Source organism: Mycolicibacterium pulveris (genome assembly GCF_010725725.1).
GTDB classification, from domain to species: domain Bacteria; phylum Actinomycetota; class Actinomycetes; order Mycobacteriales; family Mycobacteriaceae; genus Mycobacterium; species Mycobacterium pulveris.
On sequence record NZ_AP022599.1, the window covers coordinates 2,950,194 to 3,062,067 of the forward strand.

The following is a 111,874-nucleotide window of genomic DNA, read 5'->3' on the forward strand; positions in this document are numbered from 1 at the left end:
CGTAAGATCGTGGAGCTGAATCTGCTTGGGCCGTTATCGGTTTCGACACACGCGAACGCTGTCATGCAAGGCCAGGACCGGGGCGGCTCGATCGTCAATGTGGCAAGCGTCAGTGGCAGACGGCCGACACCTGGCACCGTCGCCTACGGCGCGGCCAAAGCGGGCGTCGAAAGCATCACCAGCACGCTGGCCGTGGAATGGGCGCCGAAGGTGCGGGTCAACTCCGTGGTCGTCGGCATGGTCGAAACCGAGCAATCCGAATTGTTCTACGGCGACGCGGATTCCATCGCGGCGATCTCCAAGAACGTGCCGCTGGGCAGGCTGGCCACCCCGGCCGACGTCGGGTGGGCCGCGGCGTTCCTGGCGTGCGACGCCGCGTCCTACATCAGCGGCGCCTCGCTGGAGGTACACGGTGGTGGCGAGCCGCCGCACTATCTGGCCACCACGACAGCTGACATCAAAAGATAAAGGAGACAACGGATATGGGACTGCTCGACGGCCGTGTGGTCATCGTGACGGGCGCAGGTGGCGGTATCGGACGGGCCCACGCGCTGGCGTTCGCCGCGGAGGGGGCGCGGGTTGTGGTCAACGACATCGGCGTCGGCCTGGACGGCTCGCCCGCGGGCGGTGGTAGCGCCGCACAGGGCGTCGTCGACGAAATCACCGCTGCCGGAGGCGAAGCCGTTGCCAACGGCGCCAACGTGGCGGACTGGGGACAGGCCGAGGGGCTGATCCAAGCGGCGGTCGACACCTTCGGTGGTCTCGATGTGCTGGTCAACAACGCCGGAATCGTGCGGGACCGGATGCTGGCCAACACCAGCGAAGAGGAGTTCGACGCCGTCGTCGCCGTTCACCTCAAGGGTCACTTCGCGACCATGAGGCACGCGGCGGCGTACTGGCGGAACAAGTCCAAGGCGGGCGACACCGTCGACGCCCGCATCATCAACACCAGCTCCGGTGCCGGGCTGCAGGGCAGCGTGGGGCAGGCGAACTACAGCGCCGCCAAGGCGGGCATCGCGGCTTTGACGTTGGTGGCGTCCGCGGAGCTGGGTCGCTACGGCGTCACCGTCAACGCGATCGCCCCGTCGGCACGCACCCGGATGACCGAAAAGGTGTTCGCCGAGATGATGGCGACGCAGGACAAGGCATTCGACGCGATGGCGCCCGAAAACGTGTCCCCGCTGGTGGTTTGGCTCGGCAGCGCCGAGTCCAAGGACGTCACCGGCAAGATGTTCGAGGTCGAGGGCGGCATCGTCCGGGTGGCCGAGGGCTGGGCGCACGGACCGCAGGCCGACAAGGGCGCCCGGTGGGATCCCGCCGAGCTGGGGCCGGTTGTCAAGGACCTGCTGGCCAAGGCGCGCCCGCCGGTTCCGGTCTACGGCGCCTGATCAACTCAGGCGGCGGCCTGCCCCGATCCGGCATCGGTGTCGGAATCGGTATCGGCCGGGTCCACCGAATCGGTTTCGCTGTCATCGGGTGTGACGGCTCGGTCGGGTAGCGCCGTCACCGAGCCCTCGAGCTCACCGACCTCAGCGTCGAGCTCGGCGTCGGCCGCCTCGGTGTCGGTATCCGTGTCGGTCGACTCGATGGTGTCGCCCGGCTTCACCTTGTTGCCGCTGGTCAAATCGGTTGCGCCCGCCCGCTTCTTGATCTTGGTGAGCAGCGGCGTCGCGTCGGCTTCATCGACCTCCTCGGTTGCCTGAGGCGCCGGCTCGGGCTCGACTGTCGCCGAGGCGGCCGATACCACCGACGAGTGGTCCGGCGCGGCATTGATGGTCACCGGCTCGTCCTCCGCGGGTGCGGCGGAGCGGTTGAACTCGTCGACGATGTCGCGAACCACGTTGGGCACGAACTCGACTACCGCCCTGACGACATCGGTCACTCCGTCTCGGACCGCGTTGGCCAACGCCGCGATGTCCCCGGTGGTGAAGGCTTGGACGACGTTGTAGAGCGCGGTCTGGGGTGCCGTGACGACATCGCGGACATCGACGAACAGCTTGGTCAGCAACGGCGGATTGGCGGAGACCGCGACGCCGTCCCACTCCTTCAACAGCCATCCGTCTTCCGGGTTGCCTTCGATGACGACGATTCCCGTGTTACCCAACGGATGCGAGAGCAGAAGCGTCAGGTCGGGGTTGTCGACGTTCATCATCACCCAGAACATGATCGTGGCGCCGTGGGAGAACGCCACGGCGTTGCGGTCACCGTTGTCGTAGATCTCCTGGATCGCGCCGTCCACCCTGGCGTCGAACGCGTTTCCGTCCGGGGCGCCCAGCACCGGCACGAACCGCGCACCCAGCGTCCACAACACCGGGGCCAGCCCGTACCCGAGGCGGCCCAAGCCCTGCGACTCGGGCGATCCCTCGAAGATTCCCGCGCTGATCTCCCGCAGGCCGGGCAGGACCACCGCGGTCTGGCCCATGTCGGCTGCCAGCGGCGCCGCCGTGAGCTGGGTGCGCACCATGTTGGAGGCGTAAATGCCGTCGAAGCCCCTGTCGGCCAAGATGACTGCCACTTCCTCTGCCTGGTCCTGACCCAGTTGAGTCAGCCCCGGCCCGGGCACCGAGGTGTCGATGCGGTCGGCGGCGTTGGCCTCCGATTGGCCGTGTCGGACGAAGGTCAGCGTCATCGACTCCGCGGCCCACGCCGGCAGCCCCGAGACGAAGAACAGCACCGCGACCGTGATCGCGGTGAATACGACGTGGAGGACCCGCCGTGTGGAAGAAGACGCGTGCATATCGACCCCCGTAGGTAACCCGATCGTCGGGCTCACAGTACGTCGGTTGGCCGTCGACGAACCCGGAAATGACGAATCCGTCACCGGGTGGGCCGGTCAGCCGTGGGCCCGCGCAAAGTATTTGAGCGCCAGCGCGCGAGCAATCGCGAATTGCGGATCCGGCCGGCCATGCCGGTGGGCTCACCGGAACCTAGGGTTCGCAAACCACGAGCGGGATGACCCGGTCGGTCCAGGACTGGTAGTCCTCGTAGGTGGGGTACATCTCGACCAGCCTCGGCCAGTACCGCACGCGTTCCTCCTCGGTGGCGTCGCGTGCGGTCAGCTCGAGCACTTCCTTCTTGATCTGGACCCTGACCTTCGGATCGGCTTTCAGGTTGAGGTACCACATCGGGTTCTTGTCGCTGCCGCCTTTGGACGCCGCGACCACGACAACGTCGCCGTCGCGGTGAAAATACAGCGGCGTGACCCGCGGCTGACCGGTCTTGCGACCCGTGGTGGTCAGCAGCGCCACCGGAATGCCTTGGAAGTTGCTGCCGAAGCCCTCGCCGTCGCTGCGGCGGTACATGAAGGTGTTGACCCGCGACATCCACTTGATGAAGACGTCCGCGGGTTTGGTGTCCATGAACCGGGGGCGAGATTTCGGCATGACGGTCATCCTATGCTCGGTCAATGGACATCGTGTCGGACACGGACCGGATCGCGGCGGCTGACTCGTATATCGACGCACTCGCCAGCCACCGGGCCGACCACGTGCCGTTCGCGCCGGACTGCGTCCGCATCGAGGTCGGTCTGAAGACCGGCTTCTCCGGAAATCATCTGCGCCGCAGCCTCAACCGTGGCCCGCAGTACCGCGTCATCGAAGCGACAACCGACCGGCGGTTCCGTGTCGACGGCGACCAGGTGCACGCGACGTTCACCGTCGTCACCAAGGCGAGGGTGGCGGGTCGTCGCGTCGTCGCTGACGTCGACGAAACCTTTCTGATTCCGGCCGCCGACGGCCGGATCCACCACATCCGGGCCCGGATCCGCCCGCGCATCCGGCGCGAGCAGACGTGAAAACCCCCATTTTTACTGGCTTTTGGGGGTTTTGGCGTCTGCTCGCCGACCAAGCGGCAGGCTAGATCCGCTCGATGATCGTGCCGGTGGACAGCGCGCCGCCCGCGCACATCGTGATCAGCGCCGTGGTCTTGTCGGTGCGTTCGAGCTCGTGCAGCGCGGTGGTGATCAGCCGGCTACCGGTGCTGCCCACCGGGTGACCCAGCGCGATCGCGCCGCCGTTGACGTTCACCTTGTCCATGTCGGGGTTGTGCACCCGCGCCCAGGACAACACGACCGACGCGAAGGCCTCGTTGATCTCGGTGATGTCGATGTCACCCATCTTCATCCCGGCCTTTTCCAGCACCTTGGCGGTCGACTGCACGGGGCCGTCGAGGTGGTAGTACGGCTCGGCGCCCACCAACGCCTGGCTGACGATGCGCGCGCGGGGCTTCAGCCCGAGCGCGCGTGCCTTCGTCTCGTCCATCCACAGCACCGCGGCCGCGCCGTCGGAGATCTGCGACGACGTGCCCGCCGTGTGCAGACCGCCCTCGATCACCGTCTTGAGCCCGGCGAGACCCTCCATCGTGGTGTCGCGAAGACCCTGGTCCCGGGTGACGACGTGGCGCTCGCTCGTGGGTTGGTTCTGTTCGTCGAGCACCGGCGCCTCGATGCCGCTGATCTCGCGATCGAACCGGCCCTCGGCCCAGGCCTGCTTGGCCTTGGCCTGCGAGTAGAAACCGAACTCATCGAGTTCCTCGCGGGTGATGCCGCGGCGTTTGGCGATCCGCTCGGCCGCGGTGAACTGATCGGGCAGGTCGATGTCCCACGACGCCGGGCGCAGGATGCTGCGGTCAGGCCCCGCGTTCGCGCCCAGCCCGACCCGGCTCATCGCCTCGATCCCGCAGGCGATGCCGATGTCGATGGCGTCGGCGGCGATCAGGCCCGCGATCAGCCCGTTGGCCTGCTGACCGCTGCCGCACTGGCAGTCCACGGTCGCCGCGCCGACGTGCTCGGGCAGCCCGGCCACCAGCCAACTCACCCGGGTGATGTTGTTGGACTGCTCCCCGAACTGGGTGACGCAGCCGCCGATGACCTGTTCCACGTCACCGGCGTCGATGCCGGCCTTCTCGACAAGCGCCTTCTGGGTGGCGCCCAGCAGTTCCGTGGCATGCAAGCCGGATAGCCACCCGTTTCGCTTTCCGATGGGGCTGCGAGTGGCTTCAACGATGACAGGTGTACCCATTCCGTCAGGTTAGAACACGTTTCATTACCCTGACAAGCGGGGATGCCGACCTGCCTTTTATCTGCGCAGAAGGCATGTTTTACTGGCACTAGAACACGTTGCAGAAGGAGCGCGAGGATGCCTTGTCCGAACCTGCCCAAGGGATTCGATCCCCTCGACGCAGAGCTGAACCTCAAGGGTCTGCCAGTCGCTGAACTCGCCGAACTGCGCAAGTCCGAGCCCGTCCACTGGGTCGACGTGCCGGAGGGCACCGGCGGGTTCGGCGACAAAGGCTACTGGATCGTCACCAAGCACGCCGAGGTGAAAGAGGTATCGCGGCGCAGCGACGTCTTCGGCAGCTCGCCGAACGGCGCCATCCCGGTGTGGCCGAAGGACATGACCCGCGAAGCCATCGACCTGCAGCGCAACGTGTTGCTGAACATGGACGCGCCGCAGCACACCCGGCTGCGCAAGATCATCTCGCGCGGGTTCACGCCCCGCGCGGTCGGACGGCTCGAGGACGAACTGCGGGCCCGCGCGCAGAAGATCGCCGAGGCCGCCGCCGCCTTGGAGAGCGGTGACTTCGTCGAGCAGGTGGCCTGCGAGCTGCCGCTGCAGGCCATCGCCGAGTTGCTTGGCGTGCCGCAGGACGACCGCGACAAGATCTTCCGCTGGTCCAACGAGATGACCGCAGGCGAGGACCCCGAGTACGCCGACGTCGATCCGGCGATGTCGTCGGTCGAGTTGATCCAGTACGCGATGAAGATGGCCGAGGACCGTGCCAAGAACCCGACCGAGGACATCGTCACCAAGCTGATCGAGGCCGACATCGACGGCGAGAAGCTCACCGACGACGAGTTCGGCTTCTTCGTGGTGATGTTGGCGGTCGCAGGCAACGAAACGACGCGCAACTCGATCACCCACGGCATGATCGCGTTCTCGCAGAACCCCGACCAGTGGGAGCTGTTCAAGAAGGAGCGTCCGCAGTCCGCCGTCGACGAGATCGTGCGCTGGGCCACCCCGGTGTCGGCCTTCCAGCGCACCGCGCTGGAAGACGTCGAACTGGGCGGGGTGAAGATCAAGAAGGGCGAGCGCGTGGTGATGTCCTACCGCTCGGCGAACTTCGACGAAGACGTGTTCGAGGATCCCTACACGTTCAATATCCTGCGCGACCCGAACCCGCACGTCGGCTTCGGCGGCACGGGTGCCCATTACTGCATCGGCGCCAACCTGGCCCGGATGACGATCTACCTGATCTTCAACGCCATCGCCGACCACATGCCCGATCTGACGCCGATCGGGGAGCCCGAGCGGCTGAAGTCGGGGTGGCTCAACGGCATCAAGCACTGGCAGGTTGACTACACCGGTGAGTGCCCCGTCAAGCACTGATCGGCACGGAACCGGATCACCTGCGCGCTGCGCGTCGTTCGGATAAGGAGGACGGGTGGATTTCACGCCCAACCCGGAGCAGCAGGCTGTCGCCGATGTGGTGACCTCCGTGCTCGACCGGGACAACAGCTGGGATGCCCTGGTCGCCGGCGGGGTGACCGCGCTGGCGGTGCCCGAGCGCCTCGGTGGTGACGGTGTCGGGTTGTCCGAGGTGGCCACGGCGCTGACCGAGATCGGCCGACACGGCACGGTCAGCCCCGCATTGGCCACGCTGGGCTTCGGGCTGCTGCCGCTGCGTGAGCTGGCCACCGACGAGCAGCAGGACCGGTATCTGGCCGGGGTGGCCAAGGGGGCGGTGCTGACGGCGGCGCTCAACGAACCCGGTGCGCCGCTGCCCGACCAGCCCGCCACGGTGCTGTCGCAATCAGCTGACGGTCACCGGCTCAACGGCACCAAAATCGCCGTTCCCTATGCGGGACAGGCGGAATGGATGATCGTGACCGCCGGCACCGGTGTCGTCGTCGTGTCGCCGAAGGCCGCGGGCGTCGAGGTGACCAAGACCCCGACCTCGAACGGGAGCGACGAGTACACCGTCACGTTCACCGATGCGCCGGTCGACGGGGTGCTGGACGGCGCACAGCCCCGCCGCGTCGATCAGTTGGCGCTGGCCGCGATCGGCGCGTTCGCCTCTGGCCTGGTCGCCGGTGCGCTGCGGCTGACCGCGGACTACGTCGCGAACCGCGAGCAGTTCGGAAAACCGCTGTCAACGTTTCAGACGGTGGCAGCACAGCTGGCCGAGGTCTATATCGCTTCGCGCACTTTGACGTTGGTGGCGACGTCGGTGGCGTGGCGGCTGGCCGAAGGACGTGACGCGGACGAGGATCTCGATGTCCTCGGCTACTGGCTGGCGTCTCAGGCGCCGCCGGTGATGCAGCTCTGTCACCACCTGCACGGCGGCATGGGCATGGACATCACCTATCCGATGGACCGCTACTACTCCACGATCAAAGACCTCACGCGCTTGGTGGGCGGTCCGTCGCACCGGCTCGATTTGGTGGGAGCGGCACTGGGCGAGCGAAGCGACGGGAGCTAGGCATGTACATCGACCTGACACCCGAACAGAAGAAGCTGCAGGCCGAACTGCGCGAGTACTTTGCGAACCTCATCTCCCCCGAAGAGACCAAGGAGATGGAGAAGGATCGCCACGGCAAGGCGTACCGCGCGGTCATCAAGCGGATGGGAGCCGATGGCAAGCTCGGCGTCGGCTGGCCAAAGGAATTCGGGGGCCTGGGCTTTGGGCCGATCGAGCAGTCGATCTTCGTCAACGAGGCCCAGCGCGCCGATGTGCCGTTGCCCGCGGTCACGCTGCAGACCGTCGGGCCCACGCTGCAGCAGTACGGCACGGCGGCGCAGAAGAAGAAGTTCCTGCCCGCGATCCTCGCCGGCGAGGTGCACTTCGCGATCGGCTACACCGAGCCGGAGGCCGGCACCGACCTGGCGTCGCTGCGCACCAGCGCGGTGCGGCAGGGCGACGAGTACATCGTCAACGGGCAGAAGGTCTTCACCACCGGCGGGCACGACGCGGACTACATTTGGCTGGCTTGCCGTACGGATCCAGAAGCGGTGAAGCACAAGGGCATTTCGATCCTGATCGTCGACACCAAGGATCCCGGTTACTCCTGGACGCCGATGATCCTGTCCGACGGTGCGCACCACACCAACGCCACCTATTACAACGATGTTCGGGTGCCGGCCGACATGCTCGTCGGCGAGGAGAACGGCGGCTGGAAGCTCATCACCACCCAGCTCAACAACGAACGCGTGATGCTGGGGCCCGCCGGCCGGGTCGCCTCGCTCTACGACCACGTGCACGCGTGGGCGTCCAAGCCGGGCAGCAACGGGGTCGCCCCGCTCGAGTATGACGACGTGAAGCGCTCGCTGGGCGAGCTCAAAGCCATGTGGCGCATCAACGAGCTGCTCAATTGGCAGGTCGCCGCGTCCGGTGAGACCATCGACGTCGCCGATGCGGCTGCCACCAAAGTGTTTGGCACCGAACGCATCCAGTACGCGGGCCGGCTCGCCGAGGAGATCGTCGGCAGGTACGGAGATCCGGCCGATCCGGACACCGCGGAGCTGCTGAGATGGCTCGACAGCCAGACCAAACGGAACTTGGTGATCACGTTCGGCGGAGGTGTCAACGAGGTGATGCGGGAGATGATCGCGGCGGCAGGGCTGAAGGTGCCGAGGGTGCCGCGGTGAGCACGGTCGAGGACATCAAGGCCGCGGCCGACCGGGTCAAGGCCGAAGGTAAGAGCAAGCCACGGCTCGGCCGTCATCCGGTCAACCAGCCGATGATCGACCATTGGCTCGACGCGATGGGCGACAAGAACCCCATCTACGTCGACGACGCTGCGGCCAAGGCCGCCGGCCACCCCGGCAAGGTCGCGCCGCCGGCGATGATCCAGGTGTGGACCATGATGGGCCTCGGCGGCGTGCGGCCCGACGACGACCCGCTCGGCAAGATCATCGAATTGTTCGATGACGCAGGCTATATCGGTGTGGTCGCAACCAACTGTGAACAGACATATCACCGGTATCTGCGGGTCGGCGAGGAGGTCAGCGTCACCGCGGAGCTGACCGACGTCGTCGGCCCCAAGAACACCGCACTCGGCGAGGGATTCTTCATCACGCAGAAGATCACCTGGCAGGTCGGTGACGAACCTGTCGCCGAGATGATGTGGCGCATCATGAAGTTCCGGCCCGCCGCCGACGATTCAGCGCCTGCGGCCGCCCGGGTGCCGGACGACCTGGACGCCGACGCGATGATGCGGCCGGCGTCGTCGCGGGACACCAAGTTCTTCTGGGACGGCGTCAATGCGCACGAACTGCGCATCCAGAAGCGTCCCGACGGCACGCTGCAGCATCCGCCGGTGCCCGCGTTGTGGCAGGACAAGGAGAAGCCGACCGAGTACGTGGTGGCCAGCGGCAAGGGCACCGTGTTCAGCTTCGTGGTGCACCATGCGCCGAAGGTCCCGGGTCGCACCCTGCCGTTCGTGATCGCGCTCGTCGAACTCGAAGAAGGCGTCCGCATGCTCGGCGAGCTGCGCAATGTCGACCCATCCGCCGTGCAGATCGGAATGCCTGTCCGCGCAACGTTTATCGACTTCCCCGAAGGATCTTCAGGCCCGGCCTGGACACTGTACGCATGGGAGCCGGACACGTGAGCACCCCGACCGTTGAGGTGGGCACCAAGCTGCCCGAGCTGTCGCTGTACGGCGATCCGACGTTCATCGTGGCGACGGCGATCGCCACGCGCGACTATCAGGATGTCCACCACGACCGTGACAAGGCGCAGGCCAAGGGATCCAAGGACATCTTCGTCAACATCCTCACCGACACGGGTCTGGTGCAGCGCTACATCACCGACTGGGCCGGCCCCACCGCGGTCATCAAGTCGATCGGCCTGCGCCTCGGGGTGCCGTGGTATGCCTACGACACCGTGACGTTCCGGGGTGAGGTCACCGCGATCGACGACGGGCTGATCACGTTGAAGATCACCGGAAGCAACAGCCTGGGTGACCATGTGATCGCGACCGCGACGCTAACCATCGGAGGGGGTAACTGATGCCCGGCGAGTTGTCCGGCAAGGCGGCGATCGTCGGGATCGGCGCCACCGACTTCTCCAAGAACTCGGGCCGCAGCGAGCTTCGGCTCGCGTCTGAGGCTGTGCTGGATGCGCTCGACGACGCCGGGCTGACACCGGCCGACGTCGACGGCATGGTCACGTTCACGATGGACTCCAACACCGAGGTGGCCATCGCGCGCGCCATCGGCATCGGCGATTTGACGTTCTTCTCCAAGATCCACCACGGCGGCGGTGCTGCCTGCGCGACGATCCAGCAAGCCGCGATCGCGGTGGCGACCGGTGTTGCGGAATGCGTTGTGGCATACCGTGCTTTCAACGAGCGCTCCGGCACCCGGTTCGGTCAGGTGCAGATGCGGTTGGTCGAGAATGCCGACTCGACCGGTGTGGACAACTCGTTCTCGTATCCGCACGGCTTGTCCACGCCGGCCGCGCAGGTGGCGATGATCGCCAGGCGGTACATGCACTTGTCGGGCGCCACCAGCAGGGACTTCGGCGCGGTTTCGGTGGCCGACCGCAGGCACGCGGCCAACAACCCGAAGGCGTACTTCTACCAGAAACCGATCACCATTGAGGATCACCAGAACTCGCGGTGGATCGCCGAACCTCTGCGGCTGCTGGACTGCTGTCAGGAAACCGACGGCGGGGTGGCGCTGGTGGTCACGTCCGCCGAGCGGGCCAAGGACCTCAAGCACCGGCCGGCGATCATCGAGGCGGCGTCGCAGGGGTCCAGCCCGGATCAGTACTCGATGGTCAGCTATTACCGCCCTGAGCTCGGGCTGCCCGAAATGGGGTTGGTGGGCAGGCAGTTGTGGGCGCAGTCGGGCCTGACGCCGGCCGACATCCAAACCGCCGTCCTCTACGACCATTTCACGCCGTTCACGCTGATTCAGCTGGAGGAGCTGGGTTTCTGCGACAAGGGCGACGCGAAGGACTTCGTCGCCGACGGCGCCATCGAGATCGGCGGACGGCTGCCGATCAACACCCACGGCGGGCAGCTGGGTGAGGCCTACATCCACGGCATGAACGGAATCGCCGAAGCCGTCCGGCAGCTGCGCGGAACGTCGGTCAACCCCGTGCCGAACGTCGAGCACGTGCTGGTCACCGCGGGCACCGGGGTGCCGACATCGGGGCTGATCCTGGGCTGACACGCCACGGGCCATTACTCTCGGAACCCGTGAGTTCGTCTCAGCCGCCGGGCCCGTCGTCTGACCCGGAGCGCGACGAGCACGACAGCGGGACGCGCCGGTACGACGTCCCGGTCACCGTGACGCCACGGCCGGTGCAGCCACGCTCGGTACCCAGGTCGGTGCTGACCGCGGGGGCAGCCGTCATCGTCGTCGCCGTCGTGGGCGGGCTGGCGTACTGGCTGATGCGGCCGACGCCGGAACCCGCGCCCACTCCAGTGCCGCCGCCGGCACCGGCCTCGACGACACCACCGCCGGCGTCGTCGCCGTCGCCGTCACCGCGCGCCGAGGACGAGGCGCGGCTGATGCAGATGCTTCCACCCGGCTACCCGCCCGGCTCGTGCGAACCGGCGGATCCGCCGGAAAGCGTTCTGGTACAGGCCAATTGCGCCAATAACGTTGATCCGGACGGTCCGCTGTCGGCGGTCTACACGCTGGTCGGCGACAGGGCGGCGCTCGACGCCGCGTTCACCACCGCGATGCAGGCCGCGACCCAGGTGGTCTGTCCCGGCAACATCCAGTCACCGGGGCCGTGGCGGCGCAACGCCACCCCGGAGAAGGTCAGCGGCACGCTGTTCTGCGGCCTTCGGGAAGGTCAGCCGACCGTGATCTGGACCGACGAGGAGCGGCTGCTGGTCAGCGCCGTCGACAGCGGCCCGCAGGGACCGACCTTCCCGCAGCTGTACGCGTGGTGGTCATCTCACTCGTGACAGCCGGTGGCCGTCCAGGTCAGGGCGTCGGAGCCGGCGTGTAGGTGGCCGGCGTCGGCGCCTGGTCGCCAGCGGGCACCGGGGTTCCGTGGCTGCCCGCGGGCCGCGGCGTGCCTTCCGCGGGCACCGGCTCAGTACCCTCCGGCAGCGGCGTGCCCTGGCTGCCCTGGGGCGCCTCGGTGCCCATCGCGGCGGGTGCGGCGGGTGTGCCCTCGGGCACCGGTGCGGCCTCGGCCGGGCTCTGTGCGCCCGACGACGGATACGACGTCGAGGTCGCGCCGCTGGACGCCGACTCCGGTGCCTGGACCCAGACGATCAGATCCTGGCCGCCGGAGTTGTACACCACGCTGTTCGGCTCAGCGCCGGTGACGTCGAAATACACCTTGCCGGTGGTCTGTTCGCCCTGCGGCAGGGTGGCCGGGTTGACCCCTTGCGGAGTCGCCACACCGAACAGGGCCCGATACGTCTGACCGTCGCTGGAACGCGCGTTGAAATTCGAGACGATGGGGGTCACCGCGCCTTGGATAGCTTGATCGTTGGCGGTGGCTTCCCACAGCGTGCCCTGCACGGCATAGGGAATCGCGTCGCTGCTCGGCTGAAGGTTGTCGACGGTCCAGCCCTGAATGACGTTTCCGTCAACCAACTTTCCCTGATCGCCCAGGTTCAGCGTCTGAACCTGGATCTGTGTCTGTGTCTGTGTGGTGGCTTCGGCCTCCGGGTCCGCACCCGCAACCGGCACGGCGAGGAAGCCGATGACTCCGGCCGCAGCGAATGTCGCGGTTGCCGAGATCGTGATCTTGCTCATCTTCGTCAAGGTGATGCTCCTGGTCGTCCGATTTTCGGCATCCCCTTCCTGCGGGGACGGTCTTTCCAAACCGAAAGTAGCAGGTCGCGTGGTATTTGTGGACTGCCGCTGGCATGCCCGAACGCGAGATATGTTCGGAGAACTAAGGTTCAGCAACGTTCGACGCCGCATCGGCATCGGCGTCACCTATGCCGACTTGGGATTCGAACCTTAGTGGCAAAGCTGATTTCGGGAGCTTGTCAGCCCGGGATCAATTCGACGCCGGCCAGTGCCACCGCATCGTCACGCTGGGGCGCGGTGACCGTCCCGACGAAACCGTCACCCTCTTTCCAGATGCGCGCCTTCAGCGTTTCGCCGGGAAAGACCACCCCGGCGAAACGCGCACCGTAACGTGCCACCCGGGCGGTGTCGCCGTCGAGCAGCGCGTCCACCATCGCCTTGCACGTCATGCCGTAGGTGCACAAGCCGTGCAGGATCGGCTTCGGAAAGCCCGCGGCCGCAGCGAAATCCGGATCGGAGTGCAGCGGGTTGCGATCCCCGCACATGCGGTAAAGCAAAGCCTGCTGCGGCGACACCGGAATAGTCAGCTCGAAGTCGGGTGCGCGCTGCGGAGGCTCCGAGGACGTCGACGGTCCCCGCTCGCCGCCGAAGCCGCCCTCGCCGCGGGCGAAGATCGAGCGCTTCTGGGTCCACAGCAACGTGCCATCCGGCGCGGTGACCGTCGTCTCCGACCAGATCACCGCGGCCTTGCCCTTGTCCCAGATGTCGGTGAACCTCGTGACGGCACGGCCGGTACCCGACGGGGGGATCGGGCCGGGCACCGATACCGCCTCGCTCGCGTGCAGCACCTTGGACAGCTCGATGTCGATACCGGGGAACTGCACCGCCGGAGGCTCGGTCATGTGGAAGCTCTGCGCGACGTTGCCGAACGTCGGAAGCACCTGCGGCGTGTCGTCGACCAGATACCGCAACTCGCGCTTGTCCATCGGGTCCATTCCCGCGCCGAGTGCGAGCTGGTAGAGCTGGACATCGCTGCTGGACCAGGAGAATTCGGCGGCCGGCAACTCCGCGCCGAGGGCTTCGTCGAGATTGATCGGCATCAGTTCTTCCCCGTGTTCTATGTCGCCGGCTTTGCGGCTCCGGCGATATGTAGTGCTGCAAGGTAACCGAACGTCATCGCCGGGCCGATGGTCCCGCCCGGACCGGGATAGGTGTGCCCCATCACCGGTGCGCTGACATTGCCTGCAGCATATAGCCCTTCGATCACCGAGCCGTCGTCGCGCAGCGCACGGCCGTGCACGTCGGTGCGAATTCCGCCCTTGGTGCCCAGATCCCCGGGCACCAGCTTGGCCGCGTAATACGGCGCATGGCTGATTTCGCCGAGGTTGGGGTTGGGCTTGTTTGTCGGGTCGCCGTAGTAGCGGTCGTAGGCGCTCTCGCCGCGGTGGAAGTCCTCGTCGACCCCGGTGCGGGCGAAGCCGTTGAACCGCTCGACCGTCGCCTTGAACGTATCGACGGGCAGGCCCGCTTTCGCCGCGAGCTCGTCGAGGGTGTCGGCCGCGATGATGACGCCGGACTCCAGCCACTTCTTCGGGATACGTTGTCCGGGCTGCAATCCGGCGAAGATGTAGCGGTCGCGGTACTGCTGGTCGAACACCAGCCAGGCCGGGATGTTCTCACCCGGCCCTGGTCCCTGTCCGTACTTTCCGCCGTACATGTGGTGGCAGGCCTCCACATACGGCATGGATTCGTTCATGAACCGTTTGCCGGCCATGTTCACGATGATCGAACCCGGCGAATTGCGCTCCGACAGCGCGAACCACGGCGCTCCGACCAGCGGCACGGTCGGGCCCCACCAGGCGTCCTCCATGATGTCGAGTGCGGCGCCGAGCTTCTCGGCGGCGAGGATGCCGTCGCCGGTGTTGGCCTTCGCGCCCACCGTCCACTCGGTGCTGATCGGCGCACGCTGGTACTTCACCCGCATCTGCTCGTTGTGCTCGAAACCGCCCGAGCCGAGGATCACGGCGCGCCGAGCCCGGATCAGTTCTGGCTCAGTGGATTCCGACGCAGCGGTGTTCCGTGCATCAACCACGTAGATTCCGCGCACCACGCCGTCCTCGACGTAGAGGTCGGTCAACGCGGTGTTGAGACGGACCGGAACTCCTGCCTCTCGCAACCCGATGCGCAGCGGCCCGATCAGCGCGCGTCCCATGCCGACCAGGTTCTTGCCGGTGACCTTGCCCCAGGTGGCGCGGACACCGACCTTCAGGCTGCGTAGCAGTCCGCGCGGGTGGCGCTTGAGTTGGTTGAGCCGGACGTAGTCCTGCTGCATGACGACCATGTTCATCGGAACCTTGCCGTAGGGCGGCTCCAGACCGGGCAGGTCGGGTCCCAGCTTGTTGGCGTTGAACGGCTTGGGTTCCACGGAGCGTCCGGTGGGCTTGCCGCCGGGAACCTCGGGATAGTAGTCGGAGTAGCCGGGTACCCAGCACAGCTTCAGCGGCGAGTGCTTGAGCACGAAGGACAGCATTTCCGGGCCGCGCTCGAGATAGGTGTCGATCTTCTCGGCGGGTACGACGTCACCGATGATCGTGTGCAGATACTTGCGCGCGGCGTCGGCAGTGTCCTTGACGCCGTCGCGCTTGAGCACCTCGTTGTTCGGGATCCACACACCGCCGCCTGACCGCGCAGTGGAACCGCCGTAGTGTGCGGCCTTCTCAACGACTATCGTCGAGAGTCCCTGGTGAGCTGCGGTGAGGGCGGCGACCATGCCGGCGGCGCCGCTGCCCACCACGACGACGTCATACTCCTGTCCGGTCATGTAGAACACGTTATAGAATTGCCCGGCCGACCTACAACTGCGCCGGTCGACGAAACGAGGGGACTTCACCCAGATGCTCAGTTCCGAGGTCCGCGAACGGCTGGCCGCCGATCTGGCCCAGGCCGAGCGCAGCCGAGTTCCGATCTCCCCGCTGACCGACGGCCATCCCGACATCGACGTCGTTGATGCCTACGAGATCCAGCTGATCAACATTCGGCAGAAGGTCGCCGAAGGCGCCAAGGTCATCGGCCACAAGGTCGGGCTGTCGTCGAAGGCGATGCAGCAGATGATGAACGTCGATGAACCCGATTACGGGCACCTCCTCGATGTGATGCAGGTGTTCGAGGACAAGCCGGTGAGGTCCGCCGACTATCTCTATCCGCGGGTCGAGGTCGAGGTGGGTTTCATCCTGGCCGACGACCTGCCCGGCGCCGACTGCACAGAGGCCGACGTGCTGGCCGCCACGGAGGCGTTCGCGCCCGCCATCGAGTTGATCGACACCCGGATCAGGGACTGGAAGATCAAGCTCTGCGACACCATCGCCGACAACGCGTCCTCGGCGGGCTGGGTGCTCGGGGAGAACCGGGTCTCACCCAAGGACATCGACATCACCGCGATCGACGCCGTGCTGACCCGCAACGGCGAGGTGGTGGCCAAGGGCCGCAGCGACGCGGTGCTGGGCAACCCGGTGACGGCGGTGGCGTGGTTGGCGCGCAAGGTGGAGAGCTTCGGTGTCCGGCTCAAGGCGGGCGACATCGTGTTGCCCGGGTCGTGTACCAAGGCGTTCGACGCCACGCCGGGTGCCGAATATGTCGCCGATTTCGCCGGGCTGGGCTCGGTGCGTTTGAATTTCGAATAGTCGAGGAGCTAGTTATGCCGAACAAGGTTTCGGTCGCGATCGTCGGGTCGGGCAACATCAGCACCGACCTGCTCTACAAGCTGTTGCGCTCGGAGTGGTTGGAGCCGCGGTGGATGATCGGCATCGACCCGGAGAGTGAGGGCCTGGCGCGCGCCCGCAAGCTCGGGCTGGAAACGTCGCACGAAGGCGTGGACTGGCTGCTGGCGCAGAGCGAGAAGCCCGACATGGTCTTCGAGGCCACCAGCGCCTACGTGCACCGCGACGCGGCGCCGAAGTATGCGGAGGCCGGCATCCGCGCGATCGACCTCACGCCCGCGGCGATCGGACCCGGCGTCATCCCACCGGCCAACCTGCACGAACACCTCGACGCGCCCAACGTCAACATGGTCACCTGCGGGGGGCAGGCGACGATCCCGATCGTGTACGCGGTCTCCCGCGCGCTCGTCGACAAAGGCGGAGTGCCCTACGCCGAGATCGTCGCGTCGGTGTCGTCGGCCTCGGCCGGCCCGGGAACCCGCGCCAACATCGATGAGTTCACCAAGACCACCAGCGCCGGGGTGGAGGTGATCGGCGGCGCGAAGCGGGGCAAGGCCATCATCATCCTCAACCCGGCCGAGCCGCCGATGATCATGCGCGACACCATCTTCTGTGCGATTCCGGAGGACGCCGACCACGCCGCGATCACCCAGTCGATCAAGGACGTCGTCGCCGAGGTGCAGACCTACGTGCCCGGATATCGGCTGCTCAACGAGCCGCAGTTCGACGAACCGTCGGTGGTCAACGGCGGCAACCACGTCGTCACGACGTTCATCGAGGTGGAGGGTGCGGGCGACTATCTGCCGCCCTACGCTGGAAACCTGGACATCATGACCGCGGCGGCGGCCAAGGTGGGCGAGGAGATCGCCAAGGAAAAGGCCGGGGCATCCCTCGCCTCATCAAAGGGAGGCCAAGCATGAGCGTCACCGACGAGATCTACTTCAACTCGATCTGGGACGTCCGGATGACCGACACGTCCCTGCGCGACGGCAGCCACCACAAACGCCACCAGTTCACCAAGGACGAAGTGCACGCGATCGTCTCCGCGCTGGACGCTGCCGGGGTGCCCGTCATCGAGGTGACCCACGGCGACGGGCTCGGCGGATCCAGCTTCAACTACGGCTTCTCCAAGACGCCCGAGCAGGAGCTGATCAAGCTCGCCGCCGAGACGGCCAAGGAATCCAAGATCGCGTTCCTGATGCTGCCGGGGGTGGGCACCAAGGAGGACATCAAGGAGGCGCAGAACAACGGCGGCTCGATCTGCCGCATCGCCACCCACTGCACCGAGGCCGACGTGTCGATACAGCACTTCGGGCTGGCCCGCGAACTCGGGCTCGAGACGGTCGGCTTCCTGATGATGAGCCACACCATCCCGCCGGAGAAGCTGGCCGAGCAGGCCCGGATCATGGCCGACGCCGGCTGCCAGTGCGTCTACGTCGTCGACTCCGCCGGTGCGCTGGTGCTCGAGGGCGTGCGTGACCGGGTGCAGGCCTTGGTCGCCGAGCTCGGTGACGACGCGCAGGTCGGTTTTCACGGCCACGAGAACCTCGGCCTCGGTGTGGCCAACTCGATCGAGGCCGTGCGTGCGGGTGCCAAGCAGATCGACGGCTCGTGCCGCCGGTTCGGCGCCGGCGCGGGCAACGCGCCCGTCGAGGCGCTGATCGGGGTGTTCGACAAGATCGGCGTCAAGACCGGCATCGACTTCTTCGACATCGCCGATGCCGCCGAGGAGGTGGTCGCGCCCGCGATGCCCGCCGAGTGCCTGCTGGACCGCAACGCGCTGATCATGGGTTACTCCGGGGTGTACTCCAGCTTCCTCAAGCACGCCATCCGCCAGTCCGAGCGCTACGGCGTGCCCGCGCATCAGCTGCTGCATCGGGCGGGCCAGCGCAAGCTGATCGGCGGGCAGGAAGACCAGCTCATCGACATTGCGCTGGAGATCAAGCGCGAACAAGAGGCGGCGAAGGCCGCCGCCAAGTAGCCTCGCGAACGTGGGTTACCGTCACGCCAAACACCGCTCTTGCGTGCGGGTAACCCACGTTCGGCGTTGATTGGATGATGACCCGCGACCAGGCCCAGGCGATCCTCGAACAGTTGGCCGGTCCGCAAGCGGTGCTGCGCGACGATCAATGGACCGCGATCGAGGCGCTGGTGGTGGACCGGCGGAGGGCGCTCGTCGTGCAGCGCACCGGCTGGGGCAAGTCCGCCGTCTACTTCATCGCCGCCAAGCTGCTGCGGGGTGCCGGGCACGGCCCGACGGTGATCGTGTCCCCGCTGCTGGCGTTGATGCGCAACCAGGTGGCCGCGGCCGACCGGGCCGGCGTGCACGCCGCGACGATCAACTCGAGCAACGTCGCCGAGTGGGACGACATCCATCGCCGGGTCACCCGCGGTGAGCTCGATGTAATGCTGGTCAGCCCAGAACGGTTGAACAATCCCGACTTTCGCGATGCGGTGCTGCCCGCGCTTGCGCACGACGCCGGGCTGGTTGTCGTCGACGAGGCCCACTGCGTGTCGGACTGGGGTCATGATTTCCGGCCCGACTATCGGCGCATCCGTACCTTGATCGCCGAACTGGGCGCCGACATCCCGGTGCTGGCCACCACCGCCACCGCCAACAACCGTGTGGTCGAGGACGTCGCCGCGCAGCTCGGTGTGGGCGGCGGCGAGACCGTGGTGCTGCGCGGCGGGCTGGACCGCGAGTCGCTGCGGCTGTCGGTGGTCAAGGCGGGCAGCCCGGCGCAACGCGCGGCTTGGCTTGCCGCACACCTGGATTCGCTGCCCGGCTCGGGAATCGTGTATACGCTCACCGTCGCGCAGGCGCACGACATCGCCGCGCTGCTCGCCGAACAAGGACATCCGGTGGCGGCCTACACCGGCTCGACGGAAGCGGCTGAACGCGAACAACTCGAGACCGACCTGCTGGCCAACCGGGTCAAGGCGCTGATCGCCACGTCGGCGCTCGGCATGGGCTTTGACAAACCCGATCTCGGGTTCGTCGTCCACTTGGGTGCCCCGTCGTCGCCGATCGCGTACTACCAACAGGTGGGGCGCGCCGGTCGGTCCACGCCCAACGCGGAGGTCGTCCTCTTGCCCGGCCGCGAGGACCGGGACGTCTGGCGCTACTTCGCATCGGTCGCCTTTCCACCGGAGACGTTGGTGCGCAAGGTTATTCGTGAGCTAGACCCGGATCGTCCGCAGTCAACGGCGGCGCTGGAGCCGCTCGTCGACCTCAACCGGACCCGGCTGGAGATGGTGCTCAAGGTGCTCGACGTCGACGGCGCGGTGCGACGCGTCAGGGGCGGCTGGGTGAGCACCGGGCAGGAGTGGACCTACGACGAAGCGCGCTACCGCAGGCTCGACGAGGCGCGCAAGCGTGAGCAGCAGGCGATGCTGGACTATCTGGACACCGACCGGTGCCGGATGGCGTTCCTGCGCGCGCAACTCGACGACCCGCTGTTGAAAGAGGGCGAGCGGTGCGGCCGCTGCGACAACTGCACGGGGGCGCGATACGAGGCCGCCGTCGACACGACCGCAGAAGAGGACACCAGGCGCCGCCTCATGCGCCCGGGCGTCGAGCTGGCGCCGCGTAAGCAGTGGCCGTCCGGGCTGGACAAGCTCGGGTTGGACCTGAAAGGCCGAATCGCTGACGGGCCTGCCGCGGGCCGGGTCGTCGGCCGGCTGACCGACCTCGGGTGGGGCGCTCGGTTGCGACGGGTGCTCGACGACCCGGACGCGACGGTGCCCGACGACGTGGTTTCGGCCGCGGTGGCGGTGCTGGCCGCGTGGGACTGGGAGACCCGGCCGACGGCGGTGCTGGCGCTGGATTCGGACACCCATCCGCTGCTGATCACCTCGCTGGCGCGCGAGCTCGCCCGGCTCGGCCGGCTGACCGACCTGGGCGTGCTGCGATACGTCCCGCAGCGCAGGCCGGTGACGGCCGCCAACTCCGCCTACCGCGTCGCCGCGCTGCACGGCGCGTGGACGGCGCCCGCGGCGATTGCGGTCGACGGTCCGGTGCTGCTGGTGGACGACGTCACCGATACGGGCTGGACGCTGACGATGGCATCGCGGCTGGTCAGAGCGGCCGGGGCGGCCGAGATCCTGCCGTTTGCGCTGGCCAGCACGAACTGAGAAGCCGACACGCCGCCCTGCGCTGGGGGTTGTTTAGCGCGTGCGGGGCAGCGGTTACGCCTTCCGGGAGCGGCCATCAGGTCGCAGACCGAAGGAGTGTTTATGAAGATGTCCGCAACGACCGTTCGACGCGGCCTGTACGGCATGTTCGCAGGCGGCCTGCTCGCGTTCGGGTCAGCCGCGATCATCACACCGGTCGCCAACGCTCAACCGGCGCCGGCGCAGGACCACACCTGCAGTGTGAGCGCAATCGCCGAGACCTCGAGCACGGTGTCGGCGACGACCGGTACGTACCTCGCCTCGAACCCCGAGGCCGATGACGAGTTGACACGCATCACGACGCAGTCGCCGGCCGAGCCGACCGAGGCGTTCCGCGCGTATTTCGCGCAGAACCCGCAGGTCGAGTCCGAGCTGAAGGCGATCAACCAGCCGGCGGCGGAAATCTCGAACCAGTGCGGCATCGAGGTGAACCCGACGCCGATCTCCGAGGCGCTGGCTGACGCTTAGCCGATGACGACCTTGTGGCGCCGGTGATGAGCCGGCGCCACAAGCGTGTCTAAGGAATCGATTTCGGTCGCTGTGGCTTCACGCCACCCAGCTGCGCGGTCACCGCGTCCGCGGTGGCGACCACAGCGCGCGCCCGCGCCGTGATCTCGGCGACGGTCAGCGCCGACCCGATGTGCATCGACGCGACCATCACCTGACGTTGGTAGTGGTCGTACACCGGTGCCGAGATCACGCTGATGTCGTGGCGCTTGCGAGGCCCGGAGTCGTCGTCGCGTAGGTACACCCGCTCACCGATGTCGGAGACCAATTCGCCGAGCAGTGCCCGCAATTCGTCCGGCAGCTCGGCGGACATGCCCGCCATCAACGAGTACAGGCGGCGTCCCGCGGGGGTCAGCCGCTCGACCAGATACCCGTCGGCGCGGCACTCCGCGATCACCCGATCGAGCCGCTCGGTGTTTGTCCGCAACGGCTTCCGCAACAACAGCGTCGGCTCCTTGGCCAACCACTCGCGTGCGGCCTCGTCGTCCCACAGCACGAACATCAGGCCGACCGGCGGCGCGAACGGGTAGCTCTGGCCGACCTCCACGCCGGGCCGGGCACCGGCCGGCGCCACCAGGTCCAGCACGGTGATCCGGTCGTCGACGACGCCAGACAGCGCCGCGGTGACGCCGAACCGCGCCGAGAGCCGACGTAGCTCGTCCCTGGCCGCCGGGCTGACCCGCATCGACTCCTGCGCCCGGTGCCCCAGCGTGATCAGCGACGGGCCCAGCCGGTAGGTCTTGTCGGTGTCACGCACCAGATAGCCGGCGTCGCACAACGAGGTGACGATGCCCAGGCAGGTCGGCTTGCTAAGCCCCACCCGACGCGCCAGCTCCGAGACGCCGAAGCGCTCGCCGGGGCGATCCGCCAGGTAGTCCAGGATGCGTATCACCCGGTCGGTGGGCGGGGATACGCGGCCGGACGGCTCAAGTGCGGGCACGTCAGCAGCGTACCTCGTGTTCCATATTTGTACCGTGACGGTCGATATATTGACTCTTGTTAGAACGAGTTCTAGTTTCGAGGCGTGTACTCGCAGCCACTGATCGACGCGATCGCCGAGGCCGAGCGGCTGGTCGCCGACGCGCACTTCATCGAATCCGAAGCCGACCTCCTCGAGGGCCTGCAATACCTCGCCGGGTGCGTCGCCGCCTGCACGCACCTGGCGTTCGACTACGAACGCGACCACCCGTTCCTGCATTCGGGCACGGGGCCGTTCACCAAGATGGGCCTCGACAATCCCGACGCGCTGTACTTCGGCACCCGCGTGCAGGCCAATCACGAGTACATCGTGACCGGAAAGCGCGGCACCACAACCGATCTGGCGTTCCAGATGCTCGGCGGAGAGTACACCGACGACAACGTCCCGCCCAGCCAGGCCGCGTTCGACGACCGCGAACTCGACATCGCCGAGGACGGCACCTTCGAGTGGCGGGTGGTCCCGAACAGCCCGTCGCAGTTGGTGATCCGCGAGGTCTACAACGACTGGTCGGCGCAGCGCGGGTACATCAGCATCGCGCGCACCGACACCGTGGGCACCGCACCGCCGCCGCTGACCCGCGAGACCATCGAAAAGCGTTATGCCGTCGCGGGCAAGCAGTTGGTGCAGCGGGTCAAGACGTGGCTGCAGTTTCCACAGTGGTTCTACAACAACCTTCCGGTCAACACGTTGACCGAGCCGAGGCTCACGCCGGGTGGCCTGGCCACGCAGTACTCGTCGGTGGGCCATTTCGAGCTGACACCGGATCAGGCGATGGTCATCACGCTGCCGGTCTCCGACGCGCCGTACGTCGGCTTCCAGCTGGGCAGCCTGTGGTACATCTCGCTGGACTACATCAACCATCAGACCTCGCTGAACGGCACTCAGGCACAGGCAGATCCCGACGGTAAGGTCCGCATCGTGGTCTCCGACGGCAATCCGGGCGTGACGAACTGGTGTGAGACGTTGGGGCACCGCAAGGGGTATCTGCAGTTCCGGTGGCAGCGGTTGTCGCGGGCGCTGACCGAGGCCGACGGGCCGACGGCCGAAGTGGTCGACCTCGACAAGGTGGCGGCCGCGCTGCCGTTCTACGAGTCGAACAAGATTTCCGACGAGGACTGGCGCGCACGGATCGCGCTGCGCCAGAAACAGATCGGCGACAGGATGGTGGGATGAGTGTGGCAGGACTCCTGAAGGACCGGGTTGTGGTCATCAGCGGTGTGGGACCCGCGTTGGGCACCACGTTGGCGCGGCGGTGCGCCGAGGCCGGCGCCGACCTGGTGCTGGCCGCCAGGACCGTCGAACGCCTGGAGGACGTCGCCAAGCAGGTCGCCGACATCGGTCGTCGCGCCGTGACGATCGGCACCGACATCACCGACGAGGCACAGGTGAACAACCTCGTCGAGGAGACGATGAAGGCCTACGGCAAGGTCGACGTGCTGATCAACAACGCGTTTCGGGTGCCGTCGATGAAACCGCTGGCCGACACCACCTTCGAGCACATGCGCGACGCGATCGAGCTGACCGTGTTCGGTGCGCTGCGGCTGATCCAGGGATTCACTCCGGCGCTGGCGGAGGCCAACGGGTCGGTGGTGAACGTGAACTCGATGGTGGTGCGGCACTCTCAGGCCAAGTACGGCGCGTACAAGATGGCGAAATCCGCGCTCCTGGCGATGTCGCAGTCGCTGGCCACCGAGCTCGGTGAGCAAGGTATCCGTGTCAACTCGGTTCTGCCCGGCTATATCTGGGGCGGCACGCTGGAGGCTTACTTCAACCACCAGGCAGGCAAATACGGCACCACGGTCGAGGAGATCTACAACGCGACCGCTGCCGCATCGGACCTCAAACGGCTGCCGACCGAGGACGAGGTGGCCTCGGCGATCCTGTTCATGGCCAGCGACCTGGCCAGCGGTATCACCGGCCAGGCACTGGACGTCAACTGCGGGGAGTACAAAGCCTGATGGCACGCACCGACGTTGGTACCGTCGAGGACCTGCACGCATCGGCGACCAAGGCGTGCGGCCTAGACGATTTCGGCACCGATGACGACAACTACCGTGAGGCGCTGGCCGTGCTGCTGGAGTCGTTCCGGCGCGACGCCGACCTGACCGAATTCGGCAGCAAGATGCAGCGGTTCTTCGTCCGCAACGCGCTCGTCGCGCGGCTGCTCTCGGAGGCGGCATGGAAGCAGTACCCGCAGCACACCGACGTCGTCATCGAGCGACCCATCTTCGTGACCGGCCTGCCACGCACCGGTACCACCGCCATCCACCGGCTACTCACCGCCGACCCGGCGCACCAGGGCCTGGAACTCTGGCTCGCGGAGTTCCCGCAACCTCGTCCGCCCCGCGAAACATGGCCGGACAACCCGGCATTCGCCGAGTTGGATGCCCGATTCAAGAAGGCCCACGACGAGAACCCCGATTACACCGGGCTGCACTACATGACCGCCGACGAGGTCGAGGAGTGCTGGCAGCTGCTGCGGCAGTCGCTGCACTCGGTGTCGTATGAGACGTTGGCGCATGTGCCGACGTACTCGCAGTGGCTGGCAAAGCAGGATTGGACCAAGCCCTATCAGCGGCATCGGCGCAACCTGCAGCTGATCGGCCTCAACGATCCCGAAAAGCGCTGGGTGCTCAAGAATCCCAGCCACCTGTTCGCGCTCGACGCGTTGTTCGAGACCTACCCCGACGCGCTGATCGTGCAGTGTCACCGGCCTGCCGAGACCATCATGGCGTCGATGTGCTCGCTGTCGCAGCACACCACGGCGGGTTGGTCGAACTCGTTTGTCGGCGCCCGGATCGGCGAAGACGCGATGGAAACCTGGTCGCGAGGGTTGCGGCGGTTCAGCACCGTTCGTGCCGAGCATGATCCCGCACAGTTCTACGACCTGGACTACATCGAGTTCGTCAACGACCCGGTCGGCACCGTCGAGGGTATCTACCGGCACTTCGGCATCGAGTTCACCGCCGCGGCGCGCGAGGCGGTGCAGCGGCGCCACGCCGAAAGCCAAGAGGGCCCGCGCGCCCCCAAGCACACGTACTCGCTGGCCGACTACGGGTTGACCGCCGAGCAGGTCAAGGAACAGTTCGAGGGCCTGTAACTTCTTGCCGAGCAGACGCCAAAACCCCCTCCCGGGCCTTAGTTTGGGGGTGTTAACGTCTGCTCGCGGGTCAGGCGGTGGTGTTGGCCAGCGTTTCGATGCGTTGCAACGCATCCTGGGCCAGCCCCGCCACGTCGAGTCCACCGGCCGGCCCGCAGGTGGCGATCACGACAGCGGCGTTATGGGCGGCCACCAACGCGTTGTCGCACGCCCAGTCGGCGGCTTCGAAAGACCACAGCACGATGTCCGGTGAGCCGGACGGCTTCTCGGGAAGCAACCCGAAATGATATGTGCGGCCGTTCATGTCGGTGACAGTGAAGGGGGTGTCGCGGCACCCCTCGAGGGTGCGTTTGGCCCGCGACAGCGCATCTGGCGCGGAGTAGTCGGCACGGTAGACGGCGACCAGTTCCTCGACATACACGGGGCTGCCGTCATGCACCGTCCAGTGCCCGCCGTCGATCGCCGCCGGGTCGAACTCGACGAGGAACGGCGGGTCCACCTCTCGGGCAACACCGCTGCACCGGTCGGGATCGACAGTGGTGAACAGGTTGCCGTCGGTGTCGTCGACCTTCTTGCTCAGCAAGTCGCGGACTTGACCCGCGGTGATCGGCGCGACCGGCGCGACCGGCTGCGGCTGCGGTGTGTCGGTGACCCGCGTGCAGGCGGCGAGGGCCAAGCCCGCCAGTAGCACCACGGTCCGTGCACCCATATGCCGCAGTCTAAGGACGCTGTGCCGGCCACGCCTCGTGTTGAGACCGGAGTCGCCTCGCGCCGAGATCAACGTTTCGGCGCGATCTACTCGCACTTTCCCGCCCGCTTGCCCCTTTTGGGCGCTCAGCCGTCGCCGGGGGGAGGGGCCGACGAGACCTCCTCCAAACACCCCTCGGCGACGGCGTGTTTGATGCTGTCGGCCAGCCTCGGACAGGACGGCACCCGGGCCGGGTCACCGCCGGACTCCCGGATCTCGGCGAAGTACGCGCACCGTTGCGTGGCCTCGGTGTTCCACTGCACCGCGGTGTGCGCCGGGCCGAGTTTCTTCACGTCAACCGTGACATGGCAGAACCGGCAATCGATCGATACCAGCCCCGCGGTGAGGTACCGGTCGCGGTCCCGCGCGGTGGCCTCCCGCAGCGCCGCGGCCCGCTCAGCATCGAAAACCCGTGCCTTGGGCCAGGTTCCGCCGCCCTCGGTGGGGGGATGATCGTGATCGTCGTGCGCGCCGTGCAGCAACAACATCGCCCGGGCCAGCCGGTCGACGTCGGGTGCCGGGCGGTCGTCGCTCACGACTTCTGGTCGGCCTTCTGTTCCTCTTCGGCTTGCCGCTTGAGGTTCTCCTCGACCTCAAGGTGCCACTTCTCGTTGGCCACCGTGGTGTCCACCTCGATCTCGAAGCGGTCCGTCATGTCCGGTGTGACATCGGCGACGTCGACATAGAACTGCTGATACCACCGGCGCATCTGGTACACCGCACCGTCCTCCTCGACCAGGAGCGGGTTTTCGATGCGGGTCTTGTGCTTCCAGATCTCGACATCCTGCAGGAAGCCCTTGCTGACGCCTTCGGTGAACGCCGCCGCCAGCTTCTCGGTGGTCTCATCGTCCAGGCCCTTGGGCTTCTCGACGGTGACGCCCCACTGCAGCACGAACGACGTCTGCGTGACGGGGTAGTGGCAGTTGATCAGGATCGACTCGGCCTTGTAGTCACCGTAGGTGTTGTGCAGCCAGTTGATCATGAACGACGGCCCGAAGTACGACGCCTCCGAGTCCAGGTGCGCCTCACCGTAACTCGTGCCCATATCGGTGACGTCGGGGCGCCCGACGTTGTGCAGGTATTGCGAGGCGATGTGACCCTCGAAGACGTTCTTGAAGTACGTCGGCAGGCCGAAGTGGATGTAGAAGAAGTGGGCCATGTCGGTGACGTTGTCGATGATGTCGCGACAGTTGGCGCCCTCGATCAAAATCGAGTTCCACTTCCAGTCCGTCCATTTCGGGTCCTCGTACTGAGGGATTTCCGGGATGCGCACCTCGGGCTGCGGCGGATTGCCCTCGTGGTCGTGCCAGACGAACAGCAGGCCGCCGCGCACATCGGTGTGCCAGCTTCGGGTGCGGGCCAGTCGCGGGGTGCGCTTGGCGTAGGGCACGAGCTTGCACTTGCCGTCGCCGCCCCAGCGCCAGTCGTGGAACGGGCACGCCACCTCGTCGCCCTTGATGGTGCCCTGCGCCAGGTTGCCGCCCATGTGCCTGCAGTAGCCGTCGAGCACATGCAGCTCACCCTTGGAGTCGGCGAACACCACGAGCATGGTCCCGAAGATCTCGATCCCGTGCGGCTTGCCGTCCAGGAAGTTCTTCACCGGTCCAAGGCAGTGCCAGCCGCGCGCGTACCGGTCCGGCAAGGTGCCGGTATCTATCTCACGGACTCCTGCGGTTTCCGTACTCACGGTGGCCTCCCGGTTCTGTGTCCTCTAACTAGAACACGTTACAGTTTTTACCATCCGGGGCGCAATCTAAACCCTTCTACCTGCGGTATGGCCGAACGACAGCGTTGTACTCATCGAAGTTCGCGCGCCCGCCGCAGGAAACCGGGCGCACGGTCACCGCGACCGCTGCAGGCCGACACGCAGGGCGATCTCCTGCATCTTGCCGACGCCGATGACGAATTGGTCGGTGGTGGCGTCGCCAGGCGCGCTCTGGAACTCCAGCCGCACCAGGGCCGGGCCCTGCGTGAACAGCAGCAGCGTGGCCGCCTTGGTGCCGTCGCGCGACGTCCCGACGGTCATGGTGCCGTCGGTACCGACCGGAGCGGGGCGTGGCGTCGCCCCCACGACCAAGGTGTCGAGCTGGGGGAGGGCGTCGCGCAGCGTTTTGGTCGCCGTCCGCGCGTCCGGATAGATCACGATCGTGTCGGCGACGGCCCGGGTGTCGTCCTGGTTGACGAAGAGGGCACTGGCCCCCGGCAGCCCATCCGGGCCGGGGTTCGTCGACTGGACCTTGAAGGTGTCCTCACCGATGCTGAGGTCCGAAGGCTCAAGCAGCAGGCGACTGTAGTCCTCGGTCGGATCGGTTTCCTCGGTTGTGGGCGTGGCCTGCGCCGACGAGGTGGTCGGTACCGGGGCCGGGAGCGCCAACCCTTCGGACCGGTCGGCGCCGGAGGCTTCACAGCCGACCGCGGCAGCACAGATCAGCGCCGCCACCGCGGCGGCGGATATCAAACGTCTGAGTCTTAGAAGATCGAGCATTGTGATCGGCTTGGCTTCGTCTGGGCTTCGTGTGCGTGCTTCGGCTGGTCGGTCACCACACAACGTACTGAACACGGCGTTGCCGCTGGTCGGGGCCGAGGGCGGCGGTCGGGCAGCGGTAGCGTGTCGGGATGACGATCGGACGGGTCGCCCAGCTGTGGCGCTATCCGGTCAAGTCGCTGGGCGGCGGGCCGGTCGAGCACTTCGACATCGGCGCCCGCGGTGTGCTCGGCGATCGGCTCTGGGCGGTGCGCGACGTCGCACGCGATGTCACCGCGTCGGCGCGACGGATACCGACGCTGCTGACCGCCACGGCCCGGTACGTGGACCCGGTGCCTGCCGACGCCGGCCCGGGCAACGTGCCCGACGTCGAAATCACCTTCCCCGACGGCACCGTGCTGACCAGCGGCGACGGCGACGTACACGCCAAGCTGTCCGAGCTCGCCGGCCGCGAGGTCCGGTTGACCGCGCTGCCGCCCGTCGACGACACCAGCCTGCACCGGCTGAGCCGCGCCGAGCGGGCCAACATGTCGGTCGCGTCGGTGCGCACAGACCTCGGTGTCAGCGACGACGAGAAGCTGCCGGACCTCTCGATGATGCGGCTGACCGATCCCGTCACCCAGGCGCGCTACTCGACCGCCGGGTAGCTTCGTCGACTCCGCCCCCGTCCACGTGCTGAGTGCGACGAGCATCAGCACGGTCAGCGCGGAGCTCGACGCCGATCTGGATGTGCGCAGGTTTCGGCCGAATGTGCTTCTGGCCCTGGACAATCCAGAGGACGATTTGCCGGAGGCGCGGTGGCTGGGCGGGCGGCTCACGCTCGGCACAGCGGTGCTGGACGTCACGACGCCGACGATCCGCTGCGTGGTGCCCAGCCGGGCGCAGCCGGGCCTCAAGGTCGACCGCAGGATCACCGGGGCGGTCGCGCAGCGGGCCGGACGCTGCCTCGGCGTGTACTGCTGGGTCGACACCCCCGGCTCCGTGCGCGTCGGTGATTCCGTGACGGTCGGCTCCGTCGCCTTTCCGCGACGACTCTTCGCCGACGCGGGCCGGCGCGCGAAGCGGTTCACGTTCGGCCTGGCCGCCGCTGCGGCCGAACGGTTTTCCCGCTAAGCGCGTCGCCCTAACCCTCTGTCTAACCGTCGTTGCCGTTGTTGCCGCCGACGCTCGTCCCAGGGCCTCCGGGGCCTCCGGGTCCGCCCGGGGCGCCGCCGTTCCCGCCGTTCCCGCCGAAACCGGTGCCGGTGGTCGCGAACCCGCGGCCGCCCGGCCCGCCGGCACCACCCTGTCCACCGACACTGCTTCCGCCCCGTCCGCCGTTGCCGCCGCGGGTGGTGCCCTTACCGGTCTGCGAATTGCCGCCGCCACCGCCGGCGCCTGCGGCGCCAAAGCCCCGAGCATCGCCACCCGAACCGCCGTCGCCGCCGATGGCGGTGCCATCGAGGCTTATCGCCGGTCCGCCCCGGCCGGCCTCGCCGCCCCGGCCGAAGACACCGGCACTGCCGCCGTCGCCGCCGCGGCCACCGGTGGCCGTGCCGGCATTTGTCACCGGTGTCTGCGCCTCGCCGCCCTCGCCGCCGGTGCCGCCGTCACCGGAGAGAGCGCCGCCGTTGCCGCCGTCGCCGCCCCGACCCCCGATCGGCGTGCCCGCGGCGACGACACTGCCGCCTGCGCCGCCTGCGCCACCGTTTCCGGACAAACCGGCGTTGCCGCCGTCGCCGCCACGGCCACCTCCGGAACCGGCTCCGCCCGCGCCGCCGTCGCCCATCAGCGACCCGCCGTTGCCGCCGTCGCCGCCGGCCTGGCCTCCGCTGCCGGTCCCGCCGTTGCCGCCGTTGCCGAACAATCCAGCGTTTCCGCCGTTGCCTCCCGATCCGAGGGCGGTGCCGTTTCCGCCGTTGCCGCCGTTGCCCCACAGCAGACCGCCGTTACCGCCGTCCTGGTCGGGTCCGCCGTCAGCGCCATTGCCGATCAGCCACCCGCCGCTCTGGCCCGGCTCGATGCCGTCGCCGATCAGCCAGCCCCCTGGTCCGACGATCGGGGGCAGATTCGTCGCGAACCCCGTGATGCCCGTCGGCGTGATCGTCATCGGGTCCGCGCCGCGACCGCTTCGCGTGCTGGCCGGGGTGGCCAGCGACAACGTGCCGAAAAGCGCGGCGCTGCGGCCGACGGGCTCCATCGTGGGCACGTCGTCTTTGTGGCCTGATCCGTCAACGGCGACATGTCCGCCTGGGCCGACGAAACCGACCGCACCGGCCTGTGCGGTCGGCAGCCACGCCTCTCCCTGGGTCTTGCCGCTTGTGCGGCCCGCAGCTTCCGGCGCTGCGGGGGCCGGATGTATGACGGGCGGTGCCGACACTGCCACGACCGGTGCCACGCTGGGTGCCGCGGAGGGTCTCACCGAAATCTCCGGTGCAGGTGGGAATGTCAGCCCGACGCCGAGCACCACCGCGAGGGTTCCAACTCGACCGACGACCGCTGCATGCCTCGGCGGCTCAATCGTGAAGCGCTTCATGTGTTTTCCTCGAATGGGTAGGTCGCCACGGTCAACGCAGCCAGGGGTGCAGCACCGGGGGCTGCGCGGGCGGTTGCGTGGCCGGGTCCGGCGCCTGTCCGGGGCTCTGCGGCGTGGACTGGGTTTGTTCGAATATCCCCGTTCCGGGTATCTGGTGAAGCTCGCCGGGCGATTGCGGCGGGGTCTGCGCGGTCAACGGCGCCACGCACTTTCCGGCACTCTCGTCCCATTCGCCGCCACTACCAACACAGCAGCCGCGTTTCACCCCGTTGAGCTTGAGGCATTCGTCGTAGACTTCGATATCCCACGCGGCCTGTGAGATCGCGGGTTGTGCGAGGCCGCCGATCGCCAGCGCGATCGCCGCCGCGCCGAACACGGTGGCCGACATGTGCTTGCGCCCGCTGGGGATGCGCGTCAGGTAGGTGGTCATCGCATTTCCTTCCGTTGGGTGCGGCCCGGGATGAGCCGCCGCGGGTGTCGCCCGTCCCCGGCGGGCGGATTCCACGATCGGGCACCGACTGGGGATCGACATCGGCAGAAATTGCCCATCTTGCGCCGCCGTCATCATGCGCAGAATCGCGTTTTCGCAGGTTAGGCGGTCAAATCTCGGTAGCATCGCTTCGTGAAGCTCACCGAGCGTGAGCGCGAGCTGGCCGAACTCGTCGCCAGCGCCGACCGAGCGCGAGCCGGTTCGGGCGGCGCGGTCATCGTCTGCGGTGAATCCGGCGCCGGCAAGACGACGCTGGTCGAGGCTTTCGTCTCTCGCTCGCTCGCCGACGAGCGCGTTCTGGTCGCCGGGTGCGATGCACTGGCTACTCCGCGGCCCCTGGGGCCTTTCCACGACCTCGCGGAGCACCTGGATCAGCGCACTGGAAACTTGCTGCGCGGCGGCGACCGGCCCCATGAGATCTTCTCGGCCGTCTTCGAAGAGCTGAGCAGGCAGCCCACGGTGGTCGTGGTCGACGATCTGCAGTGGGCCGATGAGGCCACGGTCGACCTGCTGCGCTTCCTGCTAGGACGCGTCAACCGCACCCAGCTGCTGGTGGTCGGCACGGTTCGAGACGACGAGGTCCCCACCGCCCACCCGGTGCGTTCGTTGCTCGGTGACGTCGCCCGTTCCCCGTGCGCGACGTCGATCACGCTGCCACCGCTGAGCCTGCGCGCGGTCACCGACCTTGTCGGTGATCGCCCCGTCGATCCCGTTTGGCTGCACCGCATCTCGGGCGGTAACGCGTTCTTCGTCGTCGAGATGCTCGACCACCGTAGCGGTGATCTGCCGACCACGGTGCGCGACGCGATCCTGGCCCGTACCGTCGGGCTTGACGATGCGGCATGGGATCTGCTGTACCTGCTGGCGGTTGCACCGGGGGCGATCCCGGACTACCTGCTCGCCGATCTGGGTGTGACGCGGGCTGCACTGGGCGCACTCGGCGATGCCAACCTCATCCGACGTACGGAGCGCGGCATCGCCTTTCGCCACGACCTGTGCCGGCTCGCGGTCGTCAGCGTCATTCCGGCAGGGATCGACGCCGGCCTGCACCGTCGGATGATCCACGCCTACGACGATGAAGCCGTACCTCCGGCCGATCCCGCGGTGCTGACCCATCACGCGCTCGGCGCGGGCGACGCCGATCGCATTCGCCGCGCTGCCACCGAAGCCGGACGGGCCGCCGCGCGATCCGGTGCGCACACGCAAGCGGTCGAGTTCTACGGGATCGCACTGGACCGCGGCGGCGCTCCGATGTCGCCCGACAGCGAGGCCGAGTTGCTCGAACTCCTCGCCGAGGAGTCGTTCTTGACCGCCCGGCTCGACGACGCGATCACCGCGCGCCACCGCGCCCTGCGGCTACGCGAACAGGCGGCTGACAAGGCCGCGGTGAGCCTCAACCACCAGGCCTTGTCAATTCTGGAGTGGAGCAACGGAAATCGCGTCGCGGCCGAACACCACGCCGCCCGAGGTGTGCAGGTGCTCGACGGACACCTCGACCCGGAAAACAAGCCAGGGCTTGCCCTCTTCGGTCACGCGCTCACCTCACAGGGATATTTCGCCGCGATGACACGGGATTTCATCGCCGCGAACGATCTGCTCGCCGAGGCCGCTGGATGCGCGGAGAAGGTCGATGACCCCGCATTGACCGCCCGCGTCGCGATCATCAAGGGTCTCTGCGCGTCGTTGGCCGGGGAAAGCACCGGTCGCGACGCGCTGTGGTCGGCGGTCAGATCGGCGCCCGAGTATCTGGACGAAATCTACGCGTTCGGGTGCAGCCACCTGGGCCTGGTCGACCTCGAGCAGCGCAGACTCCATCAGGCCGAAGAGGTCATCGACAGTAGATTCTCGCTGAGCGTGGACCGCGACGTGCCGCTGGCCCGCTCCTACCAACACATCCACCGCGCCCGGCTCAAACAGATGGTGGGGGAGTGGGATGACGCGATCGTCGATGCCAAGGCGGTCCTCGACATCCCCGGCGTGCCGTTGGCCCGTTCGTGGGCTCGTCTCGTTCAAACGCTGATCGCCCTTCGTAGGGAAGGGAAGACGGAAGTCGCGGGTATCGACGAGGCGTGGCGAGTTCTGCGCCACTGCGGAGATACCCTCGCCGCGTTTCCCGCGACGGTGATCGCCGAATCGGCTTGGCTCACCGAAACCTCCGACGACCGTCTCGCCGAGTGCCGCGCGATCCTCGATCGCGGTCACGCCGAGGGCCTCGAATATGCCCGCGGCGAACTGGCGATGTGGTTGCGGCGGATGGATTTCGATATCAATGCTGTCGGTGTCGCGCAGCCGTATCGGTTCTTCCTGGACGGGGAGTTCGAAGCGGCGGCCGATGAGTTCCAACGGCTTTCGATGCCGTACGAGGCGGCGCTCGCCCTGACCGACACCGGTGAGCCCGCCCGGACCCGCCGCGGGCTCGACATGCTCGACCTGCTCGGCGCCGCTGCCGTCACCGCCAAGATCCGGCGCGACCTTCGGGCGCGCGGGGTTACCGCGGTGCCCGCCCGTCGCCGTCCGACCACACTGGCCAACGCGTGCGGCCTCACCACGCGACAACTCGACGTCCTCCGGTTGATGGGTCAGGGGTTGACCAACGCCGAACTCGCCGAGCGCTTGTTCCTGTCGGTCAGGACAATCGACAAGCACGTGGCCGCGATCCTCGACAAACTGCAGGTTGGAAACCGGCGCGACGCCGTCCGCCGCGCACGCGCGCTGGGAATTCTGGACTCAGCTGGGTGACGGACGGTCCGCGATGACCCGCGAGCGTGCGCAAACTCGCGCTCGAACGCGGCGTGTCGCCCTCAAACACGCACGCTCGCGCCAAAAGGGAAGGGAGCACACCCCCGGTGGGTCAGTCCTGCCAGCCCGCGTGGATGAACGTGTCGGCGAACCGCTTCATCGCGTCCTGCTTCTTGTCCAGCGGCGCGTCGAAGCCCAGGCCCTCCATCACCCACGGCATCACGATGTTGTCGGTGACGCCCGCCTCGGCAAGCTCACGGTGCCCGTCGACGTCGAACTTGTCGATGCACACCGCCTGGAACTCGAACGGCTCGTCCTGCCGCCCGAATTCGGCGAGCAGCGCTTTGAGCTTGCCGATGGTCTCGGCCAGTTCGGCACACGTCATCATCGCGCTGGTCCAGCCGTCGCCGATACGGGCTGCTCGCTTGAGCGCCACGTCGGTGTGGCCGCCGACATAGAACGGCACCGGCTTGCTGGGCGCCGGGCTCATCTGCAGCCTGTCGAAGTCGTAGAACTCGCCGTGGAACTCCACCATGCCGCCGGCGAGCACGAGCTTGATCACCTCGATCATCTCGTCGACGCGTTTGCCGCGTTTGGTGTAGGGCTGGCCGCACCATTCGAATTCCTCGGGCGCCCAGCCGATCCCGACCCCGAAACCGAACCGGTTGCCGGTGAGGTTGGCGACCGAGCCGACCTGACGTGCCAGCAGCAACGGGTTGCGTGAGCCCAGCTTCATCACGTTGGTGTAGAACCGCAGCGTCGAGGTCACCGCCCCCATCGCGCCGGCAGCGATCAGCGGATCGACCCAGGGCGTGTCGGCGTTCCACATCCGCGAGCCGTCCGGCGTGTACGGGTAGTCCGCCGACTGCTTCTCCATGTAGAAGATCGAGTCCGGCAGCGCGATCGAGGCGAAACCGACTTCCTCGCCGGTCTTGGCGATCTCGATCAGCTGGTCGATCTGGCACATCGGCACCGCGCAGGTGTACTTCATGGCTTATCGGCTCCCACGACCCACATCGAGAAGTACTGCGACCCGCCGCCGTACGCGTGCCCCAGCGCCTTGCGCGCATTCGGCACCTGATGGTCACCCGCCTTGCCCATCACCTGGATCGCCGATTCGGCGAACCGGATCATGCCCGACGCGCCGATCGGGTTCGACGACAGCACCCCGCCCGACGCGTTGACGGGTATGCGGCCGCCGATCGCGGTCTCGCCGGCCTCGGTGAGCTTCCATCCCTCGCCCTCCGGTGCGAAACCGAGGTTCTCCAACCACATCGGCTCGAACCAGGAGAACGGCACGTAGATCTCGGCGGCGTCGATCTCGTCGATGGGGTTGGTGATCCCGGCCGCCTGCCACAGCGCCTTGGCGGCGTCGCGGCCGGCCTGCGGGTTGACCTGGTCGCGACCCGAGTAGGCCAGCGGTTCGGTGCGCAGCGCGGTGGCGTGGATCCACGCAACGGGATGGCCTTCGGCGACCCGATTGTCGGCGATCTCCTCGGCGCCGATCACCATCGCGCAGGCCCCGTCCGAGGACGGGCAGGTCTCGTCGAACCGGATCGGGTCCCACAGCATCTGGGACGACAGCACCTTCTCCAACGTGATGTCGGGCTGATGCAGATGCGCCAGCGGGTTCTTGGCCCCGTTGAGCCTGTCCTTGACCGCCACCATGGCACCGATGTGCGTCGGCGCCCCTGAGCGACGGATGTAGGCGCGCACGTGCGGCGCGAAGTATCCGCCCGCACCCGCGCCGACGGGCTTGGTGAAGGGCACCGGAATGCTCAACGCCCACATGGCGTTCGACTCGGACTGCTTCTCCCACGCCATCGCCAACACCCGGCGGTACTTGCCCGACTGGACCAGGCTGGCCGCCACGATCGCGGTCGACCCGCCCACCGAGCCCGCGGTGTGCACCCGGATCAACGGTTTACCGGTGGCGCCCACGGCGTCGGCCATGAACAGCTCGGGCATCATCACGCCCTCGAAGAAGTCCGGTGCCTTACCGACCACCACGGCGTCGATGTCGTCCATCGTGGCGCCCGAATCGGCCAGCGCCCTGTCGATGGCCTCGCGGACAAGGCCGCTCATCGACACGTCGTGACGCTTGGAGACGTACTTCGTCTGCCCGGTGCCCAGCACAGCGGCGAGATTCTTGGCCATCAGCTCGATCCTTTGCTCTTCGCGCAGGCGCTCATCGCCCCTCCAAGGTGCATACCAGATTCTGTTGCAGCGCAGGACCACTGGTGGCGTGCGCGAGGACCCGCTGCGCGGATCCGTCGAAGATGTGCTGCGCGGCGAAACCGATGCGCTCCAGCCCGGCCGAGAACATCGGGTTGGCGGCCAGCGCACCGCCCGACGGGTTCACCTTCGTCGACGACGGCAGCCCGATCGCCTCGGTCAGGATCAGGTGCTGGTGCGTGAACGGCGCGTAGATCTCGGCCACCTCAACGGAATCGACGTCACCACCGGTGGCGGCCTGGGCCGAGGTGGCCGTGGACGGCGAGGTGGTGAGGTCGCGGCCGCCCAGCACCGGCGTCTCGATCCGGTGCTCGATGCCGGCGATCCATGCGGGGTTTTCGCGCAGCTCGCGGGCCCGGTCACCCGCCGCGAGCACGATCGCCGACGCACCGTCGGTGATCGGCGCGATGTCGTGGCGGCGCAACGGATCCGCGAAGTAGGGCCGCTCGAGCAGCTCCTCGATGGACGTCGCCGGTTTCTCGCTGTCGGTGCGGCCGGCGGCGGCCATCGAGTCCAACGCCACCTGCGCCATCTGCTCAGCCGTCCACTTGCCGGCGTCGAGGCCGAGCCGCGCCTGCAGCCCGGCGATCGACACCGAATCCGGCCACAGCGGCGCCATGCTGTACGGATCGGTCTGCAGTGCGAGGATCCGGCGCAGCACGCCCGCGCTGGACTTGCCGAAGCCGTACACCAGCGCGGTGTCGACCTCACCGGTCAGCACCTTGATGTAGGCCTCATACAGCGCCCATGCCCCATCCATCTCCACATGCGACTCGTTGATCGGCGGCACCGCGCCGATCGAGTCGATCGCCGAGATGAACGAGAACGCGCGCCCGGCAAGGTAATCCGAGGATCCGGAGCACCAGAACCCGATGTCGGTCTGCTGCAGGCCGAGTTCCTCGTAGAGCTGGTGGAAGCACGGCATCAGCATTTCGACACCGTTGGTGGTGCCGTCGGTGCGACGCACATGCGGCGCATGCGCGAAGCCGACGACCGCTACATCTCTCGCCAAAGTCATGTCAGGCCTTCACAGGTGGTGCTTGTAGGAGTCGTAATCGGCGTCGGGCTCGCCCGTCGGCCGGAAGTAGTCGATGTTGTCGATGCCCAGGCCCCACTCTTCGCGGGGCTTCCACACGGCCTGCACCCGCATCCCCATCCGCACCTCGGCGGCGTCGATCTCGGTGACCAGGTGCAGGAACGGGATGTCTGCGCCGTCGAGCAGCACGTAGGCCGCGACGTAGGGCGGCTTGATGCGCTGCCCGGCGAACGGGATGTTGATCACGGCGAACGTGGTGACGGTGCCCTTGTCCGGCAGCTCGACAAACTCGTCGAGCGCCAGGCCGGTGGCCGGATCGGCCTCCTTGGGCGGGAAGTACACCTTGCCCGGCTTGCCGTCGCGGCCGCGCTTGGTCCGCGCGCCCAGCAGCTTGCCCTCCTCGAGCGCGCGCAGGAACACGCTCTCGGGCAGCGACGCGGTGTGCTGGATCTCGATTGTCGACGGGCTCACCTGCACGGTGACGGGTTCCCGGTCGTCGGGCTGGCCTTCGGGCTCCGGCTGGTCGCCGAGCGTGAAGTACGCGATGTCGGTGATCGCGCCGACCGGTTCGTCGACCCAGTGCGCAGAGACCCGGGCGCCGGTGCTGATCGCATCGGGTGAACCGGCGTCGACCGCGTGCAAGAGCGCGGTGTCCGCGCCGTCGAGTTTGATCAGCGCCCACGCGAACGGGCGGTCCAGCGGTTGACTCTCCAGTGGCGCGGGCTGCCACGTCCAGGACTGGACGGTGCCGACGGGGCGCACCGGTACGATTTCCGTCAATCGTTCGTAGGTGACGGGGTCGAACTCCGCAGGCGGCACGTGCACTCGCCCGTCGGAACCGCGCACGCCGACGATGCGTCGCTCGCGCAGGGCGGTGAAGAACTGGGACAGGATTGGCCCTACTGAACGGGTGTAGTCGAATGAGAGCTTCAGCGGTGCTGAAAGCGGTGGCTCATGCGGATCGATCTGCACCGGGCTGCTATGGCTGGTGGTCACGGCATCGAGTAGAACAGGTTCTAACAATGGTTTCAAGGACAGGTGGAGAGGCGGAGCTGATGAAAGTACGGGCGGGGTGGTGGGAATGAAGCTCGGACTTCAGCTGGGGTATTGGGGCGCGCAACCGCCCGACAACCACGCGGAACTGGTCGCCGCCGCCGAGGACGCCGGTTTCGACACCGTGTTCACCGCCGAGGCCTGGGGGTCGGACGCCTACACCCCGCTGGCCTGGTGGGGCCGCGAAACCAAGCGGATGCGGCTGGGCACCTCGGTGGTGCAGTTGTCCGCGCGGACCCCGACCGCCTGTGCGATGGCGGCGCTGACACTGGATCACCTCTCCGGCGGCCGCCACATCCTCGGCCTCGGGGTGTCCGGGCCGCAGGTCGTGGAGGGCTGGTACGGGCAGCGGTTCCCCAAACCGTTGGCCCGCACCCGCGAGTACATCGACATCCTGCGTCAGGTGTGGGCCCGCGAGGCGCCGGTGCGCAGCGACGGCCCGCACTATCCGCTGCCGCTGACCGGTGAGGGCACCACCGGGCTGGGTAAGAACCTCAAGCCGATCACGCATCCGTTGCGCGCGGACATTCCGGTGATGCTGGGCGCCGAGGGACCCAAGAACGTGGCGCTGGCCGCGGAAATCTGCGACGGCTGGCTGCCGATCTTCTACTCGCCGCGCATCGCGGGCATGTACAACGAGTGGCTCGACGAGGGCTTCGCCCGCCCGGGCGCCCGCCGCAGCCGCGAGGACTTCGAGATCTGCGCGACGGCGCAGGTGGTGGTCACCGACGACCGCGCCGAGATGATGGAGCTGATGAAGCCGCACCTGGCGCTCTACATCGGCGGAATGGGTGCCGAGGACACCAACTTCCACGCCGACGTGTACCGCCGGATGGGCTACTCCGAGGTCGTCGACGACGTCACCCGGCTGTTCCGCAACGACCGCAAGGACGAGGCCGCCAAGGCCGTTCCCGACGAGCTGGTCGACGACTCCGCGATCGTCGGCAACCTCGACTACGTGCGCGAGCAGATCAAGGCGTGGGAGGCCGCCGGCGTGACGATGATGGTCGTCGGCGCCCGCTCGGTCGAGCAGATCCGCGACCTCGCCGCGCTGGTGTAAAGCGGGTCCTCGCTGCGTGAGCGCTCACCGAGTAGACACTTCCTTGCCAGGTGTCTACTCGGCGTCTTAGATTGACGCGATGACCCAGCACACCATCGCAGGCACCGTTCTGACGATGCCGGTGAAGATCCGCAAGGCGCACCAGCACATGGCGATGTTCTCGGTGGACGCCGACGCCGCCCAGCGGTTGATCGATTACAGCGGCCTGACGGTCTGCCGCTACCTGCCGGGCCGCGCGATCGTCGTGTTGATGCTGATGCGATACGAGGACGGCGACTTGGGCCAGTACTACGAGTACGGCACGAACATCATGGTGAACCCGCCGGAGGACACCCGTCCGCCGGGCAGCTGGAGCCCGCGCGCGCTGCAGTCGGCGGGCGCGTTCGTCCACCACCTTCCCGTCGACCAGGCGTTCACCCTGGAGGCGGGCACCAAGATCTGGGGCTATCCGAAAGTCATGGCGGACTTCACCATCCGTGACGGGCACACGTACTCGTTCGACGTGACCATCGACGGCCGGTTCGCCGTCGGCATGGACTTCCGGCGCGGGTTGGCCGTGCCGTCGCGGTTCACGTCCAAGCCGCAGGCCCATCCCACGTACTCCTACCGCGACGGGGTGGTGCGCCGCACGCTCGGCGAGATGACGCTTTCCGACGTGCGTTACCGGCTTGGCGGCGCCCGGGTGCGCCTCGGTGATCATCCGTACGCCAAAGAGCTCGCGTCCCTTGGCTTTCCGAAACGCGCGCTCCTCTCGAGTTCGGCAGGCAACGTGGAGATGACGTTCGCAGACGCGCAGGAGGTTCACCCATGACCGCAATCACACAGCCGACCAAACCCGACGTCGACCTGACCGACGGCAACTTCTATGCCGGGGACTCGCGATCGGTCTACAAGTGGATGCGCGAAAACGAACCGGTCTTCCGCGACCGCAACGGATTGGCCGCTGCCTCAACCTATGCCGCGGTGATCGAGGCGGAACGCAAACCGGAGTTGTTCTCCAACGCCGGCGGGATCCGGCCCGACCAGCCCGGCGTCGAGATGATGATCGAGATGGATGACCCGCAGCACCTGCTGCGCCGCAAGCTCGTCAACGCCGGCTTCACCCGCAAGCGCGTCAAGGACCTCGAGGGCTCGATCGGGAACCTGTGCGACACGTTGATCGACAACGTGTGTGAGCGCGGCAAATGCGACTTCGTCTGGGACATCGCCGCGCCCCTGCCGATGGCGGTCATCGGCGACATGCTCGGCGTGCGCCCCGAGGAACGCGAGATGTTCCTGAAGTGGTCCGACGATCTGGTCAGCTTCCTGAGCAGCACCGCCGACCCGGAAAAATTCCAGCTGACGATGGACGCCTTCGCCGCCTACAGCGAGTACATGATGGGCATGATCGCGGAACGTAAGGAAACGCCGACCGACGATCTGGTGAGCGTGCTGGTGCACGCCGAGGTCGAGGGCAGCAAGCTCGAAGACCATCAGATCGTCACCGAGGTGCTGCTGCTGTTGATCGGCGGCGACGAAACCACCCGCCATACCCTCTCCGGCGGCACCCGCCAGCTGATCCTGCACCCCGACCAGCATCAGCGGCTGCGCAATGACCTGTCGTTGCTGCCCAACGCGATCGAGGAGATGCTGCGCTGGACGGCGCCGGTGAAGAACATGGCGCGCACCGTCACCGCCGACACCGAATTCCACGGCACCGCACTCAAAGAGGGCGAGAAGATGATCCTGCTGTTCGAGTCGGCGAACTTCGACGAAAAGGTGTTCGAGAATCCCGAGGTCTTCGACATCGAGCGCTACCCCAACAACCACCTGGCGTTCGGCTTCGGTACGCATTTCTGTCTGGGCAACCAGCTGGCCCGGCTGGAGCTGTCGATCATGCAGACCAAGCTGCTGCAGCGGCTGCCCGACCTGCGGCTGGCCTCCGACGACGAATTGCCGTTGCGCCCCGCTAATTTCGTGTCCGGGCTGGAGCGGATGCCCGTGGTGTTCACGCCGTCGAAGCCGGTGAACTAGTCCCAGTGCACGTGGCTGGTGCCCAGCGGCCACCGGCGGCGCACCCACTTGTGCGCCTCGACGGTGACCAGGACCGACACCGCCACGACGACGGCCCGCACCCAGGCCTCCGCGCTGATCGGTTCGACGCCGAGCACGAACTGCGTGGGCGGAAAGTACAGCGCGGACACGTGTAGCGTGATCGCGCCGAGCGTGGCCCAGAACAGGAACGGGTTGCCCCACGGGGTGATGGTGAACAGCGACCGGTTCTCCGCGCGGGCGTTTCCGGCCTGAAAGATGTTGTAGATCACCAGGGTTGTCAACGCCACGCTCTGCGCCGCGACCAGCGAGTCGTCGCGGCCGAGCTGCCAATGGAACATGTACAGCGCACCGGCGGCCATCACGATGCCGACGAGCAACGTGCGTTCCCACATCATCGCCGACAGGACGCCTTCGCGCCGCGGCCGGGGTGGGCGCTTGAGCACGTCGCGGCTGCCCGGCTCGAACGCCAGCGCCAGGTCCTGCACCCCGTTGGTGACCAGGTTCAGCCACAGGATCTGGGCCGGGATCAGCAGCAGCGGCCAACCGAGCCACACCGACACCAGGATGGCCGCGGTTTCCGCCACGGCCGTGGAGATGAGGAAGAACGCGACCTTGCGGATGTTGGCGAAGGCGATGCGGCCCTCCTCGACAGCGCTCACGATGCTGACGAAGTTGTCGTCGGACAGCACCATGTCAGAGGCTTCGCGTGCCACGTCGGTGCCCGATCGGCCCATCGACACGCCGATGGCGGCCGCACGCAGCGCCGGGGCGTCGTTGACGCCGTCGCCGGTGACCGCGACGACGTGGTCTCGGTCCTGCAGGGCGCGCACGATTCGGAGCTTGTCATTGGGCGAAACCCGTGCATACACCGAGATCTCGTCGACGAGGTCGCGCAGGTCATCATCGTCGAGGTGGCGCATCTCGGCGCCGGTCAGGACCCGGCCGTCGTGGTCGTCGAGGATGCCGAGCATGCGCGCGATGGCCCGCGCGGTGATCGAGTGATCACCGGTGATCATCACGACCCGCACCCCCGCGGAGTGACACTGCGCGATCGCCTCGCGCACGCCCTCACGCGGCGGATCCATCATCGCCTGGAACCCGACGAGCACGAGGTCGTCCGGATCGGTGTAGTCGCCCGGCGGGGCGTCGTCGCCGGTCAGCGACCGTACGGACTCGGGGCCGAGCCTGCGGTACGCCATCCCCAGCACCCGCATCCCGCGGGCCGCGAGTTCGCGCACCGCGGTGTGCAGCGTCTCCGGATCGAAGGGGACCGGCCCCCGATCGGTGTTCATCGTCGTGCACATCGAGATGATCCGCTCGGGTGCGCCTTTGACGAACACCGCGTGCCCGCCGTCGTACTCGCGGATCGTGGCCGAGTATCGGCGGTGCGACTCGAACGGGATCTCGGCCACGACCCGGTGGCGGGCGCGGAGTTCACCGGGGTCGATGCCCGCCCGGTCCGCGGCCACCAGCAGTGCGACCTCGGTGGGATCACCGGTGGTGACGGGGCCCTGGGCGGTCTTGACCAGATCGGCTTCGTTGGTGAGCACACCGGTGGTCAACACCATTTCCACGGTCGGACCCGCGCCCCGCAGCTCGGGGGCGTCGTAGCTGCGCCCGCCGGCCCACACCGCCTGCACCGTCATGCGGTTCTCGGTGAGGGTGCCGGTCTTGTCCGAGCCCACCACCGTCGTGCTGCCCAGCGTCTCCAGTGCCGGCAGCCGGCGCAGCACCGCGTTTCGCCGTGCCATACGGGTCACCCCGATGGCGAAGGTGACGGTCATCGCCACCGGAAGGCCTTCGGGCACGGCCGACACCGCCATCGCGACGGCGACGCGGAGCATCTGGCCGACCGACTCGCCGAGCAGCACACCGGATACGAACGCGATGATCGCCGCGATGAAGACCGAGACGCCGATGATCTGCGCGAACTTGGCCATCCGCGCCTGCAGGGGCAACTCGCCGGCCTCTTCGGTGCGGATGCTCCCGGCGATCGATCCGAGCTCGGTGTCGTCCCCGGTGGCCACCACGTACCCGCGGCCGCGGCCGCTGGCGACGATGGTGCCGGTGAACGCCATCGAGTGGCGATCGGCCGCGCCCGCGTTCTCCTGCACCGGCGCGGTCGCCTTGGTGACCGGCAGCGACTCGCCGGTGAGCAGCGACTCGTCGATGGTCAGGCTGTTCACTGCGCTGAGCCGGATGTCGGCGGGCACCCGGCTGCCCGACTCCAGCAGAACCACATCGCCGGGTACGACGTCGCGGCTGTCGATCTCCCATTCCTGTCCGTCGCGCACCACCCGGCAGTGCGGCACCTGAAGCTGCATCAGTGCCTGCACGGCGTCGGCGGCGCGGCGTTCCTCGTGGAACCCGATCACCGCGTTGAGCAGCAGCGCGACCGCGATCAGGGCGGTGTCGAGCAGCTCACCCAGTGCCAGGGTCACCACGGCGGCGACGACGAGGATGAGGATGAACGTGCTGGAGAACTGGCGCAGGAACACCACGATCGCGCGCGGCGGCGGTTGCTCGCGGATGCGGTTCGGGCCGTACCGCTTCAACCGTGCTTCTGCCTCTTCGGCCGTCAGACCATGCGGTGAGGTCGCCAATGACTCTTCGACGTCGGCGACGGTTCTGGCGTGCCAAGGGATTTCGCCGGTTACGCGGGCCGAGCTTTCGGTCATCGGCAACTAGCGTAACGACAACACCGAGCATTCGGCGCGCTCATGTCCCACCAGGGGGCATGAGCGCGCCGAAGTCGCTATTTCATCTTGAAGTTGGGGGCGCGTTTCTCCTTGAACGCCAGCGGTCCTTCCTTGGCGTCCTCGGACAGAAACACCTTGATGCCGATCTGGGTGTCGATCTTGAAGGCGTCGTTCTCGTGCATGCCCTCGGTTTCGCGGATCGTCTTGAGGATGGCCTGCACCGCCAGCGGGCCGTTATTGTTGATCACCTCGGCGATCTCCAGCGCCTTGTCCAGCGCCGACCCGTCGGGCACCACGTAGCCGATCAACCCCATGTCCCGCGCCTCGGCGGCGGTGATGTGCCGTCCGGTCAGCAGCAGGTCGCAGGCCACGGTGTAGGGGATCTGGCGCACCAGGCGCACCGCGGAACCACCCATCGGGTACAGGCTCCACTTCGCCTCGGAGATGCCGAACTTCGCGCTCTCACCGGCGATACGGATGTCGGTGCCCTGCAGGATCTCCGTGCCGCCTGCGATCGCGGGCCCCTCGACCGCGGCGATCAGCGGCTTGGTGAGCCGCCTGCCCTTCAGTAGCGCGTCGATGCGCGACGGGTCGTAGCTGCCGTCCTTGAACGAATCGCCCGGTGGCTTGGCGGTCGCGGCCTTGAGGTCCATGCCCGCGCAGAAGTAGCCGCCTGCGCCGGTGAGGATGGCGGTGCGGATCTCGGGATCGTTGTCGACGCGGTCCCAGGCCTCGACCATGATCGAGAGCATCTCGGTCGAAAGCGCGTTGCGCGCCTCCGGCCGGTTCAAGGTCAGGATCAGAGTGTGTCCGCGCTGCTCAATGAGGGCGTCGGGGCTCTTCTCAGAGGCTTCTGTGTCGCTCACGTACGGTTCTCTTTCCAGCGTCGATGGCACAGACTTGAATGAAAATGTAACACGTTCTAGTTTAGGTTCCGTGGCCCTGAACATTGCTGATCTTGCCGAGCACGCGATCGACGCGGTGCCTGACCGTGTCGCCCTGATCTGCGGCGAAGACCAACTGACCTACGCGCAATTGGAGGAGAAGGCCAACCGGCTGGCCCACTACCTCATCGACAAGGGCGTCAAGAAGGACGACAAGGTCGGCCTGTACTGCCGCAACCGCAACGAGATCGTGATCGCGATGCTCGGCATCGTAAAGGCCGGCGCCATCCTGGTCAACGTCAACTACCGCTATGTCGAGGGCGAGCTGAAGTACCTGTTCGAGAACTCCGACATGGTCGCGTTGGTGCACGAGCGCCGCTACGCCGACCGGGTCGCCAACGTGCTGCCGGAGACGCCCGGCCTGAAGACGGTGCTGGTGGTCGAGGATGGCAGTAGCGAGGACTTCAAGCGCTACGGCGGGGTGGAGATCAACGAAGCGCTGAGCCAGGGGTCGCCGGATCGCGACTTCGGCGAACGCAGCGCCGACGACATCTACCTGCTCTACACCGGCGGCACCACCGGCTTCCCCAAGGGCGTGATGTGGCGCCACGAAGACATCTACCGAGTGTTGTTCGGCGGCACCGACTTTGCGACGGGCGAGTTCGTCAAGGACGAGTACGACCTGGCCAAGGCGGCCACCGAGAACCCGCCGATGATCCGCTACCCGATTCCGCCGATGATCCACGGCGCCACCCAGTCGGCCACCTGGATGTCGCTGTTCTCCGGCCAAACCACGGTGTTGGCACCGGAATTCGAGCCCGACGAGGTGTGGCGCACGGTCGAGAAACACAAGGTGAACCTGCTGTTCTTCACCGGCGATGCGATGGCCCGACCGCTGCTCGACGCGCTGCTCGCGCAACAGGCCAAGGGCAAGGACTACGACCTGTCGTCGTTGTTCCTGCTGGCCAGCACCGCCGCGCTGTTCTCCTCCAGCATCAAGGAGAAGTTCCTCGAGCTGCTGCCCAACCGGATCATCACCGACTCGATCGGGTCATCCGAGACCGGGTTCGGCGGCACCAGCGTCGTGGCCAAGGGACAGCAGAACGCCGGCGGGCCGCGGGTGACCATCGACCACCGCACCGTCGTGCTCGACGAGGACGGCAACGAGGTCAAGCCCGGCTCCGGTGTGCGCGGCCTGATCGCCAAAAAGGGCAACATCCCGCTCGGCTACTACAAGGACGAGAAGAAGACCGCGGAAACCTTCAAGACCTTCAACGGGATTCGCTACGCCATCCCGGGCGACTATGCGACGGTCGAGGCCGACGGCACCGTGACGATGCTCGGCCGCGGCTCGGTGTCGATCAACAGCGGCGGCGAGAAGATCTATCCCGAAGAGGTGGAGGCCGCGCTCAAGGGCCACCCGGACGTGTTCGACGCGCTCGTCGTCGGCGTGCCCGATCCGCGGTTCGGCCAGCACGTCGCCGCGGTGATCCAGCCGCGCGAAGGTGCGCGGCCGACGCTGGCCGAACTCGACGCGTTCGTCCGCAACGAGATCGCGGGATACAAAGTGCCGCGCAGCATCTGGTTCGTCGACGAGGTGAAGCGTTCGCCCGCGGGCAAGCCAGACTACCGGTGGGCCAAGGAGCAGACCGAGCAGCGCCCCGCCGACGAAGTGAACGCCAACCACGTGGGAACCGCTACTTGATGCGCACCGAGCTGTGTGACCGCTTCGGCATCGACTACCCGATCTTCGTCTTCACGCCGTCGGAGAAGGTGGCGGCGGCGGTGAGCAGGGCCGGGGGCCTCGGCGTGCTCGGCTGCGTGCGGTTCAACGACCCTGATGACCTCGAGAACGTGCTGCGGTGGATGGACGAGAACACCGACGGCAAGCCTTACGGCGTGGACGTGGTGATGCCCGCCAAGGTGCCGCAGGAGGGCACCGCGGTCGACATCGACAAGCTCATCCCGCAGGGCCACCGCGACTTCGTCGCGAAGACCCTTGCCGACCTTGGTGTTCCGCCGCTGCCCGAGGACGGCTCGCGCAGCGAAGGGGTGCTCGGCTGGCTGCATTCGGTGGCCCGCTCCCATGTGGAGGTCGCGCTGCGGCATCCGATCAAGCTGATCGCCAACGCGCTCGGTTCACCGCCGAAAGACGTCATCGACCAGGCTCACGACGCCGGTGTGCCGGTGGCGGCGCTGGCGGGTAGCGCCAAACACGCACTGCGCCACGTCGAGAACGGGGTCGACATCGTCGTCGCCCAAGGTCATGAGGCGGGTGGGCACACCGGTGAGATTGGTTCGATGGTGCTGTGGCCCGAGATCGTCGACGCCGTCTCCGAGCGGGCGCCCGTGTTGGCGGCGGGTGGAATCGGCACCGGCCGACAGGTTGCCGCCGCGCTCGCGCTCGGCGCGTCCGGGGTGTGGATGGGTTCGGCGTTTCTGACCTCGGCCGAATACGACCTCGGCCATCGCAACCCCAGTGGCACCTCGACGATTCAGGAGGCGCTGCTGCGCGCGGAGTCCAGTGACACCGTGCGCCGGCGCATCTACACCGGTAAGCCCGCTCGGCTGCTGAAGAGTAAGTGGACCGACGCCTGGGACGCGCCCGACGCGCCGGAGCCGTTGCCGATGCCGTTGCAGAACATCTTGGTCAGCGAGGCCCATCAGCGGATGAACGCCTCGGACAACCCCGACACCGTGGCGATGCCGGTCGGTCAGATCGTCGGGCGGATGAACGAGATCCGCCCGGTCGCCGACATCATCGCCGAACTGGTCCAGGGTTTCACGGACGCCACCCGCCGCCTCGACGACATCCGCGAGCAGACGTGAAAACCCCCAAAATACAGTGAATTTGGGGGTTTTCACGTCTGCTCGGCGGAAGGATGGCGTGGCTCAGAAGCCGATCGTGGTCTGCTCGTCGATCACTTTGGTTGCAGCGCCGACGATTTCGGCCTGACTGTCGAGCCCGTCGGCGTTGAGCTGCAACACGTAGAGCCCGTCGTTGCCGGGGATCACCACCGTCTTCTGCGCGACGATCTTGGTCCGCCCCTCCGACTCCCAGGTACCACCGAGTTGGTAGGCCGGGTAGTCTCCCAGCGAGCTGACCTCACCCTCGTTCAGCGGGGCCCAGCCCGGCAGGTTCTGCAGTTCGCCGGGCGCCAAGTCGATGATGGCCTGCGGGTCGACGTCGCCGGTCAGCTTCGACATCAGCGCGACGATGCTGGGGGTGTACTCGCCGGCCTCCGGACCCGTGTAGACGATGGCGCCGTACGCCCACTCCGGCGTGCTGTCGCCCGCGGGCTCCCATCCCTCGGGCACCGGCAGATCGAGGACGGGCGCACCGGGATCGCCCCGCTGGACCGGGGTTTCGGCGATGTCGTTCTCGGCGATGTAGCTCGCGATCGTCGGATGGGGCCCCGGCGCGTCCTCCTCGCGCGGTGCGATACGGGCCGTCGTCGGCGCTGCCTGTTCGGTCGTCGTGGTGCTGGTGGTGTCCGACGTGGTGGTGGGCTCGGTCGCGGTGTCGCTGTCCGAGCCGCAGCCGGCCAACACGAGCACCGACGCCGTGACCATCACGACGGCCGCCGAGATCGCCGTGGCTCTCATCACGCGGCTCCCGTCTGCCCAGGTCAGCGTCAGCAAAGCGCAAGCCAACGGCCGATCAAGCTCAACAGAGTATATTCATCCCGCCCTCGGGGCGACGGCAAATGTATCGACCCTCAAGGGCGTGTCGGTCATCGGCGGGTGGACTGCGGCCGGGGCACCGGGTACACCGGGTCGGCGCAGTCGGTGCCCTCCGCGGCCAGGTGACGTTTGATCACCTTGAACGTCTCGGTGCGCGGAAGCACGGCGCTGACCCGGACGAACGACGGCCACTGCTTCGGCCCCAAGTCGGGTTGCCCGGCCAGAAACGCCGCGAACGCCTCGGGATCGAAAACCGCGCCTTCGGTCAACGTCAGCGCCGCCATGACCTGATCGCCGACGTCGGGTGCCGGGACGCCGTAGACCGCCGCCTCGACCACGTCGGGATGGCGCAGCAGCACCCGCTCGATCGGCGCCGCGCCGAGGTTCTCCCCGTCCACCCGCATCCAGTCGCCGAGCCTGCCCGCGAAGTACGCATAGCCGTTCTCGTCGCGGTAGGCCAGGTCGCCGCTGTGGTACACGCCGCCGCGCATCCGTTCGGCGTCGGCCTCCGGGTCGTTGTAGTAGCCCTCGAAACGCCCTGCGTCCGAGACGTTCACGAGCTCACCGGTCACTCCCGGCGGGCATGGTTCGCCGGTGTCGACGTCGATGATCTCGGTGCCCGGTGGCAGCGGCCCGAGCGCGCCGGGCGGGGTGTCGGGTGTACTGGCGATCGCGATGCCGCCCTCGGTCGATCCGAAGCCGTCCATGACGACCGTGGCGAACCGCCGCGCGAACCGCTCCACGTCGGCGGGTGCCCCCTCGTTGCCGTACACCGCCCGCAGCGGGTTGTCCGCGTCGTCGGGTCGTTCGGGGGTGGCCAGGATGTAGGACAGCGGCTTGCCGACATAGTTGGCGTACGTCGCGCCGTATCGGCGCACGTCGGGCAGGAACTGCGAGGCGGAGAACTTGCGCCGCAAGGCAAGTGAGCTTTGGGATGCCAGCGCGACGGCCCAGCCCACCAGCACCGCGTTGGAGTGGAACAGCGGCATCGAGACATAGCAGACGTCCCCCGGACCCAGGTCGAAACGACCCGTCATGGTCACCCCGGCGATGGCGACCTTGCCCTGGCTGCATTTGACGGCCTTGGGATCGCCGCTGGTGCCCGACGTGTAGATCAGCATGAACAGATCGCTGGGCTTGGCCTCATGGGCGACTACCGCCGCGTCGGCGTGCGCGGCCACTTCCTGCGCCCACTGCGGCGAGTCGACGTTGACGTGCTCGACATTGCCGAGAATCTCGCTGTGTGCCGAATCAGCCAGCACCACTTGGCAATCTGCGTGTGTTATGTCCCGCTGCAGCGCCGCACCGCGGCGCACCGGGTTCAGCCCCACCGGGACGAGGCCCGTCAGGCCGGCCGCCACCAGCACCGCCGAGAACTCCGGGGTGTTCTGCAGCAGCACTCCGACGTGAGGTGGCCGGTCGGGGTCCATGCGGGCCCGTAGTGTGGCGGCCACGGCCGCACCGTGTTTGAGGTGGTCTCGCCAGCTGACGAACGTGTCTTCGAAGTACACCCCGCGGTCGTCGACGTCGGCCAGCGGCGTCAACAGGGCCGCGACGGTGGGCAGCTCGCTCACGACGAAGCCGGGGACTCCGCCAACTCCCGGCCGATGCGGAGCAATTGCCCGGTCGCGGTGCCGATCGCGAATTCGATCTGCTTGGCGGCCAGGAAGTACCGGTGCACCGGGTGGTCGATGTCGATGCCGACGCCGCCGTGCACGTGCACCGCGGTGTGTGCCACGCGGTGCCCGGCCTCGGCGGCCCAGAACGCCGCGGTGTTGACGTCGATGTCGGCGGGAAGGTCCTCGGAGAGCCGCCACGTCGCCTGTGTCAGGGTCAGCCGCAGTGCCTTGACGTCGATGTAGCCGTCGGCCAGCCGCGACGACACCGCCTGGAAGCTACCGATCGGGCGGTCGAACTGCTCGCGTTCGCGGGCGTACGCGGCGGTCAGCTCCAAGGCGCGCTCCACCACCCCGAGCTGAAATGCGCTGCGGCCCAGTGTGGCCCGTGTGCTCAGCCACGCGACGACGGCGTCGCCCTGCTCTCCGAGCATCCTGGCGCTGTCCAGTTCCACGTCCTGGAGCTGGAGCTGGCCCACGCTGCCGTGGCCCGTGGTGTCCAGCGAGGTGATGTTCACCCCGGCGTCGTCGGCCGCCACCAGGAACACCCTGGTTCCGGAATCGGTTTCGGCCGGAACGAGGAACGCGTCGGCGACGGGCCCGAACGGCACCTGGGTCCGCGAGCCGGTGAGCCGATATCCGCCGGTCCCCGACGATTGGGCCCGCACCGGGCCGTCGCCCATCTCCCCGTCCAGCGCCACGGTGACGATCTTGTCGCCCTTGACGGTGGGCACCGCCCACTGCTGCTGAATGGTCTCGGCCCCGAACGTCGCCAGCGCGCCCGCGCCGAGCACCGCCGACTCCAGGTAGGGCACCGCGGCCATCTGCCTGCCCAGCGCGGCGAGCACGGCGACCTGCTCGAGCACACCGAACCCGCCGCCGCCCAACGCTTCTGACGCTGCTGCCGAGAGCACGTCGGCTTCGATCAGCTTGGCCCACAGGTCACGGTCGAACCTTTCCTCGAGGCCGTCCAGATCCCGTTGATGTTCGGGTGTGCACACCGAATCGACGATGGTGCGGACCAGCCCGCCGAGGTCCTCGGCGGCTTCGGTTGTTCTGAAATCCATTGGGTGCCGTCCTTACCGGTTCGCTCGTGGCAGGCCCAGGGCGACCATTCCGATGATGTCGCGCTGGATCTCGTTGGTTCCGCCGCCGAAAGTCAAAATCAGACAGCTGCGGTGCATGCGCTCGACCCGGCCGCGCAGCAGCGCGCCGGGCGAACCCGGCCGCAGGGTGGCCGCGGTGCCGAGTACCTCCATCAACAGCCGGTAGGCCTCGGTGGCCAACTCGGTGCCGTAGACCTTGGCCGCCGACGCGTCGGCGGGTGACGGCGCGGCGTCTTCGGCGGACGCCAGCTCCCAGTTGATGAGCTTGAGCACCTCGGCCTTGGCGTGCACCCGGGCCAGGTTGAGCTGCACCCACTCCGAATCGATCAGGCGCTTGCCGTGCACGTCCTTGGTGTTCTGCGCCCACTCGCGAACCCCGTTGAGCGCCACGAAGATCGGCTGGGCGGAGACCAGGGCGACCCGCTCGTGGTTGAGCTGGTTGGTGACCAGCTTCCAGCCGGCGTTCTCCTCGCCGACCAGGTTCGCGACGGGAACCCGCACGTCCTGGTAGTAGGTGGCGCTGGTGTCCACGCCGGCCATGGTGTGCACCGGGGTCCAGGAGAAGCCCTCGGCGGTGGTGGGCACGATCAGCACCGAGATGCCGCGGTGCTTCTTGGCCTCCTGGTTGGTCCGCACCGCCAGCCACACGTAGTCGGCGTAGGCGATCAGGCTGGTCCACATCTTCTGGCCGTTGATCACATACTCGTCGCCGTCACGAACCGCGGTGGTCCGCAGCGCGGCCAGGTCGGTGCCCGCACCCGGCTCGGAATAGCCGATCGAGAAGTGCAGATCGCCCGAGGCGATCTTGGGCAGGTAGAACTTCTTCTGCTCGTCGGTGCCGAACGCCATGATCGTGGGCGCGACGCTGTTGATGGTCAGGAACGGAACCGGGACGTTGGCGATCGCGGCCTCGTCGTTGAAGATCAGCCCGTCCATGGGCGGGCGTTCCTGGCCGCCGTACTCCTTGGGCCAGCTCAGCGTGAGCCAGCCGTCCTTGCCCATCTGGGCGACCGTTTCGCGGTAGACATTGCCGCGGCCCATCTCGCCGTCGTTGGAGGCCAGCGCCTCGGCGCGCTCGGGCGTCATCAGCTTGGAGAAGTAAGCCCGCAGTTCGCGACGCAACTCCTCCTGCTCTGGGGTGTAGCCGATCCGCATCGCCTTGTCCTAACTTCTCTACTGTGACAACAGTGTGACAACCCGCCTGACCCGGAGTTCACCCCCGGTTGTAACACGTTCTAGTCTTGTGGGTCTAGGCCGGTGTTGCCCGGCTGCTCATGCAGCTCCAACTGCGAGGAGGTAGTTATGCGAGTGGAAGTGGACCGCGACCGTTGTGAGGGCAATGCGGTATGCGTCGGACTTGCGCCTGAGCTGTTCGAGCTCGACGACGATGACTACGCGGTGGTGAAGGCCGATCCGATTCCCGCCGACAAGGAGGAGCTCGCCCAGCGGGCGATCGAGGAGTGCCCTCGCGCCGCCCTGAACCGCCGAGACTAGAGGTATTCATAACGTGACGACAGAGCAGTCCGCAACCGACCTGTCCGGACGTGTTGCGGTGGTGACTGGTGCGGCCGCCGGGCTGGGCCGTGCGGAGGCCATCGGCCTCGCCCAGGCCGGCGCGACGGTGGTGGTCAACGACATCGCGTCCGCACTGGACAAGTCCGACGTCCTGGACGAGATCGCCGCCGCAGGCGCCAAGGCGGTCGCGGTGGCCGGTGACATCTCGCAGCGGTCGACGGCCGACGAGCTGGTCGAGACCGCCGACGGGCTGGGCGGCCTGGGCATCGTCGTCAACAATGCCGGCATCACCCGGGACCGGATGCTGTTCAACATGTCCGACGAGGACTGGGACGCGGTGATCGCCGTACACCTGCGGGGCCATTTCCTGCTGACCCGCAACGCGGCCACCTACTGGCGCGGCAAGGCCAAGGCCGGGGACGGCAAGGTCTATGGCCGGGTCGTCAACACCTCCTCGGAGGCGGGGCTGGTGGGTCCGGTCGGTCAGGCCAACTACGGCGCGGCCAAGGCAGGCATCACGGCGTTGACGCTGTCGATGTCCCGGGCGCTGGGGCGCTACGGGGTTCGCGCCAACGCGATCGCCCCGCGCGCTCGCACGGCGATGACGGCCGATGTGTTCGGCGAGGCGCCCGATCTCGCCGAAGGACAGGTCGACCCGCTGTCGCCCGAGCACGTCGTGAAACTCGTGCGGTTTCTCGCGTCGCCGGCCTCGGAAGGGGTCAACGGACAGCTGTTCATCGTCTACGGCCCCACGGTGACACTGGTGGCCGCGCCCACGGTCGAAGCCCAGTTCACGGCCCAGTCCGACGCGTGGGACCCGACGGAATTGTCGGCGACGCTACAGAAGTACTTTGCTGGCAGGGATCCCGAACGGAATTTCTCGGCCACCGCGCTGATGGGTGACTAGCGCTGACGGTCTGTTGGCGAACGGGCCCGGAGCACTAGAACACGTTCTACAATGACCCAGGTCACAGTGTCCCTGACCAGCATATTTATAACAATTTGGTCCGTTCTTGCCGTTCTTTGACACTGCGAACTTGTTCTAGTTAGGATGAGCCGGCTCACCAAGAATATCGCTTAGACCAGGGGCGGGAAGACCTCGGCGGCAAGCAGTTTGGAACTCTTCGCCAAAGAGCTCGGATCGCCCCTATCCGAGAATGGAGCCTAGGTTGATCGAACAGCTCGCGGCGCCGGCACGGGCCGTGGGCGGGTTCGTCGAGATGTCGTTCGACACTTTCGCCAAGATCTTCCGGCGGCCATTCCAGTTCCGTGAGTTTCTCGACCAGACGTGGATGATCGCGCGGGTGTCGCTGGTGCCGACGCTGTTGGTGGCGATTCCATTCACGGTGCTCGTCGCGTTCACCCTGAACATCCTGCTGCGCGAGATCGGCGCCGCCGACCTGTCGGGGGCCGGCACCGCGTTCGGCACGATCACCCAGCTCGGCCCGGTCGTGACGGTGTTGGTGGTCGCGGGTGCGGGCGCCACCGCGATCTGCGCCGACCTCGGTGCGCGCACCATCCGCGAGGAGATCGACGCGATGCGCGTGCTAGGCATCGACCCGATCCAGCGGCTGGTGGTGCCGCGCGTGTTGGCGTCGACGTTCGTCGCGCTGTTGCTCAACGGCCTGGTCTGCCTCATCGGGTTGTCCGGCGGCTATGTGTTCTCGGTCTTTCTGCAGGGAGTCAACCCGGGCGCGTTCATCAACGGCCTGACGGTGCTGACCGGCTTGGGTGAGCTCGTCATGGCCGAGATCAAGGCGTTGCTGTTCGGCGTGGTGGCCGGGCTGGTCGGCTGCTACCGGGGATTAACGGTCAAGGGCGGGCCGAAGGGAGTGGGCGTCGCGGTCAACGAAACCGTCGTGTACGCGTTCATCTGCCTGTTCGTGATCAACGTGATCATGACGGCCATCGGCGTCCGGGTGCTGGAGCGGTGATGAGCGCTCGCGCGAAGAACAGAGGGCTGCCGAGCGCTCGCGGGAAGAACAGACCGTCATGAGCTATGACGTAACGCTTCGCTTCCGCAGGCTTTTCCGCGGCGTGCCAAGGGTTGTCGACACCGTCGGCGAGCAGGCGCTGTTCTACGGCCAGACGATGCGCTACATCCCCAACGCGCTCACCCGCTACCGCAAGGAGACCATCCGGCTGGTGGCCGAGATGACCATGGGCACCGGCGCGCTGGTGATGATCGGCGGCACCGTCGGCGTCGCGGCGTTCTTGACCCTGGCCTCCGGCGGCGTCATCGCCGTGCAGGGCTACTCGTCGCTGGGCAACATCGGCATCGAGGCACTGACCGGGTTCCTCTCGGCGTTCCTCAACGTGCGCATCGTGGCTCCGGTGATCGCGGGCATCGCGCTGGCGGCGACCATCGGCGCGGGCACCACCGCGCAGCTGGGCGCCATGCGCGTGGCCGAGGAGATCGATGCGGTCGAGTCGATGGCCGTGCACTCGGTGTCCTACCTGGTGTCCACGCGGCTGATGGCCGGGCTGATCGCGATCATCCCGCTGTACTCGCTTTCGGTGCTCGCGGCGTTCTTCGCGGCGCGGTTCACCACGGTCTTCGTCAACAACCAGTCGGCGGGCCTCTACGACCACTACTTCAACACCTTTCTGGTGCCCACCGATCTGTTGTGGTCGTTTCTGCAGGCCATCGTGATGGCGGTCGCGGTGATGCTGGTGCACACCTACTACGGCTACAACGCGACCGGCGGTCCCGTTGGCGTCGGCATCGCCGTCGGTCAGGCCGTGCGGACCTCGCTGATCGTCGTCGTGACCATCACCCTGTTCATCTCACTCGCCGTCTACGGCGCGTCCGGCAACTTCAACCTCTCGGGTTAGGCGGGAATCGATGTCCGACGGTGACGCCAAGCGCAGCCACGTACGGATCGCTGCGGCGATCCTGGCTGCAATCCTGCTGGGCGCCACCGTCTTCACCTATCTGGCCTACACCGCGGCGTTCACCGCCACCGACACCGTCAGCGTCACCGCGCCGCGGGCCGGCCTGGTGATGGAACGCGACGCCAAGGTCAAGTACCGGGGTGTGCAGATCGGCAAGGTCAAGACGATCGAGTACGCCGGGGACGAAGCCAGGCTGACGCTGGCGATCGACAGCGCTGAGATGCGCTACATCCCGTCCAACGCCGTGGTGCGCATCGGCAGCACAACAGTTTTCGGTGCGAAGGCGGTGGAGTTCCTGCCTCCCGAGGAACCGGTCGGACAGCTCAAACCCGGTGCGACGGTGGCCGCGAAGGATGTTCAGCTCGAGGTCAACACGCTGTTCCAGACGCTGAACGACGTGCTGCAGAAGGTCGACCCGATCAACCTGAACGCCACGTTGAGCGCGTTGGCGGAGGGTCTGCGCGGTAACGGCGATGACCTCGGCGCCACCCTGGCCGGCCTGAATTACTATCTGGAGCAACTGAATCCGAAGTTGCCGACGTTGGGGGAGGATCTGCAGAAGACGGCGGTGGTGGCCAACATCTACGGCGACGCCGGTCCCGACGTGGCGCGCATCTTCGACAACGCGCCGGCGATCAGCGACACGATCGTCGACGAGCAGGACAACCTCAACGCGGCGCTGCTCGCCGCAACGGGGTTGGCCAACAACGGCACCGCCACGCTGGAGCCGGGAGCGGACGACTACATCGCCGCGATGCAGCGGCTGCGGGCCCCGCTGAGCGTGGCGGCCGAGTATTCGCCCGAGTACGGCTGCATCCTGGAGGGCACCGCGTTGGCGGTAGACCGGTTCGCCCCTGTCATCGGTGGTATCCGGCCGGGTCTGTTCGTCTCGTCGAACTTCCTGCCCGGCTCGCCGAGCTACACCTACCCGGAGAGCCTGCCGATCGTGAACGCGAAGGGCGGCCCGAATTGCCGTGGCCTGCCCAATGTTCCGAGCAAGCAGTTCGGCGGATCGTGGTACCGCTCGCCGTTCCTGGTCACCGACAACGCGTACGTGCCTTATCAGCCGAACACCGAGTTGCAGTTCGACGCGCCGTCGACGCTGCAGTGGCTGTTCAATGGTGCGTTCGCCGAGAGGGACGACTTCTGATGGCAAAGCGCGATCGCACGCTGCTCAACGTCAGCGTCTTCACGGTGGTGATGCTGCTGGTCGCCGGCGGGCTCGTGGTGGTGTTCGGCGAGTTCCGGTTCGCTCCGGAAAGCGGCTATCACGCGACGTTCACCGACGCGTCGCGGCTGAAGGCCGGTCAGGATGTGCGCATCGCCGGTGTTCCCGTGGGCACCGTCAACAACGTCACGCTCAACCCCGACAACACCGTCGACGTCGCGTTCGACGTCGACGACCGCTACCAGCTCTACACCTCGACACGCGCGGTGGTGCGCTACGAGAACCTCGTCGGCGACCGCTATCTCGAGATCACCTCCGGGCCGGGCGAGTTGCGTAAACTTCCTGCGGGCGCGACCATCCCACAGAAGAACACCCAGCCGGCGCTGGATCTGGACGCCCTGCTCGGAGGTCTGCGTCCCGTGCTCAAGGGGCTCGACGGCCAAAAGGTCAACGAGGTGAGCAACGCGGTCGTCGAACTGTTGCAGGGCCAAGGCGGTGCGTTGTCGAGCCTGCTGTCGAGCACCAGCGCGTTCACCCAGAACCTTGCCGCCAGAGATCAACTCATCGGCGACGTCATCACCAATCTCAACACCGTGCTCGCCACCGTCGACGAGAAGGGCGCGCAGTTCAACGCCAGCGTCGACCAGCTGCAGAAGCTGATCACCGGCCTTGCCGAGGGCCGCGACCCGATTGCCGGTGCGATCGGCCCGCTGGCGTCTGCGGAGAACGACCTGACCGACATGCTCCAGCAGTCGCGCCGGCCGGTGCAGGGTGTGATCGAGAACGCCCGCCCGTTCGCTCAGCGTTTCGACGAGCGCAAGGCCGATGTCAACAAGGTCATCGAGCCGCTCGCCGAGAACTACTTGCGGCTCAACGCGCTCGGCGCCTACGGCTCGTTCTTCAACATCTTCTACTGCGCTACCCGGATCAAGATCAGCGGCCCTGCGGGTAGCGACATCCTGATTCCGTTCGGTGGGCCACCGGATCCGTCCAAGGGGAGGTGTGCACCGGTCGATGAGTAGACCTGACGAGTCGAATCCCTTACGAACCGGGATTTTCGGCATCTTCCTCATAGCCTGCCTGGTGCTGGTGGCCTTCGGTTACACCAGCCTGCCGTTCTGGCCGCAGGGAAAGCCCTACGAGGCGTATTTCACCGATGCGGGTGGCATTTCGCCGGGCAACGACGTCAACGTGTCGGGGATCAAGGTGGGCCAGGTCACCGGTGTCGAACTTGCCGGTGACGCCGCCAAGGTGACCTTCACCGTCGACCGCGACGTCAAGGTCGGCGACCAGTCGCTGGTCGCCATCAAGACCGACACCGTGCTCGGCGAGAAGTCGCTGGCCGTAACACCGAAGGGCAGCGGCGATTCCACGGTGATCCCGTTGGGACGCACCACGACTCCCTACACCCTCAACACCGCGCTGCAGGACCTCGGCCAGAACGTCAGCGAGCTGGACAAGCCGCGTTTCGAGCAGGCACTGCAGACGCTGACCGACTCGCTGCAGGAAGCCACCCCGCAATTACGCGGCGCTTTGGACGGTATCGCCAACCTGTCACGCGCCCTCAACAAGCGCGACGAGGCCCTGGGCCAACTGCTCGGCCACGCCAAGCGGGTGTCGGACACGCTGGCCGAGCGGGCCGGCCAGGTGAACCAACTCATCGTCGACGGCAACATGCTGTTCGCCGCGCTCGACGAGCGACGTCAGGCACTGAGCAACCTGATCGCTGGTATCGACGATGTCTCCCAACAACTTTCGGGGTTCGTCGCCGACAACCGCCGTGAGTTCAAGCCCGCGCTGGAGAACCTCAACCTGGTGATGGACAACCTTCTCGAGCGTCGGGAACACATCAGCGAGGCCCTCAAGCGGCTTCCGCCCTACGCCACCGCGTTGGGTGAGGTGGTCGGTTCCGGCCCCGGCTTCCAGATCAACCTGTACGGGTTGCCGCCCGCCCCGATCGCCGAGGTGCTGTTGGACGTCTACTTCCAGCCGGGCAAGCTGCCCGACAGCCTGTCCGACATGCTGCGCGGCTACATCTCCGAACGAATGATCATCAGGCCGAAGTCACCATGACGTCCGCGAACCCGATCTCCGAGCGTAGCCGCTGGCTGCGGGTGACGCTGGCGGCCCTTTTGGTGGTGTCGCTGGCCGCCGGCGTGTATCTGGTCTGGCCGTCGCGCACCGGCGACAAGCTGACCGCGTACTTCAGCTCCGCGGTCGGCCTGTATCCCGGCGACGACGTGCGCATCGTCGGGGTGCCGGTGGGCACGATCGACTCGATCGAACCGCGTGCCGAGGACGTGAAGATCACGATGACCCTCGACCACGGCATCAAGGTGCCCGCCGACGCCAAAGCGCTCATCATCTCGCCGAACCTGGTGGCCGCCAGGTTCATTCAGCTCACACCCGCCTACACCGACGGCCCCGAACTCGGTGACGACGCCGAGATCGGCTTGGATCGCACCGCGGTGCCGGTGGAATGGGACGAGGTCAAAGAGCAGCTCACCGCGCTCAGTTCGCAGCTGGGGCCGCAACCGGGGTCGGTGCAGGGCCCGCTGACCGCGTTCGTGAACCAGGCGGCCGACACCTTCGACGGCAACGGTGACTCGTTCCGCCAAGCGCTGCGGGAGCTCTCGCAGACGGCGGGCCGGCTCGGTGACTCGCGCACCGACCTGTTCGGCACGATCCGCAACCTGCAGGTGCTCGTCGATGCGCTGTCCAACAGCAACGAGCAGATCGTGCAGTTCTCCAACCACGTCGCCTCGGTGTCGCAGGTGCTGGCGGACAGTTCGGCCGATCTGGACAACACGCTCGGCACGCTCAACCAGGCGCTGGGCGATGTGCGCGGATTCCTCGACGACTCCAACCAGGCGTTGATCGATCAGGTGACCAAACTGACCGACTTCACCAGCATCCTGACCGAGCGCAGTGAGGACATCGAGCAGATCCTGCACATCACGCCCAACGGCCTTTCGAACTTCTACAACATCTACAACCCCGCCCAGGGCACCGTCGGTGGTCTGCTCACCCTGCCGAACTTCGCCAACCCGGTGCAGTTCATCTGCGGCGGCACGTTCGAGGCCGGCGCCTCGACCGACAACTACAAGCGCACCGAGATCTGCCGCCAGCGCATGGGGCCGGTGTTCAAGCGCATCGCGATGAACTTCCCGCCGTTGTTGTTCCACCCGATCAACAGCATCACCGCCTACAAGGGCCAAATCATCTACGACACACCGGAAACCGAGGCCAAGGCCAAGACCCCGGTGCCGTATCTGCAATGGCAACCGGCGCCGGGCGTGAACCCGCCGCAGATCTCGGCCGACATGGACCTGAGCTCGCTGATCGTGCCACCGGCTCCTGAGGGCTCAGCACCGTCGTCGTCGCACGCGGGCGGACCCGAGGCCGCGCCCGCCGGTCCGGCAGCGCCCGCACCCCAAGCCGCACAACCCGCGCAGGCAGGTGGCTGATGATCCGCAGGGTGTTGGCAGTCTCCTCGCTGGCCGCGTTGGTGGCCGGCTGTCAGTTCGGCGGGCTGAACTCGCTGAACATGCCGGGGACCGCGGGCCACGGCGCGGGTTCCTACAAGGTCACCGTCGAGTTGCCGGACGTGGCGACGCTGCCGCAGAACTCCCCGGTGATGGTCGACGACGTCACCGTGGGCAGCGTGTCGGGCATCGACGCCGTGCAGCGCTCCGACGGCACGTTCTTCGCCGCCGTGCAGCTGTCCCTGGACCGCAACGTCGACCTGCCCGCCAACGCGACCGTGCGGGTGGCGCAGACCTCGCTGCTGGGCTCACAGCACATCGAGTTGGCCGAACCGGTCGACGAACCCCCGGTCGGCAAGTTGGCCAACGGCGACAACATCCCGATCGACCGCGCCGGTCGCTATCCCACCACCGAAGAAGTGCTGTCCTCGCTGGGCGTCGTGGTGAACAAGGGCAATCTCGGTGCGCTGCAAGACATCACCGAGGAGACCTATGCCGCGGTGGCCAACCGGCAGGGCAGCTTCGAGCATCTGGTACCGCGGCTGGCCGAGTTGACCGGCTTCTTGGACCGCCAGACCGCCGACATCATCGCCGCCGCCGAGGGGCTCGACCGATTCGCGGGCATTCTGGCGCGCAGCAAGGACAGCCTCGGCCGCACCCTCGACAGCCTTCCCGAGGCGCTGACGGTACTGAACAACAACCGCGCCAACATCGTCGACGCGTTCGGTGCGCTGCGGAGTTTCGCGACCGTCGCCGCGCGCATCCTGCAGCAGACCAAGGACGATTTCGCCGCCAACTTCAAGGATCTGTACCCGATCATCAAGGTGCTCAACGACAACGTCGACTTCCTCATCAAGGATCTGGAGTTTCTGCCGACGTTCCCGTTCCACTACAAGTACCTGCGCAACGCGGTCCGTGGGGACTACCTCAACGTCTACACCACCTTCGACCTCACGTTGCGGCGCGTCGGAGAATCGGTGTTCACCACCTCGTGGGGGCTGGACCCGAACATGAAACGGATGCACGAGCTGATCACCCCGCCGGAGTTTCTCACCGGGGCGTTGGCGAACCTGTCCGGCCAAGCCGCTGACCCGTTCAAGATCCCGCCGGGGACGGCCACCCAGCACGAGGGGGCGCCGTAGATGATCGACAGGCTGACCCGAATCCAACTCGGGATCTTCGTGATCGTCACGGTGCTGACGGTCAGCGCGATATCGATCTTCTACCTGAAGGTACCGGCCGCACTCGGATTCGGCACCTACAGGGTGACCGCGGATTTCGTTGCGGCGGGCGGGCTTTACGAAAACGCCAACGTCACCTACCGAGGCGTGACCATCGGCCGGGTGGAGTCGGTCGGGCTGTCTGACGACAGCGTCGTGGCCCACATGCGGCTCAACAGCAACACACCGGTGCCCGACAACGTCACCGCGACCGTCAAGAGTGTCTCGGCCGTCGGCGAGCAGTATGTCGACCTGGTGCCTCCCGACGACGCGTCGCCGGAGAAGCTGCGCGACGGCGCCAACATCGACGTCTCGCGCACCGCCGTCGGCCAGGACATCGCCGGACTGCTGGAGGAAGCCCAGAACCTGGTCGCCAGCATCGACGACAGCAGGGTGCAGGACCTGCTGCGCGAAACCTTCAAGGCGTTCAACGGGTCCGGGCCGGAACTGGCCAGGCTGATCCAGTCGTCGCGGCTGCTGATCGACGAGGCCAACGCCAACTACGGGCAGGTCAACCAGCTCATCGACCAAGCCGGACCGTTCCTCGACGCGCAGATCCGCAGCGGCGACGACATCCGCTCGCTCGCCGACGGGCTGGCCCGGCTCACCACCGAGCTCGCCAACGCCGATCCGCAGCTGCGCAGCACGCTGCAGACGGTGCCCGGCGCCACCGCCGAGGCCAACGAACTGTTCAGCGGCATTCGGCCGTCGTTCCCGATTCTGGCGGCCAACCTCGCGAACTTCGGCCGCATCGGGGTGATCTACCGCGACTCGATCGAGCACGCCCTTGTGGTGTTTCCCGCGCTGATGGCGGCCCTGCTGACCGTCGGCGGCGGGGTGCCCGCCGACGAGGGCGGCAAGCTCGACTTCAAGATCCACCTGCAGGACCCGCCGCCGTGCCTGACCGGGTTCATCCCACCGTCGCAGATGCGTTCACCGGCCGACGATACGCTGCGCGAGCTGCCGAAGGACCTGTACTGCAAGACCCCGCACAACGATCCGGCCGTGGTGCGGGGCGCGCGCAACTACCCCTGCCAGGAGTTCCCGGGCAAACGCGCGCCCACGGTCCAGCTGTGCCGCGACCCGCAGGGGTACGTCCCGATCGGCAACAACCCGTGGCGGGGGCCGCCGGTTCCGCTCGGCACACCGATGGACACGCGCGAGGACGACACCACCGAAATCGGGCGAAACATTCTGCCGCCCAACAAGTTCCCGTACATCCCGCCGCAGGTCGATCCGGATCCGGGTCCGCCGGCGGTGCAGCTGCCGCCCGGTGTTCCGCCCGGCCCGGGACCCGCGCCCCACGCGCCGTTCCCGCTGCCGATACCGCCGAACGAGGTGCAACCCACGCTGCCGCCGGCGTGGCCGTTCTTCGCCCCGCCGGATCACGTCGTGCCGCCCTACGGCAGGACGCCGCCGCCGGCGGCGCCACCCGCGCCCCCGCCGCCGGCCGGGGATGTGTACACCCCGCCCGCTCCCGACGGGCCGCCGCTGCCCGCGGAGGTGCCGATGGCCTCCGGTGCGCAGTTCACCACCTACGACGCCGACGGCAAGTTCGTCGACCCGGCCGGGGGAACTGGCGTGCTCGCGGACGCAACTGACAAACTGGCGCCAGCAGAGAACTGGGTTGATCTGATGTTGGCTCCAAGGCAGGCGTAAATGACGGAAGAAACGGCTTCGACGGAACGCTCGCCGAGGCCCGCCAGGCGTCGGCGCGCGTCTCGCGCCGCGGGCCCGGCCAGCGGCGCCGCCACGACGACGGCCGTGCGGGTCGAGGCGCCACCGACGATCAAGGTGCGGTTGGCCCGGCAGCCCGGTCCGCCGCCCAAGCGGCCACCCAACCGCCTGTTGGTGGCCACCATCTTCGCCGCCACGGCCGGCGTGGCGGTGGCGGTACTGATCGGGTTGGCCGCCGTCCTGCACGTCCAGCAACGCGACACCGAAGAGACGTTCGCGCGAGAACAGCGGTTCGTCGACACCGCGACGCAGTTGGTCGTCAACATGTTCAGCTATGACCAGGAGACCATCGACGAAAGCGTCGACCGGTTCGTCAACAGCACCAGCGGACCGCTGCGGGCGATGATGACCGAGGGAAACAACACCGAGAACCTGAAGATGCTCTTTCGGGAGACCAACGCCAGCGCCGAGGCGGTGATCAACGGCGCGGCGCTGGAGAAGATCGACGAGATCGCCGACAACGCCTCTGTGCTCGTCTCCGCGCGGGTGACGGTGACCGATATCGACGGAAACAACCAGCCGTCGCAGCCGTATCGGTTGCGGGTGATCGTCCACGAAGACGGTAGCGGCCACATGACGGCCTACGACCTCAAGTACCCCGACGGGGGGAACTGATGCGCAGGCTCGTCGGTGCGCTGTGTGCGCTGTTGGCGGTCGCGTTCGTGACGCTCGCCGGGGTGGGGGCGGCGATGTACTGGAACCGGGTGCAGTTGCGCGGTGAACAAGCCGCCCGCGCCGAACTGGCGCCGTTGGCGGAGAAGCAGATTCCGCAGGTCTTCGGCTATGACTATCAGACCGTGGAGCGCAGCCTCAACGAGGTCTACCCGATGCTGACCCCGGCCTACCGCCAGGAGTTCCAGGACCGGGCCACCAACGACATCATTCCGCAGGCCCGGGAACGGCAACTGGTCAGCCAGGCCAACGTGGTCGGGGTGGGAGTCATGACGGCACAACGGACTTCGGCGTCGGTGATGGTGTTCATGAACCGCACGATCACCGACAAGTCCAAGGAACCGATGTACGACGGCAGCCGGTTACGCGTCGATTACCAGAAGATCGACGGTAAGTGGCTGATCGAGTACATCACCCCGATTTAGACCCCGATTTAGCCTCGTCAGACCGCTGCGGGGCGGTGGTCTTCGTGGCGGCCAGCGCGTCGAGGAACGACCGCGCCCACCGGTCGACGTCGTGGGCAAGCACCTGCCTGCGCAGCGCCCGCATCCGCCGTCTACCCTCCTCGGGAGTCTGTTTCAGCGCGGCTTCGATCGCGTCCTTGACACCCTCGAGATGGTGCGGATTGACCAGATAGGCCTGACGCAGTTCGGCTGCGGCGCCGGTGAATTCGCTCAGCACCAGCGCCCCGCCCAGATCGCTGCGACACGCGACATACTCCTTGGCCACCAGGTTCATCCCGTCACGCAGCGGGGTCACCAACATGACATCGGCCACGACGAAGAACGCGATCAGCTCCTCGCGGGGCACCGGCCGGTGCACGTAGTGCACGATCGGATGGCCGACCTCACCGTATTCGCCGTTGATGTGCCCCACCTGGCGCTCGATGTCCTCGCGCATCTCGATGTAGCTCTCGACGCGCTCCCGGCTCGGCGTCGCGAGCTGCACCAGCACGGTGTCCTCACGGTTGACGCGGTTCTCGGCGAGCAGCTCCGAAAACGCCCGCAGCCGAACATCGATGCCCTTGGTGTAGTCCAGCCGATCGACACCCAGCAGGATCTTGCGCGGGTTACCCAGCTCGGCGCGCAGTTCGCGGGCCCGCCTGCGGATGGCCTTGGACCGGGCCTGCTTGTCCAGCGACGTCGAATCGATCGAGATGGGAAATGCACCGACACGCACGATGCGGTCCTCGAGTTCGGCCTCACCGAAACGGGCCCGCACGCCCACCGAGCCGCGTGATGTGTTCGCCCCGGCCAGACGCCGGGCCAGGATCAAGAAGTTCTGCGCGCCGCCGGCCAGATGGAACCCGACCAGGTCGGCGCCGAGCAGGCCCTCGACGATCTGGGTCCGCCACGGCATCTGCATGAACAGCTCCACCGGCGGGAACGGAATGTGCAGGAAGAAGCCGATGGTGAGGTCGGGACGCAGCGAACGCAGCATTTTCGGCACCAGCTGCAGCTGGTAGTCCTGCACCCACACGGTCGCGTTCTGTGCGGCGGCCTTCGCGGCGGCCTCGGCGAAACGCCTGTTCACCTCGACGTAGGCATCCCACCATTTGCGGTGGTAGATGGGCTTGACGATGACGTCGTGGTAGAGCGGCCACAGCGTCGCGTTGGAAAAGCCCTCGTAGTACTCGGCGACCTCGTGGGCGGAGAGGTTGACCGGATACAGGACCATGTCGTCCTGCTCGATCGGCTCCTCGCCGGCGTCGGGGATGCCCGGCCAGCCGATCCACGCACCGCGGCGGCGGCGCAGCAACGGCTCCAGGGCCGTGACCAGGCCGCCGGGACTCCGTTTGAACGTCGTGCTGCCGTCCGGCAGCCGTTCCATGTCGATCGGCAGCCGATTGGCCACCACGACGAAGTCAGAATTCCCCGCGTCGGCCCCCTGGCTCACTTACGCCTCGAGCTTCGACGGTCCAATACCAAGCATCGACAGGAACACCCGGCACTCGTCGGCGTCGGTGGCATACGCGGCGACGACACGCCGCGCTTGGCGGGCGGTGCTGTCGGCCAGCGGCTCGACGTCGCCGAGCTCGGAGGAATCAGATTTAGCAGCCATACGACAACTCTAGCTGCGAGACCGTCACCGCTGCTCAGGGGCTATGGCCGGTCACCGTCGGGCTGTGGCCGATGACGGGGGCCGGCGGTGGGGTCACCGTCATGGCCTGCGCCTCCTCGGCCAAGCCGATGCACCCGCCGGAGTTGTGGCCGATGCAGGGGATACCCAACACCTCGGGGACGTCCGGGTTGCCCGGCTGGGTGGTGAACGGCGAACCGGCGTTGGGCACCGTATGCGGTACGCAGACGCCGGTGAACTGGTCGGCCTCTTCGCCGGAGGGACAATCCTGGGCCGTCCGAACGACATCGGGGTCGGGACCTGCAACGAGGGCCGTGAAGGGTGCAGCGGCAATAGCGACCGCGAAACCACCGGCGCGAAGCATTCGAGCTGAAAGCTGAAAGGTCGCCATCGTCACGCTTTCTGTTTGTCAACCATGTTGTCGGCAAGATTCTATGGAAGCCGCCGGTTTTCTGCACAACTTCCGAGAGTTACCTGAGAGCGCGCTAAGGGCTGGAACTGATGGTGACGCGAGGCTGCGCGGGCGGGCCCTCCATCTGTGCGTCCTCGGCCAATCCGATGCAGCCACCGGCGTTGTGGCCGATGCAGGGGATGCCGTCGACCTCGGGCACGTCGGGATTGGCCGCGGTGGTGGTGAAGATCGGCGGTGAGGTGGGCACCATGAACGGCACGCACGTCGTGGTGAAGGTGTCGCTCTCCTCGCCTGACGAGCACTCGGCCAGCGGGTTACCGGATTCCGGCGTGTGGTAGGCCGCTACCACTGGGGCGGCCGCCGCCGCGACGATGAAAGCGCCGATGACAAGCTGTCGCCGGACAGCGAACGATGAAGCCATGCCAGTGAGTCTAGAGAGTTCGCGGCACGTCAGGTGGTTCTTCACAGGTCCTGCCGAGGTATGCGGCCTGATGGCCACCCGAACTGTCGCCGCTGCACGGGATTTGAGTTGATCGCGGGCGTATCTGGTTGCCCCGGCACCGCTGGCAGACGCCGCGAACGGGCACCGTAATGTGCACGTTGATGAACGAATCCGAGCGAGGTGGTCCGCGGTGGCAAGCCCTGATCTGACAAGCACGCAATCGGCCGGGGGCGACGCGCCCCGCCAGGTCGAGTACGAAACCCTGGACGACGGCCAGATCGCCCGCATCTGGCTGAACCGGCCCGACGCGCAGAACGCCCAGTCGCGCACCCTGTTGGTGCAGCTGGACGAGGCTTTCGGCCGCGCAGAGGCCGATGACCAGGTGCGGGTCGTGATCTTGGCCGCGCGCGGCAAGAACTTCTCCGCCGGCCACGATCTCGGCTCTGAGGAGGCGATGCTCGAGCGCCAACCGGGACCCGATCAGCATCCGACTTTTCGGGAGCTCGGTGCCACCCGCCCGGCGATCGCCGAACGGACGTATCTGCAGGAGTGGCACTTCTTCTTCGAAAACACCCGCCGCTGGCGGGATTTGCGCAAGATCACCATCGCGCAGGTGCAAGGCAATGCGATCTCGGCGGGTCTGATGCTGGTGTGGGCGTGCGATCTGATCGTGGCCGCCGACGACGCGAAGTTCAGCGATGTGGTGGCTGTTCGGATGGGCATGCCCGGTGTCGAATACTATGCCCACCCTTGGGAGTTCGGAGCGCGTAAGGCCAAAGAGCTTCTCCTCACCGGTGATTCGCTCGATGCCGACGAAGCCTATCGGCTGGGCATGGTGTCGAAGGTGTTCCCACGGGGCGAGCTAGAGGACAAGACCCTGCAGTTCGCGCGGCGTATCGCCGAGCGGCCGACGATGGCGGCGCTGCTGGTCAAGGATTCGGTCAACGCGGCAGCCGACGCGATGGGGTTCACCGAAGCCCTGCGGCATGCATTCCACATCCACGAACTCGGGCACGCCCACTGGGCGGCGCACAACGAGAACCGCTATCCGGTCGGGCTGCCGCCCAACGTCCCGGACTGGCGCACGCTGGGGGCGCCGAAGCCCGCCCGCCGCGACGAGCCGTGACGTATAACTTGTTCTAGTTAGATCAGCGAAGGAGTCTGCGGTGTCATTGGCGGGGCGAACGGTACTGGTCACCGGTGGTGGCAGCGGGATCGGCAAGGGTGTGGCGGCCGGGGTGGTTGCCGCCGGCGGCAACGCGATGCTCGTCGGCCGCAATGCGGACCGGTTGGCCGCCGCGGCCGAGGAACTTTCGGGCGGCGACGGCCCGGGAGCGGTGCGTTACGAGCCCGCTGACGTCACCAACGAGGACGAGGTGGCCCGCGTCGTGGCGGCCACCACGGCATGGACCGGCCGGCTGAACGGCGTCGTGCACTGCGCGGGCGGCAGCGAAACGATCGGTCCCATCACCCAGATCGACTCCGAGGCGTGGCGGCGCACCGTGGACCTCAACGTCAACGGCAGCATGTACATGCTCAAACACGCGGCGCGCGAGATGGTGCGCGGTGGTGGCGGGTCGTTCATCGGCATCTCGTCGATCGCGGCCAGCAACACCCACCGGTGGTTCGGCGCCTACGGGGTGAGCAAGTCGGCCGTGGACCACCTGATGATGCTGGCGGCCGACGAGCTCGGGCCGTCGTGGGTGCGGGTCAACTGCATCCGTCCCGGCCTGATCCGCACCGAGTTGGTGGAGCCGATCATGAGCTCACCGGAGATCAGCGCCGACTACGCGTCGTGCACGCCGTTGCCGCGCGTCGGTGAGGTCGAGGACATCGCCAACGCCGCGGTGTTTTTGCTCAGCGATGCCGCCGGCTGGATCACCGGGCAGGTGATCAACGTCGACGGCGGTCACGGCCTGCGCCGCGGGCCGAACATGTCGGCAATGCTGGAGCCGGTCTTCGGCGCCGACGGCCTGCGCGGCGTGGTCTCCTGACCCGCCGACCTCGGCCTGAACTTCACCCATTTCTGCAGCAGGGTCGTGATTCTTTCCGGGATCACAGCCCTGGTGCAGAAGTCGCGGCGGAAAGACGAACTCAGCTCATCTCCGCCGCGCGGTGCACGGCGTTGATGATGCCCTGGTAGCCGGTGCAGCGACAGAAGTTGCCCGACAACCCTTCGCGGATCTCCTCGTCGGTGGGCTTGGGGTTGTCCCGCAGCAGCGCGGTGATGCTCGTGACGAATCCCGGAGTGCAGAAACCACATTGCAGCCCATGGCATTCGCGCAGGGCCGCCTGTACGGGCGACAGCTCACCGTCGGGGCCAGCGATGCCCTCGACGGTGGTCACCTCGGTGTCCTCGGCCTGGACCGCGAACATCAGGCACGAGCGCACCGCCGCGCCATCGACAAGCACCGTGCACGCCCCGCACGCGCCGTGCTCGCAGCCGAGATGCGTCCCTGTCAGGCCGCACTTCTCACGGAGGAAGTCCGCGAGCGTCAGGCGTGGTTCGACCACCGCGCGGTAGGGGCGGCCGTTGACGGTCATCTCGACCGGCAGCTCATGCATCGTTGGTTGCCTCCGTAGTGGCTTTCGACCAGGCGCGCGCCACCATCGTGGCGCCGACTTTGGCTCGGTATGCCGCCGTCCCCTGCAGGTCCGACGGGATGTCCTCGAGCCCGGACAGGGCGAGCTCGCCGACCTCCTCGGCGCTGACCTCACCGACCGGGCGGCCGGTGACGGCCTGTTCGGCGGGCGTGCCGCGCAGCGGGGTGGAGCCGAGGCCCAAAAGCCCGATGCCGCAGCGGGTCACCCGGTCATCGTCGTCCAGTTCGACTGCGACGGTTGCGCCGGCGATCGCGAAATCGCCGTGCCTGCGCACGAACTCCTCCACGGCGAAACCGGACCGGGTGCCCCAGACGGGGAAGTGCACGGCGGTCAGGATCTCGTCGGGCTGCAGCGACGTCTCCCACAGCCCGGTGAAGAAGTCCTTCGCGACGATCTTGCGGGATCCGCGCGACGACACCGCGTCCATTTTGGCGTCGAGCGCCAGCGCCACCGCCGCGTACTCGGCGGCGGGATCGGCGTGCGCGATCGCGCCGCCGAGCGTCCCCCTGGTCCGGATCTGGAAGTGACCGATGTGCGGTGTGGCCAGCGACAGCAGTGGAACCGATTCGGCCACCTCGTCATCCATGCCGACATAGGCATGCGGTGTGCCCGCGGCGATCCGCACCGCGCCGTCGACCAGATCGATGCTGCGCAGCTCGTCGATCCGGGAGATGTCGATGAGGTTCTCGAAGTGGGTGAGCCGCATCGCCAGCATCGGCACCAGACTCTGGCCCCCCGCAAGCACTTTGGCGTCGTCGCCGAACTCGGCGAGCATGTCCACCGCCTCCTTCACCGAGTCGGCGCGGTGGTAGGCGAACGGGGCGGGCTTCATGACAACAGCCGGGTCAGGGCGGCCTGCAGGTCCTCGGCCAGCACAGCGGCGGGGTTGGCGCGCTTGCGTCGACGACCGATGAGGACCCCGATCACCACACCCGCCGCCAGACCGCAGGCAATCGGTGCGTACCGCTTGGCCACCGACGGCGCGACGGCCTTGACCAGGGCGACCGAATCGATGACATCACTCTTCCCGGCACCCGCTGCGGCACTGGGTGTTTCGGTCGCGGTGGGGGCGGCATCGCCGAGCAGTTCGGACTCCAGGCTGGCGGCGAACTGGCCGATCAGGTGGGCGGCCACATCGGCGAGCACGCCCCGCCCGAACTGCGCGGCCTTGCCCGAGACCGTCAAGTCGGTGTGAATCAGCACCCGAGTGGCGGGCTGACCGCCGGAGCCCTCGTCCTTGAGCTGTGCGGTGATGACGGCCGCGACGTTGCCGTTGCCCCGGGTTTCCTTCCCGGTGGCCTTCAACACCATCCGTTGCGCCGCGGCGTCTTTCTCCGCGAACCCCGCTTCACCCTGGTACGACACCGTGATCGGGCCGACCTTGACCTTGACTGTGCCCGTGAACTCGTCGCCGTCGACGGACATCAGGGTCGCTCCCGGCAGGCACGGCGCCACGCGCTCGACGTCGGTGAGGAACTCCCACGTGTCGGCAGCGGGTACCGCGACGCGGAACTCGTTGTTCAGTTCCATTCTCTTCCTTACTTCGTGGCTTGTTCGATCAAATCCAGGATCGCGGCCGGGCTGGCAGGCAGCTTGGTCAGCGTCACCCCCAGCGGCGCCAGCGCGTCGTTGATGGCGTTGATCACCGCGGGCGTCGAGCCGATCGCGCCGCCCTCACCACAGCCTTTGTATCCGCCGACGCCCGGCCCGGGAATCTCGACGTGGCCGTACTCGATCACCGGCACCTCGGTGGTTGTCGGCAACAGGTAGTCGACAAACGTTGACGACAACGGGTTTCCGTCGTCGTCGTAGACCATGTGCTCCAACAGCGCACCGCCGATGCCCTGCACGGTGCCGCCGGCGATCTGGCCCTCCACGACGGTGGGGTTGATCATCGGGCCGACGTCCTCGCTGACGATGTAGCGCGTCAACGTGACCCGGCCGGTCTGCACGTCGACCTCGCACGTGCACACGTGTGTGGCGTTGGCCCAGTGGATGGGGGCCTCCGAGGTGAACCGCGCCGTCGCCTCCAACGACGCGGACACATTCGGTGGCAACTGCTGTGGCTCGTAGTACGCCCGGTAGGCGAGGTCTGCGAAACTGACGCTCTTGTCGGGGTTGTCGCGCACGATCGCACGCGAGCCGACCAGTTCCACTTCGGTTTCGTCGACTTCGAGGCGATGCGCGGCCATGGCCAGGATCTGACTGCGCAACATCGCGCCGGCCTCGTTGACGGCGCCGGCGGTCATCGGCGCGCTGCGGCTGCCCTGGGTGCCCGCACCGTACGGGGTCACCGCGGTATCGCCCTGGATCGTCGACACATCGTTGATGTCGGCGCCCAGCGCATCGGCCGTCAGCTGGACGACCGTGGTCTCCAGGCTGTTACCCGTCGACCCGCCGTTGACGTAGACGTTGATCTTGCCGGTCGGCTCCATTCGGATGGTCGCGCCCTCGGTGGCCAGGTGCCCCGTCGCCGCGCCCGTCGGCTCGATGTACGCGGAGAAGCCAAGGCCGATGTAGCGGCCCTGGGCCAACGCGTCGGCCTGCTCCTTGCGGAAGCCCTCGTGGTCGAGGATTTTCACGGCCTGCTCGAAGGTGTCCGCCGGCGCGACGTGGTCGTAGGGCATGCCGTTGGGGTTGAAGTACGGCATCTCGTCGCCGCGAAGGATGTTGCGGCGGCGCAGCTCGACCGGATCCATGTTCATCTTGCGGGCTGCGATGTCGAAAAGCATTTCCCGGGCCAGGGTTTCGTACTGCCACGGTCCGCGGTAGGCGGCAAGCCCGGCGGTGTTGGAGAACACCGTCTTGTAATTGAAGCTGGCCTTCGGGACGCGGTACGGCCCGGGGAAGAACATCCCGACCGCCGCGGTGGTCAGCACCGGATACGGGGTGGGATAGGCACCGATGTCGTAGGTGAAGTCGATGTCGGCGGCGAGGATATTGCCCTCCTCGTCGAACGCCATGCGCGCCTTGCCGTCGACGTGGCGGGCTTGGCCGGCCGACATCAGGTTCTCGCGCCGGTCCTCGATCCACTTGAGCGCCACGCCCGATTGCGCGTTCGACGTCGCGGAAGGAACCTTGCGGGCCGCGAGCATGATGCACATGTCCTCGCGCATCGGCACGACCTTCTGTCCGAAGCCGCCGCCGGTGTCGCGCATGATCACCCTGACGTTCTGCGCCGGGATGCCGAGCAGCCGAGCGCAGAAGGCCCTCAGCTCATGCGGGGTCTGCGTGGACGCCCACACCGTCAACTCACCGGCGGACGCCGCCCATTCGACGACCATGCCGCGCGTCTCGATCGGCACCGGCGAATGGATCTGCTGGTAGATGGGGGCCTCGGCCACATAGGCGGCGTTGGCGAAGGTCTCCTCGTCCGGCGGTGCGCCGGCCATTCCGCCCGCGACGTTGTCGGGGTAGGCCTCGTGCACGACCGGAACACCGGCCTCCGCACCCCCGACCGCCTTGGTGAAGTCCGCCACCGCGGGCAGCGGCTCGTAGTCGACCTCCACCCGCTCGACGGCGTCCTCGGCGAGGTACCGGCTGTCGGCGACCACGAGCGCGACGGGATCGCCGACGAACTTCGCCTCGCCCTCTGCCAGCGGTGGGCGCGGGGTGTCGGGCACGTCCTTGCCCGCCACGGCGTGCCAGGCCTCCTGGACGTCCGGGTTGAGGTCCGCGGCGGTGAACACCGCGTGCACACCCGGCATGGCCAGCGCGGCCGAGGCATTGATGCCGTTGATCCGCGCCCGGGCGAACGGGCTGCGCACGAAGCACGCGTGCAGCATGCCCGGCCGGATCACGTCGTCGACGAACGTGCCGTGACCGGTGAGAAGCCGACTGTCCTCGACGCGCGCGACGCGGGTGCCCGCATAACGTGTTGCGACTGTTCCACCGAGAGGGGAAGCCACGGGTATCGCTCCAATCCGAAGACTTGAAGAGTCTCGTTATCCTACTTCGGTAAACAAAATGCCGGAAGTGGAGAATGACATTATCGGATGGTCTGTCTCATCCGTCGTGATGGATCCGGCCGCTGGTCTCCGTCAGCGGCCGCCCTCCGCCGCCCCACCGCCGGGCGATGATCTCCGCGGCGATCGACACCGCGGTCTCCTCCGGTGTGCGGGCCCCCAGATCCAACCCGATCGGGCTCGCCAACCGGTCCAGGTCCGCGTCCGTCAGGCCCACCTCGCGCAACCGGGCCATCCGATCGTCATGCGTGCGCCGCGACCCCATCACCCCGATGTAGCCGACCTCGGGCAGCCGCAGCGCGACCTGTAGCACCGGGACGTCGAACTTGGGGTCGTGGGTGAGCACGCAGATCGCCGTCCGCGCGTCGATGGCGCCGTGCTCGGCCTGTTCCGCCAGATATTTGTCGGGCCACTTGACGACGACCTCGTCGGCGCCGGGAAAGCGTTCGGGCGTCGCGAACACCGGCCGTGCGTCGCAGACCGTCACCCGATAACCCAGCAGCGCGGCCTGCCGGGCGAGCGCACCGGCGAAGTCGATCGCCCCGAAGATCAGCATCCGAGGCCGCGGAGCATGGCTGGCGACGAACACCTCCATGCCGGTTTCCTGGCGCTGGCCGTCGGGGCCGTATGACAACACGGTCGTGCGCCCCGCGGCGAGCAGCCCTCTGGCGTCGTCGGTGACCGCCGCGTCGAGGCGCACCGAGCCGAGCGTGCCGTCGGCCGAGTCCGGCCCGATGACCAGCCTGCGACCGATGACCTGGGGGTCGGGGTGGGCGATGACCGTCGCGACGGCGGTGGGGCGATGCGCGGCGATGTCGTCGGCGATGGCCTGCAACTGCGGGAAGTTCTCGCGCGACATCGGTTCGGCGAAGATGTCGATGATGCCGCCGCAGGTGAGCCCGACGGCGAACGCGTCGTCGTCGCTGAAGCCGTAGCGCTGCAATTCCGGCCTGCCCGACGCGACCACCTCGTTGGCCAGTTCGTATACCGCGGACTCGACGCAGCCGCCGGACACCGAGCCGGCGACCGTGCCGTCGGGGGAGACGACCATGGTGGCGCCGGGTTGGCGCGGCGCCGACCGGATGGTGCGCACGACGGTGGCGACGCCCGCGGTGCCGCCGGCCCGCCAGACCGAAAGCAGCTGATCGAGTACGTCGCGCACGCTCGCAGTGTAGGCCGGAAGCGCTCTCCGCTGGGCGAATGCTCAGCGAGTTAGGGTGGGAGGTCATCTCGGCGGGGAAACGAGGCCACGATGCGACAGGTGATGGCGGCTGCGATCGTCGCGATTGCGGCGTGCACGACGCCCGCGGTGGCCGGCGCGTCGCCGGCGCAACCGGTGCCGCCGGTGTCCGACGCGGCACGCGCCGCCGGCCTCGTCGACGTGCGGACGGTGGTGCCGGATGCGCTCGTCGACCTGCGCTACGCGACGCCCGACAACTTCGTCGGCGAACAGCTGTATCCGTCCGACGCGCGGTGTCTGGTGCACGAGTCGATGGCCGCGGGCCTTGCGACGGCCGCTGATGCGCTGCGCCCGGACGTGCTGGTGTTCTGGGACTGCTACCGTCCGCACGCCGTGCAGGTGCGGATGTACGAGGCGGTGTCGGACCCCGGCTGGGTGGCGCGGCCGGGGCGCTACGCGCGCAGCCACGAAGCAGGGCTCTCGGTGGACGTGACGTTGGCGCGCGACGGCGAACCGCTCGACATGGGCACCGGCTTCGACGAGTTCGTGCCCCGCGCCAACGCCTATGCCATCGAAGGCGTCAGCACGGCCGAGCAACAGAACCGGGCGCGGTTGCGCGACGCGATGAAACTCGGTGGGCTGACGGTGTATTCGGGCGAGTGGTGGCACTTCGACGGCCCGAACGCCTATGGCGACCATCCGATTCTCGACGTGCCGGTGAACTAGCCGGCTTTCTGCCACAGGCAGTCACCGCTGAGCACCGCCTCGAACATCCTGGGCGGCACGGTGATCGAGAGTGGTTGACCGGGCTGGCCCTCCGTCACCTGAGGTGGACCGACCACCCCGGCGCTGACGACCTCCGACAGTGCTGCGCGACAGCTGCTTTCCGGGTTCCGTGGAGTGGCGGTCCAAGCGCCCTCGGCGACTTCGGGGTTGCGCTTGCCCTGTCCGCGAAGCGTGATCTCCGGCCCGTAGCTCAACCACCGGTCGTTCGGCGGTTGCGGCGTGGTCACCGGTTGCCACCGGCCGTCCCGGCAGATCAGCGGCATCATCGCGTCCGGGAGCACGGTTGCCGCATCGGACAGATCGGCCGGGCACGGCGTATTCGGTTGTGGTGCAGCAGGATCAGCGGCGGCAACCGCGGGTGCGGACACCAGTGCCGCCGCCGTGACGAGCGCGATGATGTTGCGGCGCATGCTCACACCTTGTCGAGATCTGTGCTCATCAGCATCACGTTGTACTCCGACCACAGCGACAGGTTCCAGTACAGTTCGGAGCCGGTGCCCAACGTGGACGGCGACCAGGGATGCATCATCGGGGCGTAGATGCCGCCGTTCTGCTGGGTCATCAACACCTTCGCGCCTGACCACGCGCCCTCCGGCCTGTCGGCGGTGCGCATCACGATGTTGTTGAACTGATCGGCGTGCAGCACAACGTATTTGCCGAGATGCTCGTTGTACTGGACCGACATCTCGCTGACCTGGTTGCCGGTCCTGGCGACGCCGCAGGCGCCTCGATCGACGCCGAATACCGGCGTGGCCTTGCCGGGGTCGTTTCGGTACCAGCCGGCCGGAGTGCTCCAGAACCAGCCTCTTGATCCGCCGTTGTAGTACTCGTACTTGCTGAGATCGAGGATGTCCTTCTCGGGAACGCGGGCCAGATGCGCGGCGCCCTGGCGCCCGTTCGGGGTGCCGTACACGTAGACGTAGCCGTCGTCACCCCGGACGAACGCCGACTGCTGGAAGTTCTGGTGACCGCTCCACGGGTTGTTGTAGCGCACGGAAGTGGGTGCGACGGTCCAGTTCTCGCCGTTGTCGGTCGAGTATGCGATCGCGGAGTAGTTGGTGGTCCAGTGGCCGGGCGCACCCCATTGGGAGACCGACATGAAGCTGACGTACTGGGTGGCGCCGAACTGGGTGTCGGGCGTCGGGACGGAGATGCCCGCCGTGGGAATCAGCGTCACCCCGGTCGGCAGCCCCGGCGCGGGGTGGATGATCTGCCTGGCGAATGTCGGGCTCGACAGCGGTGCTCCACCGAACATGTTGCCGTTGAACCATTCCCCGGCTGGGATCGTCATTCCGTCCGCGAGGTTGTAGTCGGAGCTGCGGAACAGCGTGTTGAGCCGCCAGATCCCGGACATGTTGGGGCCGCTGAAGGTGTCCCCGACCGCGATGAGGACCTGGTGTTCGTTCCACGGGGTCGACGGATCGTCTGTCATGCCGTTGTCCCACATGACACCGACGTCGGTGCCCCACACGCCGAACCGCTCGGCGGTGTTGTTCGTCGGGTAGTTACCGGTCACCCAGTCGATGAACATCGTGGACGGGCTGAGCTGCTGGCCGGGCGTCGGGAAGCCCGGTCTCGGATTGGCGGCCGCGGCGGCCAACGCAAGGCTGGTGGTGGTCTGGGCTGCGGTGGATTCCGCAGTGTCTTGGCCGCTCAGGCCGGTGAGGAAGCTCTCGAACTCGCGGCGGGCGAACGCGAGCAGGCCCCACATGAGCGCCGGCTGGGTCGGCGTCGTCGGCGCGGTGCCCGCCAGCGGGTTCAGCACCCAGTTGACCACGTTGGACACCAGCGTCGTCACCGCCGAGAACAGGTCCTGCGGCGGGGTCGGCGGTGACGCCGGAGCGACCTCGGTGACGTCGGCAGTCGCCGAGGTCGCGGCCATCTTGGGGGACATCAGCCTCAGGGAGGCCGCCGCCAGCACACGCGCATCGACGAACTGCGCCACCGGCTGGTTGCGCCGCACCGGGGTGGCCGGGTCGTCGAGGGAGTCTGCGGTGCCCGCAGACGTGGTCCCGATCTGCTGGTCGGCTGCCGTCTCGGTGGTCGAGTCCGCGCTGCGGGACTTCGACGAGCTCGGCGACGGGTGCGTCGTCGCCGCATCGTCTCCAGCGTCTTCAGCGGGTGGGGCCGTCGACCCCTCCGACTCGACCGGCTCGGGCTCCGGCGTCTCGGGGACGACAGCGGGTTCTTCCTCGGCTGGTTCTTCTTGGGTGGCGCCGTCGTCTTCGACGTCGGAGTCCTCGGTTGTCTCGTCGGTCGTCTCGTCGGCAGGCGAGGTGCCGGTGTTGGTCTGGGCCGTCACGACACCGGTTGTGCCGGTGGATTCGTCGTCGGTGCTCGAATCGGTCGTCGGCGGTGTCTCAGTGCCCTGCGACTTCGCGCCGGCCGAGGGGGACGACGAGCTCTCCGCCGATGACGTCGACGCGGCTGAATCGGTGCTGTCGTCGGCCAACGCCACCCCGTGTCCGGTGGCGATTGCCGTGCCGACCCCCAATGCGACAGCGAGTCCCCCGACGCGGCCGATATGAGCTGCGGCTCCCATGGTGTTCACCCTCCAAGTACTTCTCCCCCGTCAATTTGCCTACGGGCAATTAAAGCGAACCTCGAAGATGATCACAGCAAAAGGGTCAAATGTCTCAGAAACCACAGGCGACTCTGTGGTGTTGATCTTGATGGGCTTTTGAACGGCACCGAGAACATCGAGCAATGTCGGGGTAATCGGTTGGTCCGGGCCGGCGGCGATAGCGGCCGCCGGGCGTCAGGGCGTGATACCGGCCTCGCGCAGCGCCTGCTCATAGAGGTCGGTGGCCTCGGTGAGGCCCTCGTCGACCCAGGTGTCCACCACGCCGACGCGGTCGGCGACCAGCTGGCCCCGGTTCAGCCAGACCTGAAATGCGTCGTCGCGGCGCAGCGCGTCGATCTGCGCCGTCGATCCCTGGATGAGGACGAAGCCCCCCAGCTCGATGCTCTGCGGTTTGAGGATGGCGATGTCGAAGCGCTCGATCGCGCCGTCGTCGACCAGACGCCCGAGGTAGTCCCGCGTCTCCCGCAGGAGTGCGAGCGCCTGCGGTTCGCGCCCGGGAGTGGGAAGTCCCCATGCGACCCAGAATCCTGCTTCAGCCATTGGTTCCTTCTACACCACATGTGGCGGTCGGCCAATCGTGCGACGCTCCTTGGATGCTGGAACGCCACCCGCCGGGGCGCGCATGGGCCGCGGTCGTACTGCTCGCGATCGTCGGCACGCTGAACTACGCCGACCGATTTCTGCCCGCGGTGCTGGCCGAACCGATCAAACAAGAGCTGGCGCTGTCGGACACGATGATCGGCGTCATCAACGGGTTCGGATTCCTGGTCGTGTATGCCGTGGTCGGTATCGCGATCGCACGGGTCGCCGACCGGGGCGCGTTCGGTCTGGTGATCTCGATCTGTCTGAGCCTCTGGGGCGCGATGACGATGCTGGGCGGGGCGGTGCAGTCCGGATTTCAGCTGGTGCTCACCCGTGTCGGGGTCGCGATCGGGGAAGCGGGCAGCACCCCGGCCGCACATGCCTACGTGGCGCGGAATTTCGTGCCGGAACGACGGGCGGCGCCGTTGGCCGTCATCACGCTGGCCATCCCGTTCGCAAGTGCCGCGAGCCTGATTGGCGGTGGCCTACTGGCCCAGTCACTGGGCTGGCGAACGGCTTTCGTGGTGATGGGTGCCGTCAGCGTGGTGTTCGCCCCGCTGGTGCTGCTCGTTCTGGGGCGGCGCCAGACCATGCCGGCCGCGCCGGCGACAAGCGCGGCGCCGTCGGGTAACCCGTGGGACCTGCTGAGCAAGCCGGCGTTTCTGATGATCGTCGGCGGAGGGGCGTGTGTCTCGTTCGCGGGCTACGCGCTGACGGCGTTCGCGCCTGCGTATCTGGTTCGTACCCGCGGAATGTCGCTGGGTGAGGTCGGCGTGCAGTACGGGGTGGCAAGCGGTCTGACCGGGATCGTGGGTCTCCTCGTCGTCGGCAGGATCGCAGACCGCCTGTCGGCCAGGGATCCCCGCTGGCTGCTCTGGCTGGTCGGCGTGATGATCGCGGCGCTGCTGCCCTTTTCGGCACTGGCGTTCCTGGTCGAGGGCCGGGCGCTGTGCATCTGGTTCATCGCGATGAGCTACGTGATCGGCACGGCATACATGGCTCCGTCGATCGCGGCGATTCAACGGCTGGTCCGGGTGGAGCAGCGCGCGACCGCCTCCGCGATCTTCCTGTTCTTCGGCGCCATCGTCGGCTCGGCCGGCCCGTTTCTGACCGGTCTCATCAGCGATGCGCTGACGGCGGAGATGGGGGTGATGGCGCTTGGGCGCGCGCTGCTGGTCGTTCCGGTGGCGCAGATCGCCGCGATCGGCTGCTACCTGGCGGCCAGTGGGCGGTTCACGCGCGAAATCGTCGACGCGCCGGAACTGGCAACGGCGAATTGACCGCCGTGGCAGGCGCCGCGCACCTGGCCGCGCGCATGGGCCTTCGCTGTTTGCTGTAACGCGATGTCCATGGCGCAACGGCGCGCCGAAAGACGGCGCAACCGCAGTGGTCGATCGCGCGCTGAGCGCGACCTGGCGCCGTCGTGACCGCAGCGCAAACAATGGCCTTCAAGGTCGTCGGCGCCCGAGAACTTCTGTGGCCATTGGGCAAACTCGATGGCCTAGCGCCACGTGCCTCAGGGCTCCGCAGATGAATTCGCTCAAGGCTCACGATCGGCGCCACGCGGCGGGGTCGTGAATTGGGTAGAGGCGTTCGTTGATCCCGATACTCAGCAAAGTTTGAATAGCGTGCAGTCATTGAATAGGCTGCAGATTTAGCGAAAGAAACGTTTTCCTAGACAACTCCGAGTAATGTGGGGAACACGTTGCAATCGACGACGTGCAATGGCCTGTGACTTTGACGTGCTCGAGGGGGTTTTCTGAGGTTTCGCCGACAAAACGACGCACAGGCACTGGAGGCGACTTCGCCCATTGCCGGGATGCAGGCTGGACGAACCAGGCGATGACGATTGCTGGATTCGCCGTGCACGGCTCCGACGACGAACGACCGCCGTCCATGGCATTGCCCGTCCCGAAGCAGCCAGGTCCCGAGCCGCGGACCGATTATTTGCCAGGGCTCGATGAAACCGAGCACCGGTGCTGGGAGATGTTCAGCGACACAGCGACGGCGCTCGGCATGGCGTTGAACCGGCAACTGGTCGAGGCGCACGGGCTCACCTTGTGGGATGTCATGCTGCTGCGCTTTCTCGCCAACACGCCCGACGGTTCCGCACGCATGGGCGAGCTCGCCGACGCCCTCGCCGTGACACCCAGCCGGGTCAGCCAACAGACGCGCCGACTGGAAGCGCGAACGCTGGTGCGCCGGTCCAAGAGCCGGCACGACCGCCGGGTGGTGCTCGCCAGCATCACCGCCGAGGGGCGGGCCAAACTGGGTCCGTCGCTCGTGACATACGCCAAAGGTGTTCGCGCTCTGTACCTCAATGCGCTGACCCGCCAACAGATGACGAGCCTCGGGGACAGCTGCCGACGAATCAGCGCACCGTTGCGCGATCGGCACGGCACGGTTGGGCCTGCGCGCAATTAGCCCGTCGATGTTGCCGTTCTCCGTCGTCGCTGCAGTGAAACCAAGCGGCGCGGGAGGCGGGCAATTGGCGTCGTGCGCGCCGCCGTCGGGGTTTCGCCACATGACCTCCTGCGAAGGCCGCGGGGGCGATTGGGCTGTTGCATGGCCGTATTTCAAACTGCTTTTGGTAAGTACTTTCGGCTTGAAACTGTCTAACGCTGCCGTTATTTTGCCTGCCTTAGCGGCCGCTCGACTGCGCTGCAGTTTCGTCGGCCCCCCCAATTGCCCGTCTCGTCATTGGGCTGATCAGTCTTTGAATCGGAGCCGAAATATGGCCTATGGCCTGCGCTTTTTCGGTATTTTCGGGTCAGCCACGACCAGGGGGAGGTTGCGTTGGCACATACCACCCGACGGCAGGAAACGTCAGGTGCCCGCGCGGCGACACCCTGGACAACGCTGTGTTCGTTCAAGGGCTAGAACGGAGCCATTTCTGATGAACCCGGATGAGTACAGCGTGCCGCCTCCGCTCGACGCCACCGGCGTCGGCCCGTGGGAGAACCACAACGGCCAGATCGGCCGGCATTTTTTCGGCACGCGCCGTGGCGAACAGGTGCCCGTCCAGATCGTCGGAATCCAGGACGTCAACGGCGCCGTTGTCACGCGGATGATCCGCGTGGGGCACGAGCAGGTGGAGCTCGATATCGCCGACGTCCACGAGCTGATCTGGACGCTGGCCGACGCGTGCAACGAAGCCGATCGGCTGAGCCATCTGTCGAGCGACTTCGAACGTGGCTCCTGCGCGGACCTACTTCGGGATGTTGATTCGGCGTGAACGCCGGTGCCGTGCGACCCCCCAACCGCCGCGGGCCGAGTGGCGAAGACATCACCCCTGCGCGGTTGCAGGAGCTGCTGGGCCGCGACGCGGCGGTCGCCACGGAATGGCTTGTTCGCCGCCATTTCCGCAGGAATGCCGACGACCTGGCGACGCAGCGTAAGCGCGCGCTGGCCTACATCGAATGGTGCGAAGCGGCATCGCACGCATTGGAGCGAGGCGCGCCGTTCGACTACGCCGACTTTGTCCGCGAGTGGCGAATGCAGGCCCTCCGCAGCGACATTCGTGAGATGCCCCATCGCGTCGCGTGGGTGGTCGCCGCGCAGATACTGCTGGCCGCTTCGGTGATCCTGTTCATCGCAGGCATCCCATGGGTGGCGACTGTGCTGCTGGCCGGAGCCGTCTTCGGCGGACTGCACCTGTACCTGACCGTTCCGCCGGTCGTCGTCGGCCCCGACAACGCGAAGCTGCCCCAAACCGCCGACGATTTCGGCGTGACACGACCCTAGCGGCGCGGCAGACCCGAAGACCGGTCGAACCCGGTAGTTTCGCGGTCGTGGCCGAGTTGATGAATCGCCAGATCGTGTTGCGGCGCCGGCCCAGCGGGCTGGTGCAACCCGATGACACCGAGTTGATCACCACACCGGCGCCCGAACCTGCCGAGGGTGAGGCGCTGGTGCGCACCACATACATCGGCATCGACGCCGCCGCGCGTACCTGGCTCAACGATCAGCCGGGCTACCTTCCGCCGGTGCAACTCGGCGAGGTCGTTCGGGCTGCGGGGATCGGGGAGGTGGTCGCCTCCCGCTGCGACGCGTATGCGGTCGGAGACGTCGTCACCACGCTGACGGGATTCCAGGAGTATGTGATCAGCCGTGACGACCTGTTCACCACACCGGTGCCCGGTCCCGCCGTCGATCAGCTCGCGGTGATGAGCGTGTACGGCCCGACCGGTGCCACAGCGTATTTCGGCGTGAATGACATCGGTAAACCGCAGCCGGGGGAGACGGTTGTGGTGTCCGCGGCCGCCGGGGCGACCGGGTCCATCGCCGGGCAGATCGCCAAGATCGCGGGAGCACGGGTGGTCGGCATCGCGGGTGGTCCCCAGAAGTGCCGGGCGGTGGTCGAGGACTTCGGCTTCGACGCGTGCATCGACTACCGCGAGGACAACCTCAAGGCCGCGCTCAAGCAGCACTGCCCCAAAGGCGTCGACGTCTATTTCGACAATGTCGGGGGTCCGATCCTCGATGCGGTGCTGGGACGGCTCGCCCCCAAGGCCCGCGTCGTGCTGTGCGGCGTCATCTCGAGCTATCTGACCGGTGAGCACCCGGGGCCGGCGAACTACGTCAACCTGCTGTCGAAGACGGCGTCGATGCAGGGGTTCAATGCGCTCGACGAATGGGGGCGTTTCGACGAGGCGTTCGGCCCGCTTCGTCAGTGGGCGCAGGAGGGCCGACTCGTTCACCGCCAGACGATCTTCGAGGGCATCGAGTCCTGTGTAGACGCGTTGAACGGGCTGTTCACCGGGGCTAACATCGGCAAGATGCTGGTGAAGGTCAGCGAACCCAGCGTCGCCGGATGAGTTCGGCGCCGGCCGTGGTTTGACCAGCAAACGTTACGGGGTATTGGGTCACGGGGCGACGGCCGTCGTGCCTCTGATTGACGATGTCGATGTGACGTGTAGGAGTTGACTATGGACGTTCGGCGAACCGCTCGACTGCTCGCTACCGCGGCGGCTGCGTTCACGGCGCTGCTCGCAGGTCCTGTCCCGTTGGCGGCCGCGCAGCCGCCGCCCGGTCCCGCCCCGGCGCCCGCGCCGTGTCCCGATGTGCAGTTGGTCTTCGCGAGGGGGACCGCTGAGCTGCCCGGTGTCGGCGGTATCGGGCAGACCTACGTCGACGCCCTGCGGGCACAACTCGGCCCCAGGACGTTGGACGTCTACCCGGTCAACTACCCCGCCAGTAGCGCGTTCGGAGACCGAATTCAGTTCGCACGCACGGTGATCGACGGCATTCGCGATGCGGCGATCAAGGTCCAGGACACCGCGGCGAACTGCCCGGACACTCGGGTCGTGCTCGGCGGCTTCTCGCAGGGCGCGGTGGTTGCCGGCTATGTGACGGCGGCCGAGATCCCCGAGCAGATTCCCGCGGAGTACCGCGAGTTCATTCCGGAGCCGATGCCCGAGGAGGTCGCTGACCATGTCGCCGCGGTGGTGCTGATCGGCATGCCGTCGGATCAGTTCATGCGCGACATCGGCGCCCCGCCCGTCGTGATCGGCCCGTCCTATGTGGAAAAGACCCTGGAGCTGTGCGCCACCGACGACACCATCTGTAACGGCGTGCCCGCGGGCGGGCCGTCATTTGCGCACAACGTTTACGGCATCAACGGAATGGTCGGCGAAGCAGCGGCGTTCACCGTCGAACGGCTGTGAGCTGCCCGCGGCCTAGCTGAGCGGCTGCCGCACCTTCCTGGCGTGGGCTGCCTCGTACGCCTCGAGGACGTCGCGCGGGATCCGGCCGTGCACGGCCACGCCGTGGCCGTGCGTCCAGGCCCACTGGCGAATCGCCGCGCGGCGCATCGCGGCGGCCTCTGCCGAGTTCAGCGTCGTACTGAAAAGGTGTCGACGTTGGCGGGCCGCTGTTTGACGGGCCGTACTTATCCACGGAGCGAAGGCTTCGCGCAGTTTCGCGGCATTTTCCCGGGAGAGATAGATCTCATATCGGACGCCGTCCAATTCGAAAACGACTATCTCCTCAGCGGTGCTGATGCGGTCGAATTCGTCGACGAACACGACCTCGGCTGTCACTGTCATCCCCCCTTTACTGCAGCGTCTAGTGCAGCGTTCGCGCCGACGAACCGCAGCCCACCAAAAGGAGAGTGCGCGCATTGCCAGCGCTACACCCCTCGTCGCATTTCGAAGCGCTGGCTGCATTTGCGCATTTCCACGTATGGCGAGCGCGAGTGCAGTTAGGGGCAAAGTACCCCGGCACGGCCGCACGTGAGGGTGGGTTTGCCAAAAAAATTGACGCGAGCGTCGATCGCAATGAATCGCCGTAAAGCACGTCGGATCCGCAAGGGCAGATCAGCGCGCCGACTGCCGATTGCCAGCAAACAACCGGCGTCCCAATGGTTGAACACGCAAAATCCGCATCTTCATATGAGACTCGCTAATTGCGAAATGGCGGCATGCACATCGTTCGCCCGGGAATGCGGCCGAGAATGCACGGGGATTGAGCGCCGCGGTCCAAGCTCTACTAATCGCTGTAGTAGGCGCGCGGTATGGTTCGTTCTGTGAGCACCCCGAGAGCACGCGCCCGCCTGTTGCGCGGTGGCCTGGTCGGCGGGTGTTCGGCGTTGTTGACCGTCGGTGCGCACACCGCCGTCGACGATCGTGTGCCCCACGGCGCTGCGCTGATGGTTGTCCTGCTGCTGTGCGCCACCGCGGGCGCTGTGGCGGGCACCGTGGCGGCGCCTCGTGGGCACGGCGCGCTCCTCGGCGTGATCGCCGCGCTGGGCGGCGCCCAGCTGCTCGGACACTGGGCACTGGCGCTGTTCGGCGGGCATCACCATGGCCTCGCCGGGTTGGGGATGTCGCCGTCGATGGCGGTCGCCCACGCCGCCGCGGCACTCGTGCTCGGAGCGGCGATCGCCGCGGTCGAGTACCTCTACGTCGTTTGCGAGTCGGTGCTGTGCTGGTTGCGGCTGTTCACGCTCGGTGCCGTGCGCGCCACATCGCGTGCCCGACACTGGGCCACCAATAACGTTGTCGCGCAGCCTGACCTGCTGCGCTCCGGGTTGGGCATGCGTGCTCCGCCGGTCGGTGTCGCTTCTTCGTTCTAGACGAAACCTCGTTTCTTCGCCATCGCGCCGATGGCTGCCTTGCGAGCCGTATCCGTGTTGCACCCGTTGCTGCGTCGAGACGCAGCCTTATCTGCGAAAGCTTCTTCCACCCATGACAATTCCCAAGCCCAGCAGCGGCGGGCGTGCCCTGCTGATGCGCCTGCACTTCTACGCGGGCGTGTTCGTCGGCCCTTTCATCCTGATCGCGGCGGTGACCGGACTGCTCTACGCGCTGATCCCGCAGATCGACAACGCGGTGTATCGCCACGCGCTGACCGTCGACCGCGTCGGTGACCAACCCCTGGCGCTCGCCGACCAGATCGCTGCCGCGCGCACCGCGTATCCCGCCGGCACCGTCGAAAACATCCGGCCCCCGAACACCGTCGACGAGACCACGCAGGTCAGGTTGCGGGTCGACGACGTACCACCGGACTACGCGCGCACCGTGTTCGTCGACCCTTACACCGGAGAGGTCCGCGGCGCGTTGACCACCTACGGGCAGTGGCTGCCGCTGCGGGCATGGTTCGACGAACTGCACCGCACCCTGCACCTGGATGCCCTCGGGCGAAACTACAGCGAACTGGCCGCCAGCTGGTTGTGGGTGATTTCGCTTGCCGGGCTGGCACTCTGGTACCTCCACCGCCGGGACAGCGGAAAGCTGCGACGCCTGGCACTGCCCGACCGCGACAAGAAGGGCCGTCGCCGAACGCTTTCCTGGCACGGTGCGGCCGGGGTGTGGATCCTCGTCGCGCTGCTCGGGCTGTCGGTCACCGGGATCACGTGGTCGCGCCACGCCGGCGAATCCGTCGACCTCATCCAGCGGAGCCTGAACACCACCGCGCCCACCGTGAACACCGCACTGGGTCAGCGCGGCGACCCGGACATCACAACGGCGACGCACCGACATGGAGGCACTGGTGACACCTTGCTGTACGGCGCCGACACGGCGATGCGTGCCGCCGAACGGGCGGGCCTGAAAGGGCCGATCTGGATGTACCCGCCCGTCGAGCACGGACAGGGCTGGCGCGTCGAGGAGAACAAGCGCGACTGGCCCACCCGCCACGACGCCATCTCGGTGGACCCCGACAGCGGCGCCGTCACCGACCGGGTGAACTTCGCCGACTGGCCGGCTCTGGCCAAGCTCACCGATTGGGCCATCGACGCGCACATGGGTGTCCTTTTCGGTTGGCCCAACCAGATTCTCCTGGCGCTCACCGCGATCGGGCTCATCGCGATCGTCATCCGTGGCTACCAGATGTGGTGGCAGCGCCGCCCGACGCGAGGGTCTGCGTGGGCGGTCGGCCGTCCGCCGCTGCGCGGAGCGATCCGCCGCCTGCCGACGCCGTCGGTCGTCGCAGCCGTCGTCGCCGCGGGGGCACTCGGGTGGTTTCTGCCGCTGTTCGGGCTGAGCCTGGCGGCTTTCGTCATCGTCGATCTGCTGATCGGCGCGGTCAAACAACGGCGCGCTGCCGCCGACAAGGAGAAGGAGTTCTCGGATGCGTAACTCAGGAATCGGGGCGTTCGGTGCCACGCTGGCCGTGGCCGCACTGCTGACGGCGGGCTGCACGTCGCAGACACACGAGGAGCCGCCGATGGCCGAGACGGTCACCGTCGAAGACCCGTGGGCCAGCGCGGCCGACGAAGGGATGGCCGCGGTCTTCGGCACGTTGACCAACACCGGTCACCACGACGCGCACATCGTGTCCGCCGAGTCATCGGTGGCGGGCCACGTCGAACTGCACGAGGTGACACCCGACGCCTCCGGCACGAAGACGATGCGCCCCAAGGACGATGGGTTCGTCGTTCCGGCGGGCGGCGCACGCGAGCTGGTGCCCGGTGGCGACCACGTGATGCTGATGGACCTGCACGAGCCGTTGCATCCCGGTGCGGATGTCGCGGTGACCGTGGTGTTCGAGGACGGTTCGACCCTGCCCGTCACCGCACAGGTCCGCGAGTTCGCGGGCGCCGACGAGGATTACCAGCCCGCCGAACCGGCTGCCCCGCATCACCATGGTTGAGCGGTCCCCGCGCGGCCGGTTCACCGTCAACAGGCGCCGCCTGCTCGTCGGAGGCGCCGCCGCGTTGGCAGGCAGTGCCGCCCTCACTCAGTGCGCACGGGGTCAACCCGACGAGGCACGAGGCGGATTCGGCGCCGAGGCCGAGCCGTTTTACGGAACGCATCAAGGGGGCATCGCCACGCCGCCGCAGGCGCACGCGCTGCTCGTCGCGCTTGATCTGAAACCACAGACCGGGCGCACGCCGCGGGACACCGTCGCGGCGATCCTGCGGCTGTGGACGGCAGACGCCTCCCGGCTCACCCAGGGCCGGCCCGCGCTGGCCGACACCGAGCCCGAACTGGCGCACCGGCCGGCACGGCTCACGGTCACCGTCGGCCTGGGCCCCGCGGTGTTCGACCGCATCGGTTTGGCGCACCTGCGACCGGCGACGGCGACCGACCTGCCGGAGTTCGGCACCGACCGGCTAGAACCCCAGTGGTGCGGCGGTGATCTGCTGTTGCAGATCTGCGCCGACGACCCCGTCGTCGTCGCGCACGCCGGCCGAGTCCTGCTCAAGAACGTCCGCACCATGGCGACGCAGCGGTGGCGTCAGAGCGGGTTTCGCGGCGCGCGCGGCTCGGACCCGTCGGGCGCGACGATGCGCAACATGATGGGACAGGTCGACGGCACCGTGAACCTGACCGACGCGGCGGCGTTCGACCGGCACGTGTGGGACCACGGCGCACAGCAGCGGTGGTTCGCCGGCGGCACGGTCGCGGTGGTACGACGAATCCGCGCTGAAATGGACACATGGGATCAGATCGACCGCGAGAGTAAGGAACTCGCGGTCGGTCGCCGGCTCGACAACGGGGCCCCGCTGACCGGGGAGCAGGAGTTCGACGAGCCCGATCTCACCGCGAGCGTCAACGGCATCCCGGTGATTCCACCGAACTCCCATGTCGCGCTGGCCAGGCCGCGCAGCGAGGACGAGCAGTTCCTGCGTCGGCCCTACAACTACGATGACCCGCCGTCCGGCGGGCAGACCACCGACAGCGGCCTGATCTTCGTCACCTACCAACGAGACCCGGCCAGACAGTTCGTTCCGGTGCAGCAGCGCCTGGCCGACGGTGACGCGCTCAACGAGTGGATCACCACGATCGGCTCCTCGGTGTTCGCGATCCTGCCGGGTGTCGAGGACGGCCAGTACCTGGGCCAAGCACTCCTGGAATCGGCGTCGTGACGACACGGACGGCGTAGCCTGGGGTTCGTGTGGTCACGCGCATTGATCGTGGGCGCGATGTGTGCCGTAGCGATCGTTGCCGCGCCCGTCGCGGCTGCGGATCCTGTGACGTATCCGGACACCGACGCCAACGGCGTTCCGATGAACAGGTCAGGTGGACCCGTGCCGACGATGAACGGCATCCCCTGCGTGGGCGGACACTACGGGGTGTGCTTCTCGTTCGCGCAGAACCAGCCCGTGCCCAAGAAGCCGCAGGCGATCGTCGGCCACAGCCCGACGGTGACGAACTAGCGAGGCGGGTTCAGTACGACTGCCCGTTGGCGTACCGCTGCCGGCGAAAGTGGCGCCCCTTGCCGCGGTTCCGGCTCTTGTATGTCGGTAGCTGCGAGTCACAGTCCGGACAGACCAGCCGCAAATTTTCCCGTCGATTGTTGGTCGGGTCGCCGTGATCCAACACCAAGGTGAGGGGCAGGCCCACCGCAGCAACCTCCCTGAGCGTCGACGAGATATTGCCGAATGTAGTGCTGGCGGCGGCCGCAGATCGACGCCTCGCCGGATTCGAGCCAACGCTTCGTCTGCGTGTCGCGCCGGGCCGACACCTGACATGCATTGCTGCAGTAGACCTTCTGGCTGCGCTTCAAGAGTGGGGAACCGCAACCGCGACACTGTCTCATGATTTGAAGCTACGAGCGGGTACCGACAAAAACGCGGCGGCCGGTTGGAGCCTCCTATCGGAATCGAACCGATGACATTCCGCTTACAAGGCGAACGCTCTACCAACTGAGCTAAGGAGGCCTGCGAGACCCAAGCTTATCGGGTCACTCCTCGGCTTCGATGATGCGCTGGGACGTCACCGTCCGCGACGTCGTCCGCGCGCGCGGTCGGCGCCCCGGTAGCGGGATCCGGTCGGCGATGTTGCTCAGCGGATTGACCACCTGGGCCAGCGTGACGACGGCTTCGTGCAGGGCGTCGATCGTCGGCCCCAGCGCCTCCAACCCCGGGGCCAACCGGTTGAGGGTGTCGGCGACGTCGGCCAGCTTCAGCAGCGGCCCGTCCGGGTCGGTCAACGTGTCGAGCAGGCCCCCTTCGGCGAGCAGCCGGTCGGCGACCCCGTCCTCGCGCAGCACCCGCTCGATCAGGCCGTCGTTGGCCAGCAGCTGATCGGCCAGCCCGCCCGGCGCGATGACCCGCGACAGCGCGCCGTCCTCGGTGGTCATCCGGTCGATCAAGCCGCCTTCCGACGCGACCTGGTCCACCAGCCCGCCGGGCGCCAACGCCCGGGCGACGGGCCCGTTCTCCGCGGTCACCCGGTCCAGCAGGCCGCCCTCCTCGGTGAGCTGATCCACGATGCCGCCGGGCTGCAGCAGTCGGTCGATCGGACCGTTGGGCCGTAACGCCCGGCCCAGCGGTGCGTCGTCGTCCAGCAGCCTGGCCAGCCGATTCGCGCGTTCGACCGCGTCGTCGAGGCCCAGCATGTGGGCCACCGAGGCGTTGCGCGCGGCGGTGTTCGCGTCACCGAGCGATCGCTGCGCCATCCCGAGCGCGCCGCTGGCCATGGAGATCCCCGCGTCGGCCATGGCTAGCCCGACGCGTACCGGGGCCGTCGCCAGATCCGTCACGGCTTTGCCGAGGTTCATCGCCCCAGTCTAGAGACTGCGACTTGTGTGCGTTTTGCTGCGCTGAAGCGCGCTCAAACGCACACAAATCGCCGAATCAGGTCAGTTCGGCCAGGGCGGCCTTGATCTTGGCCTGCGCCTCGTCAAGCGATTCCGGTGAGGGGTTGCGATCGACGTGGGCGAACCCGAAATCGGTCAGGTTGTAGGCCGGAAAGACATGCACGTGCAGGTGCGGCACTTCGAGTCCGGCGATGATCACCCCGGCCCGCTCGGCGCCGAACGCCTTGCACACGGCTTTGCCGATGAGCTGGCAGACCTCCATGACACGGCCGAACATCGCCGGCTCGATCTCCTGCCAATGGTCGATTTCGGCCCGCGGCACCACCAACGTGTGGCCCTGCGTCATCGGTTCGATCGTCAGGAACGCGACGATCTCGTCGTCCTCGTACACGAACCTGCCGGGAAGCTCCCCGTTGATGATCTTGGTGAAGACCGTTGCCATGGGTCAGAGCATAGTGATCGCGGCTAGCCCTGATGGATGAGCTCGTGCAGGTCGTCGACCGACCACGGCGGCGAGTCGCGATGGTCGCGGTAGGCGATGACGGCCGGGGTCGGCCGGTCGAACCGGCCGACGAAACCACCCGCGGCGATGAAGATCTGTCCCGTCACATCCTTGGCCAGATCACCGGCCAGATAGGCGTACACGGGTGCCGCAAACTCCGGCGGCGGGGCGTCGAGCGCGGCCTGCGTGCTGGCGTCGTCCAGCAGCCCACGCGCATTGAGCGCCTCGATGTGCGCCCGGTACTCCTGCCCGGTCGACAACCTGGTCTTGGCGCCCGGGCAGACGACGTTCGCGCGGACGCCGTGCTCCTTCAGCTCGGCCGCGAGCGCCATCGTCAGCGCGTTGACACCGCCCTTGCCCGCCGGATAGCCGGTCCCGCCGTAGTCGCCGAGAAACGCGAAGGAGCTGGTGTTGACGATGGCCCCGCCGCCCTGCGCGACCATCCGCGGCGCCGCGGCGCGGCAGGTCTCGAACACCGTGCCGAGATGCGCGTCGAGCAGTTCACGAAACTGAGCGCTGGTGACCTTCAGGATCGATTCGGCGGCCAGCCCCGCGGTGCCCGCGCAGTTGACGAGGATGTCGACGCGGCCGAACTCGTCTACGCACTTGTCGATCAGTGCGTCGGCCACCTGCGACTCGGCGGGGGAGCCGGCCATCCCTACTGCATTCGGAATACGTTGGGCCGCTTCCGATACCGCGTCGGCGGCGCGTCCGTTGACCACCACGCCTGCGCCTTGCGCTGCGAGCAGTTCGGCCACCGCGAGCCCGATACCGCGCGAGCCGCCGACGACGACGGCGCCGCGCCCGGTCAACGGCGTGCTAATTGCTCTGGTCCACCTGGCCGAACTGCATGGCGTCCATGTTCCAGTAGCCGCGCAGATTGGACAGCAAGCCGTCGTCGTTGACCTTGTAGGTGAACACCCCGCGCACGGTGCTGGTCATCCCGTTCTCGAACTTGCTGCGCAGCACCAGGATATGCGCGATCTCGGTCGGTGAACTCGACGGGAACGTCTCCTCGCAGGTGATGCGCAGGTCGTTGGAGGCGATGTTGGCGTCGAAGAACGCCGCGACGGCCTCCTTACCGCGGATCCCGGTTCCGTCCGGGTTCGTGATGGCCTGGCCGATCGGATCCTCGATGACGACGTCGTCTGCCATCAGGGCCAGCCAGCCTTCTTTGTCGTGGGCGTGCACGCAGCGCCACGAGTTCTGCGACGCGGCCAACGCCGGTGTCGTTGCGACGGTGTCGGTCATGGCGGTTACCGGTCGTCGTCGGTGTAGCGGATGACGCCGCGAATGTTGCGCCCCTCCAACATGTCCTGGTAGCCCTCGTTGATCTGCTCCAGCTTGTACTGGCGGGTGATCATGTCATCGAGGTTGAGCTTGCCCGCCTTGTACATCGTCAGCAGCTGCGGAATGTCGTAGTGCGGGTTGCCGCCGCCGAAGATGGTGCCCTGCAGGTTCTTCTGCATGAGCGTGAGCATCGCCAGGTTGAGCGTGACCTGGGTGTCCAGCAGGCTGCCGATCGCGGTGGCCACACACGTGCCGCCCTTGGCGGTGATGTTCATGTAGTTCTCGATGTCGGCGCCGTGCAGCTCGCCGACCGTGACGATCACCTTGTGCGCCATCAGGCCCATGGTGACCTCGGCGATCCCCATCATCGCCGTCTCGATATCCGGATAGACGTGCGTCGCACCGAATTTCAGTGCCTGATCACGCTTCCACTCGACCGGCTCGATGACGAAGATGTAGCGGGCGCCCGCATTGACGGCGCCCTGCAGCGCTGCCATCCCCACCCCGCCGACGCCGACCACCGCGACGTCCTGGCCGGGCCGGATGTCGGCGGTGCGGGTGGCCGAGCCGTAGCCGGTCGTGACCCCGCAACCGACCAGGCAGGCCACCTCGAACGGAATCGACGGGTCGATCTTCACGACCGAGCTCTTGTGCACGACCATGTACGGCGAGAAGGTGCCCAGCAGCGTCATCGGGAACACGTTCTGGCCCTTGGCCTGAATCCGGAAGGTGTTGTCGGAGACCGCCGCGCCGTTGAGCAGGCCGGCCCCCAGGTCGCACAGGTTGCGCATCCCCGCCTGACAGGACGGACAGGTGCCACAGGACGGGATGAACGACAGCACCACGTGGTCGCCCGGAGCGAGGTTTTCCACGCCCGGCCCGACCTCGGTGACGATGCCGGCGCCCTCATGGCCGCCGAGCACGGGAAACCCGCCCATCGGGATGCCGCCGGTCACCAGGTGGTGGTCGGAGTGGCACATCCCCGACGCTTCCATCTGGATCTTGACCTCGTCCTTGACGGGGTCGCCGATCTCGATCTCCTCGACCGACCACGGTTGATTGAAGTCCCAGATGAGCGCGCCCTTTGTCTTCATTCGTACGTGCCTTCCGTTTGAGCTTGTGTCCACAGACTAGAGCCATTAGTTAGGCCCGTCACGGGCACCCCCAAGCAACTGCTTGGCCGGGTTCACCACAGCGGCGCGGGCGCCTGTCCGAGCGGGTAGTAGCCCGGCAGCTTCTCGCCGGCCAGCGACCGCTCGATGCGCTTCTGCATCCCTTCCGAGAGGTCACCGGACTCGATCAGCTTCGCGTACCCCTTGGCCACGTGCCCGAAGTCGAACCAGTCGCGCTGCCATTCGATCTTGAGGTCGGCATTCAGCCGGAACCAGCTGCCGCCGATGCCGTAGATCTCGTCCTGGGTGCCGTCGGACTTGTTGACGATCTGCTTCCAGAAGCCGACGATCTCACCGATCTTGTCGTCGATCAGCACCCGCTGGTACTCGTAGACCCAGTTCTCCAGGCCCTCCATCTCCAGGCCCAGGGCCACCTCGCGGATCTCGTCGCGGCCCACGCACATCACGTCCTCTTTGGGACCGATGTTCCAGCCGTAGGTGGCGTCGTCGGTGTAGAACTCCGCCAACGGCTTCCAATCGCCGTTGCGTTCGGCCTCCCGGTTGGCTTCCAGCCACTGCTCGACCCATTTCTCGAGCTGTTCACGCGGCAATGACGGCACTGTCAGTCTCCTTTTTCTCTGATGGACAAGGCTTGGGTGGGACACTGCGCGACGGCCTCCTCGACCTGCGCGCGGGCTTCGTCGGGCGGCTCGGGGTCGAGGATCTCCACCTTGCCGCGTTTGGGCACCCGGAAGTAGTCCGGTGCCTCCAGCTCGCACATCGCGTGGCCCTGGCACAGGTCCAGGTCGACTTCGACTCGGTAGCAACCCATTTCGGTGCCTACTTCTTGCGTCGGCGGTAGCGAGCCTTGGCGGGACGCTGTAGCTGCACGACCATCTTGGAGTGGTCGTTGCGGTACGTGTCGGGCGGCTGCGCCATCTCGAACTCATACTCGCGCAAAAGAACCGAGAAGATCGCCTTGATCTGCATCTGCGCGAACGCCGCGCCGACGCAGCGGTGCCGTCCCGCCCCGAACGGGATCCAGGTCCAGCGGTTGACGATGTCGGCCTGCTCGGGTTTGTTGTAGCGCTCGGGGCGGAACGCGTCGGGGTCGGGGAAGTCCTCGGGGATCCGGTTGCTGATGGCGGGCGAGGCGGCGACGAAATCACCCTTGTGGATGGGGAAACCGGCCACCTCGAACTCGCCCTGGGCCACCCGCATCAGGATGATCAGCGGCGGATGCAGCCGCAGCGTCTCCTTGAGCACGTTGTCGAGCTTGGGGATCTGACGCAGCGCGTGGAAGCTGACCTCCTGGCCGTCGGCGTAGAGCTCGTCGAGCTCGGCCTGCACCTCGGCGTAGATCTCGGGGTGGCGGATCAGCTCGATCAGCGTCCACGCCGAGGTCCCCGAGCTGGTGTGATGACCGGCGAACATCAGCGAGATGAACATGCCGGTGATCTCGTCGGCGGAGAATCGGGGGTTGCCGTCCTCGTCGTTGATCGACACCAGCACGTCGAGCATGTCGCGGTCGGACTTGTCCTTCGGCGGGTTGGCCAGCCGCTGGTTCATGATCTCCTGCACCAGCCCGACGAGTTTCACACGCGCTTCATCGCGGCGCCGGAAACTCTCGATCGGCAGGTACGGGTCGACGTAGCACAGCGGGTCGGTGCCGCGCTCGAGGTCGTGGTAGTACTCGGCGAACCGGTGGTCGAGTTGGTTGCGGAACTTCAACCCGATCAGACAGGCCGTCGAGGTGTAGATCGTCAACTCGGCGAAGAAGTCCAGCAGTTCGATCTCACCCTCGTCGCCCCAGTCGGCGATCATCTTGCGGACTTCGCCCTCGATGGTGGTGGCGTGGCTCTTCATGTGCTCGCCGCGCAGCGCGGAGTTGTGCAGCATCTCCCTGCGCCGCTCGGGGCTGGCGTCGAACACCACGCCCTTGCCGAAGATCGGCGTCATGAACGGATACGCCTCGGCTTGGTCGAGGTCCTCGTCGGCGGACCGGAAGAAGAACTCGTTGGCCTCCGCGCCCGACAGCAGGATGACGGGTTTGTCGACGAGCTGGAAGTACCCCACGTCGCCGCACTCGTCGCGCACGCGCTGCATCAACCCGATCGGGTCGGTGCGGAACTCCTCGAGGTGGCCGTGCTCTTCCTCACCGCCGGATACCCGGGGCACGATCGCGGTCGTCATGGCTTTAGGTTCTCCTCGTTCAGCTTCAGCTGTTGGCGTTCGGCGGGTGCGGTGGTCAACGGGGCTTCGGGCTGAAGCTCCATGTTCGCGACGAACCCGCCGCGTGGCGTCTCGGCCACGAACGTGATGGCGCGGGCCAGGTCCGAGGCCCGCAGGAAATAGTCGTGCCGGGCCTGCCCCCACTTGGCCCAATCCTCAAGGGCCGGACCGATCTTCTCGGCGGGCAGGCTCCAGCCCATGGCGGTCTTGGTGGGGCCGGGGTGCACGAGCGATGCGCGCACGCCAGTGCCCTCGAGTTCCATCTGCAGGTTGTTGACCATCGCCACCAGACCGGCCTTGGCCGCGCCGTAGGCCCCCATGTGTGGGCGCTGGCGCAGCGCGACATCGGAGCCGACGAAGATCAGGTCACCGCGCCGGCGCTCGATCATCCCCGGCAACACCGCGGTGGCCAGGCGGTTGGCGCCGACGAGGTGGATCTGCAGCTGTGACTCGAACTCGTCGGTGCTGATCTCGTAGAGCTTGCCGAAGAAGGTGTCACCGGCGCCGGCGACCAGCACCTCGATCTCCCCGAGTGCCTCGACCGATTGGGCGACAAAGGATTTGACCGAGTCGGCGTCGGTGACGTCGAGGTGGAACCCGACGGCTTCACCGCCCTCGGCCCGGATCTTGGCCACCAGCTCGTCGAGCTTCTCGACCCGACGTGCCCCGACGGCGACCGGAAACCCGCGTGCCGCCAGTTGCAGCGCGGTGGCCTCTCCGATCCCCGACGACGCGCCCGCCACGATGGCGGGGCGTCGTTTCGGAAGTGGTTCGAAGCGCGGCATTTACGCGTACCCCTTATTTGGTTTCGACGGTGATGGGCAGGTGAGCGAACCCGCGGACGTTGCTCGAGTGCACGCGCACGGCGTTGGCCTCGTCGACCTCGTAGCCACGGATTCGTTTGAACAGTTCGGTCAGCGCGACCCGCGCCTCCATGCGGGCCAGGTGTGCGCCCAGGCAGAAGTGGGCGCCGCTGCCGAAGCTCATGAGCTTGGACCCGATGTCGCGACCGATGAGGTACGTGTCGGGATCGTCGAACACCCGCTCGTCACGGTGCGCGGACCCCGGCAGCAGCAACACGACGTCGCCGTCGGGAATCTTGGTGTCGTACAGGGTGAGATCGCCGACCACGGTGCGCGCGAGGATCTGGCTGGAGGTGTCGTAGCGCAACGTCTCCTCGACCCACAGCGGCACGCGGTCCAGATCGGCGTAGACGGGGGTCAGCTGGTCGGGGTTCCGGTGGCCCCAGAATGCCGCGTTGGCAAGCAGTTTGGTGGTGGTCTCGTTGCCGGCGATGACCATCAGGAACATGAACCCGAGGATTTCGTCGTCGGTGAGCCGGTCACCGTCGATCTCGGCCTCGAGAAGGGCGGTGGTGAGGTCGTCGGTCGGCTTCTTGCGGCGCTCGGCCACCATCTCCTGGTAGTAGACGATCAGGTTGATCGAGGCTTCCACGGCCGCCGGGGGCACGTCGGTGACACCCTCTTCGCGGTGCATGACACCGTCGGCCCACGCCCGCACCCGGGGGCGGTCGGCTTCGGGCACCCCCATCAGCTCGGAGATGACGTCCATGGGCAGCTTGCCCGCGAATTCGTCGACATAGTCGACGGTTCCGGAGCCGGCCTTCTCCAACATGGCGTCGAGGTGCCGCACCGCGATCTCGGTGACCCTGGGCTCGAGTTCACGGATGCGACGCGGGGTGAAGCCCTTGGAGACCAGGGTGCGCAACCGCAGGTGTGCGGGGTCGTCCATGGCCAGAAACGACATCGTCTTCGACGCGTGCGGGCCGCGCGAGGCCGGATCCAGTGACACGCCGTACTTGTTGGACAGCGTCGTGCTGTTGCGGAAGCCGGCCAACACATCGGCGTGCCGCGACAGCGCCCAGAACCCGAGCTCGTCGTTGCGGTACAGCGGCGCCTCGTCGCGCAGCCGCTTGTAATAGGGGTAGGGGTCTTCGTGGAAGTCGTAGTCGTAGGGGTCCAGCACCAGGTCGCTGGCCGGCACTGTCACTGTTCTTCTCCCAGGCTTCATCTATGGATCCTCTCCGAGGATCAGGCCGACCACATAGCTGAGACGGTCGGCGATCTGGCGATAGGTGAAGGCGCCGCTGCCCGCGTTGACCAGCGCGCCGAAGAACGTCATCTCCAGCGCGGACAACGCGCGTGGGTCGGCGTCGGGGCCCATGGCCGAGCGGATGCGGCGATGGATCTCAGCGCCGATGCGCTCACGGACGCCGCGCACCGCCGGGTCGTTGCTGCTCAGCAGGGCCGTCGTGCAGGCGGCCGCGACTTCGGGTTCGTCGGCGACCATCAGCGCCATGCTGCGCAGCGTCTTCTCCACACGGGTCAACCGGCTTTCGTTGACGTCGGTGAAGTACGGCACCTGACGCATCAGGTCCAGGTAGACCTCGGCGATCAGATGGTTCTTCGACGAGAAGTAGGTGTAGGCCGTGGCCGGGGCGACCTTGGCGCGAGCGGCGACCCCGCGCACCGTCAGGTCGGCGTACGAGGACTCGCGCAGCATCTCCATACCCGCGGCGAGCACCCTGCGGAAGGTTTCCTCCTGACGCCGGTTGCGCGTCGTCCCCCCGGCCGCCTCGGTGGCTGGGCCGCTGATCGCAACCGCTGGATCGCTGGACACGTGTCCAAGTTATCCGATGAGGGCATCGGCGGGCAAGCACGCAGGTAGAAGATGCCACGCTTGCCAGGCCCGATCACGGGGGACTATGGTTCGACTGATGTGTTCCGGACAGTTGTCCAGCAGCGTTCGATCGGAGGCCGGATGGCACTGCTAGCCAATCGCGAGAGTCAGTTGTTCATCGACGGCAAGCTCGTCGCGGGTAGTGCAGGCACGTTCCCCACGATCAACCCGGCCACCGAGGAGGTGCTCGGCGTCGCGGCCGACGGGAGCGCCGAGGACATGGGCCGCGCGATCGAGGCGGCGCGGCGCGCGTTCGACGAGACCGACTGGTCGACGAACACCGAGCTGCGGGTGCGCTGCGTGCGTCAGCTGCAGCAGGCGATGACCGAGCGCGTCGAGGAACTTCGGGAGATCACGATCGCCGAGGTGGGAGCGCCGCGGATGCTCACATCGGCCGCACAGCTCGAAGGACCGGTCGCCGACCTGAGCTTCTGCGCCGACACCGCCGACAACTACCAGTGGACAACCGATCTCGGGGTCGCCGAGCCGATGGGGATCAAGACGCACCGCACGCTGGCCCGCGAGGCCGTGGGGGTCGTCGGGGCCATCACACCGTGGAACTTTCCGCACCAGATCAACCTGGCCAAACTCGGGCCCGCGCTGGCCGCGGGTAACACCGTCGTGCTCAAGCCGGCGCCGGACACCCCGTGGTGCGCGGCCGTGCTCGGCGAACTCATCGCCGAGCACACCGATATCCCGGCCGGTGTGGTCAACATCGTCACCTCCAGCGACCACGGTGTCGGCGCGCTGCTGTCCAAAGATCCACGGGTGGACATGGTTTCGTTCACCGGGTCCACGGCCACGGGTCGCAGCGTGATGGCTGACGGTTCGGCCACGCTCAAGAAGGTGTTCCTGGAACTCGGTGGCAAGTCGGCGTTCGTGGTGCTCGACGACGCCGATCTGGCCGGCGCCTGCTCGATGTCGGCGTTCACCGCGTCGATGCACGCGGGCCAGGGATGTGCGATCACCACCCGGTTGCTGGTGCCCCGGGCCCGGTACGACGAGGCCGTCGACGCCGCCGCGGCGACGATGGCCGGGATCAAGCCGGGTGATCCCAACGACGCCGGAACCGTTTGCGGACCGCTGATCTCGGCGCGCCAGCGCGACCGCGTGCAGGGTTATCTCGACTCGGCGATCGCCGACGGCGGCAGGTTCGCCGCCGGCGGTGGCCGACCCGCCGACCGCGACAAGGGGTTCTTCATCGAGCCCACCGTGATCGCGGACCTGGACAACAACGCCAAGGCGGCGCGCGAGGAGATCTTCGGCCCGGTGCTGACCGTGATCGCCCACGACGGCGACGACGACGCGGTGCGCATCGCCAACGACTCGCCCTACGGCCTGTCGGGCACCGTGTTCTCCGCCGACCCCGAACGCGCCGCGGGCGTCGCAGCCCGGTTGCGGGTCGGCACGGTGAACGTCAACGGCGGGGTGTGGTATTCGGCCGACGTGCCGTTCGGCGGGTACAAGCAGTCCGGCGTCGGCCGGGAGATGGGGCTGGCCGGCTTCGAGGAATACCTGGAAATCAAGGCGATCGCGACAGCGGTCTGACTTTTCACCCGCCGAACGTGGATTACCAGCACGTGAAAGAGCGAAATACGTGCATCAATCCCACACTCGGCAGCGAGGAAGGAACAGGATGGGGCAGTTCGACGACAAGGTCGCCATCGTCACCGGAGCCGGTGGCGGGATCGGCCAGGCCTACGCCGAGGCGCTCGCCCGTGAAGGCGCCGCGGTGGTGGTGGCCGACATCAACACCGAGGGCGCGCAGAAGGTCGCCGACGGCATCAAGGGCGAAGGCGGCACCGCGCTCGCGGTGCGCGTCGACGTGTCCGACCCGGAGTCGGCCAAGGAGATGGCCGCGCAGACGCTTTCGGAGTTCGGCGGCATCGACTACCTGGTCAACAACGCCGCGATCTTCGGCGGCATGAAGCTCGACCTGCTGCTCACCGTCGACTGGGACTACTACAAGAAGTTCATGAGCGTGAACATGGACGGCGCGTTGGTGTGCACCCGCGCGGTGTACAAGAAGATGGCCAAGCGCGGCGGCGGTGCGATCGTCAACCAGTCGTCCACGGCCGCATGGCTGTACGCGAACTTCTACGGCCTGGCCAAGGTCGGGGTCAACGGCCTGACCCAGCAGCTGTCGCGGGAACTGGGCGGGATGAACATCCGCATCAACGCGATCGCCCCTGGGCCGATCGACACCGAGGCCAACCGCACCACCACGCCGCAGGAGATGGTCGCCGACATCGTGAAGGGAATTCCGTTGTCGCGCATGGGTCAGACCGACGATCTGGTCGGCATGTGTCTGTTCTTGCTGTCGGACCAGGCCAAGTGGGTCACCGGCCAGATCTTCAACGTCGACGGCGGGCAGATAATCCGGTCATGAGCGACGATCTCAAGCTCGGGTACATCGGCCTCGGCAACATGGGGGCCCCGATGGCCAAGCGGCTGGTCGAGTGGCCGGGCGGGCTGGTCGTCTTCGACGTGCGCACCGAGGCGATGACCCCGCTTGCCGAACTCGGTGCGACGCTGGCCGACAGTGTCGCCGACGTCGCCGCCGCCGACATCATCAGCGTCACGGTGCTCAACGACGAGCAGGTGCGCGGGGTGGTCGGCGAGTTGGCCGCACATGCCAAGCCGGACACCGTGATCGCGATCCACTCCACGATCAGCCCCGAGACCGCCGTCGAACTCGCCGAACAGCTGAGGCCGCAACGCATCCACATCGCCGACGCCCCGGTCAGCGGCGGCGGCGGTGCGGCCGACAAGGGTGAGCTCGCGGTGATGGTCGGCGCCGACCGCGAGGTCTACGAGCGCATCAAACCGGCATTCAAGCAGTTCGCCTCGCTGGTGGTGCACGCCGGAGAGCCGGGTGCCGGCACCCGAATGAAGTTGGCGCGCAATATGTTGACGTTCACCAGCTACGTCGCGGCCTGCGAGGCGATGAAGCTGGCCGAGGCCGCGGGGCTGAGCCTGCAGGCGCTCGGGCGGGTGGTGCGTCACAGCGACGCGCAGAGCGGCGGGCCTGGCGCGATCATCGTGCGCGAGGACATGAAGAACCTGACGCCCGACCACTGGCTCTACGACGCGTTCACCCACACGCGGGGACTGGGCGAGAAGGACCTGAGCCTGGCACTGGCGCTCGGCGAGCAGACCCGCGTCGACCTGCCGCTGGCCGAACTCGCGCTGAAGAATCTTGCCGCCGGACTCGGCGTGCCGCACACGAAGGAGTGAGTGAGATGGACGAGCTGCGCCGAAAGGGCCTCGAGAAGATGAACGAGGTCTACGGCTGGGAGATGCCCGACATCGAGGGCGACCCGTACTTCGACCTCACCGTCGACCATCTCTTCGGGACCATCTGGACGCGTCCGGGCCTGTCGATGCGCGACAAGCGGATCATGACGCTGACCGCGGTGACCGCCGTCGGGAACTCCGAGCTCGCCGAGATCCAGGCCAACGCGGCGCTGGCCAACGGAGAGATGACCGAGGACGAGCTCAAGGAGATGGCGGTCTTTCTGACCCACTACCTCGGGTTCCCGCTGGGCTCGAAGCTGGACGGGGCCGTCAGCAAGGTGATCAAGACACGCAGGAAGGCGGCCGCAAAAGGACAAAGCGAGGACAAGAAAGCGAATGTCAACGCCGCGGTGAAGATGCACTCCGGCGGGACGGTGCACGACGAACATGACAAGTAGGTACGCCGAGCTGTCGCGGGACCAGTTGGCCAAGCTGGTTCCGGAACTGCTGCTGATCGGCCAGATGATCGACCGGTCCGGAATGGCCTGGTGCATCAGCAATTTCGGTCGCGAGGAGATGCTGCAGATCGCGATCGAGGAATGGATGGGCTCCAGCCCGATCTACACCAGGCGGATGCAGAAGGCGCTGCGCTACGAGGGCGACGACGTCATCACCATCTTCAAGGGCCTGCAGCTCGACATCGGCGCCCCGCCGCAGTTCATGGATTTCCGCTACACCGTGCACGACCGCTGGCACGGTGAGTTCCAGCTCGACCACTGCGGCGCGCTGCTCGACGTCGAACCGATGGGTGAGGACTACGTGCGCGGCATGTGCCACGACATCGAGGACCCCACCTTCGACGCCACCGCCGTCGCCACCAACCGCAAGGCGCAGATCCGTCCCATCCACCGTCCGCCGCGCGAGCCCGCCGACCGTGAACCGCATTGCGCGTGGACGGTGATCATCGACGAGTCCTATCCGCCCGTCGAGGACCACCCCGTGCTCGACGTGGTCCGCCGAACCCGCGCCGCGCGAATTGAACTCGACCCGATCGACCCCGATGACGAGGGCCAGGCGGACTACTCGGGGCCGCTGGTGTCGGACCTGGACTTCGCCGCGTTCTCCCGCTCGGCGCTGGTGCGCATGGCCGACGAGGTCTGCCTGCAGATGCACCTGCTGAACCTCTCGTTCGTCATCGCCGTCGGCAAGCGCGCGGGCACCGACACCGAGCTGGCCACCGACATCTGCACCAAACAGCTCATCGGCGTCGCGGGATTGGGCGCCGAGCGCATCCACCGCGCACTGGACCTGCCCGGCGGTATCGAGGGTGCGATGCGGGTGCTGCGCTTGCATCCGCTGCTGAACCCGGCCGCCTACGTCGACGCCGAGCTCGGGCCGGACGTCGCGCACCTGCGCCGCTCGTCCGCGCACGAGGACGGCGCGTGGGCCGCGTTGGTGACGCCGGACGAGAAGCGCCCGCTGCAGGCGATCGTCGCGGCCGTCGATCCCCACCTCGACGTGGAAATCGCCGGGGGAGCGCAGGATTGGACCGCGCGCGTCGTCGAAACCGACACCGCCGCCAAGGAGTTCTCGGAGGTGTCGGTGGCCAAGGTGAGCGGCGGGGCGACGTTCGCGTTCCAGCCGCGCAAGTCGCTGCCGCTCACCGTGCTCTAGGCATCGCGGTTGCCGTTGGCCAGCTCCTGATACTCGCCCGCCAGCGCGCGCATCCGCTCGGCGATGGCACACAGATCCTCGTGCGAACGTCGAACGATGTCCGCGACGTCGCCGGCCCCCTTGCTGACCACGGGCCAGATCGTCGGCTCGCGGGCATCCGGCGGGGACGTGCTTGCCGTCGCGTCGAGCACCCACTGCTTGACGGCATCCAGGTCGCGACGGCCGGCCGCGACCACGGCCGCGGAGCGATCCAGCTCGGCGGCCAGCCGCCGATCCAGGTCGGCCATCGCGCCGAGTGTCCGGCCGTGGCGCAGGTTGGCATCCGCGTACGTGTCCGCCGAGGTGCCGGTCCAGTCGGCGGCGGGCGCGGCGGACTCCACGTCGGCTTGCAGCGACCGCAGCTGCGCGCTTCGATCGAGCTCGGCGCCGGTGTGCGGATCGTCCTCGCCGAACGTGGCGCGCGCACGCGACCACGTCGTCAAGAAACCCTCCAAGGCGTCCACGATCATCAGTCTATGGCGGCCCGAGTACCGCACCGAACGCCAAATTACTGCGTTGGTAGTGCCGCACCAACCCACCGTCGCAGGTAATCGCGCAGCTCGACGCCCTGCCGCGGTGGCCGGCCGGGGTCGATGACGAAGGACTGGATGATCCGCAGCAGGTGCTCGGCCAGGTCGTCGAGATCGTCGTCGTCGAACCCCAGCGCGGCCCAGTCGACGTCGAACCGGCGCAGCATCGCGTCGGCGAACCGCAGCGCCACGTCGGACGTCACCGTCTGGCTGAAGTCGCTGGCCCTGCCCGGCATGAGCAGCAGGCCGATGTGTTTGTCCTTGGGGATCCACTCCAGTGCGGTGGCGATGCCCTCGGCGACCGCCTCCCGCGGATCGGTGATCCCCTGCAGGTGCTCGGCCAGCCGGTCGAGGAAGTCGGTGGCCGCGCGTTGCGCCGAGGCCTGCAGCAAGGCGTCGGTGCTGGGGAAATAGCGGTACACCGTCTGCCGGGTCACCCCCAGGGTGCGGGCCACGTCGGCGATGGAGAACTCCGCGCCACGTGCGTCGATCGCCTTGCCCGCGGCGTCGAGGATCCGGTTGATGGCCTCGTCGTCGGTCGCGGGCGTCGAACCGGACCAACCGTGGGTGCGCACGTCGAAATCTTACTCAGCCGCGGTACGACACCTGCAGATCCTTGACGCCGTTGATCCATCCCGACCGAAGACGTTGTGGTTCAGACAGTTTGGCGATGTCGGGAATCTGTTCGGCGATCTCGTTGAAGATCAGCTTGATCTCCATGCGGGCCAGGTTCGCCCCGATGCAGTAGTGCGCGCCGTGGCCGCCGAACCCCAGATGGGGGTTGGGGTCACGGCTGATGTCGAACCGGAAGGGCGACTCGAATACGGCCTCGTCGTAGTTGGCCGAGCTGTAGAACATCCCGGCGCGCTGACCCTCGCGGACCGTGACGCCACCGATTTCGGTGTCCACCAACGCGGTTCGCTGGAAGCAGTGCACCGGCGTGGCCCAGCGCACGATCTCGTCGGCGGTGGTCTCCGGCCGTTCCCGCTTGAACAGCTCCCACTGGTCGGGGTTTTCGAAGAACGCGTTCATCCCGTGGGTCATCGCGTTGCGCGTCGTCTCGTTGCCCGCCACCGCCAACAGGATGACGAAGAAGGCGAACTCGACGTCCTGGAGGCCCTCGCCCTCGATGTCGGCCTCGACGAGCCGGGTGACGATGTCGTCGGCCGGGCAGCGGCGGCGTTCCTCGGCCATCGCGTAGGCGTAACCCATCAGCTCGGCATTGGCGGCCGCGTAATCGGTTTCGTAGTCCGGATCGTCGGTGTTCATGATCGAGTTGGTCCAGTGGAACAACTTCTGACGGTCGGCCTCGGGAACGCCGATCAGGTCGGCGATCGCCTGCAGCGGCAGGCCCATCGCGATGTCGTCGACGAAGTTGCCGGTTTCCTTTTCCTTGGCGGCAGCCACGATCTTGCGCGCCGCGACGGCGAGCTTCTCCTCCAGGGTCGCCACCGCACGCGGGGTGAACAACCGCGAAATGATCTTGCGCAGCCGGGTGTGCTCGGGCGGGTCGTGGTTGATCAGCAGCGCCTTGGTCAACTCCAGCTGATCGGGCGTGGTGCCGTCGGGCAGCCGCATGACGACGCCCTTGCGGTTGGTCGACCACCGGTCGCTGTCGCGTGAAATCGCCTTGATGTCCTCATGGCGGCTGACCACCCAGTACCCGCCGTCGTCGAAGATCGACTCGGGCTGCTCGTTCCACCACACCGGGGCGGTCTTGCGCAGCTCGGCGAACTCGGCGACGGGGATGCCCTTGAGAAGGATGTCGGGGTCGGTGAAATCCCAGCCCGGCGAGAACGGGCATGTGCTCCGCGTCATGTTCCGACCATACACCCTAGCGTCAAGTGTATGGCCGAGGGGAGCGTTTAGAGTTGGCGCTTGTGCGTGTCCTGGTGATCGGGTCCGGAGCCCGTGAACATGCGTTGCTGCTCGCCCTGCGTCGAGACCCGGAGGTCGAGGCGCTGGCCATCGCTCCCGGCAACGCCGGCACGGCGGCGATCGCCGAACAGCACGACGTCGACATCACCTCGGGTGAGGCCGTCGCCCAACTGGCCCGGCAGATCGGGGCCGACCTGGTGGTCATCGGCCCCGAGGTGCCGCTGGTGCTCGGCGTGGCCGACGCCGTGCGCGAAGCGGGTATCGCTTGCTTCGGGCCGACCAAGGATGCCGCACGCATCGAGGGCTCCAAGGCGTTCGCCAAGGACGTGATGTCCGCGGCCGGGGTGCGCACCGCGCGCAGCGAGATCGTGGACAACCCGGCCCGGCTGGACGCGGCGCTGGACCGCTTCGGGCCGCCGGGCGGCGACGCGGCCTGGGTGGTCAAGGACGACGGGCTCGCCGCGGGCAAGGGCGTCGTGGTGACCACCGACCGCGACGTGGCCCGCGCGCACGCGGCCGGCCTGCTGGAGGCCGGACACCCGGTGCTGCTCGAATCGTTTCTCGACGGCCCCGAGGTGTCGCTGTTCTGCGTCGTCGACGGCGAGACGGTGGTGCCGCTGCTGGCGGCCCAGGACTTCAAACGCGTCGGCGACAACGACACCGGGCCCAACACGGGCGGCATGGGCGCCTACGCGCCGCTGCCGTGGCTGCCCGCCGAGGTCGTCGACCAGATCGTCAACGGCATCGTGAAACCCGTTGCCGCGGAGCTGGTTCGTCGGGGCTGTCCCTTCTCCGGACTGCTCTACGCCGGGCTGGCGATCACATCGCAGGGCCCGGCGGTCGTCGAATTCAACTGCCGCTTCGGCGATCCCGAGACGCAGTCGGTGCTGGCTCTGCTGGAGAGCCCGCTGGGTCAGCTGCTGCGCGCCGCCGCCACGGGCTCGCTTGCCGAGGTGCCGCCGCTGAAGTGGCGCGACGGCGCCGCGGTGACGGTCGTGCTTGCCGCGGAGAACTATCCGAGCCGGCCCCGGGTGGGCGACGTCATCGTCGGGTCCGAGGCCGACGGGGTGCTGCACGCGGGCACCGCCCGCCGCGACGACGGCGCGATCGTGTCCTGCGGCGGCAGGGTGTTGTCGGTGGTGGGCACCGGCCCCGACCTGACCGCCGCCCGCGCCGCCGCATACCAGTTGATCGAATCGATCCGGTTGCCTGGCAGTCACTTTCGTACCGACATCGGGCTGGCGGCGGCCGACGGCCGGATCGCCATTTAGGCACCACCCACCCGCGCGAGCAGACGCGTACACCCCCTAACGGGCCTGGTTTTGGGGGTGTTGGCGTCTGCTCGCGGTTGAGGGGGTGCGGGTCAGCCGGCCAGTAGCGGCGCGATCCACGTCAGCTCGGCCGGAAGCTGCGCACTCCAGAACCCGGCGTCGTGCCCGCCAGGGGAGAACCCACCCGCAGGCGGGGTGGGCAGCTGGGCGATGAACTGCTTGGTCGCCGAATAGAACGGATCGCTGTTGCCGCAGTCGATCCGGATCGGAATCCGGCCGAGTTCCGGTAAGCCCCACACGCTGTTGGCGGCGTAGTCGGCGGCGCTGTCGAACGCTCCAGGAGCCGCCGCACCGGCGGAGGTCCACAGCGCCGGGCTCACCGCGCAGATGGCCGCGGTGCGGGCCGGCCCCAGGCGGGCGCCGAGCAGAAGCGCGCCATAGCCGCCCATCGACCAGCCGAGGAACGCGACCCGCGAGGTGTCGATCCCGTGCTCGCCCAGCATCGGGATGAGTTCGTCGAGCACCATCGCGCCGGAGTCCTCACCGGATGCGCGCTTGTGCCAGTAGCTTCCGCCCCCGTCGACCGCCACCACCGCAACCGGCGGCAGGCCTGCCGCCACGGCCTGGGCCAGCCCCTGCTCCACGCCGCCTGCCATCACGGTCGCGGCGTCGCTGCCCTTTCCGTGCAGGGCGATGACCGGCCGCAGCGCGCCGGTCTGTCCCGGTGGGCGGGCGATCGCCCAACTGGTGGTCACACCGCCGCGGGCCGCCGAGACGAACGACCCTTCGGCATAGGTCGGGGCGGCGTTCGCGGCGGGCGAGCGCGAAAACGCGGCCACCCCAGCGGCCACGCCCGCCACACCGACACCGAGACGCAGAAGCGCGCGGCGGCTCAGTTCGGACATGGCCGACATCATGCCACCGGCGCAGGGGCGGAATTCGAGCGAGTTGTCTGAGTAAAGCCTGTTGATTGGCCGAAAGCGCACTGGGAGACCGGCCCGGGCTGGCAGCATGCTAATGGTGACGGCAGCAGTCACTCCCAAGGGAGAACGTCGGCGGTGCGCGCTGGTCAGCGCCGCTGCCGATCTGCTGTGCGAGGGCGGCTTCGACGCGGTGCGGCACCGCGCGGTGGCCCGTCGCGCCGGGTTGCCGTTGGCGTCGACGACGTACTACTTCTCCTCGCTCGACGATCTGATCGCCAAGGCCGTCGAGCACGTGGGGGAGCGCGAAACCGAGCAGTTGCGGGCCAGGGTAGCGATGCTGCCGCGGCGCCGTCGCGGTGCGGAGTCGACGGCCGCGATCCTGGTCGATCTGCTGGTCGACGACGCCGTCGGGCAGCCGGTGAGCGAGCGGCTGATCTCCCGTTACGAGCGCTACATCGCCTGCGCTCGCCAGCCGATGCTGCGCGACATCCAACGGCAGATTCTGCGGCAACGCACCGACGCCGTCATCGAGGTCATCGAACGGTCCGGCCGGTCGGTTCGCGCCGAATACCTGACGGCGTTGGTCAACGCCGTCGACGGGGCGGTGGTGGCGGCTCTCGTCGGCGACGGCGAGGGTCCTCGCGCATCGGCGCGCGCCACGCTCATCGATGTGATCGACGTGCTGGCGCCTGTCGACGAGCGGATCGCGTAGCGGCGGGCCCAGCGGCGATGGGCGCACCGCACACCACCGAACAGCAACCGGAACTACGACGAGTGATGGGCCCCGGCCTGTTGCTGATCTTCGTCGTCGGCGACATCCTGGGCACGGGCGTCTACGCGCTGACGGGTGACGTCGCGGGCGAAGTCGGTGGGGCGGCGTGGCTTCCGTTTCTCGTCGCGTTCCTCATCGCGACCGTCACCGCGTTCAGCTACCTGGAGTTGGTGACCAAGTATCCACAGGCGGCGGGCGCTGCGCTGTACGTGCACAAGGCATTTGGCATCCAGTTCGTCACGTTCCTGGTGGCGTTCGTGGTGATGTGTTCCGGCATCACCTCGGCGTCCACCGCCTCGCGGTTCTTCGCCGCCAACTTCGACACCGGGTTCGGGCTGGGCTGGGGCAAACTCGGGATCGCCGTCATCGCACTGCTGTTCATGGCGCTGCTGGCGATGGTCAACCTGCGTGGTGTCGGCGAGAGCGTGAAACTCAATGTGGCGCTGACGATTGTCGAGGCGACCGGCCTGATGCTGGTGCTCTTCGTCGGGTTGTGGGCGCTCACCCGAGGGCTCGACGTCGACTTCGCCAGGGTGGTCGCGTTCGAGACCGCGACCGACAAGAACGCGTTCATGGCCGTCACCGCCGCGACGTCGCTGGCGTTCTTCGCGATGGTGGGTTTCGAGGACTCGGTGAACATGGCCGAGGAGACCAAGGATCCGGTGAACGTCTTTCCCAAGGTGCTGCTTTCGGGTCTGACGATCGCCGGCGTCGTCTACATCCTGGTGTCGATCGTCGCGGTGACGCTGGTGCCGGTGGGCACGCTGGCCGCCAGTGACACCCCGCTGGTGGACGTGGTCCGGGCCGGTGCCCCGAACCTGCCGATCGAGGAGATCTTTCCGTTCATCTCGATGTTCGCGGTGTCCAACACCGCGCTGATCAACATGCTGATGGCCAGCCGGTTGATTTACGGCATGGCGCGTCAGCGCGTGCTGCCGCCGGTGCTCGGGGTGGTGCATCCGCGCACCCGCACACCCTGGGTGGCGATCGTGTTCACCACGTCGATCGCGTTCGGGCTGATCTTCTACGTGTCGGTGTTCGCCAGTTCGACCGCGATCTCCGTGTTGGGCGGCACCACGTCGCTGTTGTTGCTCGCGGTGTTCGCGATGGTCAACGTGGCGGTGCTGGTGCTGCGGCGCGACGAGCGCCGCGACGGTGAGCATTTCCGGACCCCGACCGTGCTGCCGGTGGTCGGCTTTGTCACGTCGCTGTACCTGGTGACGCCGCTGTCGGGCCGGCCGGCCCAGCAGTACATCCTGGCGTTGGTCCTGGTCGGGGTCGGCATCGTGCTGTTCTTCGTCACCATGGTGATCAACCGCCGCATCAGTGTGAAGAACGCGGGGCTGTTCAACGAGACGCACCTGGCCGACGCGCCGGACTAGCTGCTGCTCACCTCGGCCGGACCGTAAGCTGTGTGCTTGTGACGATCCCGAACGTGCTGGCCAGCAGGTACGCCAGCGAGGAGATGGTGGCCATCTGGTCGCCGGAGGCCAAGATCGTCGCGGAGCGTCGGCTCTGGCTGGCGGTGCTGCGGGCGCAGATGGAACTGGGGGTCGAGGTGCCTTCCGCTGTTCTGTCCGACTACGAGCGGGTGCTCGAGGAGGTCGACCTCGCGTCGATCGCGGCGCGGGAACGGGTGCTGCGCCACGACGTCAAGGCACGCATCGAGGAGTTCAACGCGCTGGCCGGCCACGAGCACGTGCACAAGGGCATGACGAGCCGCGACCTCACCGAGAACGTCGAGCAGCTTCAGATCCGCCGGTCCCTGGAGTTGGCGCATGCACACGGCGTCGCCGTGGTGGCCCGGCTGGCCGAGCGGGCGATCAGCTACCGCGACCTGGTGATGGCCGGGCGCAGCCACAACGTCGCGGCGCAGGCCACCACGCTCGGCAAGCGGTTCGCCTCGGCCGCCGAGGAGATGCTGCTCGCGCTGCAGCGGCTGCGCGCGTTGATCGACCGCTATCCGCTGCGCGGGATCAAGGGCCCGATGGGCACCGCACAGGACATGCTCGACCTGTTCGACGGGGACACCTCCCGGCTGGCCGACCTGGAGCGTCGGGTCGCCGAATTCCTGGGCTTCACCGAGCTTTTCAGCAGCGTCGGGCAGGTGTATCCGCGGTCGCTGGACCACGATGTGATCTCGGCGCTGGTGCAGCTCGGAGCGGCGCCATCCTCGCTGGCGCACACCATCCGATTGATGGCGGGCCATGAGCTGGTGACCGAGGGGTTCGCGCCGGGCCAGGTTGGCTCCTCGGCCATGCCGCACAAGATGAACACCCGGTCGTGTGAGCGGGTGAACGGGCTGCAGGTGGTGCTGCGCGGCTACGCCTCGATGGCGGCCGAACTCGCAGGCGCCCAATGGAATGAGGGCGACGTGTTCTGCTCGGTGGTGCGCCGGGTGGCGCTGCCCGACGCGTTCTTCGCCGTCGACGGGCAGATCGAGACGTTCCTGACCGTGCTCGACGAGTTCGGCGCCTATCCGGCCGTGATCCAGCGCGAGCTCAACCGCTATCTGCCGTTCCTGGCCACCACCCGGATCCTGATCGCCGCGGTGCGCGCCGGAATGGGCCGTGAGGCAGCGCACGAGGTGATCAAAGAACACGCCGTGGCCGTCGCACTCGCCATGCGGGAGAAGGGCGCCGAGCCCGACCTGCTCGACCGGCTCGCCGCCGATCCGCGGCTGCCGCTGGACCGGCCCGCCCTGGACGCCGCGCTGGCCGACAAGCAGGCCTTCACCGGTGCGGCCGGCGACCAGGTCGACCGGGTCGTCGAGGCGGTCGACGAGTTGGTCAGCCGCTACCCCGAGGCGG

112 protein-coding genes, 1 tRNA gene and 1 pseudogene (2 of these 114 only partly in view) are annotated in these 111,874 nt (G+C 67.3%); 61 read left to right on the forward strand and 53 right to left on the reverse strand.

Features of this window, described 5'->3' with window-relative positions:
* Positions 1 to 468 carry the 3' portion of an SDR family oxidoreductase gene (locus G6N28_RS14270; RefSeq protein WP_179962200.1) on the forward strand. Its footprint begins 291 nt before the window's first position, so the window shows 468 of its 759 coding nt (coding positions 292–759); the start codon falls outside the window, past its left edge; its stop codon occupies positions 466 to 468.
* A gap of 14 nt (positions 469 to 482) precedes the next feature.
* Positions 483 to 1,388, forward strand: a complete 906-nt coding sequence (locus G6N28_RS14275) for an SDR family oxidoreductase (RefSeq protein WP_163901264.1) — start codon at positions 483 to 485, stop codon at positions 1,386 to 1,388.
* Positions 1,389 to 1,393: 5 nt separating this feature from the next.
* Here the strand turns inward: G6N28_RS14275 and G6N28_RS14280 are convergent, their stop codons facing one another.
* Positions 1,394 to 2,737, reverse strand: coding sequence for a histidine phosphatase family protein (locus tag G6N28_RS14280; RefSeq protein WP_163901266.1), 1,344 nt, complete (start codon positions 2,735 to 2,737; stop codon positions 1,394 to 1,396).
* A gap of 190 nt (positions 2,738 to 2,927) precedes the next feature.
* Positions 2,928 to 3,383: a nitroreductase family deazaflavin-dependent oxidoreductase gene (locus G6N28_RS14285; protein ID WP_163901268.1), complete on the reverse strand. Its 456-nt coding sequence runs from the start codon at positions 3,381 to 3,383 to the stop codon at positions 2,928 to 2,930.
* Between the two features lie 23 nt (positions 3,384 to 3,406).
* On the opposite strand from G6N28_RS14285, the gene G6N28_RS14290 reads away from it, so the two are divergent.
* A complete protein-coding gene (locus G6N28_RS14290; protein ID WP_163901270.1) occupies positions 3,407 to 3,793 on the forward strand; it encodes a DUF8021 domain-containing protein in 387 nt (128 codons plus the stop codon).
* 61 nt (positions 3,794 to 3,854) lie between these two features.
* Here the strand turns inward: G6N28_RS14290 and G6N28_RS14295 are convergent, their stop codons facing one another.
* Positions 3,855 to 5,018, reverse strand: a complete 1,164-nt coding sequence (locus G6N28_RS14295) for a steroid 3-ketoacyl-CoA thiolase (RefSeq protein WP_163901272.1) — start codon at positions 5,016 to 5,018, stop codon at positions 3,855 to 3,857.
* A gap of 117 nt (positions 5,019 to 5,135) precedes the next feature.
* Here G6N28_RS14295 and G6N28_RS14300 point away from each other — a divergent pair, with 117 nt between their 5' ends.
* From G6N28_RS14300 to G6N28_RS14330, 7 genes are read left to right on the forward strand one after another with little or no spacing between them, the layout of a single operon-like run.
* Positions 5,136 to 6,386 carry a cytochrome P450 gene (locus G6N28_RS14300; protein ID WP_163901274.1) on the forward strand — a complete coding sequence of 417 codons (1,251 nt, stop codon included), beginning with the start codon at positions 5,136 to 5,138 and terminating at the stop codon, positions 6,384 to 6,386.
* A gap of 55 nt (positions 6,387 to 6,441) precedes the next feature.
* Positions 6,442 to 7,479 carry an acyl-CoA dehydrogenase family protein gene (locus G6N28_RS14305; protein ID WP_163901276.1) on the forward strand — a complete coding sequence of 346 codons (1,038 nt, stop codon included), beginning with the start codon at positions 6,442 to 6,444 and terminating at the stop codon, positions 7,477 to 7,479.
* A gap of 2 nt (positions 7,480 to 7,481) precedes the next feature.
* Positions 7,482 to 8,645 (forward strand): acyl-CoA dehydrogenase FadE29, encoded by a 1,164-nt coding sequence (gene fadE29, locus G6N28_RS14310; protein ID WP_163901278.1) that lies wholly within the window; start codon positions 7,482 to 7,484, stop codon positions 8,643 to 8,645.
* The gene (locus G6N28_RS14315; protein ID WP_179962081.1) at positions 8,642 to 9,610 is read left to right on the forward strand and encodes a bifunctional MaoC family dehydratase N-terminal/OB-fold nucleic acid binding domain-containing protein; all 969 of its coding nucleotides are present in this window, start codon (positions 8,642 to 8,644) and stop codon (positions 9,608 to 9,610) included. The genes fadE29 and G6N28_RS14315 overlap by 4 nt, the downstream gene beginning before the upstream one ends.
* Positions 9,607 to 10,011 carry a MaoC family dehydratase gene (locus G6N28_RS14320; protein WP_308207206.1) on the forward strand — a complete coding sequence of 135 codons (405 nt, stop codon included), beginning with the start codon at positions 9,607 to 9,609 and terminating at the stop codon, positions 10,009 to 10,011. Before G6N28_RS14315 ends, G6N28_RS14320 begins: the two co-directional genes overlap by 4 nt.
* A complete protein-coding gene (locus tag G6N28_RS14325) occupies positions 10,011 to 11,177 on the forward strand; it encodes a 17-hydroxy-3-oxo-4-pregnene-20-carboxyl-CoA lyase (RefSeq protein WP_163901284.1) in 1,167 nt (388 codons plus the stop codon). Before G6N28_RS14320 ends, G6N28_RS14325 begins: the two co-directional genes overlap by 1 nt.
* 29 nt (positions 11,178 to 11,206) lie before the next feature.
* Positions 11,207 to 11,926, forward strand: a complete 720-nt coding sequence (locus G6N28_RS14330) for a hypothetical protein (RefSeq protein ID WP_163901287.1) — start codon at positions 11,207 to 11,209, stop codon at positions 11,924 to 11,926.
* A gap of 19 nt (positions 11,927 to 11,945) precedes the next feature.
* Here the strand turns inward: G6N28_RS14330 and G6N28_RS14335 are convergent, their stop codons facing one another.
* From G6N28_RS14335 to kstD, 3 genes are all read right to left on the reverse strand, one after another.
* Positions 11,946 to 12,731: an MPT63 family protein gene (locus G6N28_RS14335; protein WP_163901289.1), complete on the reverse strand. Its 786-nt coding sequence runs from the start codon at positions 12,729 to 12,731 to the stop codon at positions 11,946 to 11,948.
* A 239-nt stretch (positions 12,732 to 12,970) separates the two neighbouring features.
* Positions 12,971 to 13,831 (reverse strand): enoyl-CoA hydratase ChsH3, encoded by an 861-nt coding sequence (locus G6N28_RS14340; protein ID WP_163901291.1) that lies wholly within the window; start codon positions 13,829 to 13,831, stop codon positions 12,971 to 12,973.
* A 17-nt stretch (positions 13,832 to 13,848) separates the two neighbouring features.
* Positions 13,849 to 15,552, reverse strand: coding sequence for a 3-oxosteroid 1-dehydrogenase (gene kstD / locus G6N28_RS14345; RefSeq protein WP_163901293.1), 1,704 nt, complete (start codon positions 15,550 to 15,552; stop codon positions 13,849 to 13,851).
* Between the two features lie 73 nt (positions 15,553 to 15,625).
* Between kstD and G6N28_RS14350 the strand changes: the two genes are divergently transcribed.
* The 5 genes from G6N28_RS14350 to G6N28_RS14370 all read left to right on the forward strand — a co-directional run bounded on the left by G6N28_RS14350 (position 15,626) and on the right by G6N28_RS14370 (position 21,088).
* A complete protein-coding gene (locus tag G6N28_RS14350; protein ID WP_046751838.1) occupies positions 15,626 to 16,411 on the forward strand; it encodes a 2-keto-4-pentenoate hydratase in 786 nt (261 codons plus the stop codon).
* A gap of 14 nt (positions 16,412 to 16,425) precedes the next feature.
* Positions 16,426 to 17,367 carry an acetaldehyde dehydrogenase (acetylating) gene (locus tag G6N28_RS14355; protein WP_163901295.1) on the forward strand — a complete coding sequence of 314 codons (942 nt, stop codon included), beginning with the start codon at positions 16,426 to 16,428 and terminating at the stop codon, positions 17,365 to 17,367.
* A complete protein-coding gene (gene dmpG / locus G6N28_RS14360) occupies positions 17,364 to 18,428 on the forward strand; it encodes a 4-hydroxy-2-oxovalerate aldolase (RefSeq protein WP_163901297.1) in 1,065 nt (354 codons plus the stop codon). The genes G6N28_RS14355 and dmpG overlap by 4 nt, the downstream gene beginning before the upstream one ends.
* Positions 18,429 to 18,502: 74 nt before the next feature.
* Positions 18,503 to 20,581, forward strand: a complete 2,079-nt coding sequence (locus G6N28_RS14365) for a RecQ family ATP-dependent DNA helicase (RefSeq protein ID WP_163901299.1) — start codon at positions 18,503 to 18,505, stop codon at positions 20,579 to 20,581.
* A 108-nt stretch (positions 20,582 to 20,689) separates the two neighbouring features.
* Positions 20,690 to 21,088 carry a hemophore-related protein gene (locus tag G6N28_RS14370; protein WP_235674570.1) on the forward strand — a complete coding sequence of 133 codons (399 nt, stop codon included), beginning with the start codon at positions 20,690 to 20,692 and terminating at the stop codon, positions 21,086 to 21,088.
* Between the two features lie 49 nt (positions 21,089 to 21,137).
* Here the strand turns inward: G6N28_RS14370 and G6N28_RS14375 are convergent, their stop codons facing one another.
* Complete coding sequence (locus G6N28_RS14375) at positions 21,138 to 22,067, reverse strand: IclR family transcriptional regulator (protein ID WP_163901303.1); 930 nt, start codon at positions 22,065 to 22,067, stop codon at positions 21,138 to 21,140.
* A gap of 84 nt (positions 22,068 to 22,151) precedes the next feature.
* On the opposite strand from G6N28_RS14375, the gene G6N28_RS14380 reads away from it, so the two are divergent.
* The 3 genes from G6N28_RS14380 to G6N28_RS14390 are packed head-to-tail and all read left to right on the forward strand — an operon-like array spanning position 22,152 to position 25,206.
* On the forward strand, positions 22,152 to 23,279 hold the full coding sequence (locus tag G6N28_RS14380; protein WP_163901305.1) for a hypothetical protein: 1,128 nt from the start codon (positions 22,152 to 22,154) through the stop codon (positions 23,277 to 23,279).
* Positions 23,276 to 24,064, forward strand: coding sequence for an SDR family oxidoreductase (locus tag G6N28_RS14385; protein ID WP_163901307.1), 789 nt, complete (start codon positions 23,276 to 23,278; stop codon positions 24,062 to 24,064). Before G6N28_RS14380 ends, G6N28_RS14385 begins: the two co-directional genes overlap by 4 nt.
* On the forward strand, positions 24,064 to 25,206 hold the full coding sequence (locus G6N28_RS14390) for a sulfotransferase family protein (protein ID WP_179962082.1): 1,143 nt from the start codon (positions 24,064 to 24,066) through the stop codon (positions 25,204 to 25,206). The genes G6N28_RS14385 and G6N28_RS14390 overlap by 1 nt, the downstream gene beginning before the upstream one ends.
* A 70-nt stretch (positions 25,207 to 25,276) precedes the next feature.
* Here G6N28_RS14390 and G6N28_RS14395 read toward each other — a convergent pair whose 3' ends face one another.
* From G6N28_RS14395 to G6N28_RS14410, 4 genes are all read right to left on the reverse strand, one after another.
* Positions 25,277 to 25,915 (reverse strand): sensor domain-containing protein, encoded by a 639-nt coding sequence (locus tag G6N28_RS14395; RefSeq protein ID WP_163901309.1) that lies wholly within the window; start codon positions 25,913 to 25,915, stop codon positions 25,277 to 25,279.
* Positions 25,916 to 26,040: 125 nt separating this feature from the next.
* Positions 26,041 to 26,442 carry a hypothetical protein gene (locus tag G6N28_RS14400; RefSeq protein ID WP_235674768.1) on the reverse strand — a complete coding sequence of 134 codons (402 nt, stop codon included), beginning with the start codon at positions 26,440 to 26,442 and terminating at the stop codon, positions 26,041 to 26,043.
* Between the two features lie 44 nt (positions 26,443 to 26,486).
* Entirely contained in the window at positions 26,487 to 27,641 is a 1,155-nt protein-coding gene (locus G6N28_RS14405) for a 3-ketosteroid-9-alpha-monooxygenase, oxygenase component (RefSeq protein WP_163901313.1), read from the reverse strand.
* A gap of 153 nt (positions 27,642 to 27,794) precedes the next feature.
* The gene (locus G6N28_RS14410; protein ID WP_163901315.1) at positions 27,795 to 28,439 is read right to left on the reverse strand and encodes a hypothetical protein; all 645 of its coding nucleotides are present in this window, start codon (positions 28,437 to 28,439) and stop codon (positions 27,795 to 27,797) included.
* Positions 28,440 to 28,570: 131 nt separating this feature from the next.
* On the opposite strand from G6N28_RS14410, the gene G6N28_RS27090 reads away from it, so the two are divergent.
* Together G6N28_RS27090 and G6N28_RS27095 are read left to right on the forward strand one after the other, a co-directional pair.
* A complete protein-coding gene (locus G6N28_RS27090; protein ID WP_235674571.1) occupies positions 28,571 to 29,086 on the forward strand; it encodes an MOSC N-terminal beta barrel domain-containing protein in 516 nt (171 codons plus the stop codon).
* 25 nt (positions 29,087 to 29,111) lie between these two features.
* On the forward strand, positions 29,112 to 29,552 hold the full coding sequence (locus tag G6N28_RS27095) for an MOSC domain-containing protein (protein ID WP_235674572.1): 441 nt from the start codon (positions 29,112 to 29,114) through the stop codon (positions 29,550 to 29,552).
* A 22-nt stretch (positions 29,553 to 29,574) separates the two neighbouring features.
* Here the strand turns inward: G6N28_RS27095 and G6N28_RS27285 are convergent, their stop codons facing one another.
* Positions 29,575 to 30,804 (reverse strand): PGRS repeat-containing protein, encoded by a 1,230-nt coding sequence (locus G6N28_RS27285; RefSeq protein ID WP_179962083.1) that lies wholly within the window; start codon positions 30,802 to 30,804, stop codon positions 29,575 to 29,577.
* A 181-nt stretch (positions 30,805 to 30,985) separates the two neighbouring features.
* On the reverse strand, positions 30,986 to 31,384 hold the full coding sequence (locus G6N28_RS14425) for a hypothetical protein (RefSeq protein WP_163901317.1): 399 nt from the start codon (positions 31,382 to 31,384) through the stop codon (positions 30,986 to 30,988).
* Positions 31,385 to 31,576: 192 nt separating this feature from the next.
* On the opposite strand from G6N28_RS14425, the gene G6N28_RS14430 reads away from it, so the two are divergent.
* On the forward strand, positions 31,577 to 34,183 hold the full coding sequence (locus G6N28_RS14430) for a helix-turn-helix transcriptional regulator (protein WP_163901319.1): 2,607 nt from the start codon (positions 31,577 to 31,579) through the stop codon (positions 34,181 to 34,183).
* A 112-nt stretch (positions 34,184 to 34,295) separates the two neighbouring features.
* Here the strand turns inward: G6N28_RS14430 and G6N28_RS14435 are convergent, their stop codons facing one another.
* The 4 genes from G6N28_RS14435 to G6N28_RS14450 are packed head-to-tail and all read right to left on the reverse strand — an operon-like array spanning position 34,296 to position 38,450.
* A complete protein-coding gene (locus tag G6N28_RS14435) occupies positions 34,296 to 35,174 on the reverse strand; it encodes a TIGR03619 family F420-dependent LLM class oxidoreductase (protein ID WP_163901321.1) in 879 nt (292 codons plus the stop codon).
* Complete coding sequence (locus G6N28_RS14440; protein ID WP_163901323.1) at positions 35,171 to 36,340, reverse strand: thiolase family protein; 1,170 nt, start codon at positions 36,338 to 36,340, stop codon at positions 35,171 to 35,173. The genes G6N28_RS14435 and G6N28_RS14440 overlap by 4 nt, the downstream gene beginning before the upstream one ends.
* Positions 36,341 to 36,371: 31 nt before the next feature.
* Positions 36,372 to 37,436, reverse strand: coding sequence for a thiolase family protein (locus G6N28_RS14445; RefSeq protein WP_163901325.1), 1,065 nt, complete (start codon positions 37,434 to 37,436; stop codon positions 36,372 to 36,374).
* A 9-nt stretch (positions 37,437 to 37,445) separates the two neighbouring features.
* Positions 37,446 to 38,450 (reverse strand): Zn-ribbon domain-containing OB-fold protein, encoded by a 1,005-nt coding sequence (locus tag G6N28_RS14450; protein ID WP_163901327.1) that lies wholly within the window; start codon positions 38,448 to 38,450, stop codon positions 37,446 to 37,448.
* An 85-nt stretch (positions 38,451 to 38,535) separates the two neighbouring features.
* Here G6N28_RS14450 and G6N28_RS14455 point away from each other — a divergent pair, with 85 nt between their 5' ends.
* The 3 genes from G6N28_RS14455 (at position 38,536) to G6N28_RS14465 (ending at position 41,580) form a co-directional block, all read left to right on the forward strand.
* Positions 38,536 to 39,567: an LLM class F420-dependent oxidoreductase gene (locus tag G6N28_RS14455; RefSeq protein WP_128110577.1), complete on the forward strand. Its 1,032-nt coding sequence runs from the start codon at positions 38,536 to 38,538 to the stop codon at positions 39,565 to 39,567.
* A 79-nt stretch (positions 39,568 to 39,646) separates the two neighbouring features.
* Positions 39,647 to 40,378, forward strand: a complete 732-nt coding sequence (locus G6N28_RS14460; RefSeq protein WP_163901329.1) for an acetoacetate decarboxylase family protein — start codon at positions 39,647 to 39,649, stop codon at positions 40,376 to 40,378.
* Complete coding sequence (locus tag G6N28_RS14465; protein ID WP_163901330.1) at positions 40,375 to 41,580, forward strand: cytochrome P450; 1,206 nt, start codon at positions 40,375 to 40,377, stop codon at positions 41,578 to 41,580. The genes G6N28_RS14460 and G6N28_RS14465 overlap by 4 nt, the downstream gene beginning before the upstream one ends.
* On the opposite strand, the gene G6N28_RS14470 is transcribed toward G6N28_RS14465, so the two are convergent.
* Together G6N28_RS14470 and G6N28_RS14475 are read right to left on the reverse strand one after the other, a co-directional pair.
* On the reverse strand, positions 41,577 to 44,279 hold the full coding sequence (locus tag G6N28_RS14470) for a cation-translocating P-type ATPase (protein ID WP_163901332.1): 2,703 nt from the start codon (positions 44,277 to 44,279) through the stop codon (positions 41,577 to 41,579). The two genes, G6N28_RS14465 and G6N28_RS14470, sit on opposite strands and share 4 nt — an antisense overlap.
* A 77-nt stretch (positions 44,280 to 44,356) precedes the next feature.
* The gene (locus G6N28_RS14475) at positions 44,357 to 45,166 is read right to left on the reverse strand and encodes a crotonase/enoyl-CoA hydratase family protein (protein ID WP_163901334.1); all 810 of its coding nucleotides are present in this window, start codon (positions 45,164 to 45,166) and stop codon (positions 44,357 to 44,359) included.
* Between the two features lie 34 nt (positions 45,167 to 45,200).
* On the opposite strand from G6N28_RS14475, the gene G6N28_RS14480 reads away from it, so the two are divergent.
* The gene (locus G6N28_RS14480; RefSeq protein ID WP_235674573.1) at positions 45,201 to 46,889 is read left to right on the forward strand and encodes a medium/long-chain-fatty-acid--CoA/3-oxocholest-4-en-26-oate--CoA ligase; all 1,689 of its coding nucleotides are present in this window, start codon (positions 45,201 to 45,203) and stop codon (positions 46,887 to 46,889) included.
* A complete protein-coding gene (locus tag G6N28_RS14485) occupies positions 46,889 to 48,013 on the forward strand; it encodes an NAD(P)H-dependent flavin oxidoreductase (RefSeq protein WP_163901338.1) in 1,125 nt (374 codons plus the stop codon). The genes G6N28_RS14480 and G6N28_RS14485 overlap by 1 nt, the downstream gene beginning before the upstream one ends.
* A 63-nt stretch (positions 48,014 to 48,076) precedes the next feature.
* Here G6N28_RS14485 and G6N28_RS14490 read toward each other — a convergent pair whose 3' ends face one another.
* The 4 genes from G6N28_RS14490 to G6N28_RS14505 form a co-directional block, all read right to left on the reverse strand.
* Positions 48,077 to 48,790: an envelope biogenesis lipoprotein LpqN gene (locus G6N28_RS14490; RefSeq protein WP_128110584.1), complete on the reverse strand. Its 714-nt coding sequence runs from the start codon at positions 48,788 to 48,790 to the stop codon at positions 48,077 to 48,079.
* 128 nt (positions 48,791 to 48,918) lie between these two features.
* Positions 48,919 to 50,442 (reverse strand): long-chain-fatty-acid--CoA ligase FadD17, encoded by a 1,524-nt coding sequence (fadD17, locus tag G6N28_RS14495; protein WP_163901339.1) that lies wholly within the window; start codon positions 50,440 to 50,442, stop codon positions 48,919 to 48,921.
* Entirely contained in the window at positions 50,439 to 51,551 is a 1,113-nt protein-coding gene (locus G6N28_RS14500) for an acyl-CoA dehydrogenase family protein (protein WP_163901341.1), read from the reverse strand. The genes fadD17 and G6N28_RS14500 overlap by 4 nt, the downstream gene beginning before the upstream one ends.
* 12 nt (positions 51,552 to 51,563) lie before the next feature.
* Positions 51,564 to 52,745: an acyl-CoA dehydrogenase family protein gene (locus G6N28_RS14505; RefSeq protein ID WP_163901343.1), complete on the reverse strand. Its 1,182-nt coding sequence runs from the start codon at positions 52,743 to 52,745 to the stop codon at positions 51,564 to 51,566.
* Between the two features lie 147 nt (positions 52,746 to 52,892).
* Here G6N28_RS14505 and G6N28_RS14510 point away from each other — a divergent pair, with 147 nt between their 5' ends.
* The 12 genes from G6N28_RS14510 to G6N28_RS14565 all read left to right on the forward strand — a co-directional run bounded on the left by G6N28_RS14510 (position 52,893) and on the right by G6N28_RS14565 (position 64,707).
* Complete coding sequence (locus G6N28_RS14510; protein ID WP_163901345.1) at positions 52,893 to 53,084, forward strand: ferredoxin; 192 nt, start codon at positions 52,893 to 52,895, stop codon at positions 53,082 to 53,084.
* A 13-nt stretch (positions 53,085 to 53,097) separates the two neighbouring features.
* The gene (locus tag G6N28_RS14515; protein WP_163901347.1) at positions 53,098 to 54,012 is read left to right on the forward strand and encodes a 3-oxoacyl-ACP reductase; all 915 of its coding nucleotides are present in this window, start codon (positions 53,098 to 53,100) and stop codon (positions 54,010 to 54,012) included.
* A 262-nt stretch (positions 54,013 to 54,274) separates the two neighbouring features.
* Positions 54,275 to 55,039 (forward strand): MlaE family ABC transporter permease, encoded by a 765-nt coding sequence (locus G6N28_RS14520; protein ID WP_163901349.1) that lies wholly within the window; start codon positions 54,275 to 54,277, stop codon positions 55,037 to 55,039.
* Positions 55,040 to 55,097: 58 nt separating this feature from the next.
* The gene (locus G6N28_RS14525; RefSeq protein WP_163901351.1) at positions 55,098 to 55,940 is read left to right on the forward strand and encodes an MlaE family ABC transporter permease; all 843 of its coding nucleotides are present in this window, start codon (positions 55,098 to 55,100) and stop codon (positions 55,938 to 55,940) included.
* Between the two features lie 10 nt (positions 55,941 to 55,950).
* A complete protein-coding gene (locus tag G6N28_RS14530; protein ID WP_163901353.1) occupies positions 55,951 to 57,150 on the forward strand; it encodes an MCE family protein in 1,200 nt (399 codons plus the stop codon).
* Positions 57,150 to 58,190, forward strand: coding sequence for an MCE family protein (locus tag G6N28_RS14535; protein WP_163901355.1), 1,041 nt, complete (start codon positions 57,150 to 57,152; stop codon positions 58,188 to 58,190). The genes G6N28_RS14530 and G6N28_RS14535 overlap by 1 nt, the downstream gene beginning before the upstream one ends.
* Positions 58,183 to 59,241, forward strand: a complete 1,059-nt coding sequence (locus G6N28_RS14540; RefSeq protein WP_163901357.1) for a virulence factor Mce family protein — start codon at positions 58,183 to 58,185, stop codon at positions 59,239 to 59,241. Before G6N28_RS14535 ends, G6N28_RS14540 begins: the two co-directional genes overlap by 8 nt.
* Positions 59,238 to 60,635: an MCE family protein gene (locus G6N28_RS14545; protein WP_163901359.1), complete on the forward strand. Its 1,398-nt coding sequence runs from the start codon at positions 59,238 to 59,240 to the stop codon at positions 60,633 to 60,635. Before G6N28_RS14540 ends, G6N28_RS14545 begins: the two co-directional genes overlap by 4 nt.
* A complete protein-coding gene (locus G6N28_RS14550; RefSeq protein WP_163901361.1) occupies positions 60,635 to 61,795 on the forward strand; it encodes an MCE family protein in 1,161 nt (386 codons plus the stop codon). Before G6N28_RS14545 ends, G6N28_RS14550 begins: the two co-directional genes overlap by 1 nt.
* Positions 61,796 to 63,532, forward strand: coding sequence for a virulence factor Mce family protein (locus G6N28_RS14555; RefSeq protein WP_163901363.1), 1,737 nt, complete (start codon positions 61,796 to 61,798; stop codon positions 63,530 to 63,532).
* Positions 63,533 to 64,225 (forward strand): Rv1363c family protein, encoded by a 693-nt coding sequence (locus tag G6N28_RS14560; RefSeq protein ID WP_128110597.1) that lies wholly within the window; start codon positions 63,533 to 63,535, stop codon positions 64,223 to 64,225. It begins immediately after the preceding gene.
* On the forward strand, positions 64,225 to 64,707 hold the full coding sequence (locus G6N28_RS14565) for an Rv1363c family protein (RefSeq protein WP_163901365.1): 483 nt from the start codon (positions 64,225 to 64,227) through the stop codon (positions 64,705 to 64,707). Before G6N28_RS14560 ends, G6N28_RS14565 begins: the two co-directional genes overlap by 1 nt.
* On the opposite strand, the gene G6N28_RS14570 is transcribed toward G6N28_RS14565, so the two are convergent.
* The 4 genes from G6N28_RS14570 to G6N28_RS14585 form a co-directional block, all read right to left on the reverse strand.
* Positions 64,694 to 66,178 (reverse strand): alpha,alpha-trehalose-phosphate synthase (UDP-forming), encoded by a 1,485-nt coding sequence (locus G6N28_RS14570; RefSeq protein ID WP_163901367.1) that lies wholly within the window; start codon positions 66,176 to 66,178, stop codon positions 64,694 to 64,696. The genes G6N28_RS14565 and G6N28_RS14570 overlap by 14 nt on opposite strands.
* A complete protein-coding gene (locus tag G6N28_RS14575) occupies positions 66,179 to 66,343 on the reverse strand; it encodes a hypothetical protein (RefSeq protein ID WP_163901369.1) in 165 nt (54 codons plus the stop codon). It abuts the gene before it with no gap.
* 34 nt (positions 66,344 to 66,377) lie between these two features.
* Positions 66,378 to 66,752, reverse strand: coding sequence for a hypothetical protein (locus G6N28_RS14580; RefSeq protein WP_163906254.1), 375 nt, complete (start codon positions 66,750 to 66,752; stop codon positions 66,378 to 66,380).
* A gap of 94 nt (positions 66,753 to 66,846) precedes the next feature.
* On the reverse strand, positions 66,847 to 67,194 hold the full coding sequence (locus G6N28_RS14585) for a hypothetical protein (protein ID WP_235674574.1): 348 nt from the start codon (positions 67,192 to 67,194) through the stop codon (positions 66,847 to 66,849).
* Positions 67,195 to 67,405: 211 nt separating this feature from the next.
* Here G6N28_RS14585 and G6N28_RS14590 point away from each other — a divergent pair, with 211 nt between their 5' ends.
* Both G6N28_RS14590 and G6N28_RS14595 read left to right on the forward strand, forming a co-directional pair.
* Positions 67,406 to 68,341: an enoyl-CoA hydratase gene (locus G6N28_RS14590; protein ID WP_163901371.1), complete on the forward strand. Its 936-nt coding sequence runs from the start codon at positions 67,406 to 67,408 to the stop codon at positions 68,339 to 68,341.
* A gap of 40 nt (positions 68,342 to 68,381) precedes the next feature.
* Positions 68,382 to 69,209, forward strand: a complete 828-nt coding sequence (locus G6N28_RS14595; RefSeq protein WP_163901373.1) for an SDR family oxidoreductase — start codon at positions 68,382 to 68,384, stop codon at positions 69,207 to 69,209.
* 100 nt (positions 69,210 to 69,309) lie between these two features.
* Here the strand turns inward: G6N28_RS14595 and G6N28_RS14600 are convergent, their stop codons facing one another.
* The 5 genes from G6N28_RS14600 to G6N28_RS14620 all read right to left on the reverse strand — a co-directional run bounded on the left by G6N28_RS14600 (position 69,310) and on the right by G6N28_RS14620 (position 74,946).
* A complete protein-coding gene (locus tag G6N28_RS14600; protein WP_163901375.1) occupies positions 69,310 to 69,780 on the reverse strand; it encodes a (2Fe-2S)-binding protein in 471 nt (156 codons plus the stop codon).
* Positions 69,773 to 70,651, reverse strand: coding sequence for an FAD binding domain-containing protein (locus tag G6N28_RS14605; protein WP_163901377.1), 879 nt, complete (start codon positions 70,649 to 70,651; stop codon positions 69,773 to 69,775). Before G6N28_RS14605 ends, G6N28_RS14600 begins: the two co-directional genes overlap by 8 nt.
* The gene (locus G6N28_RS14610) at positions 70,648 to 71,349 is read right to left on the reverse strand and encodes an SRPBCC family protein (protein ID WP_163901379.1); all 702 of its coding nucleotides are present in this window, start codon (positions 71,347 to 71,349) and stop codon (positions 70,648 to 70,650) included. The genes G6N28_RS14605 and G6N28_RS14610 overlap by 4 nt, the downstream gene beginning before the upstream one ends.
* Positions 71,350 to 71,357: 8 nt before the next feature.
* The gene (locus G6N28_RS14615; protein ID WP_163901381.1) at positions 71,358 to 73,727 is read right to left on the reverse strand and encodes a xanthine dehydrogenase family protein molybdopterin-binding subunit; all 2,370 of its coding nucleotides are present in this window, start codon (positions 73,725 to 73,727) and stop codon (positions 71,358 to 71,360) included.
* Positions 73,728 to 73,824: 97 nt separating this feature from the next.
* A complete protein-coding gene (locus tag G6N28_RS14620; RefSeq protein ID WP_163901383.1) occupies positions 73,825 to 74,946 on the reverse strand; it encodes an XdhC family protein in 1,122 nt (373 codons plus the stop codon).
* 90 nt (positions 74,947 to 75,036) lie between these two features.
* Here G6N28_RS14620 and G6N28_RS14625 point away from each other — a divergent pair, with 90 nt between their 5' ends.
* Positions 75,037 to 75,690: a M15 family metallopeptidase gene (locus G6N28_RS14625; protein WP_163901385.1), complete on the forward strand. Its 654-nt coding sequence runs from the start codon at positions 75,037 to 75,039 to the stop codon at positions 75,688 to 75,690.
* Here G6N28_RS14625 and G6N28_RS14630 read toward each other — a convergent pair.
* From G6N28_RS14630 to G6N28_RS14640, 3 genes are all read right to left on the reverse strand, one after another.
* Complete coding sequence (locus tag G6N28_RS14630; protein ID WP_163901388.1) at positions 75,687 to 76,160, reverse strand: hypothetical protein; 474 nt, start codon at positions 76,158 to 76,160, stop codon at positions 75,687 to 75,689. The genes G6N28_RS14625 and G6N28_RS14630 overlap by 4 nt on opposite strands.
* A gap of 2 nt (positions 76,161 to 76,162) precedes the next feature.
* A complete protein-coding gene (locus G6N28_RS14635) occupies positions 76,163 to 78,292 on the reverse strand; it encodes a glycoside hydrolase family 183 protein (protein ID WP_163901390.1) in 2,130 nt (709 codons plus the stop codon).
* 216 nt (positions 78,293 to 78,508) lie between these two features.
* Positions 78,509 to 78,874, reverse strand: a complete 366-nt coding sequence (locus G6N28_RS14640; RefSeq protein WP_163901392.1) for a hypothetical protein — start codon at positions 78,872 to 78,874, stop codon at positions 78,509 to 78,511.
* Between the two features lie 53 nt (positions 78,875 to 78,927).
* Between G6N28_RS14640 and G6N28_RS14645 the strand changes: the two genes are divergently transcribed.
* The 6 genes from G6N28_RS14645 to G6N28_RS14670 all read left to right on the forward strand — a co-directional run bounded on the left by G6N28_RS14645 (position 78,928) and on the right by G6N28_RS14670 (position 84,582).
* Positions 78,928 to 80,196 (forward strand): spinster family MFS transporter, encoded by a 1,269-nt coding sequence (locus G6N28_RS14645; RefSeq protein WP_163901394.1) that lies wholly within the window; start codon positions 78,928 to 78,930, stop codon positions 80,194 to 80,196.
* 562 nt (positions 80,197 to 80,758) lie between these two features.
* Positions 80,759 to 81,340: a MarR family winged helix-turn-helix transcriptional regulator gene (locus G6N28_RS14650; protein ID WP_308207207.1), complete on the forward strand. Its 582-nt coding sequence runs from the start codon at positions 80,759 to 80,761 to the stop codon at positions 81,338 to 81,340.
* Between the two features lie 472 nt (positions 81,341 to 81,812).
* A complete protein-coding gene (locus tag G6N28_RS14655) occupies positions 81,813 to 82,151 on the forward strand; it encodes a hypothetical protein (RefSeq protein ID WP_163901396.1) in 339 nt (112 codons plus the stop codon).
* Complete coding sequence (locus G6N28_RS14660; protein ID WP_163901398.1) at positions 82,148 to 82,660, forward strand: hypothetical protein; 513 nt, start codon at positions 82,148 to 82,150, stop codon at positions 82,658 to 82,660. The genes G6N28_RS14655 and G6N28_RS14660 overlap by 4 nt, the downstream gene beginning before the upstream one ends.
* A 47-nt stretch (positions 82,661 to 82,707) precedes the next feature.
* Entirely contained in the window at positions 82,708 to 83,733 is a 1,026-nt protein-coding gene (locus tag G6N28_RS14665; protein WP_163901400.1) for an NADP-dependent oxidoreductase, read from the forward strand.
* 111 nt (positions 83,734 to 83,844) lie between these two features.
* Positions 83,845 to 84,582: a cutinase family protein gene (locus G6N28_RS14670; protein WP_163901402.1), complete on the forward strand. Its 738-nt coding sequence runs from the start codon at positions 83,845 to 83,847 to the stop codon at positions 84,580 to 84,582.
* Between the two features lie 12 nt (positions 84,583 to 84,594).
* On the opposite strand, the gene G6N28_RS14675 is transcribed toward G6N28_RS14670, so the two are convergent.
* Positions 84,595 to 84,963 carry a histone-like nucleoid-structuring protein Lsr2 gene (locus G6N28_RS14675; RefSeq protein WP_220097460.1) on the reverse strand — a complete coding sequence of 123 codons (369 nt, stop codon included), beginning with the start codon at positions 84,961 to 84,963 and terminating at the stop codon, positions 84,595 to 84,597.
* A gap of 479 nt (positions 84,964 to 85,442) precedes the next feature.
* Between G6N28_RS14675 and G6N28_RS14680 the strand changes: the two genes are divergently transcribed.
* From G6N28_RS14680 to G6N28_RS14700, 5 genes are all read left to right on the forward strand, one after another.
* Positions 85,443 to 85,991 (forward strand): hypothetical protein, encoded by a 549-nt coding sequence (locus G6N28_RS14680; RefSeq protein ID WP_163901406.1) that lies wholly within the window; start codon positions 85,443 to 85,445, stop codon positions 85,989 to 85,991.
* 112 nt (positions 85,992 to 86,103) lie between these two features.
* Positions 86,104 to 87,495, forward strand: a complete 1,392-nt coding sequence (locus G6N28_RS14685; RefSeq protein ID WP_235674575.1) for a PepSY-associated TM helix domain-containing protein — start codon at positions 86,104 to 86,106, stop codon at positions 87,493 to 87,495.
* Entirely contained in the window at positions 87,488 to 88,009 is a 522-nt protein-coding gene (locus tag G6N28_RS14690) for a copper chaperone PCu(A)C (protein ID WP_163901408.1), read from the forward strand. The genes G6N28_RS14685 and G6N28_RS14690 overlap by 8 nt, the downstream gene beginning before the upstream one ends.
* Complete coding sequence (locus G6N28_RS14695; RefSeq protein WP_163901410.1) at positions 88,002 to 89,228, forward strand: Dyp-type peroxidase; 1,227 nt, start codon at positions 88,002 to 88,004, stop codon at positions 89,226 to 89,228. The genes G6N28_RS14690 and G6N28_RS14695 overlap by 8 nt, the downstream gene beginning before the upstream one ends.
* Before the next feature lie 27 nt (positions 89,229 to 89,255).
* Positions 89,256 to 89,519, forward strand: coding sequence for a hypothetical protein (locus tag G6N28_RS14700; protein WP_235674576.1), 264 nt, complete (start codon positions 89,256 to 89,258; stop codon positions 89,517 to 89,519).
* 10 nt (positions 89,520 to 89,529) lie between these two features.
* Here G6N28_RS14700 and G6N28_RS27105 read toward each other — a convergent pair.
* The 13 genes and pseudogenes from G6N28_RS27105 to G6N28_RS14765 all read right to left on the reverse strand — a co-directional run bounded on the left by G6N28_RS27105 (position 89,530) and on the right by G6N28_RS14765 (position 98,680).
* Positions 89,530 to 89,902, reverse strand: a pseudogene (locus tag G6N28_RS27105) (HNH endonuclease).
* Between the two features lie 45 nt (positions 89,903 to 89,947).
* Positions 89,948 to 90,023 (reverse strand) — tRNA-Thr (locus G6N28_RS14710).
* A 23-nt stretch (positions 90,024 to 90,046) separates the two neighbouring features.
* Positions 90,047 to 90,865 (reverse strand): hypothetical protein, encoded by an 819-nt coding sequence (locus G6N28_RS14715; RefSeq protein WP_163901412.1) that lies wholly within the window; start codon positions 90,863 to 90,865, stop codon positions 90,047 to 90,049.
* A 76-nt stretch (positions 90,866 to 90,941) separates the two neighbouring features.
* Entirely contained in the window at positions 90,942 to 91,346 is a 405-nt protein-coding gene (locus G6N28_RS14720) for an HIT family protein (protein ID WP_163901415.1), read from the reverse strand.
* Between the two features lie 23 nt (positions 91,347 to 91,369).
* On the reverse strand, positions 91,370 to 92,218 hold the full coding sequence (locus G6N28_RS14725; protein WP_235674577.1) for an SDR family NAD(P)-dependent oxidoreductase: 849 nt from the start codon (positions 92,216 to 92,218) through the stop codon (positions 91,370 to 91,372).
* Positions 92,219 to 92,225: 7 nt separating this feature from the next.
* Positions 92,226 to 92,657: a nuclear transport factor 2 family protein gene (locus G6N28_RS14730; protein WP_163901417.1), complete on the reverse strand. Its 432-nt coding sequence runs from the start codon at positions 92,655 to 92,657 to the stop codon at positions 92,226 to 92,228.
* 5 nt (positions 92,658 to 92,662) lie between these two features.
* Positions 92,663 to 93,790, reverse strand: coding sequence for an NDMA-dependent alcohol dehydrogenase (locus tag G6N28_RS14735; RefSeq protein ID WP_163901419.1), 1,128 nt, complete (start codon positions 93,788 to 93,790; stop codon positions 92,663 to 92,665).
* A 92-nt stretch (positions 93,791 to 93,882) separates the two neighbouring features.
* Positions 93,883 to 94,428, reverse strand: a complete 546-nt coding sequence (locus G6N28_RS14740; protein WP_163901421.1) for a Cif family virulence factor — start codon at positions 94,426 to 94,428, stop codon at positions 93,883 to 93,885.
* A gap of 2 nt (positions 94,429 to 94,430) precedes the next feature.
* Positions 94,431 to 94,640, reverse strand: coding sequence for a ferredoxin Fdx (locus G6N28_RS14745; RefSeq protein ID WP_163901423.1), 210 nt, complete (start codon positions 94,638 to 94,640; stop codon positions 94,431 to 94,433).
* 8 nt (positions 94,641 to 94,648) lie between these two features.
* Positions 94,649 to 96,001: a lanosterol 14-alpha demethylase gene (locus G6N28_RS14750; RefSeq protein ID WP_163901425.1), complete on the reverse strand. Its 1,353-nt coding sequence runs from the start codon at positions 95,999 to 96,001 to the stop codon at positions 94,649 to 94,651.
* Entirely contained in the window at positions 95,998 to 96,825 is an 828-nt protein-coding gene (locus tag G6N28_RS14755; RefSeq protein ID WP_163901427.1) for an SDR family oxidoreductase, read from the reverse strand. Before G6N28_RS14755 ends, G6N28_RS14750 begins: the two co-directional genes overlap by 4 nt.
* 13 nt (positions 96,826 to 96,838) lie before the next feature.
* Positions 96,839 to 98,050: a cytochrome P450 gene (locus G6N28_RS14760; protein ID WP_407664961.1), complete on the reverse strand. Its 1,212-nt coding sequence runs from the start codon at positions 98,048 to 98,050 to the stop codon at positions 96,839 to 96,841.
* Between the two features lie 21 nt (positions 98,051 to 98,071).
* Positions 98,072 to 98,680 (reverse strand): TetR/AcrR family transcriptional regulator, encoded by a 609-nt coding sequence (locus G6N28_RS14765; RefSeq protein ID WP_407664962.1) that lies wholly within the window; start codon positions 98,678 to 98,680, stop codon positions 98,072 to 98,074.
* 141 nt (positions 98,681 to 98,821) lie between these two features.
* Here G6N28_RS14765 and G6N28_RS14770 point away from each other — a divergent pair, with 141 nt between their 5' ends.
* The 5 genes from G6N28_RS14770 (at position 98,822) to G6N28_RS14790 (ending at position 103,651) form a co-directional block, all read left to right on the forward strand.
* Entirely contained in the window at positions 98,822 to 100,288 is a 1,467-nt protein-coding gene (locus G6N28_RS14770) for an aldehyde dehydrogenase (protein ID WP_163901431.1), read from the forward strand.
* 88 nt (positions 100,289 to 100,376) lie between these two features.
* Positions 100,377 to 101,129, forward strand: coding sequence for an SDR family oxidoreductase (locus G6N28_RS14775; protein ID WP_163901434.1), 753 nt, complete (start codon positions 100,377 to 100,379; stop codon positions 101,127 to 101,129).
* On the forward strand, positions 101,126 to 101,977 hold the full coding sequence (locus tag G6N28_RS14780; protein ID WP_163901436.1) for an NAD(P)-dependent oxidoreductase: 852 nt from the start codon (positions 101,126 to 101,128) through the stop codon (positions 101,975 to 101,977). Before G6N28_RS14775 ends, G6N28_RS14780 begins: the two co-directional genes overlap by 4 nt.
* Positions 101,978 to 101,982: 5 nt before the next feature.
* A complete protein-coding gene (locus tag G6N28_RS14785; protein WP_163901438.1) occupies positions 101,983 to 102,435 on the forward strand; it encodes a carboxymuconolactone decarboxylase family protein in 453 nt (150 codons plus the stop codon).
* Positions 102,425 to 103,651, forward strand: coding sequence for a hypothetical protein (locus G6N28_RS14790; protein WP_163901440.1), 1,227 nt, complete (start codon positions 102,425 to 102,427; stop codon positions 103,649 to 103,651). The genes G6N28_RS14785 and G6N28_RS14790 overlap by 11 nt, the downstream gene beginning before the upstream one ends.
* On the opposite strand, the gene G6N28_RS14795 is transcribed toward G6N28_RS14790, so the two are convergent.
* The 3 genes from G6N28_RS14795 to G6N28_RS14805 are packed head-to-tail and all read right to left on the reverse strand — an operon-like array spanning position 103,648 to position 106,038.
* A complete protein-coding gene (locus tag G6N28_RS14795; protein ID WP_235674578.1) occupies positions 103,648 to 104,154 on the reverse strand; it encodes an EspA/EspE family type VII secretion system effector in 507 nt (168 codons plus the stop codon). The genes G6N28_RS14790 and G6N28_RS14795 overlap by 4 nt on opposite strands.
* Positions 104,155 to 104,198: 44 nt before the next feature.
* Positions 104,199 to 104,795 (reverse strand): TetR/AcrR family transcriptional regulator, encoded by a 597-nt coding sequence (locus G6N28_RS14800; RefSeq protein ID WP_163901444.1) that lies wholly within the window; start codon positions 104,793 to 104,795, stop codon positions 104,199 to 104,201.
* Between the two features lie 13 nt (positions 104,796 to 104,808).
* Positions 104,809 to 106,038 (reverse strand): cytochrome P450, encoded by a 1,230-nt coding sequence (locus tag G6N28_RS14805; RefSeq protein ID WP_163901446.1) that lies wholly within the window; start codon positions 106,036 to 106,038, stop codon positions 104,809 to 104,811.
* A 62-nt stretch (positions 106,039 to 106,100) separates the two neighbouring features.
* On the opposite strand from G6N28_RS14805, the gene purD reads away from it, so the two are divergent.
* A complete protein-coding gene (purD, locus tag G6N28_RS14810) occupies positions 106,101 to 107,369 on the forward strand; it encodes a phosphoribosylamine--glycine ligase (protein WP_163901447.1) in 1,269 nt (422 codons plus the stop codon).
* Between the two features lie 92 nt (positions 107,370 to 107,461).
* Here purD and G6N28_RS14815 read toward each other — a convergent pair whose 3' ends face one another.
* Positions 107,462 to 108,283 (reverse strand): alpha/beta hydrolase, encoded by an 822-nt coding sequence (locus G6N28_RS14815; protein WP_163901450.1) that lies wholly within the window; start codon positions 108,281 to 108,283, stop codon positions 107,462 to 107,464.
* Positions 108,284 to 108,380: 97 nt separating this feature from the next.
* Here G6N28_RS14815 and G6N28_RS14820 point away from each other — a divergent pair, with 97 nt between their 5' ends.
* The 3 genes in view from G6N28_RS14820 to purB are tightly spaced (at most 38 nt apart) and all read left to right on the forward strand, a layout consistent with a single transcriptional unit that may run on beyond the window.
* Positions 108,381 to 109,004, forward strand: coding sequence for a TetR/AcrR family transcriptional regulator (locus G6N28_RS14820; RefSeq protein ID WP_163901452.1), 624 nt, complete (start codon positions 108,381 to 108,383; stop codon positions 109,002 to 109,004).
* Between the two features lie 17 nt (positions 109,005 to 109,021).
* Positions 109,022 to 110,446 (forward strand): APC family permease, encoded by a 1,425-nt coding sequence (locus G6N28_RS14825; protein ID WP_163901454.1) that lies wholly within the window; start codon positions 109,022 to 109,024, stop codon positions 110,444 to 110,446.
* 38 nt (positions 110,447 to 110,484) lie between these two features.
* A protein-coding gene (purB, locus tag G6N28_RS14830) for an adenylosuccinate lyase (protein ID WP_163901456.1) crosses the window boundary here: on the forward strand, positions 110,485 to 111,874 show its 5' portion. Its footprint extends 29 nt past the window's final position; the window shows 1,390 of its 1,419 coding nt (coding positions 1–1,390); it begins with the start codon at positions 110,485 to 110,487; the stop codon falls past the right edge of the window.

Bases quoted from the DNA above. Each gene is read 5' to 3' on its own strand.
- G6N28_RS14275 (WP_163901264.1), top strand. From the start codon at position 483: ATGGGACTGCTCGACGGCCGTGTGGTCATCGTGACGGGCGCAGGTGGC.
- G6N28_RS14280 (WP_163901266.1), bottom strand. From the start codon at position 2,737: ATGCACGCGTCTTCTTCCACACGGCGGGTCCTCCACGTCGTATTCACC.
- G6N28_RS14285 (WP_163901268.1), bottom strand. From the start codon at position 3,383: ATGCCGAAATCTCGCCCCCGGTTCATGGACACCAAACCCGCGGACGTC.
- G6N28_RS14290 (WP_163901270.1), top strand. From the start codon at position 3,407: ATGGACATCGTGTCGGACACGGACCGGATCGCGGCGGCTGACTCGTAT.
- G6N28_RS14295 (WP_163901272.1), bottom strand. From the start codon at position 5,018: ATGGGTACACCTGTCATCGTTGAAGCCACTCGCAGCCCCATCGGAAAG.
- G6N28_RS14300 (WP_163901274.1), top strand. From the start codon at position 5,136: ATGCCTTGTCCGAACCTGCCCAAGGGATTCGATCCCCTCGACGCAGAG.
- fadE29 (WP_163901278.1), top strand. From the start codon at position 7,482: ATGTACATCGACCTGACACCCGAACAGAAGAAGCTGCAGGCCGAACTG.
- G6N28_RS14325 (WP_163901284.1), top strand. From the start codon at position 10,011: ATGCCCGGCGAGTTGTCCGGCAAGGCGGCGATCGTCGGGATCGGCGCC.
- G6N28_RS14335 (WP_163901289.1), bottom strand. From the start codon at position 12,731: ATGAGCAAGATCACGATCTCGGCAACCGCGACATTCGCTGCGGCCGGA.
- G6N28_RS14340 (WP_163901291.1), bottom strand. From the start codon at position 13,831: ATGCCGATCAATCTCGACGAAGCCCTCGGCGCGGAGTTGCCGGCCGCC.
- kstD (WP_163901293.1), bottom strand. From the start codon at position 15,552: ATGACCGGACAGGAGTATGACGTCGTCGTGGTGGGCAGCGGCGCCGCC.
- G6N28_RS14350 (WP_046751838.1), top strand. From the start codon at position 15,626: ATGCTCAGTTCCGAGGTCCGCGAACGGCTGGCCGCCGATCTGGCCCAG.
- G6N28_RS14355 (WP_163901295.1), top strand. From the start codon at position 16,426: ATGCCGAACAAGGTTTCGGTCGCGATCGTCGGGTCGGGCAACATCAGC.
- dmpG (WP_163901297.1), top strand. From the start codon at position 17,364: ATGAGCGTCACCGACGAGATCTACTTCAACTCGATCTGGGACGTCCGG.
- G6N28_RS14365 (WP_163901299.1), top strand. From the start codon at position 18,503: ATGATGACCCGCGACCAGGCCCAGGCGATCCTCGAACAGTTGGCCGGT.
- G6N28_RS14370 (WP_235674570.1), top strand. From the start codon at position 20,690: ATGTCCGCAACGACCGTTCGACGCGGCCTGTACGGCATGTTCGCAGGC.
- G6N28_RS14385 (WP_163901307.1), top strand. From the start codon at position 23,276: ATGAGTGTGGCAGGACTCCTGAAGGACCGGGTTGTGGTCATCAGCGGT.
- G6N28_RS14390 (WP_179962082.1), top strand. From the start codon at position 24,064: ATGGCACGCACCGACGTTGGTACCGTCGAGGACCTGCACGCATCGGCG.
- G6N28_RS14395 (WP_163901309.1), bottom strand. From the start codon at position 25,915: ATGGGTGCACGGACCGTGGTGCTACTGGCGGGCTTGGCCCTCGCCGCC.
- G6N28_RS14400 (WP_235674768.1), bottom strand. From the start codon at position 26,442: ATGTTGTTGCTGCACGGCGCGCACGACGATCACGATCATCCCCCCACC.
- G6N28_RS14410 (WP_163901315.1), bottom strand. From the start codon at position 28,439: ATGCTCGATCTTCTAAGACTCAGACGTTTGATATCCGCCGCCGCGGTG.
- G6N28_RS27090 (WP_235674571.1), top strand. From the start codon at position 28,571: ATGACGATCGGACGGGTCGCCCAGCTGTGGCGCTATCCGGTCAAGTCG.
- G6N28_RS14425 (WP_163901317.1), bottom strand. From the start codon at position 31,384: ATGACCACCTACCTGACGCGCATCCCCAGCGGGCGCAAGCACATGTCG.
- G6N28_RS14435 (WP_163901321.1), bottom strand. From the start codon at position 35,174: ATGAAGTACACCTGCGCGGTGCCGATGTGCCAGATCGACCAGCTGATC.
- G6N28_RS14440 (WP_163901323.1), bottom strand. From the start codon at position 36,340: ATGGCCAAGAATCTCGCCGCTGTGCTGGGCACCGGGCAGACGAAGTAC.
- G6N28_RS14445 (WP_163901325.1), bottom strand. From the start codon at position 37,436: ATGACTTTGGCGAGAGATGTAGCGGTCGTCGGCTTCGCGCATGCGCCG.
- G6N28_RS14455 (WP_128110577.1), top strand. From the start codon at position 38,536: ATGAAGCTCGGACTTCAGCTGGGGTATTGGGGCGCGCAACCGCCCGAC.
- G6N28_RS14460 (WP_163901329.1), top strand. From the start codon at position 39,647: ATGACCCAGCACACCATCGCAGGCACCGTTCTGACGATGCCGGTGAAG.
- G6N28_RS14465 (WP_163901330.1), top strand. From the start codon at position 40,375: ATGACCGCAATCACACAGCCGACCAAACCCGACGTCGACCTGACCGAC.
- G6N28_RS14470 (WP_163901332.1), bottom strand. From the start codon at position 44,279: ATGACCGAAAGCTCGGCCCGCGTAACCGGCGAAATCCCTTGGCACGCC.
- G6N28_RS14485 (WP_163901338.1), top strand. From the start codon at position 46,889: ATGCGCACCGAGCTGTGTGACCGCTTCGGCATCGACTACCCGATCTTC.
- G6N28_RS14490 (WP_128110584.1), bottom strand. From the start codon at position 48,790: ATGAGAGCCACGGCGATCTCGGCGGCCGTCGTGATGGTCACGGCGTCG.
- G6N28_RS14500 (WP_163901341.1), bottom strand. From the start codon at position 51,551: ATGGATTTCAGAACAACCGAAGCCGCCGAGGACCTCGGCGGGCTGGTC.
- G6N28_RS14505 (WP_163901343.1), bottom strand. From the start codon at position 52,745: ATGCGGATCGGCTACACCCCAGAGCAGGAGGAGTTGCGTCGCGAACTG.
- G6N28_RS14510 (WP_163901345.1), top strand. From the start codon at position 52,893: ATGCGAGTGGAAGTGGACCGCGACCGTTGTGAGGGCAATGCGGTATGC.
- G6N28_RS14525 (WP_163901351.1), top strand. From the start codon at position 55,098: ATGAGCTATGACGTAACGCTTCGCTTCCGCAGGCTTTTCCGCGGCGTG.
- G6N28_RS14530 (WP_163901353.1), top strand. From the start codon at position 55,951: ATGTCCGACGGTGACGCCAAGCGCAGCCACGTACGGATCGCTGCGGCG.
- G6N28_RS14535 (WP_163901355.1), top strand. From the start codon at position 57,150: ATGGCAAAGCGCGATCGCACGCTGCTCAACGTCAGCGTCTTCACGGTG.
- G6N28_RS14540 (WP_163901357.1), top strand. From the start codon at position 58,183: ATGAGTAGACCTGACGAGTCGAATCCCTTACGAACCGGGATTTTCGGC.
- G6N28_RS14545 (WP_163901359.1), top strand. From the start codon at position 59,238: ATGACGTCCGCGAACCCGATCTCCGAGCGTAGCCGCTGGCTGCGGGTG.
- G6N28_RS14550 (WP_163901361.1), top strand. From the start codon at position 60,635: ATGATCCGCAGGGTGTTGGCAGTCTCCTCGCTGGCCGCGTTGGTGGCC.
- G6N28_RS14555 (WP_163901363.1), top strand. From the start codon at position 61,796: ATGATCGACAGGCTGACCCGAATCCAACTCGGGATCTTCGTGATCGTC.
- G6N28_RS14560 (WP_128110597.1), top strand. From the start codon at position 63,533: ATGACGGAAGAAACGGCTTCGACGGAACGCTCGCCGAGGCCCGCCAGG.
- G6N28_RS14565 (WP_163901365.1), top strand. From the start codon at position 64,225: ATGCGCAGGCTCGTCGGTGCGCTGTGTGCGCTGTTGGCGGTCGCGTTC.
- G6N28_RS14575 (WP_163901369.1), bottom strand. From the start codon at position 66,343: ATGGCTGCTAAATCTGATTCCTCCGAGCTCGGCGACGTCGAGCCGCTG.
- G6N28_RS14580 (WP_163906254.1), bottom strand. From the start codon at position 66,752: ATGGCGACCTTTCAGCTTTCAGCTCGAATGCTTCGCGCCGGTGGTTTC.
- G6N28_RS14585 (WP_235674574.1), bottom strand. From the start codon at position 67,194: ATGGCTTCATCGTTCGCTGTCCGGCGACAGCTTGTCATCGGCGCTTTC.
- G6N28_RS14600 (WP_163901375.1), bottom strand. From the start codon at position 69,780: ATGCATGAGCTGCCGGTCGAGATGACCGTCAACGGCCGCCCCTACCGC.
- G6N28_RS14605 (WP_163901377.1), bottom strand. From the start codon at position 70,651: ATGAAGCCCGCCCCGTTCGCCTACCACCGCGCCGACTCGGTGAAGGAG.
- G6N28_RS14610 (WP_163901379.1), bottom strand. From the start codon at position 71,349: ATGGAACTGAACAACGAGTTCCGCGTCGCGGTACCCGCTGCCGACACG.
- G6N28_RS14625 (WP_163901385.1), top strand. From the start codon at position 75,037: ATGCGACAGGTGATGGCGGCTGCGATCGTCGCGATTGCGGCGTGCACG.
- G6N28_RS14630 (WP_163901388.1), bottom strand. From the start codon at position 76,160: ATGCGCCGCAACATCATCGCGCTCGTCACGGCGGCGGCACTGGTGTCC.
- G6N28_RS14635 (WP_163901390.1), bottom strand. From the start codon at position 78,292: ATGGGAGCCGCAGCTCATATCGGCCGCGTCGGGGGACTCGCTGTCGCA.
- G6N28_RS14640 (WP_163901392.1), bottom strand. From the start codon at position 78,874: ATGGCTGAAGCAGGATTCTGGGTCGCATGGGGACTTCCCACTCCCGGG.
- G6N28_RS14645 (WP_163901394.1), top strand. From the start codon at position 78,928: ATGCTGGAACGCCACCCGCCGGGGCGCGCATGGGCCGCGGTCGTACTG.
- G6N28_RS14650 (WP_308207207.1), top strand. From the start codon at position 80,759: ATGACGATTGCTGGATTCGCCGTGCACGGCTCCGACGACGAACGACCG.
- G6N28_RS14655 (WP_163901396.1), top strand. From the start codon at position 81,813: ATGAACCCGGATGAGTACAGCGTGCCGCCTCCGCTCGACGCCACCGGC.
- G6N28_RS14670 (WP_163901402.1), top strand. From the start codon at position 83,845: ATGGACGTTCGGCGAACCGCTCGACTGCTCGCTACCGCGGCGGCTGCG.
- G6N28_RS14675 (WP_220097460.1), bottom strand. From the start codon at position 84,963: ATGACAGTGACAGCCGAGGTCGTGTTCGTCGACGAATTCGACCGCATC.
- G6N28_RS14685 (WP_235674575.1), top strand. From the start codon at position 86,104: ATGACAATTCCCAAGCCCAGCAGCGGCGGGCGTGCCCTGCTGATGCGC.
- G6N28_RS14690 (WP_163901408.1), top strand. From the start codon at position 87,488: ATGCGTAACTCAGGAATCGGGGCGTTCGGTGCCACGCTGGCCGTGGCC.
- G6N28_RS14695 (WP_163901410.1), top strand. From the start codon at position 88,002: ATGGTTGAGCGGTCCCCGCGCGGCCGGTTCACCGTCAACAGGCGCCGC.
- G6N28_RS14715 (WP_163901412.1), bottom strand. From the start codon at position 90,865: ATGAACCTCGGCAAAGCCGTGACGGATCTGGCGACGGCCCCGGTACGC.
- G6N28_RS14720 (WP_163901415.1), bottom strand. From the start codon at position 91,346: ATGGCAACGGTCTTCACCAAGATCATCAACGGGGAGCTTCCCGGCAGG.
- G6N28_RS14730 (WP_163901417.1), bottom strand. From the start codon at position 92,657: ATGACCGACACCGTCGCAACGACACCGGCGTTGGCCGCGTCGCAGAAC.
- G6N28_RS14735 (WP_163901419.1), bottom strand. From the start codon at position 93,790: ATGAAGACAAAGGGCGCGCTCATCTGGGACTTCAATCAACCGTGGTCG.
- G6N28_RS14745 (WP_163901423.1), bottom strand. From the start codon at position 94,640: ATGGGTTGCTACCGAGTCGAAGTCGACCTGGACCTGTGCCAGGGCCAC.
- G6N28_RS14750 (WP_163901425.1), bottom strand. From the start codon at position 96,001: ATGACGACCGCGATCGTGCCCCGGGTATCCGGCGGTGAGGAAGAGCAC.
- G6N28_RS14755 (WP_163901427.1), bottom strand. From the start codon at position 96,825: ATGCCGCGCTTCGAACCACTTCCGAAACGACGCCCCGCCATCGTGGCG.
- G6N28_RS14770 (WP_163901431.1), top strand. From the start codon at position 98,822: ATGGCACTGCTAGCCAATCGCGAGAGTCAGTTGTTCATCGACGGCAAG.
- G6N28_RS14775 (WP_163901434.1), top strand. From the start codon at position 100,377: ATGGGGCAGTTCGACGACAAGGTCGCCATCGTCACCGGAGCCGGTGGC.
- G6N28_RS14780 (WP_163901436.1), top strand. From the start codon at position 101,126: ATGAGCGACGATCTCAAGCTCGGGTACATCGGCCTCGGCAACATGGGG.
- G6N28_RS14785 (WP_163901438.1), top strand. From the start codon at position 101,983: ATGGACGAGCTGCGCCGAAAGGGCCTCGAGAAGATGAACGAGGTCTAC.
- G6N28_RS14790 (WP_163901440.1), top strand. From the start codon at position 102,425: ATGACAAGTAGGTACGCCGAGCTGTCGCGGGACCAGTTGGCCAAGCTG.
- G6N28_RS14805 (WP_163901446.1), bottom strand. From the start codon at position 106,038: ATGACGCGGAGCACATGCCCGTTCTCGCCGGGCTGGGATTTCACCGAC.
- G6N28_RS14815 (WP_163901450.1), bottom strand. From the start codon at position 108,283: ATGTCGGCCATGTCCGAACTGAGCCGCCGCGCGCTTCTGCGTCTCGGT.
- G6N28_RS14820 (WP_163901452.1), top strand. From the start codon at position 108,381: ATGCTAATGGTGACGGCAGCAGTCACTCCCAAGGGAGAACGTCGGCGG.
- G6N28_RS14825 (WP_163901454.1), top strand. From the start codon at position 109,022: ATGGGCGCACCGCACACCACCGAACAGCAACCGGAACTACGACGAGTG.